Origin of the sequence: Providencia lanzhouensis, assembly GCF_050469745.1 — a bacterium.
Classification (GTDB): domain Bacteria; phylum Pseudomonadota; class Gammaproteobacteria; order Enterobacterales; family Enterobacteriaceae; genus Providencia; species Providencia lanzhouensis.
The window spans coordinates 2,132,800-2,248,142 of the sequence record NZ_CP174123.1; the positions used below are offsets into that span (position 1 = coordinate 2,132,800).

At 41.5% G+C, this 115,343-nt stretch carries 118 protein-coding genes, 1 tRNA gene and 1 riboswitch (2 of these 120 only partly in view); of the genes, 38 read left to right on the top strand and 81 right to left on the bottom strand.

Annotated features, from left to right (window positions below):
* From oppA to ACIH2S_RS10000, 3 genes are all read right to left on the bottom strand, one after another.
* Positions 1–305: the start of an oligopeptide ABC transporter substrate-binding protein OppA gene (oppA, locus tag ACIH2S_RS09990; protein ID WP_420720245.1), read on the bottom strand. The gene continues 1,282 nt to the left of window position 1, outside the view; 305 of the gene's 1,587 nt are visible here — the first part of the coding sequence; the start codon lies at positions 303–305; its stop codon lies off the left edge, out of view.
* Between the two features lie 148 nt (positions 306–453).
* Complete coding sequence (locus ACIH2S_RS09995; protein ID WP_108478073.1) at positions 454–2,085, bottom strand: ABC transporter substrate-binding protein; 1,632 nt, start codon at positions 2,083–2,085, stop codon at positions 454–456.
* Between the two features lie 615 nt (positions 2,086–2,700).
* Complete coding sequence (locus tag ACIH2S_RS10000; RefSeq protein ID WP_036956506.1) at positions 2,701–3,345, bottom strand: YchE family NAAT transporter; 645 nt, start codon at positions 3,343–3,345, stop codon at positions 2,701–2,703.
* Between the two features lie 510 nt (positions 3,346–3,855).
* Between ACIH2S_RS10000 and adhE the strand changes: the two genes are divergently transcribed.
* Together adhE and ACIH2S_RS10010 are read left to right on the top strand one after the other, a co-directional pair.
* Positions 3,856–6,516 (top strand): bifunctional acetaldehyde-CoA/alcohol dehydrogenase, encoded by a 2,661-nt coding sequence (gene adhE, locus ACIH2S_RS10005; RefSeq protein WP_108478072.1) that lies wholly within the window; start codon positions 3,856–3,858, stop codon positions 6,514–6,516.
* 206 nt (positions 6,517–6,722) lie between these two features.
* Entirely contained in the window at positions 6,723–7,424 is a 702-nt protein-coding gene (locus ACIH2S_RS10010; RefSeq protein ID WP_108478071.1) for a fimbrial biogenesis chaperone, read from the top strand.
* 441 nt (positions 7,425–7,865) lie between these two features.
* Here ACIH2S_RS10010 and ACIH2S_RS10015 read toward each other — a convergent pair whose 3' ends face one another.
* A complete protein-coding gene (locus tag ACIH2S_RS10015; RefSeq protein ID WP_036956500.1) occupies positions 7,866–8,495 on the bottom strand; it encodes a thymidine kinase in 630 nt (209 codons plus the stop codon).
* Between the two features lie 525 nt (positions 8,496–9,020).
* Here ACIH2S_RS10015 and hns point away from each other — a divergent pair.
* A complete protein-coding gene (gene hns / locus ACIH2S_RS10020; protein ID WP_006661675.1) occupies positions 9,021–9,431 on the top strand; it encodes a histone-like nucleoid-structuring protein H-NS in 411 nt (136 codons plus the stop codon).
* 370 nt (positions 9,432–9,801) lie between these two features.
* On the opposite strand, the gene galU is transcribed toward hns, so the two are convergent.
* Both galU and rssB read right to left on the bottom strand, forming a co-directional pair.
* Positions 9,802–10,731 carry a UTP--glucose-1-phosphate uridylyltransferase GalU gene (galU, locus tag ACIH2S_RS10025; RefSeq protein ID WP_108478070.1) on the bottom strand — a complete coding sequence of 310 codons (930 nt, stop codon included), beginning with the start codon at positions 10,729–10,731 and terminating at the stop codon, positions 9,802–9,804.
* 157 nt (positions 10,732–10,888) lie between these two features.
* Entirely contained in the window at positions 10,889–11,905 is a 1,017-nt protein-coding gene (rssB, locus tag ACIH2S_RS10030; protein ID WP_154599224.1) for a two-component system response regulator RssB, read from the bottom strand.
* Between the two features lie 117 nt (positions 11,906–12,022).
* On the opposite strand from rssB, the gene ACIH2S_RS10035 reads away from it, so the two are divergent.
* The 3 genes from ACIH2S_RS10035 (at position 12,023) to ACIH2S_RS10045 (ending at position 13,684) form a co-directional block, all read left to right on the top strand.
* A complete protein-coding gene (locus tag ACIH2S_RS10035) occupies positions 12,023–12,502 on the top strand; it encodes a YchJ family protein (protein ID WP_108478069.1) in 480 nt (159 codons plus the stop codon).
* Positions 12,503–12,591: 89 nt separating this feature from the next.
* Positions 12,592–13,440 carry a formyltetrahydrofolate deformylase gene (gene purU / locus ACIH2S_RS10040; RefSeq protein ID WP_430247347.1) on the top strand — a complete coding sequence of 283 codons (849 nt, stop codon included), beginning with the start codon at positions 12,592–12,594 and terminating at the stop codon, positions 13,438–13,440.
* A gap of 159 nt (positions 13,441–13,599) precedes the next feature.
* Positions 13,600–13,684 (top strand) — tRNA-Tyr (locus tag ACIH2S_RS10045).
* Position 13,685: 1 nt separating this feature from the next.
* On the opposite strand, the gene ACIH2S_RS10050 is transcribed toward ACIH2S_RS10045, so the two are convergent.
* A complete protein-coding gene (locus ACIH2S_RS10050; RefSeq protein WP_036956489.1) occupies positions 13,686–14,561 on the bottom strand; it encodes a LysR family transcriptional regulator in 876 nt (291 codons plus the stop codon).
* A 455-nt stretch (positions 14,562–15,016) separates the two neighbouring features.
* Here ACIH2S_RS10050 and xthA point away from each other — a divergent pair, with 455 nt between their 5' ends.
* The gene (gene xthA, locus ACIH2S_RS10055; protein WP_036956487.1) at positions 15,017–15,829 is read left to right on the top strand and encodes an exodeoxyribonuclease III; all 813 of its coding nucleotides are present in this window, start codon (positions 15,017–15,019) and stop codon (positions 15,827–15,829) included.
* 109 nt (positions 15,830–15,938) lie between these two features.
* On the opposite strand, the gene ACIH2S_RS10060 is transcribed toward xthA, so the two are convergent.
* Genes ACIH2S_RS10060 through ACIH2S_RS10070 form a run of 3 tightly spaced genes read right to left on the bottom strand, consistent with a single transcriptional unit; the run spans position 15,939 to position 19,508 of the window.
* On the bottom strand, positions 15,939–17,879 hold the full coding sequence (locus tag ACIH2S_RS10060) for a DNA topoisomerase III (protein WP_430247349.1): 1,941 nt from the start codon (positions 17,877–17,879) through the stop codon (positions 15,939–15,941).
* 3 nt (positions 17,880–17,882) lie between these two features.
* Positions 17,883–18,926, bottom strand: coding sequence for a selenide, water dikinase SelD (gene selD, locus ACIH2S_RS10065; RefSeq protein ID WP_036956484.1), 1,044 nt, complete (start codon positions 18,924–18,926; stop codon positions 17,883–17,885).
* Between the two features lie 30 nt (positions 18,927–18,956).
* Positions 18,957–19,508 (bottom strand): NAD(P)H nitroreductase, encoded by a 552-nt coding sequence (locus ACIH2S_RS10070; RefSeq protein ID WP_036956481.1) that lies wholly within the window; start codon positions 19,506–19,508, stop codon positions 18,957–18,959.
* A gap of 262 nt (positions 19,509–19,770) precedes the next feature.
* Between ACIH2S_RS10070 and sppA the strand changes: the two genes are divergently transcribed.
* The 3 genes from sppA (at position 19,771) to pncA (ending at position 23,516) form a co-directional block, all read left to right on the top strand.
* Positions 19,771–21,624, top strand: a complete 1,854-nt coding sequence (sppA, locus tag ACIH2S_RS10075) for a signal peptide peptidase SppA (RefSeq protein WP_430247351.1) — start codon at positions 19,771–19,773, stop codon at positions 21,622–21,624.
* 228 nt (positions 21,625–21,852) lie between these two features.
* Positions 21,853–22,872, top strand: coding sequence for an asparaginase (gene ansA, locus ACIH2S_RS10080; protein ID WP_108478066.1), 1,020 nt, complete (start codon positions 21,853–21,855; stop codon positions 22,870–22,872).
* 23 nt (positions 22,873–22,895) lie between these two features.
* Positions 22,896–23,516 carry a bifunctional nicotinamidase/pyrazinamidase gene (gene pncA / locus ACIH2S_RS10085; protein WP_154599220.1) on the top strand — a complete coding sequence of 207 codons (621 nt, stop codon included), beginning with the start codon at positions 22,896–22,898 and terminating at the stop codon, positions 23,514–23,516.
* A gap of 70 nt (positions 23,517–23,586) precedes the next feature.
* Here the strand turns inward: pncA and ACIH2S_RS10090 are convergent, their stop codons facing one another.
* Both ACIH2S_RS10090 and msrB read right to left on the bottom strand, forming a co-directional pair.
* Positions 23,587–23,877: a YeaC family protein gene (locus ACIH2S_RS10090; RefSeq protein ID WP_187129838.1), complete on the bottom strand. Its 291-nt coding sequence runs from the start codon at positions 23,875–23,877 to the stop codon at positions 23,587–23,589.
* Between the two features lie 147 nt (positions 23,878–24,024).
* Complete coding sequence (msrB, locus tag ACIH2S_RS10095) at positions 24,025–24,438, bottom strand: peptide-methionine (R)-S-oxide reductase MsrB (RefSeq protein WP_036956472.1); 414 nt, start codon at positions 24,436–24,438, stop codon at positions 24,025–24,027.
* Positions 24,439–24,794: 356 nt separating this feature from the next.
* Between msrB and gapA the strand changes: the two genes are divergently transcribed.
* Together gapA and ACIH2S_RS10105 are read left to right on the top strand one after the other, a co-directional pair.
* Positions 24,795–25,790 carry a glyceraldehyde-3-phosphate dehydrogenase gene (gapA, locus tag ACIH2S_RS10100; RefSeq protein WP_006658762.1) on the top strand — a complete coding sequence of 332 codons (996 nt, stop codon included), beginning with the start codon at positions 24,795–24,797 and terminating at the stop codon, positions 25,788–25,790.
* Between the two features lie 229 nt (positions 25,791–26,019).
* Positions 26,020–26,913, top strand: a complete 894-nt coding sequence (locus tag ACIH2S_RS10105) for a D-hexose-6-phosphate mutarotase (RefSeq protein ID WP_036956471.1) — start codon at positions 26,020–26,022, stop codon at positions 26,911–26,913.
* A 102-nt stretch (positions 26,914–27,015) separates the two neighbouring features.
* Here ACIH2S_RS10105 and ACIH2S_RS10110 read toward each other — a convergent pair whose 3' ends face one another.
* From ACIH2S_RS10110 to ACIH2S_RS10120, 3 genes are all read right to left on the bottom strand, one after another.
* Entirely contained in the window at positions 27,016–27,768 is a 753-nt protein-coding gene (locus tag ACIH2S_RS10110) for a MipA/OmpV family protein (protein ID WP_036956469.1), read from the bottom strand.
* A gap of 170 nt (positions 27,769–27,938) precedes the next feature.
* A complete protein-coding gene (gene alr / locus ACIH2S_RS10115) occupies positions 27,939–29,003 on the bottom strand; it encodes an alanine racemase (RefSeq protein WP_430247352.1) in 1,065 nt (354 codons plus the stop codon).
* Between the two features lie 36 nt (positions 29,004–29,039).
* Entirely contained in the window at positions 29,040–30,341 is a 1,302-nt protein-coding gene (locus ACIH2S_RS10120; RefSeq protein ID WP_108478063.1) for a D-amino acid dehydrogenase, read from the bottom strand.
* A 406-nt stretch (positions 30,342–30,747) separates the two neighbouring features.
* Here ACIH2S_RS10120 and ACIH2S_RS10125 point away from each other — a divergent pair, with 406 nt between their 5' ends.
* Positions 30,748–31,104 (top strand): hypothetical protein, encoded by a 357-nt coding sequence (locus tag ACIH2S_RS10125; RefSeq protein WP_154637564.1) that lies wholly within the window; start codon positions 30,748–30,750, stop codon positions 31,102–31,104.
* A gap of 74 nt (positions 31,105–31,178) precedes the next feature.
* Here the strand turns inward: ACIH2S_RS10125 and fadR are convergent, their stop codons facing one another.
* Positions 31,179–31,895: a fatty acid metabolism transcriptional regulator FadR gene (gene fadR, locus ACIH2S_RS10130; RefSeq protein ID WP_036956460.1), complete on the bottom strand. Its 717-nt coding sequence runs from the start codon at positions 31,893–31,895 to the stop codon at positions 31,179–31,181.
* 220 nt (positions 31,896–32,115) lie between these two features.
* Here fadR and nhaB point away from each other — a divergent pair, with 220 nt between their 5' ends.
* Positions 32,116–33,666: a sodium/proton antiporter NhaB gene (nhaB, locus tag ACIH2S_RS10135; protein ID WP_108478061.1), complete on the top strand. Its 1,551-nt coding sequence runs from the start codon at positions 32,116–32,118 to the stop codon at positions 33,664–33,666.
* Positions 33,667–34,043: 377 nt separating this feature from the next.
* Positions 34,044–34,508 carry a disulfide bond formation protein DsbB gene (gene dsbB, locus ACIH2S_RS10140; RefSeq protein WP_230082526.1) on the top strand — a complete coding sequence of 155 codons (465 nt, stop codon included), beginning with the start codon at positions 34,044–34,046 and terminating at the stop codon, positions 34,506–34,508.
* Between the two features lie 64 nt (positions 34,509–34,572).
* On the opposite strand, the gene ACIH2S_RS10145 is transcribed toward dsbB, so the two are convergent.
* From ACIH2S_RS10145 to ACIH2S_RS10155, 3 genes are all read right to left on the bottom strand, one after another.
* Positions 34,573–34,878 (bottom strand): DUF333 domain-containing protein, encoded by a 306-nt coding sequence (locus ACIH2S_RS10145; protein ID WP_036954891.1) that lies wholly within the window; start codon positions 34,876–34,878, stop codon positions 34,573–34,575.
* Between the two features lie 56 nt (positions 34,879–34,934).
* Positions 34,935–35,267: a DMT family transporter gene (locus ACIH2S_RS10150; RefSeq protein WP_108478060.1), complete on the bottom strand. Its 333-nt coding sequence runs from the start codon at positions 35,265–35,267 to the stop codon at positions 34,935–34,937.
* A gap of 107 nt (positions 35,268–35,374) precedes the next feature.
* On the bottom strand, positions 35,375–36,574 hold the full coding sequence (locus tag ACIH2S_RS10155) for a sugar transporter (RefSeq protein WP_036954884.1): 1,200 nt from the start codon (positions 36,572–36,574) through the stop codon (positions 35,375–35,377).
* Positions 36,575–36,812: 238 nt separating this feature from the next.
* Here ACIH2S_RS10155 and ACIH2S_RS10160 point away from each other — a divergent pair, with 238 nt between their 5' ends.
* Both ACIH2S_RS10160 and ACIH2S_RS10165 read left to right on the top strand, forming a co-directional pair.
* Positions 36,813–37,034 carry a DUF2594 family protein gene (locus ACIH2S_RS10160; protein WP_036954881.1) on the top strand — a complete coding sequence of 74 codons (222 nt, stop codon included), beginning with the start codon at positions 36,813–36,815 and terminating at the stop codon, positions 37,032–37,034.
* 336 nt (positions 37,035–37,370) lie between these two features.
* Positions 37,371–38,024 (top strand): DCL family protein, encoded by a 654-nt coding sequence (locus tag ACIH2S_RS10165; RefSeq protein WP_265497585.1) that lies wholly within the window; start codon positions 37,371–37,373, stop codon positions 38,022–38,024.
* Positions 38,025–38,123: 99 nt separating this feature from the next.
* Here ACIH2S_RS10165 and ACIH2S_RS10170 read toward each other — a convergent pair whose 3' ends face one another.
* The 24 genes from ACIH2S_RS10170 to ACIH2S_RS10285 form a co-directional block, all read right to left on the bottom strand.
* On the bottom strand, positions 38,124–38,318 hold the full coding sequence (locus ACIH2S_RS10170) for an ogr/Delta-like zinc finger family protein (protein WP_265497586.1): 195 nt from the start codon (positions 38,316–38,318) through the stop codon (positions 38,124–38,126).
* Between the two features lie 84 nt (positions 38,319–38,402).
* The gene (locus ACIH2S_RS10175) at positions 38,403–39,506 is read right to left on the bottom strand and encodes a phage late control D family protein (RefSeq protein WP_265497587.1); all 1,104 of its coding nucleotides are present in this window, start codon (positions 39,504–39,506) and stop codon (positions 38,403–38,405) included.
* On the bottom strand, positions 39,503–39,970 hold the full coding sequence (locus ACIH2S_RS10180) for a phage tail protein (protein WP_196712366.1): 468 nt from the start codon (positions 39,968–39,970) through the stop codon (positions 39,503–39,505). The genes ACIH2S_RS10175 and ACIH2S_RS10180 overlap by 4 nt, the downstream gene beginning before the upstream one ends.
* 2 nt (positions 39,971–39,972) lie before the next feature.
* Positions 39,973–42,786: a phage tail tape measure protein gene (locus ACIH2S_RS10185; protein ID WP_430247357.1), complete on the bottom strand. Its 2,814-nt coding sequence runs from the start codon at positions 42,784–42,786 to the stop codon at positions 39,973–39,975.
* Entirely contained in the window at positions 42,779–42,847 is a 69-nt protein-coding gene (locus ACIH2S_RS10190; RefSeq protein WP_336297980.1) for a GpE family phage tail protein, read from the bottom strand. Before ACIH2S_RS10190 ends, ACIH2S_RS10185 begins: the two co-directional genes overlap by 8 nt.
* A gap of 65 nt (positions 42,848–42,912) precedes the next feature.
* On the bottom strand, positions 42,913–43,221 hold the full coding sequence (locus ACIH2S_RS10195) for a phage tail assembly protein (RefSeq protein ID WP_430247358.1): 309 nt from the start codon (positions 43,219–43,221) through the stop codon (positions 42,913–42,915).
* An 11-nt stretch (positions 43,222–43,232) separates the two neighbouring features.
* Positions 43,233–43,748, bottom strand: coding sequence for a phage major tail tube protein (locus tag ACIH2S_RS10200; RefSeq protein ID WP_154634690.1), 516 nt, complete (start codon positions 43,746–43,748; stop codon positions 43,233–43,235).
* 2 nt (positions 43,749–43,750) lie between these two features.
* Positions 43,751–44,923 carry a phage tail sheath protein gene (locus ACIH2S_RS10205; RefSeq protein WP_196712369.1) on the bottom strand — a complete coding sequence of 391 codons (1,173 nt, stop codon included), beginning with the start codon at positions 44,921–44,923 and terminating at the stop codon, positions 43,751–43,753.
* Positions 44,924–45,040: 117 nt separating this feature from the next.
* Positions 45,041–45,544: a tail fiber assembly protein gene (locus ACIH2S_RS10210; protein ID WP_196712370.1), complete on the bottom strand. Its 504-nt coding sequence runs from the start codon at positions 45,542–45,544 to the stop codon at positions 45,041–45,043.
* Complete coding sequence (locus ACIH2S_RS10215; RefSeq protein WP_430247360.1) at positions 45,531–46,754, bottom strand: phage tail protein; 1,224 nt, start codon at positions 46,752–46,754, stop codon at positions 45,531–45,533. Before ACIH2S_RS10215 ends, ACIH2S_RS10210 begins: the two co-directional genes overlap by 14 nt.
* A complete protein-coding gene (locus ACIH2S_RS10220; RefSeq protein ID WP_265497591.1) occupies positions 46,751–47,362 on the bottom strand; it encodes a phage tail protein I in 612 nt (203 codons plus the stop codon). Before ACIH2S_RS10220 ends, ACIH2S_RS10215 begins: the two co-directional genes overlap by 4 nt.
* On the bottom strand, positions 47,355–48,263 hold the full coding sequence (locus ACIH2S_RS10225) for a baseplate assembly protein (protein WP_196712373.1): 909 nt from the start codon (positions 48,261–48,263) through the stop codon (positions 47,355–47,357). The genes ACIH2S_RS10220 and ACIH2S_RS10225 overlap by 8 nt, the downstream gene beginning before the upstream one ends.
* A gap of 2 nt (positions 48,264–48,265) precedes the next feature.
* Positions 48,266–48,607: a GPW/gp25 family protein gene (locus ACIH2S_RS10230; protein WP_196712374.1), complete on the bottom strand. Its 342-nt coding sequence runs from the start codon at positions 48,605–48,607 to the stop codon at positions 48,266–48,268.
* A complete protein-coding gene (locus ACIH2S_RS10235) occupies positions 48,604–49,242 on the bottom strand; it encodes a phage baseplate assembly protein V (RefSeq protein ID WP_196712375.1) in 639 nt (212 codons plus the stop codon). Before ACIH2S_RS10235 ends, ACIH2S_RS10230 begins: the two co-directional genes overlap by 4 nt.
* A 69-nt stretch (positions 49,243–49,311) precedes the next feature.
* Positions 49,312–49,965 carry a phage virion morphogenesis protein gene (locus ACIH2S_RS10240; RefSeq protein WP_430247363.1) on the bottom strand — a complete coding sequence of 218 codons (654 nt, stop codon included), beginning with the start codon at positions 49,963–49,965 and terminating at the stop codon, positions 49,312–49,314.
* Entirely contained in the window at positions 49,919–50,350 is a 432-nt protein-coding gene (locus tag ACIH2S_RS10245) for a phage tail protein (protein WP_154634699.1), read from the bottom strand. Before ACIH2S_RS10245 ends, ACIH2S_RS10240 begins: the two co-directional genes overlap by 47 nt.
* Entirely contained in the window at positions 50,328–50,873 is a 546-nt protein-coding gene (locus ACIH2S_RS10250) for a DUF2570 domain-containing protein (RefSeq protein WP_154634700.1), read from the bottom strand. Before ACIH2S_RS10250 ends, ACIH2S_RS10245 begins: the two co-directional genes overlap by 23 nt.
* Positions 50,870–51,304 (bottom strand): structural protein, encoded by a 435-nt coding sequence (locus tag ACIH2S_RS10255; protein ID WP_154634701.1) that lies wholly within the window; start codon positions 51,302–51,304, stop codon positions 50,870–50,872. Before ACIH2S_RS10255 ends, ACIH2S_RS10250 begins: the two co-directional genes overlap by 4 nt.
* The gene (locus ACIH2S_RS10260) at positions 51,305–51,619 is read right to left on the bottom strand and encodes a phage holin, lambda family (RefSeq protein WP_224057719.1); all 315 of its coding nucleotides are present in this window, start codon (positions 51,617–51,619) and stop codon (positions 51,305–51,307) included.
* Between the two features lie 24 nt (positions 51,620–51,643).
* The gene (locus ACIH2S_RS10265; protein WP_196712377.1) at positions 51,644–51,847 is read right to left on the bottom strand and encodes a tail protein X; all 204 of its coding nucleotides are present in this window, start codon (positions 51,845–51,847) and stop codon (positions 51,644–51,646) included.
* Positions 51,844–52,308 (bottom strand): head completion/stabilization protein, encoded by a 465-nt coding sequence (locus ACIH2S_RS10270; protein WP_265497593.1) that lies wholly within the window; start codon positions 52,306–52,308, stop codon positions 51,844–51,846. The genes ACIH2S_RS10265 and ACIH2S_RS10270 overlap by 4 nt, the downstream gene beginning before the upstream one ends.
* Positions 52,309–52,374: 66 nt before the next feature.
* Positions 52,375–53,067: a phage terminase small subunit gene (gpM, locus tag ACIH2S_RS10275; protein ID WP_430247366.1), complete on the bottom strand. Its 693-nt coding sequence runs from the start codon at positions 53,065–53,067 to the stop codon at positions 52,375–52,377.
* On the bottom strand, positions 53,067–54,143 hold the full coding sequence (locus tag ACIH2S_RS10280) for a phage major capsid protein, P2 family (RefSeq protein WP_265497595.1): 1,077 nt from the start codon (positions 54,141–54,143) through the stop codon (positions 53,067–53,069). Before ACIH2S_RS10280 ends, gpM begins: the two co-directional genes overlap by 1 nt.
* 26 nt (positions 54,144–54,169) lie before the next feature.
* Positions 54,170–54,994 carry a GPO family capsid scaffolding protein gene (locus ACIH2S_RS10285; protein WP_430247368.1) on the bottom strand — a complete coding sequence of 275 codons (825 nt, stop codon included), beginning with the start codon at positions 54,992–54,994 and terminating at the stop codon, positions 54,170–54,172.
* A 170-nt stretch (positions 54,995–55,164) separates the two neighbouring features.
* Here ACIH2S_RS10285 and ACIH2S_RS10290 point away from each other — a divergent pair, with 170 nt between their 5' ends.
* The 3 genes from ACIH2S_RS10290 (at position 55,165) to ACIH2S_RS10300 (ending at position 60,792) form a co-directional block, all read left to right on the top strand.
* Complete coding sequence (locus tag ACIH2S_RS10290; protein ID WP_265497598.1) at positions 55,165–56,922, top strand: terminase ATPase subunit family protein; 1,758 nt, start codon at positions 55,165–55,167, stop codon at positions 56,920–56,922.
* Complete coding sequence (locus ACIH2S_RS10295) at positions 56,922–57,947, top strand: phage portal protein (protein ID WP_265497599.1); 1,026 nt, start codon at positions 56,922–56,924, stop codon at positions 57,945–57,947. The genes ACIH2S_RS10290 and ACIH2S_RS10295 overlap by 1 nt, the downstream gene beginning before the upstream one ends.
* Positions 57,948–58,503: 556 nt before the next feature.
* Entirely contained in the window at positions 58,504–60,792 is a 2,289-nt protein-coding gene (locus ACIH2S_RS10300) for an AAA family ATPase (protein ID WP_430247370.1), read from the top strand.
* Between the two features lie 66 nt (positions 60,793–60,858).
* Here ACIH2S_RS10300 and ACIH2S_RS10305 read toward each other — a convergent pair whose 3' ends face one another.
* The 10 genes from ACIH2S_RS10305 to ACIH2S_RS10350 form a co-directional block, all read right to left on the bottom strand.
* On the bottom strand, positions 60,859–61,992 hold the full coding sequence (locus tag ACIH2S_RS10305; protein WP_430247373.1) for a hypothetical protein: 1,134 nt from the start codon (positions 61,990–61,992) through the stop codon (positions 60,859–60,861).
* Positions 61,993–62,080: 88 nt separating this feature from the next.
* Positions 62,081–64,501: a replication endonuclease gene (locus ACIH2S_RS10310; protein WP_430247375.1), complete on the bottom strand. Its 2,421-nt coding sequence runs from the start codon at positions 64,499–64,501 to the stop codon at positions 62,081–62,083.
* Entirely contained in the window at positions 64,494–64,814 is a 321-nt protein-coding gene (locus tag ACIH2S_RS10315; RefSeq protein ID WP_006816227.1) for a DUF5405 family protein, read from the bottom strand. The genes ACIH2S_RS10310 and ACIH2S_RS10315 overlap by 8 nt, the downstream gene beginning before the upstream one ends.
* Positions 64,811–65,635 (bottom strand): DNA adenine methylase, encoded by an 825-nt coding sequence (locus ACIH2S_RS10320; protein WP_430247376.1) that lies wholly within the window; start codon positions 65,633–65,635, stop codon positions 64,811–64,813. Before ACIH2S_RS10320 ends, ACIH2S_RS10315 begins: the two co-directional genes overlap by 4 nt.
* On the bottom strand, positions 65,628–65,924 hold the full coding sequence (locus ACIH2S_RS10325; RefSeq protein ID WP_265694230.1) for a DUF3850 domain-containing protein: 297 nt from the start codon (positions 65,922–65,924) through the stop codon (positions 65,628–65,630). Before ACIH2S_RS10325 ends, ACIH2S_RS10320 begins: the two co-directional genes overlap by 8 nt.
* Positions 65,925–65,926: 2 nt before the next feature.
* Entirely contained in the window at positions 65,927–66,148 is a 222-nt protein-coding gene (locus ACIH2S_RS10330) for a TraR/DksA family transcriptional regulator (protein ID WP_006815270.1), read from the bottom strand.
* A complete protein-coding gene (locus ACIH2S_RS10335) occupies positions 66,141–66,401 on the bottom strand; it encodes a DUF2732 family protein (RefSeq protein WP_231138090.1) in 261 nt (86 codons plus the stop codon). The genes ACIH2S_RS10330 and ACIH2S_RS10335 overlap by 8 nt, the downstream gene beginning before the upstream one ends.
* A gap of 68 nt (positions 66,402–66,469) precedes the next feature.
* Positions 66,470–66,889: a DUF5347 family protein gene (locus ACIH2S_RS10340; RefSeq protein ID WP_196712391.1), complete on the bottom strand. Its 420-nt coding sequence runs from the start codon at positions 66,887–66,889 to the stop codon at positions 66,470–66,472.
* 5 nt (positions 66,890–66,894) lie between these two features.
* Complete coding sequence (locus ACIH2S_RS10345) at positions 66,895–67,059, bottom strand: hypothetical protein (RefSeq protein ID WP_006815273.1); 165 nt, start codon at positions 67,057–67,059, stop codon at positions 66,895–66,897.
* Positions 67,060–67,077: 18 nt separating this feature from the next.
* The gene (locus ACIH2S_RS10350; protein ID WP_006815274.1) at positions 67,078–67,290 is read right to left on the bottom strand and encodes a hypothetical protein; all 213 of its coding nucleotides are present in this window, start codon (positions 67,288–67,290) and stop codon (positions 67,078–67,080) included.
* Position 67,291: 1 nt separating this feature from the next.
* Between ACIH2S_RS10350 and ACIH2S_RS10355 the strand changes: the two genes are divergently transcribed.
* Positions 67,292–67,717: a hypothetical protein gene (locus tag ACIH2S_RS10355; protein ID WP_196712392.1), complete on the top strand. Its 426-nt coding sequence runs from the start codon at positions 67,292–67,294 to the stop codon at positions 67,715–67,717.
* A 16-nt stretch (positions 67,718–67,733) separates the two neighbouring features.
* Here ACIH2S_RS10355 and ACIH2S_RS10360 read toward each other — a convergent pair whose 3' ends face one another.
* On the bottom strand, positions 67,734–67,964 hold the full coding sequence (locus ACIH2S_RS10360; protein ID WP_430247378.1) for a hypothetical protein: 231 nt from the start codon (positions 67,962–67,964) through the stop codon (positions 67,734–67,736).
* 8 nt (positions 67,965–67,972) lie between these two features.
* Positions 67,973–68,323, bottom strand: coding sequence for a hypothetical protein (locus tag ACIH2S_RS10365; protein WP_006815276.1), 351 nt, complete (start codon positions 68,321–68,323; stop codon positions 67,973–67,975).
* Positions 68,324–68,417: 94 nt separating this feature from the next.
* On the opposite strand from ACIH2S_RS10365, the gene ACIH2S_RS10370 reads away from it, so the two are divergent.
* The 3 genes from ACIH2S_RS10370 (at position 68,418) to ACIH2S_RS10380 (ending at position 70,000) form a co-directional block, all read left to right on the top strand.
* Positions 68,418–68,708, top strand: coding sequence for a helix-turn-helix domain-containing protein (locus ACIH2S_RS10370; protein WP_154609353.1), 291 nt, complete (start codon positions 68,418–68,420; stop codon positions 68,706–68,708).
* Complete coding sequence (locus ACIH2S_RS10375) at positions 68,705–68,917, top strand: hypothetical protein (protein ID WP_006815278.1); 213 nt, start codon at positions 68,705–68,707, stop codon at positions 68,915–68,917. Before ACIH2S_RS10370 ends, ACIH2S_RS10375 begins: the two co-directional genes overlap by 4 nt.
* Positions 68,918–69,010: 93 nt before the next feature.
* Positions 69,011–70,000, top strand: a complete 990-nt coding sequence (locus ACIH2S_RS10380) for a phage integrase (RefSeq protein WP_430247381.1) — start codon at positions 69,011–69,013, stop codon at positions 69,998–70,000.
* Positions 70,001–70,215: 215 nt separating this feature from the next.
* Here the strand turns inward: ACIH2S_RS10380 and ACIH2S_RS10385 are convergent, their stop codons facing one another.
* The 7 genes from ACIH2S_RS10385 to ACIH2S_RS10415 form a co-directional block, all read right to left on the bottom strand.
* Positions 70,216–71,652: a YfcC family protein gene (locus ACIH2S_RS10385; protein WP_036954877.1), complete on the bottom strand. Its 1,437-nt coding sequence runs from the start codon at positions 71,650–71,652 to the stop codon at positions 70,216–70,218.
* Positions 71,653–71,694: 42 nt separating this feature from the next.
* Positions 71,695–72,825 (bottom strand): M20 family metallopeptidase, encoded by a 1,131-nt coding sequence (locus ACIH2S_RS10390; protein WP_036954874.1) that lies wholly within the window; start codon positions 72,823–72,825, stop codon positions 71,695–71,697.
* A gap of 868 nt (positions 72,826–73,693) precedes the next feature.
* Positions 73,694–74,578 carry a protease HtpX gene (gene htpX / locus ACIH2S_RS10395; protein ID WP_430247384.1) on the bottom strand — a complete coding sequence of 295 codons (885 nt, stop codon included), beginning with the start codon at positions 74,576–74,578 and terminating at the stop codon, positions 73,694–73,696.
* Positions 74,579–74,768: 190 nt separating this feature from the next.
* Positions 74,769–75,524, bottom strand: a complete 756-nt coding sequence (locus ACIH2S_RS10400; RefSeq protein ID WP_036954869.1) for a cell envelope integrity/translocation protein TolA — start codon at positions 75,522–75,524, stop codon at positions 74,769–74,771.
* Between the two features lie 224 nt (positions 75,525–75,748).
* Complete coding sequence (prc, locus tag ACIH2S_RS10405) at positions 75,749–77,794, bottom strand: carboxy terminal-processing peptidase (protein WP_036954866.1); 2,046 nt, start codon at positions 77,792–77,794, stop codon at positions 75,749–75,751.
* Positions 77,795–77,813: 19 nt separating this feature from the next.
* Entirely contained in the window at positions 77,814–78,500 is a 687-nt protein-coding gene (gene proQ, locus ACIH2S_RS10410) for an RNA chaperone ProQ (protein ID WP_036954864.1), read from the bottom strand.
* A gap of 110 nt (positions 78,501–78,610) precedes the next feature.
* Complete coding sequence (locus ACIH2S_RS10415; protein WP_036954861.1) at positions 78,611–79,093, bottom strand: GAF domain-containing protein; 483 nt, start codon at positions 79,091–79,093, stop codon at positions 78,611–78,613.
* Between the two features lie 131 nt (positions 79,094–79,224).
* On the opposite strand from ACIH2S_RS10415, the gene yebS reads away from it, so the two are divergent.
* From yebS to ACIH2S_RS10430, 3 genes are all read left to right on the top strand, one after another.
* On the top strand, positions 79,225–80,451 hold the full coding sequence (yebS, locus tag ACIH2S_RS10420; RefSeq protein ID WP_108478057.1) for a membrane integrity lipid transport subunit YebS: 1,227 nt from the start codon (positions 79,225–79,227) through the stop codon (positions 80,449–80,451).
* On the top strand, positions 80,426–82,765 hold the full coding sequence (locus ACIH2S_RS10425; protein WP_108478056.1) for an MlaD family protein: 2,340 nt from the start codon (positions 80,426–80,428) through the stop codon (positions 82,763–82,765). The genes yebS and ACIH2S_RS10425 overlap by 26 nt, the downstream gene beginning before the upstream one ends.
* Positions 82,766–82,915: 150 nt before the next feature.
* A complete protein-coding gene (locus ACIH2S_RS10430; protein ID WP_036954855.1) occupies positions 82,916–83,149 on the top strand; it encodes a DUF1480 family protein in 234 nt (77 codons plus the stop codon).
* Positions 83,150–83,483: 334 nt separating this feature from the next.
* Here the strand turns inward: ACIH2S_RS10430 and ACIH2S_RS10435 are convergent, their stop codons facing one another.
* From ACIH2S_RS10435 to ftnA, 4 genes are all read right to left on the bottom strand, one after another.
* Positions 83,484–83,831 carry a DUF2511 domain-containing protein gene (locus ACIH2S_RS10435; protein ID WP_430247389.1) on the bottom strand — a complete coding sequence of 116 codons (348 nt, stop codon included), beginning with the start codon at positions 83,829–83,831 and terminating at the stop codon, positions 83,484–83,486.
* 44 nt (positions 83,832–83,875) lie between these two features.
* A complete protein-coding gene (copD, locus tag ACIH2S_RS10440; RefSeq protein WP_036954843.1) occupies positions 83,876–84,772 on the bottom strand; it encodes a copper homeostasis membrane protein CopD in 897 nt (298 codons plus the stop codon).
* A 1-nt stretch (position 84,773) separates the two neighbouring features.
* Positions 84,774–85,160 carry a copper homeostasis periplasmic binding protein CopC gene (gene copC, locus ACIH2S_RS10445; protein ID WP_036954840.1) on the bottom strand — a complete coding sequence of 129 codons (387 nt, stop codon included), beginning with the start codon at positions 85,158–85,160 and terminating at the stop codon, positions 84,774–84,776.
* A gap of 217 nt (positions 85,161–85,377) precedes the next feature.
* Positions 85,378–85,881, bottom strand: a complete 504-nt coding sequence (gene ftnA / locus ACIH2S_RS10450) for a non-heme ferritin (RefSeq protein ID WP_036954837.1) — start codon at positions 85,879–85,881, stop codon at positions 85,378–85,380.
* Between the two features lie 291 nt (positions 85,882–86,172).
* Between ftnA and ACIH2S_RS10455 the strand changes: the two genes are divergently transcribed.
* Positions 86,173–86,403: a DNA polymerase III subunit theta gene (locus ACIH2S_RS10455; RefSeq protein ID WP_154599213.1), complete on the top strand. Its 231-nt coding sequence runs from the start codon at positions 86,173–86,175 to the stop codon at positions 86,401–86,403.
* Between the two features lie 223 nt (positions 86,404–86,626).
* Here ACIH2S_RS10455 and yebF read toward each other — a convergent pair whose 3' ends face one another.
* A complete protein-coding gene (gene yebF / locus ACIH2S_RS10460) occupies positions 86,627–86,992 on the bottom strand; it encodes a protein YebF (RefSeq protein ID WP_036954829.1) in 366 nt (121 codons plus the stop codon).
* Between the two features lie 202 nt (positions 86,993–87,194).
* Positions 87,195–87,374: a YoaH family protein gene (locus tag ACIH2S_RS10465; RefSeq protein ID WP_036954826.1), complete on the bottom strand. Its 180-nt coding sequence runs from the start codon at positions 87,372–87,374 to the stop codon at positions 87,195–87,197.
* Positions 87,375–87,512: 138 nt separating this feature from the next.
* On the opposite strand from ACIH2S_RS10465, the gene pabB reads away from it, so the two are divergent.
* From pabB to mntP, 8 genes are all read left to right on the top strand, one after another.
* The gene (pabB, locus tag ACIH2S_RS10470; RefSeq protein ID WP_349487845.1) at positions 87,513–88,883 is read left to right on the top strand and encodes an aminodeoxychorismate synthase component 1; all 1,371 of its coding nucleotides are present in this window, start codon (positions 87,513–87,515) and stop codon (positions 88,881–88,883) included.
* Positions 88,876–89,436, top strand: coding sequence for a CoA pyrophosphatase (locus ACIH2S_RS10475; RefSeq protein WP_108478052.1), 561 nt, complete (start codon positions 88,876–88,878; stop codon positions 89,434–89,436). Before pabB ends, ACIH2S_RS10475 begins: the two co-directional genes overlap by 8 nt.
* Positions 89,437–89,640: 204 nt before the next feature.
* A complete protein-coding gene (locus ACIH2S_RS10480) occupies positions 89,641–91,005 on the top strand; it encodes an L-serine ammonia-lyase (RefSeq protein ID WP_036953382.1) in 1,365 nt (454 codons plus the stop codon).
* A gap of 677 nt (positions 91,006–91,682) precedes the next feature.
* Positions 91,683–92,648: a PTS mannose transporter subunit IIAB gene (gene manX, locus ACIH2S_RS10485; protein WP_222859984.1), complete on the top strand. Its 966-nt coding sequence runs from the start codon at positions 91,683–91,685 to the stop codon at positions 92,646–92,648.
* Between the two features lie 77 nt (positions 92,649–92,725).
* On the top strand, positions 92,726–93,526 hold the full coding sequence (locus ACIH2S_RS10490) for a PTS mannose/fructose/sorbose transporter subunit IIC (RefSeq protein WP_036953378.1): 801 nt from the start codon (positions 92,726–92,728) through the stop codon (positions 93,524–93,526).
* A gap of 13 nt (positions 93,527–93,539) precedes the next feature.
* Positions 93,540–94,391 (top strand): PTS mannose transporter subunit IID, encoded by an 852-nt coding sequence (locus ACIH2S_RS10495; RefSeq protein WP_036953376.1) that lies wholly within the window; start codon positions 93,540–93,542, stop codon positions 94,389–94,391.
* 89 nt (positions 94,392–94,480) lie between these two features.
* Positions 94,481–94,939: a DUF986 family protein gene (locus ACIH2S_RS10500; RefSeq protein ID WP_036953374.1), complete on the top strand. Its 459-nt coding sequence runs from the start codon at positions 94,481–94,483 to the stop codon at positions 94,937–94,939.
* A 152-nt stretch (positions 94,940–95,091) separates the two neighbouring features.
* A riboswitch (yybP-ykoY riboswitch) is annotated at positions 95,092–95,275 on the top strand.
* 6 nt (positions 95,276–95,281) lie between these two features.
* Positions 95,282–95,863 carry a manganese efflux pump MntP gene (gene mntP, locus ACIH2S_RS10505; protein WP_132496100.1) on the top strand — a complete coding sequence of 194 codons (582 nt, stop codon included), beginning with the start codon at positions 95,282–95,284 and terminating at the stop codon, positions 95,861–95,863.
* 56 nt (positions 95,864–95,919) lie between these two features.
* On the opposite strand, the gene rlmA is transcribed toward mntP, so the two are convergent.
* The 5 genes from rlmA to alr (ACIH2S_RS10530) form a co-directional block, all read right to left on the bottom strand.
* Positions 95,920–96,741, bottom strand: a complete 822-nt coding sequence (rlmA, locus tag ACIH2S_RS10510) for a 23S rRNA (guanine(745)-N(1))-methyltransferase (protein ID WP_430247396.1) — start codon at positions 96,739–96,741, stop codon at positions 95,920–95,922.
* A gap of 111 nt (positions 96,742–96,852) precedes the next feature.
* Entirely contained in the window at positions 96,853–97,065 is a 213-nt protein-coding gene (locus ACIH2S_RS10515; RefSeq protein WP_154599210.1) for an acid-shock protein, read from the bottom strand.
* A 72-nt stretch (positions 97,066–97,137) separates the two neighbouring features.
* Positions 97,138–97,335 (bottom strand): hypothetical protein, encoded by a 198-nt coding sequence (locus ACIH2S_RS10520; protein ID WP_036953366.1) that lies wholly within the window; start codon positions 97,333–97,335, stop codon positions 97,138–97,140.
* Between the two features lie 481 nt (positions 97,336–97,816).
* Positions 97,817–98,554: a phosphatase gene (locus ACIH2S_RS10525; protein ID WP_430248571.1), complete on the bottom strand. Its 738-nt coding sequence runs from the start codon at positions 98,552–98,554 to the stop codon at positions 97,817–97,819.
* 212 nt (positions 98,555–98,766) lie between these two features.
* On the bottom strand, positions 98,767–99,990 hold the full coding sequence (gene alr, locus ACIH2S_RS10530; protein WP_321146908.1) for an alanine racemase: 1,224 nt from the start codon (positions 99,988–99,990) through the stop codon (positions 98,767–98,769).
* A gap of 612 nt (positions 99,991–100,602) precedes the next feature.
* Between alr (ACIH2S_RS10530) and ACIH2S_RS10535 the strand changes: the two genes are divergently transcribed.
* Complete coding sequence (locus ACIH2S_RS10535) at positions 100,603–100,935, top strand: hypothetical protein (RefSeq protein WP_036953354.1); 333 nt, start codon at positions 100,603–100,605, stop codon at positions 100,933–100,935.
* Between the two features lie 273 nt (positions 100,936–101,208).
* Here ACIH2S_RS10535 and guaA read toward each other — a convergent pair whose 3' ends face one another.
* Entirely contained in the window at positions 101,209–102,786 is a 1,578-nt protein-coding gene (gene guaA, locus ACIH2S_RS10540; RefSeq protein ID WP_036953431.1) for a glutamine-hydrolyzing GMP synthase, read from the bottom strand.
* 136 nt (positions 102,787–102,922) lie between these two features.
* On the bottom strand, positions 102,923–104,389 hold the full coding sequence (gene guaB / locus ACIH2S_RS10545) for an IMP dehydrogenase (protein ID WP_036953269.1): 1,467 nt from the start codon (positions 104,387–104,389) through the stop codon (positions 102,923–102,925).
* 170 nt (positions 104,390–104,559) lie between these two features.
* On the opposite strand from guaB, the gene xseA reads away from it, so the two are divergent.
* Positions 104,560–105,927 (top strand): exodeoxyribonuclease VII large subunit, encoded by a 1,368-nt coding sequence (gene xseA, locus ACIH2S_RS10550; protein WP_036953267.1) that lies wholly within the window; start codon positions 104,560–104,562, stop codon positions 105,925–105,927.
* Here xseA and aes read toward each other — a convergent pair.
* The 6 genes from aes to maeB all read right to left on the bottom strand — a co-directional run.
* Positions 105,916–106,884, bottom strand: a complete 969-nt coding sequence (gene aes, locus ACIH2S_RS10555; protein WP_430247399.1) for an acetyl esterase — start codon at positions 106,882–106,884, stop codon at positions 105,916–105,918. The two genes, xseA and aes, sit on opposite strands and share 12 nt — an antisense overlap.
* Before the next feature lie 163 nt (positions 106,885–107,047).
* A complete protein-coding gene (locus ACIH2S_RS10560) occupies positions 107,048–109,309 on the bottom strand; it encodes a TonB-dependent receptor domain-containing protein (RefSeq protein ID WP_272533768.1) in 2,262 nt (753 codons plus the stop codon).
* Between the two features lie 153 nt (positions 109,310–109,462).
* Positions 109,463–111,595 (bottom strand): S9 family peptidase, encoded by a 2,133-nt coding sequence (locus ACIH2S_RS10565; RefSeq protein ID WP_430248572.1) that lies wholly within the window; start codon positions 111,593–111,595, stop codon positions 109,463–109,465.
* A 42-nt stretch (positions 111,596–111,637) separates the two neighbouring features.
* Positions 111,638–112,411, bottom strand: coding sequence for an energy transducer TonB (locus tag ACIH2S_RS10570; RefSeq protein ID WP_320205277.1), 774 nt, complete (start codon positions 112,409–112,411; stop codon positions 111,638–111,640).
* Between the two features lie 166 nt (positions 112,412–112,577).
* Positions 112,578–113,471, bottom strand: coding sequence for a ChaN family lipoprotein (locus tag ACIH2S_RS10575; RefSeq protein WP_036953261.1), 894 nt, complete (start codon positions 113,469–113,471; stop codon positions 112,578–112,580).
* A 153-nt stretch (positions 113,472–113,624) separates the two neighbouring features.
* Positions 113,625–115,343 carry the 3' portion of an NADP-dependent oxaloacetate-decarboxylating malate dehydrogenase gene (maeB, locus tag ACIH2S_RS10580; RefSeq protein ID WP_430247401.1) on the bottom strand. Its footprint extends 561 nt past the window's final position, so 1,719 of the gene's 2,280 nt are visible here — the last part of the coding sequence; its start codon lies off the right edge, out of view — the gene reads right to left on this strand; its stop codon occupies positions 113,625–113,627.

The following is a 115,343-nucleotide window of genomic DNA, read 5'->3' on the forward strand; positions in this document are numbered from 1 at the left end:
TCTTCGGCCGTGACAGGGTCACCATTTGACCATTTCGCGCCATCGCGAATTTTAAACGTCCACTCGGTGAAATCTTTATTTTCCCAGCTCGTAGCAGAGCCAGGTAAGATTTCACCATCAGGACCCACAATCGTAATCCCTTCAAAAAGATCTCTTGCTAAAGCCGACTCTGGAACACCTTCAATTTTATGCGGATCAAGGGATTGAGGTTCAGAACCATTGTTGCGAACCATATTTTGTTTTTCAGCCAGTTCGACACCCGCTGGTACCACTGCACCATAACTTGTCGCCATCGTCCCTGCCATTAACCCAGCAGCAACGCTTAAAGCAACAAATGTCTTATTCAGTAATTTGCTCATTATTTTGGTTACTCCCATACTATTGTTTTGGTTGTGTTGTTGATGCATCTGCTTACTGAGTCAGTAAGCAATTATTTTGTTTATTACAAAATTATTAATTAGTAGAATTAATATATAACCGCTTAATATCCATGTGATCAAGAGGGTCTTCACCTTTAAATCCTCCGATTGTGGGCTTGATCATCCTTGCACTCACACGGTAATAAACGGGAACTAGCGCAGATTCCTTATCCAGCAGGGTTTCCGCCTGTTGGTAAATCTGTTGACGAGCTTGGTCATCCGGTGCCGTTAAAGCCTCTAATAACAGTTGGTCATAGGCTTTATTTTTATAGGCCGCCGTATTGTTGCTGTTTTCTGATAGTAATGAATTCAAAAATGCAGAAGGTTCATTGTAATCGGCACACCATGTTGCTCTTGCAACCTGATAATTTCCTTCATGGCGATTTTGCAGTGTGGTTTTCCACTCTTGGTTTTGCAGTGTTACCTCTGCGCCAATATTTTTCTGCCACATGGATGCCGCTACAATCGCCTGCTGTTTATTTTGGTCTGAGGTGTTATATAGCAAGGTAAACTTGAGCGGATTTTTGGCGTTATATCCAGCCTCCGCGAGCAACTCTTTCGCACGTTGATAACGCTGTTCTGGCGTGAGCTTTACCCATTCTGGCACTGCAAAATTACCATTATGGATAAACGTTGGCGTAAAACCGTAAGCCACCGTCTGTCCTTGATCGATAATTTTATTAGTGATGGTTTCTCTGTCTAAACCTAACTTAATGGCTTCTCGTACTCGAGGATCCGTGAATGGGGCTTTTTGATTATTAATTTCATAATAAAACGTACACAGAAACGGACGAACATACAGTTCGTTCGGCTTTTCCGCTTTCATCTTTTTGAATAGTGTTGGGGGAATAGCTGAATTACTAATATCGATTTCCCCACTGCGATAGCGATTGTTATCACTGACTTCAGAGGTAATCGCTAAGAATGTCGCTTGATCAATCTGCGTTTTTGCGTCATTCCAATATAACGGATTACGTTTGATAATAATTCGCTCGTTGACCGTCCACTCATCCAAAACATAGGCGCCATTGCCCACAAAGGAACCCGGTTGAGTCCATTTATCGCCGTACTTTTCAATGGCTTTACGGTTAACGGGTTTCATTGAAGTGTGGGAAAGCATATCGATAAAATACGGAACGGGATGGCTTAGGATGACTTGCAAATGTTTGTCATCAAGGGCTTTAACGCCCAACGATTCTTTAGGTTTTTGACCTTTTAAAATAGCGTCTGCATTTTCGATATAAGCATTTTGTAAATAACTGGAATAAGGCGAGCCAGTTTTGGGATCCGCTAAACGCTGCCAACTATATACAAAATCCTCTGCAACAACGGGAGTGCCATCACTCCACTTGGCATCATCGCGTAAGGTAAATGTCCATACGGTGTAATTTTCATTTTGCCAATGGGTTGCCATACCAGGAACCGCCACACCATTAATATCGTCGTAAACCAGCCCTTCCAATAAATTTAAAATAATATTGCCTTCAGGTACCCCTTCGACTTTATGAGGATCGAGTGAAGTCACTTCTGAACCGTTATTGACCACTATTTTATTTATAGATGTTGTATTTAATGGGGATTTATCGGGGGTTGATGAAGCTTGAGCAGAAATTGTTAATGAGAAAATGAGACAGGAAAGTAAACTGTGCTTGGTAGTAAGTTTCATCGTTGCGCCTTCTCCATTTCATAGTTGCGGTTTTACAGTTAACGTTTCAACGTATGTTGAACGACGTTTAGTTCGCCTACACATTGTTGATTTACTACTGCTCTAGTCACTGTTTCTTAAGCTGTTTTCTAATTTAACCACCAAAAGCTTTCCTTAACGGTGCAATTTTGCTCAGAAAGCTTATAAAAAAAAGTTATAAAAATTACATTTATTTAACATTTAAAGTTAGAGAGCCTATTGAAAAGGGGTAACACACTTCCTCAACCTTTAAATACTCAAATAAAAACAATTAGATAATAAAAAACCTTAAGTTACTCTTAAAATTTTCATCAACATTAATCCAAACATATCATTAACAATCTCTAATGAGAATAGTGAATAAATTTACGCAGCTCACATTTCCTTACTTTTTATGCCTGATTTTGCAAAAAGTGCGACACATAATCACATTTCAAATTTATCGCGTAGAGGAATTATTTTGATTGTAAAGGACGGTTTGATTACACATAACAAGCCAAAATATTTGAGTGAATATTTTGAATTCGAAAGGAATAATGGAATGAAGGGAAAGGCAGATGAGAATAGCCGTCTCGTAAGACGGCTAAATAACACTCACTATAAAAGTCCTGGAAATATGGCTTTAACACCCGTTACAGCGATTTCGATACCTAATGACATGAGTAGTAGCCCCATGATACGAGTGACAACGTTGATGCCCGTTTGCCCTAAGTAACGAACCAGTAAAGACGCAGAGCGGAACAACAGCCAACAGCAAAAAGCGAACAAAATACTGGTTAACGCTAAACCAATAAAGTTCTGCCAGCCAGTCCATCGCGATGACCAGACAATGCACGAACTGATTGCACCGGGACCCGCCATTAACGGAAGCGCTAACGGTACCACTCCAATACTATCGCGCACTGCGGTTTCTGTTTTTTCTTGTTTGTTCTGTTTGTCCTCACCAATTTTACCGCTGATCATCGATAGCGCGATGGTGACAATCAGAATTCCCCCCGCGATGCGGAATGAGTCAATTGAAATACCAAACAGCTGTAATATCGAGTCCCCCACCAGCAACGATGTACAAAGAATAATTGCGACTGATGAGTTGGCTATCGTATTAGTTCTATTGCGGCTCGCAACGGTTTGATAGTTTGTCATACTAATAAACACAGGCAGGATACCAACCGGGTTTACCAACGCAAATAGACCAATAAAAAATTTAATATAGCCTGATAAATCAAGTAATGTTGCGCTCACCCATTAATACCCTCATAAAATTCTTAAACAATAAACGCTTACCTGAACTAATTTTATCACTGAAATCGCTAAAATCCTTAGTTAAAGAACAATTTTGTGCATCTTAGTAGAATTATTTATTGCAACTTATCTTAATGGCCAAAAAAGAATGATTTATTCACCTCTTTTTAGCGATAAATTAATCATTTTTTTGCAAATCAATGAATCCCATAAAAACAGCATGCTGAATGGAGTCAGCTTGCATACTTTGTGATTTAGATCACTTTATTAAATTCCCTTTTTGTTAATCTAGTCTCAACTGATAAACGCGGTAATCAATCAGTTAATTTTTACTTTTTGAGCTATTTATCTGAGATTTATAAGCCAATTAGCATGGGCGAAAAGCATTATTATTAAGTTTATCTATACTGTTGTTTTGGGTGGTCGTTTTAGATGTTCTAGTCACAACAGCTTTTTTTAGATGCTTTGCTCATTGGCTTAAAAATTTTAACTTTATCAGGAGTAATCTATATGTCCGTAACAAACGTTACTGAACTCAATGAACTTGTTGCTCGTGTCAAAAAAGCTCAACGTGAATTCGCCAGCTTCTCTCAAGAGAAAGTGGATCGTATTTTCCGCGCCGCTGCTCTTGCTGCTGCTGATGCACGAATTCCATTAGCAAAACTCGCAGTTGAAGAGTCAGGCATGGGGATTGTTGAAGATAAAGTGATTAAAAACCACTTCGCTTCTGAGTATATCTACAACGCATATAAAGACGAGAAAACCTGTGGTGTTCTATCTGAAGACCCAACTTTTGGTACCATCACCATTGCTGAGCCGATTGGTATTATCTGCGGTATCGTTCCAACCACTAACCCAACCTCTACCGCAATTTTTAAATCATTAATTAGTTTAAAAACCCGTAACGCTATTATTTTCTCTCCACACCCACGCGCTAAAATTGCGACTAACCGTGCTGCTGAGATTGTATTGAACGCGGCCATTGAAGCTGGCGCACCAAAAGATATTATTGGCTGGATTGACTCCCCTTCTGTTGAGCTATCCAATGCGCTGATGCACCACCCTGACATTAACCTGATCTTAGCGACAGGTGGTCCAGGCATGGTGAAAGCGGCTTACAGTTCCGGTAAACCTGCGATTGGAGTGGGTGCGGGTAACACGCCAGTTGTTATCGATGAAACCGCAGACATCAAACGTGCCGTTGCCTCTATCTTAATGTCAAAAACATTTGATAACGGCGTAATTTGCGCATCTGAACAATCTGTAGTGGTGGTTGATGCTGTTTATGATCAAGTTCGTGAGCGTTTCGCTACCCATGGCGGCTACCTGTTACAAGGTAAAGAGCTCAAAGCGGTACAAAATATCATTTTAAAAGATGGCAACTTAAACGCGGCTATCGTGGGTCAACCTGCATTTAAAATTGCAGAAATGGCGGGCGTTATCGTTCCTGAAACCACTAAGATCTTAATTGGTGAAGTCAAACTTGTGGATGAGTCAGAGCCATTCGCTCATGAAAAATTGTCCCCACTCTTAGCAATGTATCGCGCTAAAAACTTTGAAGATGCAGTAGAGAAAGCTGAACAGTTAGTGGAAATGGGCGGTATCGGTCACACCTCTTGTCTCTATACTGACCAAGATAACCAACATGACCGTGTCAGCTATTTTGGCGAAAAAATGAAAACGGCGCGTATTTTGATTAATACTCCTGCGTCTCAAGGCGGTATCGGTGACCTGTATAACTTTAAACTGGCGCCGTCTTTAACCTTGGGTTGTGGTTCTTGGGGGGGTAACTCCATCTCTGAAAACGTGGGACCAAAACATTTAATCAATAAGAAAACCGTGGCAAAAAGAGCTGAAAATATGTTGTGGCATAAACTTCCTAGTTCAATCTATTTCCGCCGTGGATGTCTTCCAATCGCTTTAGAAGAGATAGCCACTGATGGTGCGAAACGCGTCTTTATCGTGACCGATAGCTACTTATTTAATAATGGCTATGTTGATGAAATTGTCGATGTTCTGAAAAAGCACCATATTGAAACCGATGTTTTCTTTGAAGTCGAAGCTGACCCAACATTATCCGTTGTGCGTAAAGGTGCTGCTCAAATGCAAGCCTTCCAACCGGATGTGATCATCGCTTTAGGTGGTGGTTCCCCAATGGATGCTGCGAAAATCATGTGGGTGATGTACGAACATCCAGAAACACACTTTGAAGAATTAGCATTACGTTTTATGGATATCCGTAAACGTATTCACAAGTTCCCAAAAATGGGTGTGAAAGCAAAACTGGTCGCTATCACCACCACTTCAGGTACAGGTTCAGAAGTGACGCCATTTGCTGTTGTGACGGATGATAAAACAGGTCAAAAATACCCATTAGCGGACTACGCATTAACACCAAATATGGCGATTGTTGATGCTAACCTCGTGATGAACATGCCTAAATCCTTAACCGCGTTTGGTGGTTTGGATGCAGTGACTCACGCATTAGAATCTTATGTTTCTGTTCTGGCAAATGAGTTCTCTGATGGTCAAGCACTCAAAGCACTGACCCTGTTAAAAGATTATCTGCCAGCAAGCTACCATGAAGGAGCAAAAAATCCAGTAGCAAGAGAGCGCGTTCATAATGCGGCAACATTAGCCGGTATTGCTTTTGCTAACGCCTTCTTAGGGGTTTGTCACTCAATGGCGCATAAACTGGGATCGGAATTCCATATTCCACACGGTTTAGCAAACGCCCTATTGATTTGTAACGTAATTCGTTTCAACGCAAATGATAATCCAACTAAGCAAACAGCATTCAGCCAATATGACCGCCCTCAAGCACGCCGCCAATACGCTGAGATTGCAGACCACTTAGGATTAACCAAAGCAGGCGACCGTACTGGTGCGAAGATTGAACGCTTACTGGCTTGGTTAGAAGAGATGAAAGCGGATTTAGGCATTCCTAAGTCTATCCGTGAAGCTGGCGTTGCCGAAGCGGACTTCTTAGCTCACTTAGATAAACTGTCTGAAGATGCATTTGATGACCAATGTACTGGCGCTAACCCACGTTATCCGCTGATATCTGAAATTAAACAACTGTTACTGGATTCTTACTACGGTCGTGAATTTACTGAAAAAAGTGCAGAGCCAGCAGCACCAAAAGCTGAAAAGAAAAGCAGTAAAAAATAGTTAACTCGTTGATGGCTTAGCCATTAATACATAAAAAAGGCTTCAAAAGATTTAGGGTTTTCCTAACGCTTTTGGAGCCTTTCTCGTTATTTCGTCATAATACTTTATACTTATCTTAGGTGTCCATCTGGAAAAATATGCGATCCGCAAATTGATGCTTTCCAATCGACAATGATTTTTCCTTTATTGTGGATTAATAAGCTGATATGAAAAAACTGGCTGGCGTTACCTACATACTTTTATTCATAGTAAGCTTTTTCGCTTACAGTGCTGGCTTGCGTTTGGAACAAACTCGATTAATCCTAAATAGCACTAAATCCAATGCAACATTTACCATTGTGAATGATGATTTGAACCCCTATCTAATTCAGACCTCTGTAACTGAACAACTCGAAGGTGCCAAATCCCTTTATTTTGCTGTGACACCACCACTGTTCAGATTAGATGCAAATAGTAAGTTTAGTGCTCATGTATTATTAAAAAATGAAAGGGAATTACCCGTAGATAGAGAATCTCTGTTTTTTTTAAATACACGGGCTATTCCCGCACCAAAGCATCCTAATGAACAGAAAAATGATGCCAAACGCTCGTTTGTGACGAATATCGTGATTAAAGTCTTTTACCGCCCTCATCAACTGGCAGTGCCTAATAATGCGGTATTTCAGCAAGTGACTCTAAAAAAACAGGGAAAACAATGGGTGTTTAATAACCCTACCCCCTATTATCTCACGGTGGTAAACCTCAAATATAACCAGCAAAACTGTAGGAAAAGCCTGATCCTCACGCCATTTAGTGATACTGAAATCACTGGTCTACAAGGTCATATTTCCCAAGCTAGTTGGCAGATGATTAATGATTTTGGTGGTCTCTCTGACATTATTATTTATCCGCCAGTTAAGAGTAAATAAGTCAATAATCCCCATTTGACTGGTGCGCTTTTCTCTATTTTTGTTTTTATTGACGATGTTGGGGTTTCCTGCAATCACACTCGCCATTGATGATAGTTTGAAGTTTTCATTACAACGACCGTTTTAAAATGCTGAAATGCTAAATTTCATTGCGCCCTACAGTTTCGAGTAAATTTGCATTTTTTGATTATATGATATGTGCCAAAGTGTGAAATTAAACTGCCATAAAAAGAAAGCCCCATGTTAAAAACATGAGGCTTATCAAATCTCACTCAATCCGGTTTTATTCTATGAACGCTGAAACTTTATCTGCTATGCATCCCTTTTAAGAACTAGCGAGCTGAGTATTTTATTAATTCATTTACTTTATTTGACAAAAATATCTTAATAATCTGATATTCCTATTTGTAAACTATATAACTCATTAATCTTAATTAATGATTATTTGAAGTTAAACGGTATTTTTTCAATTGCACCGCTATTCATTAATTGAGCTTGCTTGATAGCGTCTGAGTAATGCTTTCGACAAACTGAAATATACTTTTCATTCCCGCCGATATCCACTTGATCCCCCTCATATACTGGGATGCCATCACCACCAATCCGCAAAACTTTATTTGCCTTACGTCCACAGTAGCAGACGGTTTTTAACTCAACGAGTTTATCTGCCCATGCTAATAAATATTGGCTTCCTGCAAACAACTCTCCGGAAAAATCCGTTCGTAAACCATAACAGAGTACCGGAATGTCTAAATTATCGACGACATCACATAATTGCTCTACTTGCTGTTTTGTCAGAAATTGGCATTCATCAATAAGTACGCAATGTACTTTTTGAGCATTATTCTCGTTTTTGATAATTTTTGCCATATTCGTTATAGGCGAAAATAATAACGCATCCGCAGATAAACCGATCCGCGAAGATACCTTACCTTGACTGAAGCGGTTATCGATCTCAGCGGTAAAAATCAGCGTACGCATTCCACGTTCGTGATAGTTATAGGAAGATTGTAATAATGAAGTCGATTTACCCGCATTCATCGCAGAATAATAGAAATATAGCTGTGCCATTGGGCGGTTCCCTAAAAAATAATATTCGCGAATACTTTAGCATAAAGGTCTTTTAAGATTAACTTAAACCTATGTAGATAAGTAAGTGTATGAATTTCCATCCATCACTATGTTAAATTAGTTCCTTTAGATCACACATCATCTGTGTTGTAGACAATTAATCTCAAACTGATATTAACTTTATCTGGTATAGATATTGGCACATATTGCTAAGTTTATTCTGTCAAAAAAAGAAAATTTCCGTTAAAGACATCCATTGATACATCGACAAACAAAAGGTAATGGTTATCACTAGGCTATTAATATAAATTTTAGTGACATTTTCTAATTACCTTTTTTCATTAGTACCGTTATTGATAATAGAGCAATTTATAGCAACGAAAATTTTTATAATTCTTTTGTAAAAAAATTGCATTCGTTAAAGATAACTTTTAAACTACCGAAGTAATTTAGCTATTGCAGAATTTAAAATAGCACTCTATTATTACTGTACACATGCCAACATATAAAATTGAGACCAGGAAAATGAGCGAATCATTAAAAGCATTAAATAACATCCGTACGCTTCGTGCTCAAGCACGAGAAGTCACTTTAGAATCTTTAGAAGAAATGCTGGAAAAATTAACTGTCGTTGTTGACGAACGTCGTGAAGAAGAAAGCCAAGCTCGCGCTGAAGTTGAAGAACGTAATCGCAAACTGGAAAAAGTTCGCGAAATGATTTTAGAACAAGGCGTAGATTTAAATGACCTTCTGCAAACTATGGATTCTGGTAAAAGCACCAGCACTCGCGCTAAACGTGCTGCTCGCCCAGCAAAATATAAATATGTTGATGAGAACGGCGAAACTAAAACTTGGACAGGCCAAGGTCGTACTCCAGCAGTAATTAAAGTTGCAATCGAAGAACAAGGCAAATCTTTAGACGATTTCTTAATCTAATATTGATAACCTTCCAAATTCTAAACACCCTTTTTATAAGGGTGTTTTTATTTATAGTAGCCTTGTTATTATCCATTTATCATCTCCTCTGTTTCAATCCCCCTCATCTATTTCTAATCAAAAAGAGTGATACAAAATATACGTTAAAGTAAAGTTACGTAATCTAATCAAGTGATATTCTTTAATCTCCTCCTAGCCCACTACACTAATTAATTTACACGCCACACGGGTTATATCGATTTATATTATATAACTGACATTTAATGACACTTAAAATCTGAGTACTCCTTTTTACATATTTCTATAAAATGCCCATAAAAAAAGCTAACCATAAAGGCTAGCTTTTATCTGTACAACAAAGATTCGTATTTTAATTAGATTTCGATGATGAATCTAAATTAGCGGCTAACTCTTTAATCCACGCGGAAAAATCATTTCCTAGTGTATCGTGTTGCATACCATATTCTACAAAGGCTTTCATGTAACCTAATTTATTTCCGCAGTCATGACTTTTACCACATAAGTGGTATGCTTCAACAGGTTCCTTATTTTCCATCATTAATGCGATAGCATCCGTTAATTGGATTTCATCGCCAGCACCCGGTGCTGTTTTCGCTAATGCATCCCAAATCTTTTCGGATAATACATAGCGCCCTACAATAGATAAATTGGATGGAGCTTCATCACGCTTCGGTTTCTCAATCATACGGGAAATCGGTTTACTATCGCCTGGGTGCAAAGTCACACCGTTGCAATCCACAATTCCGTAGTTAGAAACATCGTCTTCTGGTACTGGCTCAACTAAAATTTGGCTAGCCCCAGTAGTTTCGTAGTGTTCTAACATCTCTTTGAGGTTAAATTTCGTTAAATCGGTGCTGTAGCGATCTAAAATAACATCCGGAAGGATTATGGCAAAAGGCTCATCACCCACCAATGGTTTTGCACATAAAATAGCATGACCTAAACCTTTAGCAATGCCTTGGCGTGTTTGCATGATAGTCACATGACTTGGGCAAATGGATTTCACTTCATCCAATAATTGGCGCTTAACTCGCGCTTCTAAGATGGCTTCAAGTTCAAAGCTGGTATCAAAGTGGTTTTCAATAGAATTTTTAGATGAATGTGTCACTAGCACAATTTCATTAATTCCTGCAGCAATACACTCATTAACCACATATTGGATTAAAGGCTTATCAACAACCGGTAGCATCTCTTTAGGAATGGCTTTCGTCGCTGGAAGCATACGTGTTCCTAAACCTGCTACAGGGATTACCGCTTTACGCACCTTGCGTTTGATCATCTCGAGAACTCCAAAAATTTAATAAGCACCGTTTATATTTTCAATAAACTATACTGGCGCGTTTTTAGTGCGCGCCAGTATATCAGGATTCATTATTGAATAAATAGAGATGGGTTCGTTTAGGATAAATAGAACCTAGATCCATTAAATAAGTGCATTATTTCTGAGCATAGAGATTAAACATTAACTTGATTTTTTGATTCGAATTATGAATAAGACACTTCCAACTCTCACCTTGAAAGTCTAATCGATTTGAATGGTATGTTTTTAGCGTACCTAGCGGGACATTTCGCGCGAGATGGTAATGATGCTGCTCCGTCGTAATATTGGCTTCCAGTCCTGCACTCGCCAAAATCACATTTTTAGATTTGGTATTAAAGTAACCAAGTAACAATGGAAACTGACCTGAAAAGCCAGAATCTTCCAGTAAGTGATTTATTTGATTAATAATGTTATCAATTTGAGGTAATTTTTTATCTCGGTTGTTCACCGCACTTTTTAAGAGGTCATTAAACACAACACGAATTAAAAACGCCGCCATCACCCCTTCTTGTGGAGAGCGTTCTATATCAATGCAATAAAATCCGATTTGCTCCTCAGATATTGCCGCGATATCCAACAGCAACCCAAAACGATTCGCTTCATTTAATTGTCTATAGTTTATCTTATAGCCATTTATAACCTGCGCGACTGGAGGCTGTAATTGTTTCAAGATGGCTAACATATCCAACTTGTCATTATTCAAAATGTTCGAAATATTCTGGATTTCATTTTCAATGAGTGTTTCAGAGTCATATTGCTCTGGATACAGTGCCGCATGAATCGTCACTTTCACTTCATCAAGATTTTTTATTGGCTTTAACAAAGCATCTTTCGCACCAAGACGAAACATTCTATCTAATTGCGTGAAGTCCGTAGTTGCTGAAATAACAATCACAGGTACATTAATATTACGCTCCACCAGCTCCGCCATAAATGATTCACCATTCATGATGGGCATGTTGAGATCACAAAGAATGACATCGGGAATCACCTTTTGTTGCGTGATCAGCTCAAGTGCAAGCGCGCCGTTGTCAGCGATGTAGACTTCTGTTTCTAAACTTTCGAGGTATTCACGAAGAATAGTACAAAAAATTTTTTCATCTTCAACTATGAGTATTTTTCTATTTTTCATATCATACCTACCACGACAACCCTGGTTTCATAAGTAATATATTCTGACGCCAATAGTCATATTATAAAATCATTAACGACTATATTTTTTAAGTATAGTTATTTTATCGAGAAAAGAATGAGCCAATCTTTAAAAAATAATTGTAGTTGCGGTCATCCTTTGCCGTTTGACCAATGCTGCTCTCCGCTGTTGCTTGGGCTGGTTATTGCTGAAACGCCAGAGCAATTAATGCGCTCACGATATAGCGCTTATGTCCATCACAATGTAGATTACCTCATCAAAACATGGCACCCAGATTGCCAAGCACAAGAGTGGCGAGAAGCTATCTTAGATAGTTTTGAACAAACTGAATGGCTGGGACTGCGAGTCATTAGTTCTTCTCATGCTAAAAATCCTGACGAAGCTTATGTCGAATTTTCGGCTTGCTTTATTGATGAAAAAGCTGATCATAAACAGCTTATTCACGAACGTTCCCGTTTTCTTCGCATTGATGCACAGTGGTATTACATTGACGGAATAACACCAAAAGTTGGGCGCAACGATGATTGCCCATGCGGCTCAGGAAAAAAATTTAAGAAGTGCTGCGATAGTTATTAATTCTCTGTTTATCAATTCGTATATTCATTGCATAAATTACGATTAGCCTAAATTATTAGGCTTTAGTCAGTTAAGGATTAGACAGTTCCATGCAACACAAAAATGTACAGAAAAAAATTCTCAGAACCATTTGTCCTGATGCAAAAGGATTGATCGCTAAAATCACCAATATTTGCTACAAACACCAGCTGAACATTATCCAAAATAATGAGTTTGTTGATCACCGTACTGGTCGTTTCTTCATGAGAACGGAACTGGAAGGGATTTTTAACGATGAAACCTTACTGGCAGATTTAGATGATGCATTACCAGAAGGCTCTAAGCGTGAATTAAACTCTGCAGGACGTCGCCGCATTGTTATTATGGTCACAAAAGAGGCGCACTGCCTTGGTGATCTTCTGATGAAGAGCGCTTACGATGGATTAGATGTCGATATTGCTGCCGTTATCGGCAACCACGACACCTTGAAAAACCTTATAGAGCAGTTTGGTATTCCATTCCATCATATTAGCCATGAAGGTTTAACGCGCGAACAGCACGATGAGAAACTCACGGCCCAGATTGATCAATATCAGCCTGACTATGTTGTCCTTGCTAAATATATGCGGGTGTTGACCCCTGCTTTTGTTCAGCACTACCCTAATCAAATTATTAATATTCACCACTCATTCTTACCGGCATTCATAGGCGCACGTCCTTATCACCAAGCTTATGAGCGTGGCGTTAAGATCATTGGAGCAACCGCTCACTTTGTGAATGATAATTTGGATGAAGGTCCAATCATCACGCAAAACGTTATCAATGTGGACCATACATTTACTGCGGATGATATGATGCGTGCAGGCCGCGACGTTGAAAAGAACGTACTGAGCCATGCTTTATATTGGGTATTGGCACAGCGCGTCTTTGTTTATGGCAATCGAACCATTATTTTATAACAGAGCGTATCGGTTATTAATTGTAGTAATTTGTTGATTTATCACGCATTGAGATTAAAAAATCAGCATTCAGACATTTTTTCTCAATTAATACTTTACAGGGGCGCGTCATTTGATATGATGCCGCCCGCTGTGAACGATTACAGCAATTCAAAATCTGGTGGGATACCCAAGCGGCCAAAGGGAGCAGACTGTAAATCTGCCGTCACAGACTTCGAAGGTTCGAATCCTTCTCCCACCACCATCTAAGCAACGTCTTTTCCAAGTTTGTCAACTACCCCAATAAATCGATTTAATACACTTGAATGTGATTTTGATTTATAAATGTAACAGTTACTTTTATCCAAAAGTCCATTTAATGAAACATAGATCAGCGATCTATCGATCAGCTCATCCTCAGGATAATAGTCAATAATCCCGATAAAATCACCGTCTTGAATGAAACTCTGACAACACCCAATATTATCCATCTGTCGTATGCTGGATTTATTCTCTGCGGTTTCAACTTTAGCCAGCAAGTCACTCATCAGTGAGCTTTTATAAAATGAGGGATCGCATAGCCAAGTACTTTGTTGTAGTAAGACGACAACATCATGATTAAATTTCTCGTATAACTCTTTTCTGCAATAAATACCTAAAGGCGCATTCTCTATTTTTTTTTGTAATGAAAACCTTTCACTGATGACTAATTCAGAACTTAAAATTAAAGTATTTCCATCATAATCGACAATTTCATCTACCTCATCATAGTTAAATCTTAATATATTAACCTGTACATTATTCTTATGTGCTGCTTGATATAAATTAATTAGATGATTTTCTTTCCCCCAGTCATAATAAATATTAGCTTCATTGACAATATAACCAGAAAAATGTTTTTTCGTTATTTCTTTCTCCTGCAAGTAGAGATCTCTAAGATCGTTATAAAGTTCTTGGCCATCCTTAGTTAATGTCATTCCAAATTTTTCTCGTTTAAAAAGCCGTTTACCCAAACTCGTTTCAAAGTCTTTTATGGATTTTGCGATGGGGGGTGTCGTGCGATTCATCACCCTTGCAGCCTTGCTTAGCGAGCCATTCTCAACAACTGCCATAAACGCCTCTAATTTTCTTGAAAAGAACATATCTATGACCCCATTCTATTTATTGAAATGTAAACCAACATGATTATTTTAAATAACAGCATGTTGATTAACCCATAATCTTCCGCATCAAATAAAAATTTAAATAAATTTTTTGATTTGATGATTAACAATATTTCATAAAAGTATTTTTATAATTTCCAACATAGCAAAGCAATATATTATATTGTTTCATTTGATTATTTTTTATTGCCCCACCATTAAATCACATTAAAATATAAATAACCAACTGACTTTAAATGAACTTTTCAGTAGTTGATTATAAAACTAACAAACATTTTTTAATTAACAGCTATAGATATATTATTATTAAAAATTAAAGTTCCCTAATAAATTATCCGCAATTATATAAACAAAAAATATTTAATAGTTACACTATTGTTAGCATCTGATAGAATCCCCTCAGTCATATTCAAAGCAATGGGTGATAAGTAACCATGAAATTTATTTCGTTCAACATTAATGGCCTAAGAGCACGTCCTCATCAACTGGAAGCGATTATTGAGAAGCACCAACCTGAAGTCATTGGGCTACAAGAAACAAAAGTCCACGATGATATGTTCCCTTATGAGGAAGTCAGTAAATTAGGCTACCATGTTTATTTTCACGGTCAAAAAGCCCACTATGGCGTAGCATTACTCCTGAAAAATGAACCACTAGCCGTTAGAAAAGGCTTTCCAACTGATGATGATGAAGCTCAGCGCCGCATCATCATGGCTGATATTCAAACCAGCGAAGGGATTCTGACAGTCGTCAATGGTTACTTCCCTCAAGGAGAAAGCCGTGACCACCCAACCAAATTCCCAGCAAAAGAAAAATTCTATCGTGATCTGCAAGATTACGTAACATCAACGCAAACCACGGATTCCCAATTGCTGATTATGGGTGACATGAACATCAGCCATACCGATTTAGACATCGGTATTGGTGAAGTTAACCGTAAGCGTTGGTTGAAAACCGGAAAATGCTCATTCTTACCTGAAGAACGTGAATGGCTAGATAAACTACTGAGCTGGGGGCTTGTTGATACTTACCGTGAGCAGCATCCAGATACCACCGATTGCTATTCATGGTTCGATTACCGCTCCAAAGGCTTTGACGATAATCGCGGTCTGCGCATTGACCTTCTGCTGGCCTCTAAGAAACTCGCCAGCCGTTGTAGCGCAACGGGTATTGATTACGACATCCGTGGTATGGAAAAACCGTCTGACCACGCACCTGTTTGGGCTGAGTTCGACCTGACGAAGTAATCCTGAGTCTCTCTTTATAGGGCATAATCATATGCCCTATGCTTTCCCCTAGATATCCTTCCTACCCAAATTACTGCTTAGCGCGCTCAAGTTTAGAAATCCACTGCACCTATTCTGACGGTGATGATTTTTTCCCTTTACTCGCACTCGCTTTTTTCGTGCCCTTCTTTGCCACTTTATTATTGGCAACAGGTGGCAATTCACGAAATGCGCGCAAGTTTGTGTATTGACGAGCTTGCTGAATTAAGTTGATTAACGTCTGGCTCAACGGCTGCATAAAATCATCGTAACGCGTCTGTTTTTCGCTGATCTGCGTTAACCTTGACTCCCAGTGAGCCGTCATATCGGGCAAGGTCGCCATATCGGGTAAAACATGGATCAGCGCTCGCCCAGCGGGGGAGGCGTGAATATAGCGCCCTTTTTTCAACAGAAATTGACGCTTAAACAGTAAATCAATAATCCCTGCTCGCGTCGCTTCAGTCCCTAAACCATCCGTTTCACGCAATACTTTTTTTAATGCTTTATCCTGCACAAAACGGGCGATCCCCGTCATCGCAGACAGCAGCGTTGCATCGGTGAATGGGCGAGGTGGCTGAGTTTGCCGTTCGACCACTTCCCCTTTTTCACATAAAAGCTCATCGCCTTTTTTCACGATAGGCAATGGCATGCCGTCGTTTTCCGCGTCACGCTCTTTCCCGCCTAACACGACTCGCCATCCTGCTTCCGCAAGAAAACGCGCTTTGGCATTAAACTTGCCGTTTTCAATGTCTAAATCGATAGTGCATTTGCGGTAAACCGCATCCGCCATAAATTGAATAATGTACTGACGAGCAATCAACTGGTAAACATTGCTTTCATTTTCAGTTAAACGCACGGAGGCTGTTTTAGCGGTCGGAATGATGGCATGGTGAGCATCCACTTTTTTATCATCCCAACACCGATTTTTCTTATCCAGTTCGGGTAATTCAAATTCAGTTAATGCGGGTTGGTGTACTGCAATCGCATTTAATACCGCATGACGCCCGGCAAAATGCTCGTCCGGCAAATACCGGCTATCCGAACGCGGATAAGTGATAAGCTTATGGGTTTCATACAGTTTCTGGCAAATATCCAGCACCTCTTGGGCACTTAAACCATATTTTTTGGCGGCTTCAATCTGCAAAGCGGATAACGAGAATGGCAGTGGTGCAATCTCAGTTTCCTGCTTATCTTGGTATTGCGTGACAATCGCCGGTTTGCCTTCGATGCGAGAAAGTACATGTTCCGCCAATGGACGATGAATTAAACGCCCTTCTTCATCTTGAAAATCAATGCAAGATTCACTTGGCTGCCAAATTGCCACAAAGCGCTCATCCTTTGGTGTGACAATATGCGCTTTAACTTCAAAAAAGTCTTTTGGTACAAAGTGTTCTATCTCTTCGTCGCGCCTAACTACCAACCCCAATACGGGAGTTTGTACGCGCCCAACAGAGAGAACCCCTTGGTAACCGCCCCGCTGCCCTAATAAGGTATAGGCGCGGGTCATGTTGATTCCATATAGCCAATCTGCACGAGCGCGGGCTAATGCAGAAACACATAACGGAATAAATTCACGGTTTTCACGTAAACGATCAATCGCTCGCTCAACAGCTTGAGGGTTCAAGTCGTTAATTAAACAGCGCTTCACGCTTTTACGTTTTTCGGGATCAAGCTTGAAGTAATCCAGCACCTCATCCACCAGAAGTTGCCCCTCTCTATCGGGGTCTCCTGCGTGGACAACGACGCTGGCTTGTTTAAGGAGCGTGTCGATAATGTTTAATTGTTTGGTTACTGCGGAACGGGGCTTCAATTGCCATTTCTCAGGAATGATTGGTAAATCTTGCAAGTTCCAACGGGCATAACGCGGATCATAAGCATCCGGTTCAGCCTGTTCTAAAAGATGCCCAATGCACCACGTGACCATCTGGTCATCGCCACATTGAATAAAACCATCCCCTTTACGGTGAGGTTTTGGCAGTACATCCGCAATGGCCCGTGCAAGACTAGGCTTTTCCGCAATAAACAAACGCATAGATTAATCGATCACTTCAATTAAAGGCACACCGCTTTGTGCAGGTAATAAGGTACCGACAGACTGTAACAAAACACCTTGCTGCTGTGCAATCTCTTTAATTTTAGCCACTTCCGATGGTTTAATCGCGATTAGAAGCCCGCCTGACGTTTGTGGATCACACAACAATTTGCGTTGTAGGTCGCTCATTGGTCCAATTAAGTGACCGTAGCTATCAAAGTTGCGTTGAGTTCCACCCGGTACGCAGCCTGCTTCAATATATTTTTCCACACCAGCAAGTTTTGGTACTTTACTAAAGGCGATCTGAGCACGAACACCAGAACCTTCGCAGATCTCACTTAAATGTCCCAGGAGACCAAAGCCCGTTACGTCCGTCATTGCCGTTACACCTTCTAGAGGAGCGACAACCGCGCCGAACTTATTCATTTGGCACATAGTTTCAGCAGCAAGGTGCGCATGTTCTGCTGCTAACACGCCTTTTTTCTCAGCCGTGGTCAGCACACCAATACCCAGCGGTTTGGTTAGGAACAGTTCGCAATCTGCGCTCGCTGCACTGTTTTTCTTCACGTAATCTGTGTTTACGACCCCTGTCACCGCTAAACCAAAGATAGGCTCTGGTGAATCAATGGAGTGGCCGCCTGCCAGTGAAATTCCGGCATCCGCACAAGCAGCACGCCCACCTTCAATCACTTCGCGAGCCACTTCTGGTGGTAATTTTGCAATCGGCCAGCCTAGGATCGCAATTGCCATAATCGGCTTACCGCCCATCGCAAAAATATCGCTGATGGCGTTCGTTGCAGCAATACGCCCGAATTCAAATGGGTTATCCACGATAGGCATAAAGAAGTCAGTGGTACTGATAATGCCGATACCATTGCCTAAATCATAAACTGCGGCATCATCTTTGGTTTCATTTCCCACTAATAAATGAGGATCATGAAATTTAGCTTGTTCAGTATGTAAAATTTGCTCTAATACTTTTGGTGCGATTTTGCATCCGCAGCCAGCACCATGGCTATATTGGGTCAATCTAATTTTTTCTGTCATTATCTGTCTCTTTAGAAATGCTCTTTCTATTTAGAAATAGGACACAAAACCTGTCATATCAGGTTGTTGAGCTTTTGCAGGCGCTTTTAATTCTGGTGTACCTAAATAAAGGAAACCGACGATATGGTCATTTTCTTCACAACCTAAACCTTCACGTACAATAGCGTCTTCCGTCCATGAACCTGAACGCCAAATACCGCCAAAACCTTGTGCTAAAGCGGCCATTTGCATAGCTTGTACGGTGCAGCTTGCAGCAACAATTTGTTCCCACTGTGGCACTTTGGGATGATCTTTCACTTTCGCAATCACAGTAATGATGAGTGGCGCACGAAATGGTGCATTACGCGCTTTTTCTTCAACTTCCGCGCCTAACTTGCCTTCTACCGCTGCTTTTTCAAGCAGTTGGCTGAAGCGAGCGATACCATCTCCTTGCATGACAACAAAGTGCCATGGCTTTAATGCTCCGTGGTCTGGCGCTCTCATTCCTGCGGTAAGAATATTATCGAGTTGTTCGCCTTGTGGCGCTGGAGTGGTTAAGCGTGAAGCTGAACGACGGTTCAACAAAAGGGTTAATGCATCCATATTGATCTCCGATTAAGAGTAAGCTGATGTAGTGCTCAGCAAAATAGAAATACCATCAGGCTATTGTACAACGCCCACAATGGTTTTGTTATGAATAATCCTGTATTACATTATTTGGTATCTGTCATCGTTTGATACTGTATAGGATTAAATCTATTGATTAATCTATCTATTAATCATCTGTCAAATAGATGATATTCTAAATCATTCGCGCGTCATCTTATGCCGCCATCTTGATTGATATCCTCACACTGGAGAAAAAATGCGACAACTCTGGGATATTTTCGCCACTGTTTTTAAGTTTAGCTGGCGAGTCATTAATTTCATTCGACAATTTGTTTTCAACGCAATTTTCTTCGTGTTGTTATTTTTAGTGATTGGCGGTTATTCTCTCTTGCAATCCGACAGCGAGCCAGAAAAAAACTATTTTGGTGCACTGGTTGTTGATCTACAAGGGATTGTTGTTGACCAAGTCTCTTCCCCAGATCCTTTCGGACGTATGAGTCGCGAATTACTAGGTACCTCCAATAACTTAATGCAGGAAAACTCGCTATTCGATATCGTCGATACCATTCGTACCGCCGCTGACGATGACCGCATTACAGGTCTAATACTACGTTTAGATAATCTGGTGGGCGCAGATCAACCCTCCATGGCATACATCGGTAAAGCGATTGAAGAGTTTAAAGCCTCTGGGAAATCAGTCTATGCCATGAGCGATAGCTATACACAAGCTCAATATTATTTAGCGAGCTTTGCAGATGAAATTTATCTTGCACCCCATGGCGCCGTGGGTATTTACGGTTTCTCAACGGATACCCTGTATTACAAATCGTTATTAGAAAAACTCAAGGTAAGCACCCATATTTTCCGCGTTGGTACCTACAAATCTGCGGTTGAACCGATGATGCGTGATAATATGTCACCTGAAGCCCGTGAAGCTAACCTGCTTTGGTTAAATACCTTGTGGGATAACTATTTAGGCTCTATCGCAGAGAATCGCCAATCTAAAGCAGAGCAAATCTTCCCGGGAGCGGATAAACTCATTGCACAACTTCGCGCAGCCAAAGGTGATACTGCGCAATATGCTTTACAGCAAAAATTAGTAGATAAGATCTACACCCGCGAACAAGCCGAAAATGTGTTCTCTAATCAGTTTGGTTGGAATAAAGAAGATAAAACATTCAATGGCATTAGCATCTATGATTACTCCACTAAAATTGCCGATACCAGCAACAGCGACGGCAATATTGCAGTCATCGTAGTACAAGGTGCCATCATGGATGGTCCGCAAACTCCCGGTATTGCTGGTGGCGAAACCCTAGCAGCTCAAATCCGTGATGCCCGTTTAAATGAAAATATTAAAGCCATCGTATTACGTGTTAATAGCCCTGGTGGAAGTGTCAGCGCTTCTGACTTGATCCGCAGTGAATTAGCCGCAGCCCGCGCAGCGAAGAAACCTGTCGTCGTATCAATGGGTGGTATGGCCGCATCAGGCGGTTACTGGATCTCAACACCAGCTGACTACATCATTGCAAGCCCAAGCACCTTAACAGGTTCTATCGGTATCTTCGGTGTGATCAATACCTTTGAAAACTCATTAGAATCCATTGGCGTTTATACTGACGGTGTTTCGACTTCACCATTAGCGGGCGTTTCTGTCACTAAGGGGATCAGTCCTCAATTTTCCGATATGATGCAAATCACCATCGAAAATGGCTACCAAACCTTTATTGGCTTAGTCGCTCAATCTCGCCATAAAACACCAGAAGAAATCGATAAAATTGCCCAAGGTCGCGTTTGGATTGGTAAGGATGCGCTGAAGATTGGTCTAGTTGATGAACTCGGTGATTTCGATGATGCCGTTGCAAAAGCCGCTGAATTAGCGAAAGTAAAATCTGTCGAGCTGGATTGGATGCAACCTGAACTTTCCTTTATGGATCAGTTAATCCTTGAACTGACAAGCAACGTTCAAGTCATGATGCCTGATGCATTGCAAACATTCCTACCACCAGCGGTCGCTACTGATATTCGCCGCCAAGCTCAGTTTTTCTTAAAAATGAACGACCCGCAAAACCGTTACGCATTTTGCTTAAACTGCGCTGAAATTAACTAATTATTCATTTCCACCCATGGCTCCCCTCTCAAGTTAATCTTAGAGGGGCTGCCATTCGCGGTGAATGACGCTGGCGTAAACTGAAGTTTCCATCACAACAATCTGCAATATCTTGTTTTATCCATAGATTATCTCCAGCAAATAAGCCAAAATCCTTATAATCCAAATTATTCACACACAGAATTTCTTATTCATACAGAACTTCGTCTGTCATCGTTAGGTAACAAAATGCAGAAGAAATCGATTTATGTCGTTTATACGGGTGGCACCATCGGCATGCGCCATTCTCCTCAAGGCTATATTCCTGTTTCTGGTCACCTACAGGCACAATTAGCCCAAATGCCTGAGTTTCATCGCCCTGAAATGCCAACATTTACGATTCGTGAACACCAGCCATTAATCGACTCTTCGGACATTACACCGGAAGATTGGCAAAATATCGCCGATGACATCAGTGAAAATTACGATAAATATGATGGTTTTGTGATCCTACATGGCACTGATACCATGGCATTTACCGCTTCTGCGCTCTCCTTTATGTTTGAAAACTTGAAGAAGCCCATTATTGTGACGGGGTCACAAATCCCACTGGAAGCCCTACGTTCCGACGGGCAAACCAACCTGCTTAATGCGCTTTATTTAGCGGCAAACTACCCGATCAATGAAGTGGGTTTATTCTTCAATAACAAACTGTATCGCGGTAACCGCACAGTAAAAGCGCATGCTGATGGTTTCGAAGCGTTCACTTCGCCAAACTGCTCTCCACTGATGGAAGCCGGTATTCATATCCGTACATTCAATGCCTGCCCTGCACCGATTGGCATTGGGAAATTAAAAACTCATCGCATTACCCCGCAACCTATTGGAGTTGTCACGCTCTACCCTGGATTATCCATTGAAATCGTAAGAAATATTCTTCAACAACCGGTTAAAGCGCTAATCTTGCGCTCTTACGGTGTCGGTAATGCTCCTCAGCAACCCGAGCTTTTACGCATCCTTCGTGAAGCAACTTCTCGCGGCATTATTGTCGTCAACCTCACCCAATGTATTTCTGGGCGTGTAAATATGGAAGGTTACGCCACAGGACATGCATTAGCAGAATCTGGAGTGATCAGTGGTTTTGATATGACTTTTGAAGCCGCATTGAGTAAATTACATTACTTACTAAGCCAAGATTATACCTCTGAGCTTATTCGAGAATTAATGCAAAATAACCTGCGTGGTGAATTAAGCTACGCTGATGAATAAGCTATAACCTACTGAGAAGAAAGATGAAATCAGCATTACTGTTAGTAGACTTACAAAATGATTTTTGTACTGGTGGTGCTCTCGCTGTAAAACAAAGCGAACAGGTTATTGAAACCGCTAACCAAGTTATTGAGCAATGCCAAAAACAGGGTATCACTGTGATCGCCAGCCAAGATTGGCATCCAGAAAACCATCTCAGTTTTGCCGTGAACTCTGGCCAGCCTATTGGTGCCCTTGGTGAACTTAATGGATTGCCACAGGTTTGGTGGCCAGTTCACTGCGTGCAAGGCTCCCATGGCGCTGATTTTTATCCAGAGCTTAATCACCAAGCTATTCAAAAGGTATTTACTAAAGGTGAAAATCCGCAAGTCGATAGCTACAGTGCCTTTTTTGATAATGACAGAGTCAGTCAAACAGAGCTGCATACATGGCTTCAGCAACAACAAATCAGCCATTTAATGATTATGGGCATTGCGACGGACTATTGTGTGAAGTTTACTGTACTGGACGCACTGAGGCTGGGCTATCGTGTTGATGTGCTAACGGATGGGTGCCGTGGCGTTAATTTAGCCCCTGAAGATAGCCAGAAGGCTTTAGCGGAAATGCAGAGTGCGGGGGCTAGTCTAATCACATCATCCCGCTAGAATACTGTAGTAACTAGCCATGATATAGGTTTGAAATTCGCCCCGTTAGCTGACGGGGCGATATACTGACTTAGTCGTTATCCTGCGGTTTCAATGTCGCAAGTCTATCCCCTTGGAAAAGCGCTTTTAACTCTTGCTTGCTCTTCATGGTAATTTGACCGTCAGTACCGACCGTCATGTGTTCCGCATCATGGTTATGGCGTGACTGCCATAGCATCACCATCTGCAAAGTATTTTCTTTCTGCTCTGGCGTTAATGCCACACCATCTGGCCATTTACCTAACTCCACTGCAGTCACTAAACGCTGGTAAATTTCAGGGGTCATGACAGACAGTAATTGATCTATTTGTTGTGCATCCATTTCTACGCTCACGTTACGCCTCATCACATCAATCTAGTGGCAATCTCGATAATTATTCTTGCGGTGTTATATCTATAGTGTATTTTGAATAACTAGCTGAATCGTTATTGCCAAATGTATTTTGACACTTCAGCAAGCTTCAGCACGTTATCCTAGGGTCTTTTCACCCGTTTGGTCATCCGTAAAACTTAGCGATGCTGAATTTATGCAGTAACGCTGTCCTGTTGGTTGTGGGCCATCAGGAAATACATGCCCAAGATGCGCATTGCAATTACCACAACGCACTTCTATTCGATGCATACCGTGAGAAAAATCTTCGATAAATTTTATCAAACTTTCATCAATCGGTTGAAAGAAACTCGGCCATCCGCAGCCTGCATCAAATTTGGTCTCAGAAAGGAATAAAGGGGTTCCACAACAGAGGCATTCATACACGCCATCTTTACGGTTATGCAATAATTGGCCGCTAAACGGGGGCTCTGTGCCAGCGTGTTGTGTAACATGCAGCTGGACTTGGTTAAGCTTTGATAAATCAATAGCTTGCTTATCTTTATTCGACATTGATTACCTACTTTTTTTCAAAAAGATGCGCATTAAAACGATTTTGCATCCATTTCAAGCAACAAAAACTTAACAACGCTCAGTGGAAAACTATTCTAGACTATTAAGGTTAGAACTTTACGGTTTGATTTGTGATGAGCCTCACATATATCACTGATGGATGGTTTCATTATGCTGAACAATCCCGATAATACGTGCGGCTGTATTTGCTGCTGAAGTGACTGACAAATATGCAGATAGTGGTATCAGAATTGATTTTTTTCAATAATTGACACGATTCCGCTTGACGGCTGGCAAGGTTTTGGTAACTTTAAGTACATCTTAATTCACGAAATAAAATAGCTGGTGGAAATACTATGACTATCAAAGTAGGTATTAATGGTTTTGGTCGTATCGGCCGTATCGTTTTCCGTGCTGCACAAGAGCGTTCTGACATCGAAATCGTTGCTATCAACGACCTACTCGATGCAGAGTACATGGCATACATGTTGAAATACGACTCAACTCACGGTCGTTTCAACGGTACTGTTGAAGTTAAAGATGGTCACTTAGTTGTTAACGGTAAAAAAATCCGTGTTACAGCAGAGAAAGATCCTGCGAACCTGAAATGGAACGAAGTCGGTGTTGATGTTGTTGCTGAAGCAACAGGTATCTTCCTGACTGACGAGACTGCTCGTAAACACATCCAAGCAGGCGCGAAGAAAGTTGTGTTAACTGGTCCTTCTAAAGATGACACTCCAATGTTCGTTATGGGCGTTAACCACAAAGCTTACGCAGGCCAAGAAATCGTTTCTAACGCATCTTGCACAACTAACTGCTTAGCTCCACTGGCTAAAGTTATCAACGACAAATTTGGTATCGTTGAAGGTCTGATGACCACTGTTCACGCAACCACAGCAACTCAAAAAACTGTTGATGGTCCATCTCACAAAGACTGGCGTGGTGGTCGTGGTGCTTCTCAGAACATCATCCCATCTTCAACTGGTGCTGCTAAAGCTGTAGGTAAAGTTATTCCTGAGCTGAACGGTAAACTGACTGGTATGTCTTTCCGTGTTCCAACTCCTAACGTTTCTGTTGTTGACCTGACTGCACGTCTGGCGAAACCAGCAACTTACGCACAAATCTGCGACGCTATTAAAGAAGCTGCAGAAGGCGAACTGAAAGGCGTTCTGGGTTACACTGAAGACGACGTTGTATCTACCGATTTCAACGGCGAAAAACTGACTTCAGTATTTGATGCTAAAGCAGGTATCGCTCTGAACGATAACTTTGTGAAACTGGTTTCTTGGTATGACAACGAAACTGGCTACTCTAACAAAGTTCTAGACCTGATTGCTCACATCTCTAAATAAGCGTTGTTAAGTAATCAGTGTGACTGAGCCGCCTTTTGGCGGCTCTTTTGTATCTTTCATACATTCAAAATTAAAGCCCAGCTCAATATACTCCAAGCTGCGTCTCCCGCTTCATTCAATGCCGCTTGCAGTATCGTGAGTTTGTTATATTGTTATTTCTAGTTACTGCTCTATTTATAGTCGCTGATTTAGGTCGTGATGATGGACCAACAACCACAGGCGCAAGACAATGCATGATAAAATTTTTGCTTTACCTGTTATCAAACAAATTTCCCCTTACATTACCCAACGTCAACTTGGGGATTTACCACTGATCGTCATTTCGCATCCAAAAGTGCGTGGTGCTGTGAGCTTGCAAGGTGCCCACTTAATTGACTGGCAACCCGCAGGTCAAAAACCCTGTCTTTGGCTAAGTCCCGAAAGTGCATTTAAAGAAGGGGTTGCCATTCGTGGTGGTATTCCTATTTGCTGGCCATGGTTTGGTCCTGTAAACAGCCCTAGTCACGGATTCGCCCGTATTTTACCTTGGCAATTTACGGCTCATAATGAGCATGATTGTGGTGTGATCCTCACCTTTACCCTGACGGATAACGAATACACCCGCAAATTATGGCCTCATGAGTTCACGCTGATTTTACGTATGAAGCTCGGGGAAACCTGCGAGCTTGAGTTAGAAAGTTATGGTGACTTCGAGGCTACCGCTGCATTACACAGCTATTTCAATATCAGTGATATCCAGAAAGCCACCGTTTATGGTCTTGGTGGACATTACATTGATAAAGTGGCTGACAGAGAAGCCTATATTTCAGAGCCGCTGAAATTTAATAAGCACACTGACCGCATATATACCGAGCCGGAAGAATACAGCTTATTGCGTGATGATGGCTGGAATCGCACCATTGAGTTACATCATTATCATCACAGTGATGTGGTGTGCTGGAACCCTTGGGCAGAATTATCGTGTAGCATGCAGGATATGCCTAATAATGGTTACAAACAGATGGTTTGTGTAGAAACAGCTCGCATTCATATGCCAATGAAATCCGAAGCGCAAAACCCTTCTCGCCTTTCTCTCGTGATGGTATGCCGCGAAAATAAACCGCAGCCACAGCAAGAACAATAAACATAAAACCAAACGTAAAATAAGTGTAAGAATAAATGCAAAAATAAAACCCCAAAACAGCCTAGCCATTTTGGGGTTTTTTATTCTATTCCAGTGTATGAATTAGAAGGTGTAAGTCACACCGCTCCACATAATCGCCGAATAAGATTTATTGACCATTGGGCTGTCTTTTACTTCACTAGACAGTTTATCAACACGGCCCAGTGCAAACAGAGACCAGCTGTCTGTCATTTTGTAATTAGCTGACAGCTCCACATACGGTGTCCAGCTTGAGTTTGGTTCATAACGCTTTAATCCGCTGTTGGCAGATTCTTTGGATGTCACACCGAACTCATAACGGTTCAGTTTCGCGCTATCCCACTTGATACCTACACCTGGCGTTAAAGACCAGTTATCACCTTTAAATGCATACAGGTAAGCTGCTTCTGCACGCATCCCTTCGCTTTCCCATAACATGTCGAGAGAGCCATTGAAACGCAATGTACCCCAGTCAGCATTATGACGGTAAGTAAAGCCACCCATCACAGTATCGCGACGACGATCCAGCTTACGCATGTCAGCATCATCATTATCTTTTGGTTTAAAGAAATGTGGGTAGTAGTATGCATCTAAAGACAACTGGTCAACTTTATCATTCCATAGGTAATAACCTACAGCCAAAGTACGGAAGTAAAAATTTTCACTTTCATAATTTACAACGGGAACAGGCGAAATATAGTCGCTCGTTTTGATGCCTTTATACGGTGTTGCTTGCGCTAATACAGAGCCTCCAACAGACCAAGTTCCAGCAAACGCAGCACTTGAAGCCGCACTTAACGCAATGGCAAGTGAGGTTATTTTGATTGTTTTAGACATTTTAAATTAAACCCAAATTATTCAGATGAAGTTAACAATAAACAATGAATAACGTGGGAAATTTCACCCACGTTAATGAGATGGTTCACATTTAAAGCTAAATTCCCTTAATTGTCTATCTTTCTCAACAAAGAATCTATGCCAAGTGAATGAATCGAGATGCTTTTTTATTAAAAATCAATAGGTACTCGACGTGCTAGCGCACATAATAATTCGTAACCGATTGTACCCGCCGACTGTGCCACATCATCAACAGGTAAGTTCTCGCCCCACAACTCTACTTGAGAGCCAATAGCCGCTTCAGGACAGTCACTAATATCGATCGTTAGCATATCCATAGAAACAGCACCTAACAACGCACAACGCTGTCCATGACACCAAACTGGCGTTCTAGTTGGCGCATGACGAGGATAGCCATCAGCATAACCACAAGCGACCGTCGCGATACGCATCGGTTTTCCTGACGTAAACCTGCTACCGTAACCAATGGATTGACCTGCTTCAATATCATGGACTGCAATAATTTCAGATTGTAACGTCATCACCGCTTTTAAACCATATTCAGCAATATCGCCCCATTTGCCACTCGGAGACGCACCATACAGCACAATCCCAGCACGAACCCAATCATAATGAGTATTTTTATGCCATAAAACTGCACCCGAATTTGCAATGCAAGTCGGCAGTGATAACGGTGAAAATTGCTGGATTTTCGCTAACGGCACTTGTGTTCCTTCTACCAAATCTGAATTTGCAAAATGGCTCATTAGTGTCACATCAGCGACATTTTCCATTTGGTTCAGTTGAGACACAATATCCGCATACTCATCTACCGAAAAACCTAGGCGATTCATTCCACTATTGAGCTTAATATACACAGAAATAGGTTTGCTTAGTGGAGCTTGCTCAATGGCAGCTAACTGCCAGCGACTGTGTACGCTGGTTGTTAACTGATACTGGTCAATAACGGCCAAATCATCGGCTTGGAAGAAACCTTCCAATAATAAAATTGGTCCCTTCCACCCTTCATTTCGCAATAAAATGGCTTCATGGAGATCTAAAACGGCAAAACCATCAGAATCTTTTAGTCCACGCCAAATTCGTTTAATACCATGACCATAACCATCTGCTTTCATGACTGACCAGATCTTCGCTTGACCAATTTTCTGGCGGATCACTGCTAAATTATGTTCTAAATTATGTTGATGAATGACAGCACGAATTGGGCGTGGCATTGCGATTCCTTATTATTGATATTTTGCGTCGCTCAATTAACGCGCAGGCGATAAATGACCAGTACTGACTAATTTCGTATTAAAACCATCGGTATACCTAAATACCGATAAATCATCCGCCGCGATGTCTGGCGTATTCCCTGAAATTAAGTCAGCCAACAATTTGCCAGAGCCGCAAGCCATTGTCCAACCTAAGGTTCCATGTCCCGTATTCAAATATAAATTGCTAAATTCTGTCGGTCCGACAATAGGGGTGCCGTCTGGTGTCATTGGACGCAATCCTGTCCAAAATTGCGCTTGGCTAATATCGCCACCACCTTGGTAAAGGTCTTGCACCACCATTTTCAGGGTTTCACAACGTTTTTTCAGTACATCAAGATTAAAACCAACCACTTCCGCCATTCCCCCGACGCGAATACGCTGATCAAAGCGTGTCACTGCAATTTTGTAAGTTTCATCCAACACTGTAGAAACAGGGGCGCGTGATTCATCGATGATTGGCATCGTCAATGAGTAACCTTTCAGAGGGTAAACCGGAATTTTCACCAATTGCTGCAATATCTGTGTGGAATATGACCCCATGGCAACGACATATTGATCCGCCAGCAAAATCTCGCCGTCGACCTTAATGCCGCTAATGCGCTTACCATCCGTTAAAATTTGCTCCACATGACAACCAAAACGGAATGTTACCCCGGCTTGCTCCGCCATTTTTGCCAGTTTTTTAGTAAATTGCTGGCAATCCCCCGTTTCATCGTTTGGTAAGCGTAGCCCCCCTGTCAGCTTATGTTTTACAAAAGCCAATGCAGGCTCAGCCGTAATGAGCTGTTCTGAGGTCAGTAATTCGTATGGCACACCTTCTTGCTGTAAAACCGCAATATCATTGGCTGCATTATCAAACTGTTTTGCGGTTCTAAACAACTGTAACGTACCGCCTTGGCGACCTTCATAGCTAATACCAGTATCTGCTCTAAGTTGGCGTATACAATCACGACTATATTCTGCGATTCGAACCATACGGCTTTTGTTCATGGTGTAGTGCTGCATGTCGCAGTTTTTCAGCATTTGCCACATCCAACGCAATTGGAACAGGCTACCGTCGGGTTTGATCGCTAAAGGAGCATGTTTTTCAAACATCCATTTTACGGCTTTAAGAGGTATCCCCGGCGCACCCCAAGGGGTTGCATATCCTGGAGAAATTTGTCCAGCATTTCCTGCACTGGTTTCTTCAGCCACATCAAGCTGTCTATCAATGACGCAAACTTCATGCCCTTCTTGTGCTAGATACCACGCAGTGGTAACACCAATAACGCCAGCACCTAAAACGAGAACTTTCATAGAACCCCTCAAGAGAACAAAATGGAATTACTGTTAGCATAATATTCTAGTTTTTATTTTCCAATACAGTTGATTAACATTTTTAACAAAAAAGACAATAAAGCTGATTAAGCGCCTTTTAAATTTGCAATGCAGCTTATTATTTCAGGTTAAAAATCCTCGAAAAAATATATCCAATTGAATTGGATGCAATTAATTTAAAGACCACTTCAAAAAAAAAATAAAATTCAATATTTTGTGCTTTAATTTGAGTGCAATATATTATGTGCCAATTTAATTAACTTCATGGTCACTTCACTTAATACTGAAAAGTTATAATTCTCTAGGTTATTCAACTGAAATATCTGTAGTGATTGATATTCCTATCCAACATAAATTCAAAAAGTTAATTAAAGGGGGTAGCAACATGATGAGAAAGATCTTTTCTGTAGGACGATTAATGGGGATAGGTGCTATTTTGTTTTTATTCGCTCATATGAGTTTTGCAGGAGTGCTTTGTGACCCTGTAGGAAAAATACGTATTGAGATAGATGGAGACAATGTCTGTTTTAGCACAACCCGCATACCTGAATGTCCAATTTATGCATTACCAGCAACCACAAGTAGATTAAAAGTAGGTTTCCACTGTCTAATAAATGATGACTCTATAAATTTGTCAGATGATAATTTTATAGATAGGGTGGTTAAAGAATTATCAAACAAAGAAATCGATTATTACAACATCGTTACGATAGATGACTCCTGCACTTGCTTACTAAATTAATATTTGGAATATGACTAATAGCAATAAAAAAGCCAGCGCTAAGCACTGGCTCTTATCGGAAAAGAAGTAATGAATTAAATATTATTTGCGAGATCAGATGGCATATTACTTTGCATATTGTGCCAGATTACCCCGCTATCTTTACCATAGTTTCTGACGCAATCCATAATACGGTCATAAGCTTGCTCGCGACATAAATTGCTTAGCTGTTGATAAAAGCTTAACGCTAAACGACGCGCTTCAGGGTTAGAGAAATAATAACGCCCAACACGGGTGTATAACCCTCGTAATCCATTAATAATTAAGCCGTAGATTGGGTTGCCTGATGCAAATGCCAGACCACGGAAAATATTGTAATCCAAATCGCTAAATGCATCCGAATTGTCTTCAACCTTATCTTTACCCGATAACACTTCTAATGAGGCTTCCGGATCATTACGAAATGCTGTACGAATAAAAATAGCAGCGATATTAGTACGTACTGCCAATAAGTTATCAATTAGCTGAGGCACGCGGTCGTGATCAAGCTTTGCCAGCGTTTCCAGAATATTTAATCCTGACGTTTCCCAGTAGTTATTGACCTTGGTTGGCTTACCATGTTGAATAGTTAACCACCCGTCACGGGCTAAACGCTGTAAAACTTCACGTAATGTCGTACGGGTTACGCCGATTAATTCAGATAGCTCACGCTCCGCGGGTAAGATAGATCCTGGAGGAAAACGATTGTTCCAAATACTCTCAATAATATACTCTTCCGCAAAACCTGCCGGACTTTGAGCTTTAATAACCATATTTTTATTATTCCAAACATTTTTAGACGGACTACGCGAAAGCATACCAGATTGTCACAATCTGAGATAGTTAGCTTTCCAATAAACCGTAGGTGAATCGTAAAAACCCCATATAATTAATGGATTATCTATTAGCAAATAAGCTTAAATTCTATAAAAGATAAGAGTAGTATGTAACGCGCTGTCACACAACACCAGTTAAAGAGGATTAAAAATCATAATGGATTTTAGTTTAAGAAGAGCATTCTTGAAGAATTTTTTGGGAAATTCTCCAGATTGGTACAAACTTGCTATCATTTTGTTCTTAATAATAAACCCAATTGTTTTCTACTTTGTTAACCCGTTTATCGCCGGTTGGTTACTCGTCATTGAATTTATTTTCACCTTGGCGATGGCACTAAAATGCTACCCATTACAACCTGGTGGTCTATTAGCCATTGAAGCTGTGCTAATTGGTATGACTTCTCCTGCACAGATTTCTCATGAAATCAGTAATAACCTTGAAGTAGTTCTGTTACTGATCTTTATGGTAGCTGGCATCTACTTTATGAAGCAACTTCTGTTATTTGTGTTTACGAAGCTGTTAATAAACGTCCGTTCTAAACGAATTTTAGCGTTGTCATTTTGCTTAGCAAGTGCGTTTTTATCCGCTTTTTTAGATGCTTTAACCGTCATTGCTGTGGTCATTAGCGTTTCTATTGGTTTCTACTCTATTTACCATCAATATGCATCTAGCCAACCTAGCAATACGGATCTACAAAATGATTCCTTCATTGATACGGTTGAGAAAAAGCAAACGCTGGAACAGTTCCGTGCGTTCTTACGTAGCCTAATGATGCATGCGGGTATCGGTACTGCCCTTGGCGGCGTAATGACCATGGTGGGTGAACCACAAAACTTGATCATCGCAAAACATGTTGAGTGGGATTTTATTACCTTCTATCTGCGGATGGCGCCTGTCACTATCCCCGTTTTCTTATGTGGGCTGGTAATCTGCTTCCTCGTTGAGAAGTTCAAAGTATTTGGGTACGGGGCTGAATTGCCCGATACCGTCCGCCAAGTATTAACCGAACACGATAAAAAAATGAGCGCTAAACGCAGTAAAAAAGAGCAAGCACAGCTTATCGTTCAAGGTCTTATCGGTATTTGGCTAATTCTCGCGCTGGCATTTCACCTTGCCGAAGTGGGTCTGATTGGTCTGTCCGTAATCATTCTTGCCACGACATTCTGTGGGATCACTGAGGAACACGCACTCGGGAAAGCCTTTGAAGAAGCCTTGCCGTTTACTGCCCTACTGACGGTATTTTTCAGCGTTGTCGCCGTGATCATTGATCAGCAGCTATTTACGCCATTTATTCAGTATGTACTGCAATCCTCTGAATCATCGCAACTGTCCCTATTCTATCTGTTTAACGGGTTGCTCTCTGCGGTATCAGATAACGTGTTTGTCGGTACCGTGTATATTACTGAAGCATTGAAAGCCGCTAACGCAGGCTTAATTTCAGCCGAGCAATATCAGCACTTAGCGGTCGCCATTAACACCGGAACAAACTTACCGTCGGTTGCAACGCCAAATGGACAAGCCGCCTTCTTGTTCCTGTTAACCTCAGCACTGTCTCCGCTGATTCGTCTGTCTTACGGTCGAATGGTGTGGATGGCATTACCATTTACGGTTGTAATGACAATCGTCGGTCTGTTAGGTGTTGAGCTATGGCTTATCCCATTAACTGATTGGATGGAAAGCTTAGGGTTAATTTCTATTCCACGTTGATCAATATTGATTGTTCAGATTCTGGATTTAAAGCCGCATATTTATGCGGCTGAGGTTGATGACAAAGAGGGATAAAAGCGTGGTTTTTCCCTCTTTGTGTTATCAGGCGAAAATCAATAAATTGATTTTCCTCGTTAATATTACAACCCAAAAGAGCCACTTCCAAACCTGATGGGCTTGGAAATGGTCTGAGCCGCATATTTATGCGGCTTTTTTTGTAATAAAACGTAAAAACTAAGCTAATCTTATTCTAATCTGATTTTGCTGCTTTTTTTATCACCCAGATAGAGGCAAAATAAGCCGATTATTGATGAAGGGAATTTATTATGTTCAGATTTTTTAATTACTGTTCTCAAGGACGGTCAGCCTGGCTACTTATGGCATTCACTGCTTTTATGCTTGAATGTGCCGCTCTGTATTTCCAACATATTATGAAACTGCAACCTTGTGTAATGTGTATCTATGAACGCGTTGCATTGATGGGAATTATTGCGGCCGGTTTAATCGGAGCGATTGCACCGAAAAGCACCGTCGTTAAAGTGATTGCGATTGTGGTTTGGCTGTATGCGGGTTGGCGTGGATTAGACCTTTCATGGGAACATACCATGCTGCAACTATACCCATCTCCGTTTGCATCGTGTGATTTCTTTGTTAATTTCCCAGACTGGTTACCACTTCAAGAATGGGTACCTTCTGTGTTTGAAGCGACAGGTGATTGTGCGGTTAGACAGTGGGCATTCTTAGGGTTAGACATGCCGCAGTGGTTAGTCGGTATTTTTGCAGCTTACATCTTAGTTGGCATCATCGTTGCGATCAGCCTCTTCTTCCCAAGCAAAAAATAGCCTTTCTTTTTCGCCCATCAACTGTGCTTGATGGGCGATTCAAATCATTAGCTCACAAAAATACTTAGATACACGCCCCGCTACGGATTGCCGAAACGGCACAACGACGCCCATTTGCAAATTGGCAAACTGGGGTCTTTTCACCATTGAGTTCTAAATTCAGTGAAGGCAGCCCACCAGCAGAAGTACATGCCTCTTGAGCACCGGGACCTAAATTCACCACTTGCTGAGCATATTGAGAACCGGACGTTTCTGCTCTTGTCATTTTACTGTTATCAGGGCTACTGCACGCTGAAAGTAAAATGGATAATACGGTAGCTGAACCCATTGCCACGACTGTTTTTAACAGCGCCTGACCTTTCCTTTTCATTCTCTTTCTCCGATAGTATCAGCGCTGTTTTGAGTCCCACTATGTTTTGAATCTCATTAATGGGTACCACTTTTAGAAAACAGGTTGATGACTAATACACCAATGATAATTAATAGCATACCAATAATTGCGGGTAAATCGAGTTTTTGGTTATAAATATAGATAGCCGCCACAGAAACCAACACAATTCCCAATCCTGACCAAATAGCATACGCAATCCCCAGTGGCATCACCTTCACGACTTGGGAAAGCCCCCAGAAAGAGACTGCATAACCAATAATAACCACTAAAGAGGGCCAAAAACGGCTAAAACCATCTGATGCTTTTAATGTTGTAGTCGCAATCACTTCCGCAATAATGGACATTAATAAGAAGCTCAATCCTTTCATCGTTCACCTTTCTCTCTTTTTTAGCCTAAAATTTGGCAGAAATTTAACACACAAAAAAGCACCGCACTAACCTTTAATTAGTACAGTGCCAAATGAATAAATCTAGCTTAATAATTAGCAGCAGTTGACTGTTTTTCTGCAAAAGCTGAGCGATAGCGGGTATAGATAAACACACACCAAGCAAGTGCTAAAAGGCTGATAATTGCCCCCACATACCCAATATTGGTCATTCCCATATGGGTAATCACTTGGTTCCCTAATAATGCCCCAGCACCAATTCCAATATTAAATAACCCAGAGAAAATCGACATCGCGACATCGGTCGCATCTGGCGCTAAATCCAATACTTTTACTTGGATCCCAAGGCTAATACACATGATCGCCATACCCCAGAATATACAGGTACCAATCAGCGTCCAAACATCGCCACTTAGTGGCATAAATAACACTAAACAAAGCGTCAGTAAGGTCATCGATACAGGTAAGAATGAGAGCGTAAAGCGGCTACTGTAGCGGCTAAACAAGACGCTACCAAAAATACCAGCCCCACCAAAAATTAATAATAACAGTGTGGCAAAATTTTGGCTCTGTAAGGCAATATCACGTACAAACGGTTCAATATAGCTATACGCAGTAAAATGAGCCGTAATGACGACGGTGATTAACACAAAGACACCCATCAATGCGGGACGTTTAAACAGAACCGGTAGGCTTTTTAATGAACCGGAATGTTCGCTCGGTAAACGTGGTAAAAAGCGTAATAACGCAATCAGGGTTAATAACGCAAGTACGCCGATACACAAAAATGTTACTCGCCAGCCCATCCATTGCCCAATCACTCGCCCTAACGGTAATCCCAACACGGTTGCCAGTGCCGTTCCCGTTGCGAGCAAGCCCAATGCTTGCGCTTTTTTACCCGCAGGCGCGACGCGGATCGCCAATGATGCGGTAATCGACCAGAAAACTGCGTGAGATAATGCGATACCAATACGTGCGATAATCAGCACTTCAAAATTCCACGCAATCCCACATAGAATATGGCTGAGAATAAAGACAACAAACAAAATTCCCAGTAATTTTCGCCGCTCAAATTTCCCCGTCATCAGCATTAATGGCAGAGACATCACCGCGACAACCCACGCATAAATGGTGATCATCAGCCCCGTATGGGCAACGGTCATATCAAAACTTTCAGCAATATCACTCAGTAATGCGACGGGAACAAATTCGGTGGTATTAAAGACAAAAGCCGCAACGGAAAGCGCCAATACACGGATCCATGCAGTGCTTCGAGAAACCTGGGACATGGTTTACGACATCCTGTTGATGATAATTAAGGTAAAGAACAACCTTTAGTACATTTTTGTGAATAATATCACATTCTCCATTCATCTTTAAAGGATTGAAAATTATCATGTTCACACTATTTTTTCATAGAGAAACAGTTATACCCCTTTAATTTTCATGTCAGTTTGAAAAGCGACAGAATCATTTCTTCTATGCTACAATCTGCAAATTACTTTTTATTCTTACAGGAATTCCTAAATGAAAACCCATTTTCCAACTGAGCCAGACGTAAACGCATTAGCAGACGAAGTAACTTGTTTAAAAAATCTTGTTACTCATATGCTTAAAGCTATCGGTCAGGCTGATGCGGGTAAAATTCTGATCAAAATGCAACGCGAAGTCGCTTCGATGGAAGATGAGAAGCAAGCTGAGACTTACAAAAACATTTTAGAACAAATCAAGACAGGTTATCGCCAATAAGAGCTTTAGCGATAAATGCGATTCTAAGCGCTAACTCAAAACAGCGAACTAAAGTGCACAAAAACCTAAGTTTCGTTCACTAGGATCCTTTATCTTTGATCTCGAATTAAACCATTCTTTATTCATTTAGCTCCCCCTTCAGATCCCTATGAAGGGGGCTTTTTTTTGCCTCTAATTTACTGTTTTATAAATGGATTTATAAGACGACATCCACATCTCATCCACGATGTAACCCACCTTTAGTTTTAGCCCCTCATTATTGGAGGGGTTTTCTCTTTATCTGTTCAAGTGTTATATAATAAGAATTTAACAATAATCATTCAGGAAAAATAAAAAATGGCAAAGGCAAAACCAGTCTGTTTTGGAGACTATCAATTTCGAACTCAAAATGCAGCAAAAGAAGCTATTAGAGAAAAGTTAACTCGTTACCAATTTGGCGATCGGCTTAATGAGGAAGATGAGACTTTTTTCTCCGAACTATTTCAATTGCACTCTGAATACGAAGAAAAAATTGGGTGTGGTATTGAATACATTAAGGTAGAAAAAGACTTCCACAATAACAAATATCTTCATATATACAGAGTTGACACTTCAGATGTTGATATTAGTTGGGTTCACTGTATTCAGCCTGCATCTAAAAAATCTATTGTATCTTATGCATTTAGGCGTGCAGTGAAAGCAGCAGTGATAGAATTTAAAAGAAATGCTCTAAAAGAAGCACCAACCTGTCCTATATTAAATACCCCATTAAATTTTGATAATAGCCATGTAGCATATATAACTCCTACATTTGACGAATTGCTTTTAAAATTTTTAGAAGAATCAGGACAATCTATTGACTCTATAATGCTAAAAGATCCAAATACTGAGGATAGAGATCAAAGAGGAGTTATTAACGACCTTAATTTAAAAGAACAATGGATTCAATATCATAAACTCAATGCCCAGTTAACGCTCTTAAGTGCTAAAGCAAACTTAAGAAGAAGATAGTTATTATAAACCTCATATTGTATATCTATTATTTTAAAATCATTTTCCCAAAAAACGCCCGATTATTTTCGAGCGTTTTTTCAAAAAAATATTACATTACTAACACTTGTGTATGATATTCCTTTCTTCAATCAATTTAGGTCTAACAATAAATCGTGAAATAGATTCGTGGCTGATGAATGTTGCACTGCAATTAACATTCTGGCACTGGTTGTGGTTTTCTTTGGTTTCGTTAGTGATATAACGTGAAGTACGAATACGGGCTAGCTCGCCGCAAAGAGGACATTTCATCATGATTCGGTTACCTTTTTCATGATGTTGATATTACGTATATTGTACTGACACTTTATACAGTAGTCATTACTTTTTCTTTATTTTTCATTCACTCATTTCAAGACTTGATACTTTGACTTCCAGCTCAAGCGAGGATGTATACCCACTGTCATTTAATGAATGAGAAACCCGCGTTAATATCCACTCCGCGCCGTCAATTTCAGGCTTAAACCCTTGTACTTTAACCGGCATTTCGGGGTAAATATCTGCTCGCCCCTTTGCAAGTTGAATAGAAAATGAAGCAACCCCACGTTGCATTTTTTCCCATGCAGCCTTTGCTGCCCGTTCCGCATTGCCCTTGTTCGCGTACGTGTGTGAAAGCGTTAACGTGTTACCCTCTTCACCGACAAGATAATCCCCTTGAGGCTCATCCACTTTGGTTTTAGTCGGATCTTTCTTTTTAGTCTTACGCTTGCGCTTTACGTTAACTTCATCTTTTTGTTTTGGCTTGCGGGTATTTAGCCAACTTGCGACTACGCCGGTGTATGCCCCTCGGTCCGCCAACGAAAACCGGTAGCTATCACCTATTTCGCGCGTTAGCAGCAAAGGAGGGATCGACTTTCCGCTTGCGGTTTTACCACTCCCCTGCGGCATAAATAGCAGTTGTCCATTTTTAATGGTAGCGATAGCGCCCTCTTGCTTACCCAACCTTGCCAAAAAAGAACCGTCTGACTCATTGGTTTGGTCAATGTGTTTAAGCTGGATTTTCGCTAACTGGCTCTCAATAACTGGCTCTACATTGTTACGCTGAGCAATCGTTTTGATAATATCGCCGAGGGTTTTGTCGTGGTAAGACATTTCACGCTTCACATTGAGCGTAGATCTAAAATCCGCACTGCGACCACGAATAGCAATTTTATCCGGCGCCCCACTGTATTCAATTTCATCAACCGTGAATTTTCCTTTAAAAATTAACGGCTCATTTTTCCAGCCCAGATGAATGGATAATTCTTCACCTCGTTTAGGTAGCATCATTTTTCCGTCGGCATCATCGATTTCAATATCAAGTTGGTCGGCTTCAAATCCGCGATTATCCGTTATGCTTAGTGAGATCAATCGCCCTTGTAATCGTTCGTTGATATTCACCGTACCGGCTGTAATGACATATTGTGGTATCGACTCAAAGCCAGTTAGAAAAAAATCATTCACCCTAGCATTCCCCCAATCCCATTGCTGACCGCATCCGTGACAGAGTTTAACTGCTCATTAAGATTACCGAACATCTCAGAGAGTGACTCATCTACTCGTTTTATTGTTAGCGTAAATTCAATTTTTCTGGCTGCGCTATCTTCAAAGAAGTCGCTTTTATTCTCACTTAGGCTTTCAATGACATACATCCCGTAAATAGTGCCATCACCACCAATAAACGACCACGCTTTACCCGTCTCTGCCATAGCCTGCAAGGCTAACAGCGAAAACTTGCCGCCGGTTAATTCAGGGTACAACGTACCTGACAAAGTAATCGGATCATTAGATGGTCCTAAAAACTGGTAACTTGGTCGTTTACCGATACGATTGTGATAACCAAAACGGAATTGATGTTCTCGCTGCATCCCTTGAAATGGGGTTGTTCTCAATTCAAAAACAAACAACCCTAACGCTGCCATTGCCATAATTAATACTCCTCACTGTCACGGTATTGGCTACGCTGCGCCGCCTTTTGCTTCCTGTAATACGCTTCAATTTGTCGCGCAACCTCTTGCCCGATATCCTGTGCCGACTGATGCGGTTGCGGATAAATATTAATGATTGGCGCTGGAATAGGCTGACTGGATGGTGCCGAGGATTTAGCCCCTGCATTAACCGCATACGGGTGGATAGGCTTTGCACTCACCGGCTCGGCTAATGAACCTAGCGTCATTGCCGCCGCCATTGCCATGGCTGCCGTATTTCGTCTGCTGGTCACACAAGCAGGACCCTCGACAATTTCCGCCCCCCGTTCACCGACTATGCCAAATTGACCACGAGGAATAACGCCGCCACTGTCGAACATACCCGCACTTTTCATCCCCGCCTGTAAGACGGTCACTTGATTCATTGCGCGTAAATTTTTAGTTTCATCCGACAGCATCCAATCAGGTAAGAGATCGGTTGCCATTTTTTTAATTTCAGCGAATTGGGCTTTCAATGATTCCCACTTTTCCAGAATCCCGTTTTTAAGGCTATCGATGATCTGCCCGCCGATTTGCTGGAAATATGCCGGTAGATTAGTGACATCATTAATGATTTCATTCCATTTATCTGAAATGGTCTTTTTAATAAGCGTCCACATATTCGACGTCACAGATACAATGCTATCCCAGTGCTTGTAAATTAATCCCGCCGTTGTCCAGTTTAAGATGAAATATTTCACCCACTCCCAAAATTGTGAAAAAGTTTGCTTCACTGCATCCCAAACTTGCGCCGAGTAAGCTGTAATCTGATCCCAGTTCTTAGCAATAGGACCAACTATTGTCCAGTTCATCAAAAATGATTTAATCCAATCCCACGCAGCCGAAAAAATACGACAAACTCCATCCCATAATTTTTTAACGTAAGGAACAATGTCATCCCAATATTTGTAAATAAGGTATGCAGCTCCCGCAATCGCCGTAATAATTAAGATAATCGGGTTCGCTAATAAGGCTTTCCCCAGCATCATAAATGCCGCCCCCACTAACTTAATCGGCTTGATTAACAATGATAAGAAGCCACTGCCTTTAATGCCCAATACCGACAAGCTAAACTTCGCCATCGCGAGTGGTCCAATCATTGCCGCAATCATTAACGAAATACCACCACCCACGGCGAGCAAGCCACCTAGCCCCAAAGTGATCATAGTGATTTGTTTGACTAACTCAGGGTTTTTCTTTGCCCATTCACCAAATTGACCAATTAACCCCGTGACTTGCTGCGCAATGCTTCTTAATGGGCTGTCTGCGCCACCAAACACCTGAATGCCGACATCTTCATACGCGGATGTTAAGTTTTTCAAATCACCGTCAAGGTTATCGGTCATGGTTTTAGCCACTTTTTCGGCTTCACCTTTTGCAGCTTTGATTTCTGCAATCATGGATTGCAGTTGCCCTGAACCCGCTTGATCGGCAAGGACGGATAACGCTGAGAACGCCTCCTCTCCCGCAATATGTTTGAACAGCCCCGCGCGTTGTGCGGTACCCATTTTCTTGGTTTTTTTATCCAATTCCTCAAGAATGGCGGGAAACTCGCGTAAATTCCCTTTTGCATCACGGGTTTTGATACCCAACTTTGTGAGTGCTTCAGCGGCTTGTTTTGGCGGCTCAGCCAAACGCCCCAGAATAGATCGTAAACTGGTACCCGCCATTGAGCCTTGAATACCCGCATCACCCAACTTACCGGCTGCAACGGCTGCCGTTTCTAAATCAACCCCTAACCCTGACGCCACCGGTGCAACATATTTCATGGTATCGCCGAGCATGTTTAAGTTAACGTTTGAGCGTGTAAACGTAGCGACTAGCGTGTCACTCACGCGGTTCATTTCACCAGAATCAAGTTTAAAGCCGGTTAAAATGTTAGAGCCGATATCTGCTGTCGTCGCCAAATCAATATCACCGGCTAACGACATTGACAGCGTACCTTTCATGGCATTTTTAATTTGCTCTGGCTTAAACCCTGCCATGGCATAGAACGCTTGCCCTTGTGCCACTTCATTGGCAGTAAATGCCGTGGTCGCACCCAAGTCACGCGCTTGGGTTCTAAGCATCTTATAATCAGCCGAATCTTTATCTAAGCGTGTTAATGCCTGCACTTTTGACATGCCGATTTCAAAGTCATAGCCGGGTGCCAGCACTTTTTTAGCGGCATACCCCATACCAATACCGGTGGCGGTCATTGCCGCCCCCGAACCGGCAATTTTATTTCGCGTGTCCATTGCAGATTGATAGCTATTTCTGGCGCTCGCCATGCGCCGCTCTTGCTCAGCACTGCGCTTTAATTGCTGCTCTTGCCGCTGTAATTGCTGAGTTGTCCTAGCAATGTCGCTGTTTAATCGCCGCTGCGCCTGCCCGAGTTGATTCGTTGAAATACCACTCGCTTGCAGCTCGCTCCGCTGCCTCTGGACAGATTGCTGTAATTCGCCATATTTATTTTTTAATTGTGAGGCTTCTCGCTGCGCTTTTCTTAACGCATCGGCTTGCTTTCGAGTGGGGTTTTCTGTTGCGCTCAGCTCACGGGCTAACGCTGATGCGCGTTGCGTTGCGGTCTGGTAAGCCTGCTGAGTTTCATTGAGTTGTTGTTTGACTTTGCGAAACCCTTCAATTTGTCCAGCCTGTTGGTTGAGGGTTTTTAATGCATCACGAGACTGGCGGATAGCTCCCGCCAGTTTTTTGTTGGACTCTTGCGCGCTACGAAATGGCTTTGTCAATTTATCGACAGCATTTAGCACGACTTGTAAACGTAGGTTTTTACTCATCACCGTGTCCGCTTCGTTTGTAAGCGCGATAACGCCATTCTAATAATTCGATGAGACTCATTTCGGCGGTTGCCGACGGTTGCCAATGAAAAATGGTCGCAATATCTGCGACCAAATCATCAACGGTTAATCGTTCTGGTAGTCCGTGCGCATCGAGTTCGGCAGCAAAAAATTAACCACCTCAATCGAAAGCAGCACCAGATCAGCGGGATTCATCGCCATGATTTCAGGCTTAGTCAGCGAGGGGGAAGTGATACGCGGCAACACTTCTGACATAGACAATACATCCATATCCATCAGCGCTTGCAAACGCACACCACGTAATGCACCGGTGTTCGGCTTACGTATGACGACTTCGGTAAGTTCTGCTTCACCGCGTTTAATGGGTTCATCCAGTTTTACAGTGGCTTGATTTTTCTTCATTTCAACAGTCATTTTATTTTCCATTACAGCCCAATAGCCGCGCGTTGTTCAGCAAGACGATCAACACCGTCCACAATTTCAACCATGTTGATGATGTCAATTTCGATAATCGACTCACCACCCCAAATCAATTTGTAATACGTCGATTTAAAGCTGAATTTAACTTGAGTGTTATCACCCTGCTTTGCCGTTCCGGCATCAATTTCAGAAAGAAAACCACGCAATTCAACCTCACACGCTGTCACTTCGCCGGTATCTTCTCGCTGGTAAGCACCGGCAAAACGTAACGTCACTCCATCAATTTCAGTGATACCCCACTGTTTATAGATTTGCGCTTCCATCCCGCCTAGCGTGATTTCGCTATCGAGAGCGCCATCATCTAACCCCATGCGGATATTAACGGCGCCATTCATTCCGCCGCCGCGATAGGTTTCTAACTTTCGAGTGATTTTCGGTAATGTCATTTCTTCGACAATGCCGACCCAATTTTGCCCCTCATTAAAGAGGTTCATACTTTTTAATTTACGTGGTAAAGCCATGATTACCCCTTAATCTTTGATGAGAAGTCCATCAAATATTTGTCAGTGATACGCTGACGTAATGTGATGTTTTCCGCAGGTGGCACCGGTGTGTAGTCATAATCAATCACTAACTTACCGTCTTTTAATTCATCCTTATCATTGGCATCAGGATCAAACCAACACTCGCCACCTAAGAGATAACCATTGTTAGTTAATGAACGCAGTTTCGCATTAATACCTGAAATGATGAATTTCACCAGTGTTGGTGTCATTGGCTTATCGACTGCCCACATGTGCGCTTCTGCCATCGTGTCAGCAATGATTTGTGCGGTTCGCGTGTAGTTCTCGAATGCAAATAGCGGATCATCGGAACACGTGCGAGAACCCCAAAAGCGAAAACCATCCTCACGGATCAGCGTGGTAATATCGTTTTCGTTGAGTAAGCCGGCATCAGTTGCAGGGTTTTGCAAATCCCATGAAATATCGGCTGAAATACCTGTCACGCCGTTAACACCCACGTTAGACAGCGTTTTATGCCAACCAATTTCCTGATCTATTTTTGCACGTAACCCTAATGCGCGCGCCGTGGCAAAGGCGATAGACTCAGTATTAGCAACCTTATCCCACGATAAATAATCAGGGTGAATGACCATTAGTTCGCGCTGATTAAAGTTTTTGCGGTAGTCCAATACCTCCGACACCGTTTTACAGCCGTAGGCACTGACATAAGCAAAGGCGCGCAGCTCTTGGGCAACCGCCGCTAACTTGGTCGCAACTGCCTGCGTATCATGACCCGGCACACCAAGAATACGAGGCTTTACACCGGTATGGTTTTTAGCAGTAAGTAATGCCTGTAAACCCGTTTTTTGTCCGGTATCGGTTGTGCCACCAATAATATTTGATGTGGTCTCGGCTTCACTTTCCCCTTGCGCTACGCGCACAACGACAGTAATCGGTGACGTTTGGTCTCCAATGGCTTCAAGTGCATGGGAAAACGTTCCGGTTTTACCGGCTTTGCCTAATGCACTTTTGATATTGGTAATAAGCACCGGCTTATTAAGTGGAAATGCCATTGCATCAGCATCATCAGCGGTACACACCATGCCGACAATTGCGGTGCTAATAGTTCGAATAGGGCGTGTTCCGTCGTTGACTTCAACAACGCGCACGCCGTGATGGTAATCTTGTGCCATAAAAGAAGCTCCTTTTTGTGGTAGCTTCTATGGTGTTATTGATATTTCGCGTTGTCGTGTGATGGGTGTTGTATCGCGGAGTTGTACAACAAAGGGGCGCTAGCCCCCTGTGTATTGTTATTCTGGTCTTTTAGGAAACTTAACGTCTGGCAAAAGGGAAGTATCGATTCGATTGAGTTGAACGCGGTATACCTTCCATGCTTTTAATTTTTTAGTTTCTTCATCAGTTGCAATATCTAAGTCAACTGCATCTTGAAGCGGTTCAATAATATTGCTGGCTTCTGCTAAGAGAGTTTTTTTCTGCATTTCATTCTGTAATAGCTTAGTTTCATTTGATGTTTGATACACATATAACTCACCATTCTTTACTCTGTGCATATTAGTATCAATCTCAGTTTTAGATTCAACTTCTAGAATGTAAGCTCCCTCCGGATAAAGCATTGAAACATCATGATGCATTGAAACGATAATCCCATCATCATCATAAAGAATCTTAAGTGTTTCATGACTAAAACTATCCTGCTGTTTATACCAATCGCCATTAATATTCTGTAAATAAACAACGTTAGGGTAATGATCTTCATTAGGAATATACCGCTCAAACTTTTTAGTTAGTGACATTTACCCACACTCCATTAACCATAATTTGTAGACTCGCGATTTTTAATCGATCACACCATACGTCTCCCGGTCCACCGTTTTTATTTCTCATTCCAACAATAAATTGATCTGTTGAAAATGAGGACCAACCGCTAATTCCCATTCCTACTTCTGTAGGTGCCGAGACCCTAAATACTTTATTATTAACTGATGCCAATATTTTGTTATCAATCTCTGATTTGGTATAAGTCCCCACATCACCCGCTGTCAGTGAGATATCTGTGCTTAGCGGCTTATTGTTCACTTTTCGCGTACTAGGCACTCGACCATTCGCATTATTATTGGCATTAGTTGCCGCAGTATTGGCAGCATTGGCTGTTGCCTGTGCATCTGTACCGGCTTTTTTCGCATCAGCAACTTTGGTGTCCGTTTCTGCCTTGGTGTAAGCGCCAACATCACCCGCTGCTAGTGAGATATCTGCACTTAGCGGCTTATTGTTCACTTTTCGCGTACTAGGCACTCGACCATTCGCATTATTATTGGCATTAGTTGCCGCAGTATTAGCAGCATTGGCTGTTACCTGTGCATCTGTACCCGCTTTTTTCGCATCAGCAACTTTGGTGTCGGTTTCTGCCTTGGTGTATGCCCCAACATCACCCGCCCCCAGAGTGATATCAACATTTAATTGTTTGTTATTAACTTTACGAGTGATAGGAACAGCGTCAACATCACTGGCTGTTAACGAACAAATACGCTTGTCTAAAACTTCAATAGCATCATCAACATACTTACGGGTTGCTAATACCACTGTCGGATCAATTTTAAGCGTGACAGATTCGGTATGGCTGACAATGAGAACCACTCGAATTGTTTGAGTACGCCCCGACCCTTCAATCAATAACGGCTTATAAGTTTCTGGGCAGTTGGCAATAGCAACTAAAGCCCCTGACTTATCAAACAGTCCAATTTCACGTATCCACCAACCGCCCTCATTCTCAGGAATAACCTGTTCTGCAATGATTTGATTCGGGTTTAATGGGTCAATGAACAGAGTGTTAATCGCAGCTTTACGACGTTCATTAATGAGTTTCGTTTGCTTGGTGTCCGGTGCCGGCAATGAGCCGCCACCATCACCGACGGACATGTGCGTTAATTCAATCTTTGTGCCGAGAGCTGTCGCCTCTGCGAGCACCTTTTCACCGTATGTGGTGAGTAATGCATAATATTTCATTGGAGAGTAACCCTCATTTCATCAATAACATGAACTGCTGCGCCAGTGGAAATAACACAACCAACACTGATCACATCCGGCGTGTATGGATAAACCGTCAGCTCATCCCCGCCATAACTCGTCGCAGCACAAAAAATATTGCCTTTGGTTTCAAGTTGGATGGTTAGCCCGACGAGGTGCCGGCTGGCTGGTTTTGCATCGAAAATAAGCGCTTCTAGCTCTCGATACATTTCTTCGGTAATACCGGTTTCTAATACACCAATATCAAGACGAAACGTGCCGGCGGTTTCGTTGGTTTTCCACCATTCAATCACGCGGATTAAATAGCCTAAAGGTTCAACTACTCGGCGCAGTGCCCCGATTGTGCCCTTGTGTTTGTGAATAAACATCGCCGCTTTGATGGCGTCGCGTTTAGCTTTTTCTGTCCAGTTTTTATCCCATCGGTCAACACTAAATGCCCATGCCAGATACGGCAGTAAATGCACTGGACATTTATCAGGGTTCCATAATTCACGAATAGGAATAGGCACCCGCTCTATTTGAGCCAACGCATTGGCGGCGGCGAGTTCTAATGCGGATGAGCCAGTCGGGAGTAATCGATCACTCATCAGAACCACCCAATGACACATTAATACCGGTGCAAAAGCTGGCTTGGGTTTTATCTAACTGAATATCAGCGAGTGGCTTTTTTAGCTCAACACGCTGGACGCCCTGCACATGCAATGCCGCATAAATCGCACTCAGCACAATGTCGCGCCCTAACCGGTGTTGCTGTGTTGTGTAACGCGCTAGCTGTTCTTCTGCCGCCGCAGTAATAGGCTCGTATTCAGGTGAGGGATAACAGTAAATAACGGCTTCGATGTCATAGTTAATAATTGTGGCAGATTGCACCGTCACACGGTCAGCCACAGGGCGCACATCTTCATCGTTTAAAGCCAGCTCTACTTTGTCAATTAAATCAGCCGGCGCGGTACCGTTCCCCTCTCGCGATAAAACCGTTACTGTCACGCAGGCGGGGGATGGGCTGATCACCGAGGCATCTGCCACCCGACCATCCGCACTGCGCGCATGATGTTCATAACTACCAACTGGACCCGCGACACTCAGCCCCTCAAACGCACTGGGAATACGTAATCTTAAATCAGCATCAGATTCATACACTGGCGGGATCGGAGGTACCGCATTAGCATCCCCCTCAGATAACATCAGCCGCTTAACATTATTATTCGCCGCAAGCTGATCTAAATCTGCTCCCACAGCAAAAGCGACCATGCTCGCTCGCGCGGCTTCATTAATACGCTGGCGTAATAAAAGCTCACGATAACAATTCTCTTGCAATAACTTGGTTAATGGCTCGGATTCAAGCGCCAACGTTCTGGCTATTGCAGGGCGTAATTCACTGGGCATCGCATCAATCAGGGCGTTTTTACGCTCCGTAAAAATCAATTCAAACGCCAAACTTTCAACCACATCCGGTGGCGGGAGTAAGCTTAAATCAATGGTCGCCATGGTCACCTCACAGGAACAGAGAAACTAAACGCTTGTTCAGTTCCCGAAAAAACACCGCTCAACTCAATCACAATGCTGGCTGGCATCGGTGTAGAAATAGTTAATTGCTGAATCTCGATGCGAGGCTCCCACATCAACAACGCCGTGTAACATGCCGCCATCAACCGCAGCCTTAAGGCTTTATTGTCGGGTTGGTCTATCAACCTAAACAACAATGAGCCATAGGAACGCCGAGCAATGCGGCTCCCAATTGGAGTGACTAAAATATCGCGAACAGATTGGCGAACATGGTCAATGTCGGTAACGCTTTGACCGGTGGCAGCACTTAAACCGAGAAATCTCATTGTGGATCTCCCGTTGTCTCACCACCTGAACGCACACCGCCATGCTGGTGCTTATGCAATGTAATACCATTGGATTTAATCGCGCCGCCGGTGTGAGTAAAGTTGCCTTTCATTTCACCGCCCTCCGTCACATTTAATGTGGCGCACGTTAAGTTATTCGAACAAATCACCGTTGGCGTGGTGAGCTTTATTTGCTTACTCGCATTCACAATGACTACTTGGGTTTTCGCATTGATTTGTTCGCTAGCCTCAATCGTTGCCGTCTTAATCCCTGAGGCTTTTAGCGCGCCGGTTGCAGGTTCATATTCAATGACGGCGCCATCGGGGTAAATCACATGATTGGCAGTCAATGAATCGGTCGGCTCACTGTATTCATCAGAAAAAAGCCCTACCAATACAATGCCCGTAGTCAACTCGCCACCTATCGACAAGATCACCACTTGCTCACCCACTGAGGGCGCCCATATTTGGCGAGCACTCCCCGCACGTTGAGTCACCCACGGCAACCAATCAGTTTGTAAATTCCCAGTTTGTACCCGACACCCACGACGAATATCGACATCAATAATGACACCGGTGCGGATCATGTTTCGGATGATGCGGAGCAGATCCGCGTTATTGGCATTTGCATTCATGGTAATAGCCTGCCAGACAAAATGACGGGAATGCATGGTATCGGTGTTGTAATGCCGTGAATTACAACATCATGAGGCAAAATGATTAATGATCAGGTTTTCAATGTGGCGAATGTCATCAACAGTAAAACCCAACAATTGACGCACAGGATATTGAATATCAAGGTTACGCAGCTTTTCTTTCAAACCGTATTGATGAATAGCGGCAATCGCAGCCGCAGAGGGAGCAAAGAAAATAGCAGCTTCATTGTCGCTTGCAAATGTTCGCATATAGCGTGCCGTTGCTAACTTTTTAAACATCCGCGCTTGCTTACTTTTCCCTTTGATTTTAACTCGGTCTTTTTTTATCGAGATAAATCGCTGAATATCCCCTTTTCTAAATGAACGCAGCGCCCCTTTGTCCACGTCAAATCCGGTAATGGTTTGCCTGCCTTGGCGCCAGTTTTTAAGATTACGCTGTTGATCTCGCCAGATAAAACGCATCTCGCGCTGAACGGTAATAAACTGGGCTTTTCGCTGAGTGAATGGGCTACCATCAGGGTTTTTCTGCTCTCGAATACGTTTGATTTGTCGCTTACGTAAATCACGCACCAAAACCCGAGAGAGTTTTTTTCTCTCTGTTGTGGAAGCTCTTGCCAAAAGCCCCGCAATTTCACTGTTTAACTCAGTCAGTGCATCATCCATACAATGAATCCCAACCATGGATTGGATCGACTGGCTCATTGACAGCTTCAACGTGATACTTGCCCTCTTTCATCGCAACAATCACACGCTCTGTCAGTTTTAAATCAATGCTGATATTGGCACTTTGGCTATTGAGAATATCTGCTTCAAAACGAATGCCCGTAGCCCGTTTATCAGGATTCGCGAGAATATCTGGCTGATGTTCTTTGAGCCATTCCAGTACTACTGCAAAAATAATATTTTGGTCATCAGGGAATGCCTCAATAATAATATTCAAGCTGTAGTTGTACTCGTAAGATAGCGAGGGTTCATAGGTGGCAATAATGCTGCCATCATCGACAAACAAATATAACTTTTCGGGGTTATCTTTCAGGTAAGGGATTTTTTGGCAAAGCCGGTCTTTAATGCTGCTGAGTTTTTTCATTCTGACGCGCGTCCTCCGCCTGCTCTATCGCCATTAATTGAGTATTCGCCTGTTCGATATCAGTCAGTAACGCATCCACCCATACGGGTAAATCACAATAGGTTAGCGCCTTTCCGGTAGTGATGGCGGGATCGGCTGGGTCAGCGTTTTGGGTATCGGTACGCATTGCGATTCCACGTAATCGATACGTGTTGTTGAGCAGCCGGTCAGCAATACCGCGAGGCACAGGCAGATCACAGGTGGGGTCTTTTTGAATAATCGCTTTATATTCAATTTTTCTTTCCTCTGATGCAGCTCGTTGACGTAATCCGTTTGAAGATGCACTTGATGCTATTTGATTAAGGCGCTGAAATTGAAATGATTTATCAACAATCATTTTATTTTGCAGCGCAATGGTATGCGTTTTCTGCTCGTTGTCCGCTTCCAGCCGCTTACGTAAAGCATCACTTTTATCTAAAGCCAAAGTGAGACAGCCAATAATCACTATGCTGACAACAGCTAATATAAGCGGCGTTTTACTCATAATAAGCTGTACGCTTTCTCAAACATGGCGTCATCGTATGGCTGTTGACCATTCTCAACCTGCACGATTGCCTTAGCCATTTTGAATGCCGTATTCTTATCATAGACATCAAGACAGTCACGACGATTAAAACCCGTTTCTTTACAGACACGATTAATATATCCCTCTGTATTATTACGGTCTTTTGCTGGCGCCCAACGTTCTATAATTTCTTCTACGGTATCAATTTTCCCGCAACCAACCCCCTGCTTTCCTTGATACGTTGAATACGTTCGTAGCAGCTTTAAAAGCGCTCTGATTCCGTACTCTGGTTTCATAAATCGACAATGCCGCGGCTCAATGTTAGGATCAAACGGCAATTCTCCTTGCCATTTATTTCGTGGATTGTAATCGATATTACCAGGGTTATTATTTCGAATTCCGCGTGACATTTATTTATCTCCCAATCGCTTATTAATCATTCGGTGTGCAATCTCACGAATTTTTTCCACACCTAAAAAACCAATCGCACCGCCAATCATGCCGGATGCGCCATTCGGAATACCAAGAAACTCAGCGCCACCAATAATTGCCCATGACAACGCTCCGCATAACAGGCATTCAGCCCATTTATTTTTTCGCGTGTCACCGTCATAAATTAGGCAGGCATAACGAATAAAAATTGCCAATGCTACACCTGACAATTGCGGTAATGCGTTTTTAACTGTCTCGAAAATTTCTGCAAAGTGTTCTTTCATCGTTTTCATACCATCCCCCTATTGAGGGTGTTGTTAATCCCAAAGTTGGATCATGGCTTTTTTGGGCTGCTCGGTAATATCGGGTAATTCAACTGTCATCCCGTGCGTTAATATTGGTCCCACATCAGCAAGGTTTGGGTTAAGTTCTAACGTTTTTTCAACCACACCGGCTGTCTGACCTAGTACCCGAAAACACAGGGCATCCAATGTTTCGCCTTGCAACGCCATCACTTTCATATCAATTCAACAATATTGTGTGATTCACCCTTGATGCGCTGAATTGCCCACTGCACATCACGCCATAATTCATCAATCGTGGTACCTAAACCCTCGGCTTTTTTCTCACCACTGTTTGTGGTGTCTACATCGCGGTAACGTTCAGTCAAATTGGCTTTCGTTTGGCTGTAAACGGCGCGACGATAAAGCAACACCAATTCACTCTCTGTATTCACAAATTCAGCCGGAATTTTATCCATTGACGCATAGCCTTTTTCAATCTGGCTTTGTCGCCAAGCGGATAACTCCCGATTAATTTCAATGATGGCGGTAGTGATGGCATGTTTGAGGCGTTCCGGCGTCAGTTTCCCGTCTGTCAGCATGGATTTTTGATAATCCAGTGCGTGGATATCCGGAAAGAAATCGCCACTGTGAAAGACTTCATCAGTGATGTTCTGTGATTGTGAGGAAGTAAAATCCATACAATGCCTCTAAATAGGTGGGCGGTGGACAAAGGAAGTTAAATCACATTATTCCTTTGTGCCGCCCTAGCGCGGTGGCTCGTTCTGTTGTTCCGTGATGGTCTCTTGCTGCTTTTCTAGATACTTCTCAAGTTGCTGCAAGTCTTTCTTCACACCAACACGGTCATTTAATTCCAACGCTCTCAACCATGAGCAGGTTGCGGGTTGAGGTTGATTATTGTCTCGCTGGGCATAGCCTAACCACTTATAAAGATTTGCACGGACTTGGTCTGGCATATCTTCATCATTCGTTAGCGTCATGGTTCGAGTAAGGACGTCCAACGGCATCGGAGTTTTAGCGGCGTATTGCTTTTCAGCCTGATCGGCAATCTCTTCCGCAATAGCACAGCCCGTTGTGCGGGTGTGCTTATCGGGCATGTTGAGGTTATAACGCAAAGCGTAGTCGGCAATATCTAATGCCCCGTGATAATCACCGGCATCAATACGCCACAACATTACCCGCATAGTGACATCATCTTGCTGTCCTTTACCGCTCGCCAAAATACCAGCGACCCAAGGCGCATAATTAGGCAGCATTTCCCGTTTTACGCTGGCTTTACGCTCAAAAGACTGAATGCGCTTTAACCGGCGACGGTCAGCATTCATCATCAATGTCATTTGCGTGTAAGCCGACCCCGTTTGCATAATTGGATCGCGCTGCTGAGCGTCCTTTTCTGCGCCCATACGGATCACATGACGACGGAAAATACTGCTACTCATTACTCGCCGCCCTCGCCCTTATCAGCTTCTGTGGCTTTTGCTGGCGCACTCACCATTTCGATATTTTCAATCAGCGCAACGCCGCGATAATCTTCAACCACATAGGCTTCATTAACCGATTCGTAGTTTTCGATTTGGTCACGCTTTGGATTATCCAAAATATGACGGCGGCGAGTTTCGTTCTGCCAGTAAATTGACAAGTTATCGAGACGGGTGATCAGAAGTGCGTTATCGGGGAAATACGGTGCGCGAACGGCTTGCAAGCCGCCAATGCGTTTTTGGCTGATGATCATATCTGCCGCGAGTTTTTCGCTGTTTTCCTGCTCTTTATTGACCAGCGGGAAATACTTATCACTGAGTAACTTTCGACCGCAAATCACCACGATATCAGTATCATCTTGATATTCTTCATCAATCAGATCGTCAACAGCGCTCATCACCAAAGCGTCAAGGTTATGGAAATCACCATCAACTCCGACGCGGATTGTCGCAGAAATCACTTTCCCATCAGCATCTTTAACATCACTGACTACATGCTCAGGCGCGTCATTTCTCACTTTTTGCAGCCAGCCGATATTAACGTCTTGCAGTAACTTATTCACCTCACGATTAGAGTCTTTCTCTCTGCTGATACCGTTAAATCCGATCATGATGCGGTCAAGCGCCTGACGGCGAATAATCGCGTTACGAATACGTAACTGAAAATCTTTAAACTTCGCCCATAAATCCAATTTTTTATACTTAATAGCCGTATCAAAGTTGGTTTGCTCACATTTATAGGTCACTTCATTCAGTTCGCTTGGATCTGTTGGCTGACGGTCTTTTTTCGTGGTGTCCGTTGTACCTGCTACGGTTGAACCTACACCCAGACCAATGACAGAGCCTGATTGCTCATCAACAGGAACCACGTTTACCATGGTTAAAAATGCCGCACTTTGCTGAATGTTATCTTCTAGCGTTTGGGCAATAGACGGATTCACTTCAACTTTGCTGGATAACGCCTCTACTTCAACATCAAACAACGACGCTAGCTGAGTGAGAAAGGCATTAAATTGAAATCGGGTATGTTTTTTCATGTTTGCTCTCAAATTTGTAGGGCTAATTAGCAATCCGTCAGGAATTCAGGGGCTGTCGCGCCGTTATCACCCAACGACTGTGGTCGATTGACATTGCTTCCATCCGTTTGTTTGAGCGTGGCTTTTAGCTCATTCAGCTCATTACGCAGCTCACAGATTGCATGACTTTCGCTTTCGTAGGCGCTTAGTTTTGTTTTGGCTTCATCAAGCTCTAAACGCACGGCATCAATCGTTTGAGCGCACAGCTCAACGCTTTTATCAACATCAGAAAAACGGGCATCGTCTTTCTTGCTTTTGCCTCGCAACATTTCGGTTACGCGGGAAAATAATGACGGGGTTTCCGGCTTTTCTTCATCGAATTCAAACAGGGTTTCTTCGGCAAGCGTGAACACGTTCTCTTGAGATTGCTTACGACCAGATAGCGGGTTAACACTGTTATTTGCGCTAAATTGCAACATTTCAGTGCCAAGGCTGGCAGGGTTATCGGTTACTGCCAAACCAACAAGGTAGGCTTCGCCGGTATCCGCAAATTTCGGGTTAATTTCCACTGAGGTATATACTTTCTGACGCTTTTTATTCATTTCGATCAAGTCGTCAGTTGGCAGTAACGTGGCATACAAGCCCAGCTTGCCTTTCAGTGCGCCCTCTTTAATTTCTTCGGTATAAACAGACTCCACATCGCCAAAACGTGGCATCCATTCATACTTCAAGTGTTCAGAGTTAATGCGAGCACCATACACACTGGGATCGTAGTTTTTTTCGATATCAGTTAGCCAAGAACGCTGCACCGTGCGCCCATCAGTCGTAGCACCCTCAACACAAATTCGCACTGGCTTCGTTTTTTTCGTCATGCAAATGACTCCATCAGTAACAAAACGGGATTGTCAGAATATTTTTCAAAAATAAGTTGGCTTATAGGTTTCAGTGTTTACATCGAGGAGACAACGGATCGCTGTTGTAGGAAAGGCAGGTACAACACAACGCCAGCGCACGCGAGGATTGCGCTCAGTAATCTGGCAGCATGAATACATTACATGATTTTGAACCCCGCAAACGCGCGATGCACCTTTATTTCAGTGGGCACCGTATTGCGCGTATTGCCGAAATTTTAAAAGAAAAGGCATCCACGATTCATAGCTGGAAACGGCGCGACAAGTGGGATGAGATCACGCCGATTGAACGTGTCGAAATGACGCTTGAAATGCGGCTTTGCACACTCCTTGAGAAAGACAACAAAGAGGGAAAAGACTTCAAAGAAATCGACCTACTTTATCGCCAAGTCGAGCGACACGCCAAAATCCATAAGTATCAAAACGGGGGCAATGAAGTCGATTTAAATCCCAAGCTTGCCAACCGCAACGCCGGTGAACGTCGCGCACCGGATAAAAATGTATTTAGCGAAGAACAGATTGAACGATTAGAAGAGATATTTCGTGAAAATATGTTCGGCTATCAAAAGGTTTGGTATGGCGCTGGCAATCAATATCGAATTCGCGACATTCTCAAATCCCGACAAATCGGTGCAACGTATTTTTTTGCACGAGAAGCTTTCATTGATGCGTTGACTACGGGGCGAAATCAAATTTTTCTATCTGCAAGTAAGGCTCAAGCCCACGTCTTTAAAGGTTACATCATTGAGATGGCACGTGAAGTGGATGTGGACTTAAAAGGTGACCCCATTGTTTTATCAAACGGGGCAACCCTCTATTTTCTGGGCACCAACGCCAAAACAGCCCAAAGTTATCACGGCAACTTATACCTTGATGAATTCTTTTGGATACCAAAATTTCAAGAATTGCGGAAAGTTGCCAGTGGCATGGCACTCCACAAAAAATGGCGACAAACCTATTTCTCAACCCCATCAAGCCTGACGCACAGTGCATACCCGTTCTGGTCTGGAAAATTGTTCAACCGAGGTCGTGCTAAAGCTGATCGTATCGACATAGATGTCAGTCATGCAGCACTCGCCGCAGGCAGGTTATGTGAAGACGGACAATGGCGTCAAATCGTCACTGTTGAGGATGCTATCAAGGGGGGATGTGATTTATTTGATATCAACCAATTGAGGCTGGAATACAGCCCCGATGAATATCAAAACTTGCTGATGTGTGAGTTTGTCGATGATATCGCGTCGATTTTCTCACTGGAATTGATGCAACGTTGCCTTGTTGATAGTTGGGAAGTTTGGGAAGACTTTCAGCCTGAAATGTATCGCCCTTATGGTTATCGCTCGGTTTGGATTGGGTATGACCCCGCCAAGGGTACAGAAAATGGCGATAGTGCCGGTTGCGTCGTCATTGCCCCACCGTCCATGATGGGAGGTGCTTTTCGTATTTTAGAGCGCCATCAATGGCGCGGCATGGACTTTCGCGCCCAAGCCGAAGCCATTAAACAACTAACTGAACGTTATAACGTGGAATATATCGGTATTGATTCCACCGGTATTGGGCACGGTGTTTATCAGTCAGTCCTTGAATTTTTCCCTCACGCTCGCGAGTTTGTTTACAACCCAGCCATAAAAAATGCTTTGGTCCTAAAAGCATGGGATGTGATCAACAGTGGGCGATTAGAGTTTGATGCCGGTGACACCGACATCATTCAGTCTTTTATGGCAATTAGACGGTCAACCACCGCCAGTGGTAACCGCCCAACCTATGAAGCCAGTCGCAGTGAAGATGCCAGCCATGCTGACTTAGCATGGGCAGCAATGCATGCCTTATTCAATGAACCGATCACCGGTGACAGCACTCAACACCATAATATCGTGGAGCTATACTAATGAGCCGTAAAAACCGCAACAATCGCAATAAAACTCAAAATACCGGTGGCGTTGAAGCGTTCACATTTGGTGAACCGGTTTCCGTTCTGGATAGTCGTGAAATTTATGATTATCTGGAATGTGTCAGAATGGAAAACTGGTATGAGCCACCGATGAACTTCAATGGACTGTCAAAAGCATTTCGGGCAGCCCCACACCATAGCAGCGCGATTTTTGTTAAGCGTAATATTCTGACCAGTACCTTTAAGCCACATACATTACTTAATCGACAAACCTTTGATAGTTTTGCGCTCGACTTCTTAATGTTTGGCAATGCCTATTTGGAAGAGCGAAAAAATCTATTAGGTGGCTTATTACGATTTAAACATATTCCTGCCAAATATACCCGCCGCGGTATTGAAGAGAATCAATATTGGTTTGCTAAATATGGTTATGAAAGTGAGCCTTACGCTTTCCAACAAGGCGGGGTGTTTCACTTGATTGAGCCTGATATCAACCAAGAGCTATACGGCTTACCTGAATATCTTGCCGCCCTACCCTCAACCTTATTAAATGAATCTGCCACGTTATTTCGTCGCCGGTATTATCTCAATGGGAGTCATGCCGGTTACATCATGTATATCAGTGATTCGTCACAGTCTCCGACCGACATTGAAAATATTCGTAATGCAGTAAGAAGCAGTCGCGGACCCGGCAATTTCCGTAACTTATTCCTGTATGCCCCGAACGGAAAGAAAGACGGCATTCAAGTTATGCCCCTGAGTGAAGTCGCCGCGAAAGATGAGTTTCTGAATATTAAAAATGTCAGTCGTGATGATATGCTCGCCGCACATCGGGTACCACCACAAATGATGGGGATCATTCCACAGAATACCGGTGGCTTTGGTGATGTTGAGAAAGCGGCTAAGGTATTTGTTCGCAATGAACTCATTCCACTGCAAGCCAAGATGAAACAGTTAAATGATTGGTGTGGTGAAGAAGTTATTCAGTTTGAACCGTACCGGCTGGATGATGATAACGAATAAATTATCTCAACATTAAACATTGGTACCGCCTCAATTGGCGGTATTTTTTCGCCATTAGGCAGGTGATCACGATGGTTTAAATAATAATAAAACCCCACGCTATTATATCAAAAGTACAACGTCAAGACGAATCAGCCTAAATTTCCCCTCATCAAATCGACACATAACCGCCCTGTAATCCATTCTAAGACGACCTAAAATAATTGCTACTAGTTATATAAAATTGAATTTGACGCCGCTATGGCTCGGAGAATTTGCGAGGTGATAATTAACAATAAACATGTCGCCGCGCAATCGTAGCCCCGCCACGCCTGCCCACTAAATAGGTCGGTTTTCATGCACATGCATGAGTTCACTGGAACCCCACCAGTAGTGGTACTTCATGTCAGTAACGATTCGTATTTGATCTTGCAGATTTTGGGGGATATGACTGTTTTTATGCATTCTCTTTGTTATTATAATTTATCTTACTTTGTTTCAAGTTAAAAAACAGTAGTGAATAAGTTATAGTCTCATTTTAATAGAGCATTAAAATTATTAATTTAAAGGAATTAAGATGCTAGAAAGAATACGAAAAATAACCAGCGTTGGATTATTTAATGATATTAAAGCTGATAGTTTAAAATTCAAAAAAATATCAATGATTTATGGTGACAATGGTCGAGGTAAATCAACACTTTCTTCAATATTACGCTCGTATACGTCAAAAAACCCTGAAATTATAATAAAAAGAAAAACACTTGATTCAACATCGGAACAATCCGTTGATTTGTTATTCTCAAATGGAAATATATCAAAATTTAGTAATGGTAATTGGGAAAAAACCTTCACTGACATCCATGTTTTTGATTTAGAATTTATTGATAGAAACGTTTACTCTGGCGGTCAAATAACTCCAGGGCAAAGAAAAGAGTTTCTTAGTTTCGCATTAGGCGATTCAGCTGTGCAAGCAATGAGAGATTTTGATGATGCATCTAATAATGCTTCCGAACATGCTAGGAAAAGAAAAGAAATTGAATCTATACTATTAACTCATAGAAAAAATTACACACTTCAGAAATATATTAAATTAAAACCTATTGTTGATATTGACTCGCGCATTGATGTTAACGTTGAAAAACAAGATAAAGCTAAAAGGCTTGATTCGATTAGAAGAAAAAGCAAACCAAATAAATTAAATTTATTCACCCCAGCGCTTGATAATTTATTTTCCATTCTTAATAGGAGTGTGGAGAAAATAAATGATGATGTTGATATTAGAGTGAAAAAACATTTAGAATCATTTCCATTTGATGGTGTTAAAGGCTGGATAAACAAAGGATTGGTATATATAAAAAATGAATCATGTCCTTTTTGTTCTCAACAAATAAATGATAGTGAATTAATTGATGCTTATAAAAAATATTTTAATGAGGCGTATCGAGTTTTTATAAAAGAAGTGAGTGGATTGTATTCAATGCGTGACAGGGAACTAAGTCAGCTTGATATACCTCTTTATAAGCAGCAAGTTGAAAATATAAATGAAATCTTTAATTCTTGGGAAGAATGCTTGTTTCTTGAAAAGATTGATTTGAACCTTGTTTTTTTAGAAAAAAACAAAATAGAACTATACAATATACTTCAACGTATTATTGATAATAAGAATAATGACATAACCAGTGTTTTAAGTGAATCTGATATTGAAAGATGTAAGGAATTATGCATTGAAATAAATAATGAAATAGCCATTTTTAATAATTTAATAGATAAAGTCAATATTAATATTTCAGAGTATCTTGCAAAACTTGAAATAGTAGACACTATTAATTTAAATAGAGAAAAAGAAGATTTAATTATAATTAAAAATAGATTTTCACCTGAAATTGAAAATATAATAAACGAATATAATACTATAAAAGAATCCGAAAAAAAAGCTAATGAACTAAAAGAGAAAAAAAGAAATGAGTTAAATACATTCATGACATCGACCCTAGGTAATTATGAGGGGATAATAAATGAATTTTTAACTAGTTTCGGCGCATCTTTTTCAATAAAGAAAATTACATATAATTATCATGGCGGGGGTCAACCAAAGTCTGAATATGCAATAGAGTTAAGAGGAAAGGAAATTACAATGCAAGGAGATGACGCTGAATTTAGAACTTGCTTAAGTGAAGGTGATAAAAGGACACTTGCCTTTGCATTTTTTCTTTCCGTGGTTTTAAAGGATTCAAAACTTGACGAAAAAATTGTCGTTATTGACGATCCAATGTGTAGCTTTGATACCCATAGGAAACAACAAACTGTAACAGTTTTAAAAGATATTTATGATAAATGTAAACAAGTTATAATTCTTGCACATGATATGCTTTTTATAAAGAAACTTAGGGATGAATTTGATAAAAAAGGAGTGAGTAATGATATTGCTTTATTTAAAATTTACCGTGTAAAGGGTGACTTTAGTGCATTAAAGCTACTGGATATAGATATAGAATGTGAGTCTACGTATTATAAAAATCACCGATTAGTAAATGAATATGTATACGGTGAAGGAGAGCACGCCGAAAGAGATGTTGCAATCGCAATTCGTCCTTTGTTAGAAGGATATTTACATCGACGTTTTCCTAAATACATAGCTCCTGGGCTTCTTTTTGGAACAATAATTCAGTTGATAAATAATGCAGAGAATGATTCTCCGCTATCCCATGCTAAATCTATAACAAAAGAGTTAAATGATATTAATAGTTATGCTGGAAAATTTCATCATGATACAAACACAGATGCTAGTACTGAACCTGTAATTTCAGGTGAACTAACAACTTTTTGTAATAGAGCATTGAATATAATTTATAAAGGAACAAAATAATAATATGCTCTCTACCACATAGAGAGCATAAAAATTATTTAGTCTGATTCATCACTATTTTTTATACTAATAACCAAGTATTTGTCGTGAGACTAAAGATTGGTCATGATGTTCCATAATAAATTCTTCACGTTCAATATCAAAGAAATTATGTGTTATATCATAGTGATCAAATATCGACGGTTCTAAAGGAATTGTCGCATAAGGATTAAAATATATATGCAATCCATCAATATGTGATTCACTGTATTCTTCAGATTTACAAATATGGGTATCAGAACCACAAACAAAATTTCCATCGATAAATCGAATAGAGAAAACATCATGTGTTGGGGTTAACTGCTGATGACTAGTCCCTATATTATTTATACTTTCTAATTCATAAAAATCAGTTTTATAAATTTGACGATAACGTGTAGCTTTAACATAAGAAGGAATACCACTTTTAATTATGGCTTTTCCTAACATTCCTGTTGATGAAAATATCACAGCACTTATTTCTTTAAATGAATCATTTGTAAAAATACCAAGATTCAATTTTGCTCCGTTTGGCTTAATAACAAAATCTTTTTTAGGTGTAACTAATTCGCTCGAAGAATTTAATTTAGGCTGATCTATTCCGAATAAAACCTGATTGATAGCAATATTATTTTGTGCAAATGAAAATTTTTGATTGAATGGAGCAACAGCAATTACAAATGGATTTCCTTTTACATGCTCCAAACTACTGTAAGGATGTTTTTTTCCATTAACTCCCTTATAAAGGTCAAGTTTACTTTTAAGCCTACCTAGAAGCTTTATAGTACAATCAGTAATAAATTCATCATCTATGTATGGATTTTTATCAGATTCATCTTCTATATTAATGGATTTAGTCGTTATAGGAGGATCTGCAACCACGGCCTCTATATTTACGGTATAACCTTCAGGAGTACTTATACAAAAATCGGGGCTTTCTTTTGTATAATCAATAGTCATGTTTAATTCTTTGAAAGTTTGATTCAAATATAATTCCCAGAACGATGAGTTAAAGGTTGTTTGAAATTCTTTTATAAATTTATCTTTTTCTTTATGTCTATCTAAAAGACCTTTTCCCCATGAGTTAATAACCTCTCTAACAGGAGCTAAATCATCTCTTTCAACTAAATATTGAAAATAATCATGTAACAAAACCCCTTCTTTAGGTATGAAAAGATCCATTTTTATTCCTTAATTTTGTATTTTATGAGTAAATTGTATAGATTCTTAATCATAAGATAAAATTTACCTCGGCTGTAAGAACATGTATTTATTGTTCATTTTTACTTAATTTTACTATTCTAGATAAGATATCATAACATCTTTGTTTATATTTCCTAATTCTAACTTTATGCTGAGTTTCAATTTCCCGCCTTTGAAGTTCTTTCCCATCCTCATTTAACTCCAATCTCAACCTATCCCCATCAACTTTTATAAAATGAAGCCCATCACTTACACCTAAACCGTTAATGAACATGGTTTCAATTTGTGGAATAACAAAATGAATGCCGACTTCATTGGCAAAATTGACTATTTCCGACTGAATTTTTTCATCACTTTCACTTAATTCAATGTTTGAAATCTGTCTTTGTTGATTTCCCTGCAATATTTCGCTTCCTGCTGCATTCTCAGCATCCGTTTCTATAAACGCGAAACCGTATTCCTTAATGTTGCATACTTCACCAGAGCCATGCTCTGGCTCGTAAAATTGCACATCTGATAGATTAGAGGTAATAGGCGATCTACAGTTATTGACAGGACTCCGAGGCGCTCCGCTGTCGCTTCTTAAAAGATTAAGGTCAAGGTCAACGGCGCTTTTCTTGACGATTTGATACTTTCTTTCGCGAGTTTTAATGACTGGCGCACCAGATTTTAATTGGTTGTAGATACCAACTACTTTCTGAACCTCTTCCCCGTAGACGTTAACGTCATTAGTCTCACGAGCTACGCGGATCGTTTCTAATTTGCGTGGAATACATGGACCACCTTGTGACATGACATACTCAAAAAAGTCACCCTCATCAGCCGCCGCGCGAACACGCTCCGCGATATCACCAAGGCTGTCAGCAATGGAAACGCCGCGCAATCGACGACACTCGCGATATGCCCCTTTTGATGGGAGTTTATAGAATTTGAATTGAGGGATGCGCCACGTTGAAGCCCACGCGGTTACCGCCGCCGCCATGCTTTTTAAGTCTTTGCCGGTTTCGTGATCAATTTCACCATCAAGGGCGTAACCGTCGATATTTTTAGCGATATACTTCGCGATATACCCGACGGCACCACCACGGTTCATATGCTTACATTCGAAACGGAATTTCTGTGCGCCGGCTTCGTTTCCATCTTCTTTCAAAGCCCGTTTACGCATAATATCAATCGCTTCCGCGCGTTTTGCTTTATCAACAAATAGCAACATATGCCAATGCGGCGTGCCATCATGGTGCGGCTCAACAACTCGAACACCATAAATATTGATATTTTTATCATTGAAAGCCGAGCGAATACGCGACCAAATTTTAACTAAATAGCGCTGCCCATCTTTTGGCGTAAAAGCCTCATCCTTCCACTTGTGATTAAGCACCGCGTAAAAATCATCTTTACCCGTTTCCTTGTTTTTTTCTTTTCGTTGCTTTGTCGGGTGATACTTTGACGGGCAAGTTAATGTAATAAACATGCCGATATCACCCCGTTCTTTCGCTACGCGTTCAATACCTGCCATTTGCGCCATCAGTTCCATCCTGCGTATTTCAGGGTTAGAAATACTCGCCATGACTTTCTCAAACAGATCAAACCGCTCACCCGTTTCAACGTCTTGAATATCCATACCTTGCAGATATTGCATATTAGATAAACGCTGAGCTTGCACCTCACGAATAGCCTGCTTACTGGCATAAGGCTGGCGATTTACACACACGTCCATATTGGCAATCATGATTGCCTCAATCCATTGGGTACGATGGGCTTTTAGCTTGCGATGCCAAAAATCTGCGTCAACTAAACGTTGTACAGCTGCAATAACTTGGCGCGTGGTTAAGTTTTGCTTTCCTTTTCTGCGCTTTCTATTTTTCAAAACTTTCAAATAGCTTTGATAGTGAAGAGGACACACATGTAAACCATTGGAAAGCTCAGCTAAACGCCCATAAATCAACGTTTGCGATGCATCTTCATAGATAACCTCACGATCACCGTCATTTTGCTCGGTCAACTTATCGCAATAGATTTCATAGAGACTGAAAAAACCACTTGAAATATGCTCCGCCAATTTTTTAATTGGCTTGTCATACAGATCAAACAGCCTGTTAAACTGGCTAATTTCAGAAGTAAAACGAGTGGATAGCGTCAATAGCGCTTTTGTATCTAACTCATAGCGTGAATTAACAGCCATAATACGTGGGTAGATTTTCTTGTAGAAGTCAGAACGTAAATACTCATACGCTTTATACTGCCCTGACTCTTTAATGATGTTCTCATAGTGCTTTTGAATACGGTAACGCAAGATGCGCGGTAAAGTCTCTACTTCACCTAAAATCGCTTGCGCATGAATTAATTGTTCATGCGATAGAGATTTTCCTAAAGCATCTATATCAGCTTTGTAATAATTATTTTCTTTGGGCTTATTCCACGAATACGGAAAATCCATATCTGCGGAATAAGTTAATCCCTGTTGCGTGAAATCCAATACCTTAGACATTAAGCGCCCCGCCTAATGTTTCTGGTCTTAATAAATTAATGGCAGTTTCACAACGACGAGAAATGACATCAACAGTCTGGCGGTAAACATCCAGCGTCTTGATGCCTTTTCCCTTCACTCTCATGACGTGATACGAGGTCAGCTCAATCGCAATAAACCACGGATCAGAGCTACAACAAACTAACTCATAACAACGAGTTTTATTATTGATTTGCAGTAAGCGCCACTGAACATTTTTAGAATCATCTACATGGCGCTGAATCGCAAAGCGAGTACCGCTAATGTAAACGCCATCTTTAGGGTCAAGCATCATGACTCAACCCCTGCCAAAACTGCGATAATTTCAGTTGCCGATTTACGATTTCCGTTCGCTGAAATTTTTCTCGGTGCTTCTATCTCATGGACAGTAAAGCCAAGATCAAGATACAGCTCTTTTGCTGCAAGAGAATTAGATACGGTAATAGGATTACCTTGAATATCATTAATATCTTTCAAGGCAATTGCTAGTTCTTGCTGGTCAGTATTAGAAAAGCCAGCAGTATGATAACGAGTGAAACTATCCCCCATATAAGGCGGATCGCAATAAACACCATCACCAAAATCAACGAGTGATAATGTATCTTGCCATTCAAGATTCAAAATTCTAGTTTTGCTGAGATAGGCTTTATTACAGAAACTATCAATTTCAGTTTTAGGGAAATAAGGCGCTTTGTAGTTACCAAAAGGAACATTGAATTTGCCTTGTTGGTTATAACGACACAGCCCATTAAAACAATGCCTATTTAGGTATAAAAATAAACTTGCTTGCCTTAATCGTGACAATTCCTGCTTGTCACCGTTAAACTCTACTCTAGCGAGATAAAAATCTTCACTATTATTTTTTTCACTAAAAAGCTGCAATGCCTCTATAGCAACACTTTCAGGCAGTGTCGTTATAGCTTCATATAAGTTAATCAAATCAGGATTAGCATCCGCGATTAAATACTGCTCATAATCAGTATTCATCATCACAGCACAAGATCCAGCGAATGGCTCAACCAAACGGTTTGCTTTAGGCAAATGAAGGCGTAGCTGCTCCATAATACCAACTTTAGAGCCTGCCCACTTGAGGATAGTTCTATTAGGTTTAGCCACGAAAATTATCCTCAATTCGAATAATTGAAAAAGAAATCATCACAAATTCAGGTAATGGCTTTAGTTCTGGATAAACATCATTAATCTTTGTGATGTCAGTGATTAAGCATGAAATAGCGTTACCTGTGTAACTGGCATATGGTTTATTAGTTGAATTGAATTCACGTAAAAACAGCTCGTCACCCACCTTAAAATCTCTATCGGCACGGCGAAATTCTGCTGTTTTCAAACCATCTTGAACCAATTGAAAGTAACGAGGGGCAAGCTTGAGCTCATGTCTTCTTTTCACCGTCACACGCTCCGATAATGTTTGCTTTTCAGCTCAAAAATCGTTTGGCAATCAATACAACGAGTACAGCCCATTGAGGCAATTCGACGCTGTTCTGGAATTGGTTTATCGCAGTCTTCACACTCAAAAGCCGAAGTACTGACTGCTCGGTTTGTAACTGCTTTTATTTGCTGCTCTCGCATCAACATTTCGTGCTCGCTAGCGCGGTCAATTTCTTTAGACATGATCTAACTCCGCAGCCAAATTGGATAAATGAACAGACTCACCCGCAAGCAATTCAAGGATTTGCTCACGAGTCAGTTTTTCACGAGTTGCTTTACAAACGATGGAATCAAGACGAGATGAAAACTTATCAAGCTGAACTTTGCGTTCATCTTCACGAATGGCTTTAATGCTGATAGCGATAGCCGAGTAATCACGTTCTCTCGTAGCAATATCAACACCAATTAAAATCGGTTTTATCTCTTTATTTCGCATAACTAATACCTCAAATTTAGAATGTAAGAACCCCTGACGCGCTAACGTCATTTATTTCTTTATTTAATTTAAATAGGCATGGCGATGTGTTTCGGTAACAATGCCGCTAATACTTTTACTTGATTAATTGCAGATATAATAGATTGCTTATCCTCTTTACTAAAATCCTCTAACATCAATTGATGCTTATCACTATTAATGCCAGCCAAATAAAAAATCATATTTAGCATTCTCACATCACTTAATCTTAAATACTCAATAAATCCGGAAAGCTCCTTATTATCTGGACATTCTTTATTTGAATGAAAAACTGTCGTTCTTAATTGAGCCGCTTTATTCAACTCACTCACACGATATTCAATGCTTTTTCCGTGATTCTCGTAGTACCTAGTTGTTGCTCGCTTTGCTGGTGTAGCATCAGTTTTCACATTACCGGCTGATTCAATCAACTGTTTAGCTTTAACTAACTCAATTGTTGAACTATTCATTTCGTTTATCTAAATGCAGAAATAAAAATAAATGATAAGAACAAAAAACCAACAAGCATAAATAGTTTATCAACACTAGATAACTTGCATTTCTTCCTATCGCTTTTAAATTCATTAACAGATGAACCCGTTAATTTATGTTTATGCTGTTGCACATGTAATTGTGTCATTTATAGCCACTCCTCATGTTATTTATGCGACAAGATCTTGTAACCTGCTTGATTTAAAACTTGAGCAAGTACATCTGATAAAACTGAAACCTCAATATCTGATAATGCAGAGCGCCATGCTTTTTTGGCTCGAACTCCATCCATACTAAGTGATAATTGCATTTCAATTATGGAATGGTATGTTCTATAGAGTTCATCATATTTTTCTTTCTTATCTGAAAGGGTATCCATAGTGTCTACTCCAACTAACATTAAGAAATTCAATGAAATAACCGGTATTGTTTTAGCATCTTTATACGAATCATTTCCTGTAAGAAGAGCCTTTACAGTAGAACGGCTATTTCCCGAGACAGCGCAGGATCCATTTGAAGAGCCATCAATTAACCATGATGCTATATTTGTTACAGAAACTGTTTCATGGTTAGTGGAGCATGGTTATATTTCCGCAAACATTCAGTATGGCTATTCTTTCTCCGACGCAGTCCTAACAGTAAAAGGTCTAGAATTATTGAAACTGACGCCTAACTCATTAGAACCATCTTTTGGCGAGCAACTTGTAGAAGCAGCCAAATCTGGTGTCAAAGATACAATCGTAAACATATCATCATCAGTCTTAACTTCTGGCGCTGCATTGCTATACAAGACTCTAACTAACTAATTTAATTAAGATTTAACTATCGATGAAAAGGAACTTCATCAATATATGGACTAGGGTTACCCCTAACGAATAATTTATCGATATATTTTGTCGCCTCAGTCATCGAATCAAATAACCCAAACGAATTATCATCACGTTGAACATGAAAGCGAGTTACGGGATTCATGGCTTTAGCCGGTAACTTAATAATTTGAAAGTTACGATACTTAAAGCTATGCGTTGAAATCTGCTCAATACCAGCAGTCATTTCGTCACCTACCCTTTCAAAGCTTCTTCGACAGATTTCAGCTCATCAGGAACAGCACCTAAATCGCTAATCAGTTTATTTACTCGCTTAAACCAACTCGCTTTCCACCCCATTCGTTCAGTTGATGGAATTTGACCAGTAGCCTCATAAACCATTTCAAGCCACTCATTCCACATGATCATTAAGCGCATATCGCTAAAGCTTTCACCATGTAATTGACGTTCTGTACGAATAGGCAAACGGCGACGGTCGGTTAGTTTTCTAACACTACTTTCTGACTTACCTGTACGGCGGGAAAACTCTGAAACAGTGATCGGATCAGGAATCTTGAACAGCAAATGTAACAATTTCTCATTCATGTGATAATCTCTCCATTTGGGGTATTTCATTAACAGAATACCCCTAGTGACATTTTGTTAGATAACATTAATACATTGGTCGGAGAATTGCAACATGCGTCTTAGCGTATCTGAGAAATTAAAATTGATGAGAGAAAGTGAACGGCTTACCAGCTTACCGGAAACCGCGCAAATGCTGGGCTTAAGTAGAGATGCTCTATGGCGTTACGAAAACGGAAAGACAGTACCAAATGCCGACGTAATCACATCCATCATCTGTAATCCAAAATTTGAGAAATACGCTCTTTGGTTTATCACTGGTAAAACAGCACCAGATGTAGGTCAAATCGCCCCTGCACTTTACGACCCTAAAAACTATGAAGTTGATGAGGACAAACAAGCATGACATTAAATGAAAAACTTAAAGAAGCATTATCCGTTGAACACTTAGATATACCGATTGCTAATAACATCAATTGGCTATGCTTTGAGAATATTTTAAAACATCGGCGGCTTAGTAAATATTCTCTATGGCTAACAACCGGTAAAATTATTCCATCTGCCGGTCAAATTTCACCGGCTATCGCACACAATGGGCTTATGAAAATAATCTAGCTGCTTTTAATAACAAAAGCTGGCTAAATATTTATCAACAGTATGTTTTTACTAACAATTTAGAATCACCTCGTTTAACCGGAGGGCGCAACAATGACTATTAAGGCGCTTGAAGGTGGACGTTACAAAGTGGATATCAGACCGCAGGGGCGAGAAGGAAAACGAGTCCAGCGGGTATTTAAAAAGAAAGCAGATGCCTTAGCATTCGAAAGAAGTGTAATGCTTACTGCAAATAGCGATGAGTGGAATAGTGAGTCACGAGACTACCGATCTCTGTCTGATATTTTTCAGATATGGTGGATATATAAAGGGCGTAACAATAAATATTCGGCTAATCGCAAAAGAACAGTGACAAAGATAATCAATGATATGGGTACCCCTTCCGTATATCAGATAACCCCTAAGCTTTTAGGGCAATATCGGTCAGATAGGCTACAAAGTGGTGTGAAAGCCTCAACAGTCAATAGAGAGTTGAATTTGTTGATGGGAATTTTCACATCGTTGGCTGAAATTGGTGAGTGTTCTAAAACCAACCCAATCAAAGGGCTTAGTAAGCTAAAAGAAGAAAAGCCCGAAATGTCTTATTTGACGAAAAGTGATATTGAAAAATTACTGAATGCTGTTGAAGGTGATTATTGGCGTATTACAGTTTTATGTTTAAGTACCGGTGCTAGATGGGGTGAAGCAACCCAATTAAGAGCCGAGAATTTATTACATGGGCGAGTTACTTTTATGAAGACGAAGAACGGCAGACATCGCACAGTTCCAATATCTGAAGAAGTAATGAAAGCAGTAAAAATTAAAGAGTCTGGTTTACTGTTCAACGCTGACTATGAAACTTATAGAGCGATACTAAAAAACGTAAAACCTGACTTACCACATGGTCAAGCTGTACATGCTTTACGTCATACATTCGCGGCTCATTTTATGATGAACGGAGGGAATATCTTAACACTCCAAAAAATCATGGGTCATGCAACAATTCAGCAAACAATGACGTATGCACACTTTGCGCCAGATTACTTAAATGAGGCTATATCATGTAATCCACTACGCGAAAGCATCCACATTCCATCCACATAAACGGGCTATTGTGGTGCTTTATAGTATGACAGACATGTGATATCTCATTGATTTATATAGCCAGACCTGTATTGACAAGGCTGGCTATGCCTTATGAAGGGGGCTTTTTTTTGCCTAAAATCCTGCCGACTCATTACCCAAAAACAAAAAGCGCCACTCTTTCGAGTAGCGCTTTGACAAATACCCTGTCTGTCTACATAACGTGATAGGCGAACTTAAATTGGACCTAAATTCGTCATGACTGCGTAAACAATCGAGATAATCGAAATAATGACCCAAGTTAATACCAACGGCCAGATAAACTTCAACCACTTGGTGTATGGGATTTTCGACGTCGCTAACACCGCCATCAAAATACCTGATGTTGGGTTAATACAGTTCACAACACCCTCGCCCATTAATACCGTTTGAACGGTAGTTTGACGGGTGATTTCTAACAGATCGCCCATCGGGGTGAAAATAGGCACTAAAACTGCCGCTTCACCGGAACCTGACGAAATAAAGAAGTGCATGATAGCAGCGGTACCGAACATAGAAAGCGCAGATAATGTTTTTGGTAATCCATCCATCAGAGAAATAATCGAATTCACGATGGTGTCTAAGATCATGCCATCCGCTAATACAATTGCGATGGCACGCGCCATGCCAACAATAAATGCCCCGCCGACCATACCTGCACAGCCTTTCAGGAAGCCGGTTGCAATATCATTCGGTGACATCCTGTTCAGTACGCCCACCCCCACGCCTAAGATGATAAACATAGCCATCATCTCTTTCTCGCCCCAGCTCCACTCAATGGCACCGAAAATAAAGCCAATTAAACAGAATGCGGCATAGGATAATGTAATGACGTGACGTAAAGAGATTTTTGAGGTCTCAAATTGGCTGTCATCAATCTGTACTTCTGGACGCACCATCCCTTGGCGACGGCTTTTCTTCGCGTACAAAGTTAAAAAGATAATCCCTGCGATCACAAAGCTAATATAAACCACCGTGCGGAAGCCAAATGCTGATAGCAGCGGAACATCGGCTAAACCTTGAGATAACCCGACGGTCATCGGTGCCATTACCGAGGCGTTAAAGCCGGAGTAAGCCGCAACATAGACAATCGCTGCGCCAAACTTGTCATCCATTCCGACTGACTTCGCCACCAATAAACCTATTGGCACGAAAGCAATTATCGAGTTCACCACAATCCCAGTGGTACCCAAAATGGAGAACACCACAAAGAAGATAGTGATCAACAAAAAGTCATTAAGCTTTTTACTGCGTGAAATATTACTCAGAACTTTGTTGATTGCGCCCGTTGTTTCAAGCAGATGTAACGCGCCACCAGTAAAGATAATCAAGAAAATGATCGGAGCCGCTTTAACTAGCCCGTCAGCGATCGACGTGAAAACCTGTCCAGGTAAAACGCCATGCTGTTCAGGTAAACGCTCATAACTCCCCGGAATGGTATAGGAGCTCTTAACTTGGGTTTCCACACCATCTTTGATAGTTGTGATAACTTTCGTTTCAGAGGCATACTGCCCCGCAGGAACGATCCAAGTCGCAACCGCTGCCGCGACAAGGATGAAAAAAAGCAATACATACGGGTTTATCCCATCAGAACGCTTTTTTTGTGGTGGTGGTGTTGTTGATGTTATTGCCATAGATTTATCCTGTTGGATTATTATTTGTTTTGTTAGTCATAATTACTGCGTAATGCGTTTTAACACATTGAAAAATAGCTGAGCGCGCTCAGTTAAAGAGGGGATTTCGAGGTACTCTTTGTCACTATGTTGATAGCCACCAATTGGACCTAAACCGTCTACCGTTGGCGTACCCACACCAGCGGTAAATGAGGCATCAGAACCACCACCTGTAGAGACATCTTCCAGAGCGATTTCTAGTTTGTCAGCTTCTTGTTTGATGATGTCGATAAGAGCAGCGCTTTGTGCTGTTTTTGCCATTGGTGGACGGTTGATCCCACCAGTCAATGAAAGTTGAATGCCGTTTAACACAGGCTGGCTACACACTTCACGTACTTTCTTGTCGATTTCAATACCTTGCTGCTCAGAAGAGATCCGCACATCAATTTCTGCACGCGCATTTGGAGCGATGGTATTGACGGATGTTCCACCAGTAATCAGACCCACGTTCACTGACAGCCCTTTATCGTGCTGAGAAAGTGCATGTAAGCTTTGGATTTTGAAAGCAAGTTCTTGGATAGCACTGATCCCTGCCTCAGGAGCAATACCAGAGTGAGACGCTTTCCCTTGAATAGTCAGAACATAGGTTCCCACACCGCGACGAGCGCTGACAATGGCACCATTCGCGCGCGCAGGCTCCATCACTAACGCGTAACGTTTGCCTTTCGCACATTCCTCGATGACCGGACGTGACGAAATAGAACCTATCTCTTCGTCGCAGTTCAGCAGCACTTCAATTTTTTTGTAGCGTTCATCGTTGGTGGCATAAAGCTGTTTGATCACCTGATGCACCATGACATGGCTGCCTTTCATATCGATAACACCAGGACCATAGGCTCTATCACCCTCAATGCTAAATGGTCTTTCCGCTACTGTGCCTTTTGGAAATACAGTATCAAGATGCAGCAAAATCAAAATTTCAGGCGTGGTAGATGGGTGATAAAGACGATAGTTATTACCCAATTTTTCATTTGGGATTATCTCAACTTCAAAGCCCATTGATTGGTAACGTTCACACCAGAATGCAGCGTGATTATCAACACCCTCTTTATCGTATGAACCGGATTCGGTATTAACCACTTGCTTTAATAAATCCAGCATCTCTGCTTCGTGTACTAAAAATTCATTGTGCATGTTGAGTTCCTATTATTTTATGGCGAGATATTTCACTGAGAAAATTGGCTCCCACGCGATAAGATTTTTATTCCAAACAAAATGAAATGTTTATTACTCATAGCCGATAATATTATCGTCATATTCCATTTGACGCGCAAAACATAGCGCTATCTATGCACATTTTATGCATATACAACAACGATGAGTAAAGCCAGATTTAACCCAAGGAGAAGAAACCCTATGATAATTCGACACTTACTTTGATTGAAAAGGATACTTTCGCACCATAACATAACAGATTAATAAATTACAAATAATTATTAATGCATAAATATGCTCTATTTTTTGATTTTTTCAAAAAGTAATAGTTACAGAAAGCAATTATAAAAATATATAAAATAAATATATTAATTATGGTAAATAATCTTCAGAAATTAATGGCAGGCTATTAATTTTAGCTAACCGTAAATATGCAATATTACACGTGGTATTTATTTTTTTATTCACATGATTTAACGCCAATAACGCGTATATATCTTTCTAACTTTATTTAGATTTAAATAACCCCAAAGGAGTATTTAGCCTATTTACTCAACATTTACTCAATAAATAAGCGTCAATACCTATAAAATAGTCGTAATTTTTAAACTGAAGGTTTAATTCGATTCAATCTGAGTGCCGTTTTCTTTCAGTATATTTATTTAACTCTCTTCAGCATAAAATACCTGTCACTTTTCTTTTACTAGCACACTGCTTTACTGGCACTATTCGCTGAAATAGTTAGATAAAATGATAAATCGAATACGGCGGGGATAGTGGTAGGATGAGTAAATAAAAAAGGGAAACATGATGTTTCCCTTTCATTTTATCGTATTAACATCGTAGGCTATTTCAGATACTGGCCTGAACGTAATGCTTCAATACGTTTATCTAATGGCGGGTGAGATAAAAACAGTTCGCTAAATGCTTTACCACGACCATTGATACAAAATGCCATCAAACGCCCTTCTTCTTGCGGCTCATAGCTTGTTTTCAGGCGTTGCAGTGCAGCGATCATTTTCTCTCTACCGACTAATTTGGCAGAGCCTGCATCCGCGTGGAACTCACGGTAACGAGAGAACCACATCGTAATGATACTCGCTAAAATACCAAACACGATTTCTAATACCATCGAAACGGCAAAATAAACCATTGGGTTACCATTGCTGCTTTCACTTTCATTGTCATTGTTGTTTGACATAAAGCCAGCCGCAACTTGCGCCAAAATACGTGAAATAAAGATAACGAAGGTATTCACAACACCTTGCAATAAGGTCATGGTAACCATATCACCGTTAGCTACATGGCTGATTTCATGGGCAATAACTGCTTCAGCTTCATCACGGCTCATGTTTTCCAATAAACCTGTACTTACCGCAACCAAAGAAGCATCACGGCGTGCGCCCGTTGCAAATGCGTTGATATCCGGTGCATGGTAAATTGCCACTTGTGGCATTTTGATACCGATTTGCTGGGACTGACGGCTAACAGTGTTAACTAACCACTGTTCCATCTCATTACGTGGATGCTCGATAACTTCCCCACCAACGGACTTCAGCGCCATCCATTTGGACATGAGCAGCGACACAAATGCACCACCAAAACCAAACAATGCCGCCATGATCAGCAGACCTTGAGCACTACTTCCACGTATCCCGGTTAAACTTAAAATAATCCCGAACACAAACATAACAGCTAAGTTTGTGAGCAAGAATAAAGCAATTCTCATCATTTTTTATAGGTTCCTTGGTCAAAACAAACATCACGACAAATTTACTTCATAAATAAGGTTTTTTCACACCATTTCAAGCCCATTAACAGGAAAAAGTCATAAAATAACATATCTTTACACACAGCAATAAAAAATGCCGTTTTAATAAACGGCATTTAAATGATAACGATAAGGCACTACGAGAAAATGATCAGCTCACTTTACCTTTAGTTGGTTTGCCTTTAGACACTTTTGCGGTTGTTTTTGCTGCAGCTTTAGCTTTGTCGGCTTTTGCTTTATCCGCTTTTGCTTTGTCTGCTTTTTCTTTTGCTGCTTTGGTTTTGTCTTTCTCTACCGCTTTAGCTTTGTCGGTTTTTTCCTTCACCGATTTAGAGGTTTCCTTCTCTTTAGCCTTGGCTTTATCTGCTTTTTCTTTCACTGCTTTTGCAGATTCTTTATCGGCAGCTTTAGCTTTATCTGCTTTCTCTTTTACAGCTTTAGAGGTTTCTTTGTCAGCAGCTTTGGCTTTATCCGCTTTCTCTTTTACAGCTTTAGAGGTCTCTTTCTCTGTTGCTTTTGCCTTATCTTTCACCGCTTTCGATGTTTCTTTCTCAGCAGCTTTTGCCTTATCAGTTGCTTTTGATGCTTTATCTTTTGCAGTTTTACTCATGTTGTCACCTGTCTCTTTGATAGAATCTACCGCAGATGGTTTGCTGGACTGCTTTGCCACACCCGCCCCAATACCTGCACCAATACCTGCACTTTTATTGATTGAGTTTTTTAGCTCATTTGTACAGACTTGCTCTGAACGACTGGTTGTTCCGTCATTACAGATAAATTGCCCGCTATCACAACGAGCAATTCCGCCTTTAGCGCCTGAACAAGGGTAGTTACTTGCATTCGCAGAACCCATTGACGACATCATGACCGCCATGACAGTTAATAAACCTACAGATAATTTACGCATTGCTTTGCCTCATTAATAAGGGATATTACTAACTGAAGTGTAGGATATTTTTGAAAAAGAGAAAGAAAACCTACTATTTTTTTAAACAAAAATTTAGGTTTAGTTGAAGTTAAGACTATAGATAAAATACTTAATATATTAAACCATTATTAAATCAATGAATTACAAAATCAATAAACATAAAAAAGCCAGCTTGCGCTGGCTCTAGAAAATACTTTTTATTTTTACTGTTTGGCACCAGAAAGCATCTTAGTGTTTTGATTCGAAAGGTCTATTGCCATTTTCACCGTTTCATCTAAATACGGATCTGGCGCTTCATAATCTTTCGGTAAATCATCAATTGACTTCAATAGCGGTTTGCCTAGTTTTGCATTGCGTTCATTAATGCGTTTCAGTTTGGTCGCATCAATTTCATCATCTTCTTTCTGACGTTGAGCATAGTTCAGAGAAATCAGATTCTTAGTTGCTTTCAATGACTTGTAACGCGCAATATCTTCATCGATATATTTGAACTCAGGGTCAACACTGATACGGGCTAAATGCTTGGTTTTAATCGGAGATAAATCAGCATTAATGTCCCCAGATTTAGTGTAATTCGCAGCCGGGATGCTATCCCAAGGCAATGCGTTATCTTCAAAGCTTTCACCTGTTTCTGCTGGATCTTGCCCTGTTGGCATAACCACATCTGGAGTCACACCTTCACGCTGAGTACTTCCACCATTTACACGATAGAACTTCTGAATAGTGTATTGCACTGAACCTAATGCTGGCCATTCTGGTTTTAGCATTTGGTCATAAACGCGGCTTAAACTTCTGTGCTGCTGTACCGTTCCTTTACCAAAAGTCGGTTCACCCACAATTAAAGCGCGACCATAATCTTGCATTGCTGCAGCAAAAATTTCTGATGCAGAAGCACTAAAACGATCAACCAGAACAACTAATGGACCTTTATAATAGATAACATCATCGTCATCCGCATCTTGGCGAACTTGACCATTGTTATCACGAACTTGAACAACCGGTCCTTTGTTAATAAACAGCCCAGATAATGCGACCGCTTCTGTTAATGCCCCACCGCCATTACCGCGCAGGTCAATAATCAGAGCCGAAACATTCTCTTTCGCCATTTTTTGTAGTTCAGTTTTGACATCGTTGGTCAAACCGACATAGAAACCTGGAATATCTAATACGCCAACTTTCTCTTTACCTTGCTGTTTGATAGACAGTTTTACCGCTCTATCTTCCAGTCGGATCTGTTCGCGAACAATTGTCACGATACGTGGCTTAGCACCTTTCGTATCTGAAACGACTTCTAAACGAACTTGGCTACCTTTTGGCCCTTTGATTAAGGCAACGACGTCGTCTAAACGCCAACCCACGACATCAACAATAGGTTTACCAACTTGACCAACACCAATGATTTTGTCGCCAACTTTTAGCTCTTTACTTTTAGCTGCAGGACCACCCGCAACTAAAGAATTAATTGTCGTATTATCATCATCTTGTTGTAACACGGCACCAATCCCCTCAAGGGATAAACTCATTTCTGAGTTAAATTGTTCAGTGCTACGAGGTGATAAATAACTGGTATGTGGGTCAATTTCGCGAGCAAACGCATTCATAATTAATTGGAATACGTCTTCGCTTTGTGCCTGAGATAAGCGTTTCAATGCAAAATTGTAACGCTTAGTCAGTTTGTCTTTGATCTCTTTGTCATCTTTGCCCGTTAATTTCAAACTTAACCAATCATAGCGAACCTTTTGGTCCCATAAACGGTCTAGTTCTTCTTTATCCTTCGGCCAAGGTGCTTTAGTTCGATCAACCTCAATAGAATCCGTCGCGTTTAAATCAATCGGTTGATCTAAACGCGCGAGTGCATATTTGAAACGTTCAAAACGACGTTGCTGAGAAAGGTTATACAGGTCATAGAACTTATCTAACTTGCCATCTTCAAGCCATTCACCCGTTTTTGCTTTATCTTTTGCATACTGGTCAACATCGGATTGAAGTAAAACATTATGTCCGTAATCAATCATATTGAGATAACGGTCAAATATTTTCCCAGAAAACTCTTTGTCTAAATCGAATTGACGATAGTGAGAGCGCGTAAAACGCGATGTCACACGCTCACTCACGGTTCCGTGCTGTGTATTCTGCTTTAAAAGAGGTAACTGAGCAGCAGTGACCGGAGTCACTGCCTGAGTATTAGCTATTGCTGTGCCGAAAGTCGCGAGACTCACAACAAATGCAACTTTGAGTAATTTGTTCATGACCTGAGTGACCTCCGTATCAGAACTTTAAATGTTCCGCGCGCACAATCATTGCCAGACCAGATGGCAATTGAACCCTAACACCATCTTTGGCAATTTCCAGCACAGAGGCATCCATCATACTGCTACCCACTTTCACTTTCAGAGTCTGACCGACTTTCAGTGTGTTGATATCAGTAACTGATTTCAAATTCTCTTCAGCTGGATTGCTACGAGGTTTTTTCGGAGCTGTATTTTGTGGGCGTTCTTTTTTGTCTGATGGACGGCGACGAGATGAGTTCTCTTTGTTCGCATCATTTTGACGAGGTGCTTTGTCGCTAGGCTTTTTCGCAGCAGGACGCTTTTGCGTTTTTTGTTGCTCTGCGCGTTGGGCTTGGACTCTCGCTTTCGCTTCAGCTAATTGTTGACGCGCATGGGCAATGTGCTCTGCATCTAATTCACCGCAGTCATCTCCATTTAAGTCAACACGTTTTGCGCCTTCTTTAACACCGTAAAGGTAACGCCAGCTAGAGGTATACATGCGTAACGCAGAACGTAATTGCGTTTTGCTAATACCATCCTCTTCGGTCAAGTTCCCTACGATATCTTGAAAAATTCCGACTTTAAGCGGACGTGCTTCGCCTTCAGCGATAAAACAGCGTGGAAAACGCTCTGCCAAAAATGCGATAACTTCTTTACTACTATTCAACTTAGGTTGATTTTCCATGAAATTTCCTGATAACAACGATTTTGCCAACCTCACGGGCATGAACAAGCGGACATTATAATCGTGTTGCTGACAATTGCCACGTTCCTATTGATTTTACATACCAATAATTAATAATATTTTGGTATAGAACACATTGCCAAGTGCTGGCATAACTGGTCTGTAAGGTATTGAAGCCCTTTTTCATCCTCTTCATCGAATTGACCGATATTTGGGCTATCGATGTCTAAAACCCCAATTATCTTGCCATTTACACTCAGAGGAAAGACGATTTCCGAGTTACTAGCCGCATCACACGCGATGTGACCTGGAAAAGCATGCACATCTTCCACACGATGAACTTGCGCTTTGGAAAATGCAGCACCACAGACGCCTTTATCGAACGGGATCCGTACACAAGCGACTTTACCTTGGAATGGACCAAGAACCAGTTCCTTTCCATCACTCAAGTAAAAACCAACCCAGTTAATACCGGATAAACGTTCAAATAATAACGCACTGCTATTTGCTAAACTGGCAATTAAATCATACTCTCCAGCGATAAGTGCAGATAAACTATCTGAAAGTTCGTGATAATACTTCTTTTTATCCATATTTATTTTCAGTTATACGTAAACAAGTAAAAAATATTAGTAAGCGTAGACCGTAGGTTAGCAAGTTGTCACTTTTACGTAAATTTTTTTACACTAGATTACAAGCAAATTAATTCATACAATCAATATATATGACCCACATTAATCATACTGCCATGAATTTGCAACGTTGTTGCCATTGTAACCAAAAAATAGTGACTCCGCCTTTTCAACCGCGGCAAGTCATTGTTTGCCCAAGATGTTCTAGTCAATTAAATGATGGGCGTTCATGGTCACTCCGTCGTCTTGCACTATTATCTATCACTTTATTGCTTCTTGCGCCCATCGCTTTTTGGCAGCCATTGATTTCTATTCATCTATTTGGCACCCAAATCAATGCTAACGTGCTTGATGGCGTCCGCTTAATTAGCGAGCAAGGTGACCCTTTTACCGCCAGCATTGTGGCTTTTTGTGCGATAGCTGCACCGCTACTTTTGCCTATTTCGATTTTATCTTTGGTATTAGCACGTTATCTGGCCATCAACATGCGCCCCATTTTACTGATGATGAAGCATCTCAAAGAGTGGGTCATGCTGGATGTCTATCTTGTCGGTTTGGGTATCGCCGCGATTAAAATGCAAGATTACGCGACGGTTTACGTCGGGCATGGGTTGATTGCGTTTAGTACTATGTCTGTGATTAGTATTATTATTTTAATCCACATTAATCTCGATGAACTGTGGCGACGGCTTTATCCTTTAGAAGAAAATACAGATGCTCCTCATGCAGAAACCTGCCTAGCTTGCCATTTTACTGGCGAACCCAATAAGAAAGGCAAATGTCAGCGCTGCCACCGCCCACTTCACCATCGTGAACCCTTGAGCTTACAAAAAACATGGGCCGCACTGATTGCCGCCATGGTGCTGCTAATCCCTGCTAACCTATTGCCCATTTCGACGTTTTATTTAAATGGTCGACGTCTAGAAGACACAATTTATTCTGGGGTCGTTTCCTTAATTGACTCAGGAAACTGGCCGATTGCCATTATTGTTTTTATTGCCAGTATTTTGGTGCCCTTCGTGAAGATTATCATCATGATACTGTTACTATTTTCAATTCAATTTAAAAGCCATACAGACCCCGTGTTACGGATGAAATTACTGAAATTCGTTTCATGGATTGGGCGCTGGTCGATGTTAGATTTATTCGTCATCGCCTTGATGATGACCTTAGTTAATCGCGATATGCTAATGTCATTTACTATGGGGCCTGCGGCTTTATATTTTGGTACCGCTGTTATTTTAACTATCCTTGCTGTTGAGTGGTTAGACAGTCGATTAATATGGGATTCTTATGGAAAATCAAAACCATCAAAGTGAAGCTTCGGATGAAGTTTCGGAGGCTATCAGCCGTAAAAGGACGTCAATTTCGCCCTTTTGGCTGCTTCCCATCATCGCGATCATAATCGCAGGCTGGCTGCTATTCCAACAATGGGTGGAACGTGGCACGCAAATTACCATTCAATTTTCGTCTGCCTCTGGCGTTGTTGCAGGTCGAACGCCAATTCGCTACCAAGGTGTGGATGTTGGCATGGTGCAAACCGTTTCTATTAGTAGCGATATGAAAAGCGTAATTGTCACTGCCAATGTGAATAAAGACATGCGCACTGCACTCACTTCAGGAACGCGTTTTTGGTTGGTGACACCTAAGGCCTCTTTAGCCGGTGTATCAGGCTTAGATGCTCTGGTAGGTGGGAACTATATTGGTATGCAGCCAAGCACTGGCTCGCCAAAATCACAATTTGTGGCGCTTGATACGCCACCTCAAAGAAACTTAAACGAAGGTGAATTACTCATTTACCTTACCGCGAAAGATTTAGGCGCATTAAACGAAAACTCTCCTGTTTATTACCGTAAAGTTCCGGTCGGTTATATTTCTGATTATTCCTTATTACCTGAAAATAAAGGTGTATCCATCGCGGTTATTATTAAAAAACGCTACGTGAATCTCGTACGCTCGGATAGCCAATTTTGGAATATCTCTGGTATTGAGGGTGGATTTGACCTAAATACTGGTGCCAGTATCAAAATGGAAAGCCTTTCGGCTGTGATCAATGGCGCAATCGCATTTGATTCCCCAGAAAACAGCCTGCCAGCGCAAACAGGGCAACAATATGAATTGCAGCCGAGTAAAGAAGATGTCAAACCGCTTGATCAGCAAGGCAATATAGACTTGCAACTTACCCTCACCGCATTGGATACCTTTGGGGTGAATGTAGGACAACCTGTTATTTACCGCGGAATAAAAATCGGCGAAGTGTTACAACGTCACTTAACGGATGACAATGTTCAGTTCCAAATTGCCGTGTTTAATGAATTTAAACATTTGGTTAAACAGGACAGTAAATTCGTCGCCAATAGTCGTGTCGATGTGCAGTTAGGTATGAGTGGACTGCAATTTCAAGGCGCGACACCTCAAGAATGGCTGGAAGGTGGCTTACATATCATTCCAGGAAAAGGGAAAGATACATTACCAGAGTCATTCCCGTTATATCGTACCGATGAAAATGCCAAAGCGGGTATTTTAGGTTCCGCACTACCGACCACCATTACGCTAAACACCAATACCCTTCCCGACATCCAACAAGGCTCAGTGGTGTTATATCGTCAATTTGAAGTCGGTAAAATTGTGTCAATTAAACCAAACAATGACGGCTTTGCAGTGAATGTGTATATCTCAGGTCAATATCGTAACTTATTGACCCCACAAAGCGTATTCTGGGCTGAAGGTGGCGCTAAAGTTCAGTTAAATGCTGGAGGTTTAACGGTTCAAGCTTCCCCGCTCAGCCGTGCTTTTAGTGGTGCAATTAGCTTTGACAATATTCAAACTGGCTCATTAGATACTTCACGTCAACATACACTTTATCCATCAGAAACGGCTGCAAAAGCGATTGGTAGTGCGGTGACGTTGACAACCTTTGATGCGTCTAAGCTGTCGGAAGGCATGCCTATTCGTTATTTAGGTATTAACATCGGACAAATCGAATCGCTGAAACTATCTGCGGATAACCGTGAAGTGAAAGCAAAAGCGATTCTATATCCTGAATATGTGGAAAACTTCACCAAAATTGGCAGCCGTTTCGCCATTGTGACCCCTGAACTTTCGCCATCGGGGGTTAACAACCTCGATACGCTGATCCAACCTTATATCAGTGCAGAGCCAGGGCGCAGTAATAAGAGCCGTTTCCAATTTGAATTGCAAACTGCCAACATTACAGACTCCCGTTATCTCGATGGTTTAACCATTATTCTTGATGCCAGTGAAGCGGGTTCTATCCAGGTGGGAACGCCAATTCTATTTAGAGGATTAGAAATCGGAACCGTAACGGGGCTTTATTTGGGAGAGCTTTCCGATCGCGTTTATGTTGCAACACGCATAGGTAAAGAATACCAATATCTGATCCGCGATAATACCCAGTTCTGGTTATCTTCCGGTTACAATCTCGCCTTTGGTTTAACAGGCGGCGTAGTGAAAAGCGGTACATTCAAGCAGTTTGTTCGTGGTGGAATTTCGCTGGCAACCCCGCCAACAGTGCCACTGGCACCTAAAGCTAAGCCTGATCAGCATTTCATTCTGAAATTAGAGCCACCTGCGGACTGGTTAGACTGGGGAACCCCTATTCCCAAAAAATAATCCCTCACAAGGCGTCATGTTTCACAGCATGACGCCTTTTTTATCTCCCATCGCTAAAAATATATTTTGGAAATGAATTCCATTTATACTATACTTAATTTCGTTGGACTGATTTTTTATTGTAAAAATAAAGAGTAAAGAGGAAACGTTATGAGCATAGTTAAATTGAAAATCTCTTCCTATGAAATCAATGATGCAGTCATGGCTGATAAGCGTAGTGATACTGTGAGTATTCCTTGCGATTCCGATTCTGAGTTTTGTATGCAATTGGATGGTTGGGATGAACACACGAGTATCCCTGCGACACTGGATGAAAAACCGGTTCTGCTCTATCGCCAGCGTTATGATAAAGAAAATCATCATTGGCTAATGAGAATTGCTTGATGAAGATGGTGGTATTCAATAGAACGGTTAGATGGGAAATAACACAAAAAAAAGAGGCCTGGTAGATTCCGATTACCGGGCCTTGGGAAATGGCTCTGGCAGAGCCGTGCGCTAAAATTGCCATTGAGACGTAACAAAGTACTCCCTAATACTAGCGTTCAGCTTACGTTCTTACCACTTAAATTAGCAATTAATTTACATATTTTTAACACAATTTATTGCTTAATTTTCTAAGATTGAGCTATTTGCATGATAAGTTAAACCTATCTAAGCAATCAGCAAAACCTTTCAATTGCCATCTCCTTGATATTTCTAGCTAAAGGCTAACTACATCCTATTTGCTCTCACACAGTTTCTCGGCGGCTTGCTTCAGCGGTAATACTCGCTCTTCAACTGATTTAGTGGTTTCGATAGGCGCTAATAGCACATCAATCGGTTGTGCTTGGATCTCTTTCTTTTCCATTTGCGCCGTTGCAATATCATTCAATGGATGCTGCATTAACGTAGATGGGTTGATGACCACCAATGCGCCATTCGCTCGACACTCTAATATCACTTCTTCACGCTTTAGCGGCCAATCGTCGCCAAACTGTTTTTTACTGACACTCGCCAATGGCGCAGCTATCGCCGTACTGAATGTTCCACCCAGTACTAACGCACAAATTATGAATTTGAATTTCATTGAAAATGACCTTGTCAAACGGGGTTATACAAAGATATGCACCATTATACAGGTTGATAGGTAGCAAAAATAGCCACCGCAAGGATGGCAATCGTACCAAGCAGCAATTCAGCCCAACTATTTATTATCAAATAATTAATCTGCCCTTGCTGTTGAAGACGTGGTACCACCCAATAACGATTCGTTAATGCCAATAGCACCATCAACCCAACTAACGCAATTTTTAGCCATAGCCAAGATTGGTATTCGGATAGTGTTGAGGTGAATGGCCAGCCCGGCAATAAAATCAGGCTATTAATAATTCCCGTTATTAGTACACAAATCACAGCAATATGCCCTAATTGCGAGTAACGCTTCATTGATACAACAATTTGCGTTTCTAGCCCTGCTTTTAACTGTTCTTTACTACGTAAAAATTGAATACAAATAAGGAAAGGCCACAAGCCCCCAAACCAATACGCACAACTAATTAAATGAATGAATTGATTAGTTTGATGAGCAATTCCCAGCCACCCTTCATGCATCGCCGCATGACCAATAAAGGCATGCAGACCCAGAATAATGACGGAGAAACCAAGAATGAGATAAAGTTTTAAGGTGATCGGGCGTATAAACAGAACGGCAAATAAACCGACAGCACTGAGGATTTCCCAACGCCAGATTTGACCAAAGGTAGTGCCAAGTACACCTTGCCAAATATCCATATTCAACGCATCTTCCCAGCCATCGCCCATCAAACCAGATTGTGCAATCATCCAGCAAAATGTGGTGATGATAGTAATAACTGCGCTAAATATAATGCTTTTTTTCAGTGCATCTTGGAGTAGTACGCGAAATTGCCCATGGGAAACTATCACCGCAAACATCGACATTCCACACATCAACATTGCGGCGATAAAATGAGCAAATCGCGTTAAGGTATAAAATGCTTCCAGTGACATATTATTTCACAGTGAAGCTATAGTTCCCTTTGGTTTTATGCCCATCAACAGAGACAACGCTCCATTGAACATCGTACTTACCTGCGGCTAATTTGCTTTCAACAGGAATAATAACTTTGGTGTTATTGCTAGGATCTAACGCGGCTTTACCCGTCTTGATTATTTGCTTGTTCTCATCCGTTACATTGACTTTAGTAAAGTTAACTTCAATACCTTCAGAAAAGTTTAATGTGATAGCTTCTGGTGCCTGCTCTAATGCCGCGCCCTCAGCAGGTAATTGATCTTTAAGATGCGCATGAGCAAATGCTTGTTGGAATGACATACCTAAGAACAGTACAGCGACCGCGCTTAATTTACGCCAAGAAGATTTTATTTGGTTGATTGGCATAGTAACCTCTTAATTTGCAGGTGAATTTAGATATATTGCCAATCATTATACGGAAAATAATATGCTACGCAGCGATAAAATCAGATTTTATCATTCAGCTTGTGAGGCTTGGCACAAAATGCGAATAAAACTCACTCGCAAAAATAAAACAAGCGCCATTCATCTCTGAATTGGCGCTTGATAAGTAACCCGAAAATCGAGTTATTGAAAAGAATAATTAAACGTGCGCAGCTGCCGCTAAACCTTTCAGATCTTTATCCAACAGGAATAATGATTTACCAGACTCACCCACCATGCCCAGTTTATCCAGTACAGATTTGAACAGTTTCTCTTCTTCATGCTGCTCTGCAACATACCATTGCAGGAAGTTGAATGTTGAGTAATCTTGGGTGGTCATGGCTAAATGCGCAAGTTTATTGATTTCTGAAGTAATTAATTGCTCATGCTCGTACGTTTTATTGAACACATCAGCGATAGAATTAAAATCTTCTGGTGGTGCAGCAATCGCGCCTAAACGTGGTAATGCCCCTGTATCGCTAAGGTAATTAAATAAACGCTGCATGTGCTCCATTTCTTCTTGTGAGTGAGCTTTCAAAAATGCAGCTGCACCTTCAAAACCTTTATCACTACACCAAGCACTCATTTGCAAATACAGATTAGCGGAGAAAAACTCAAGATTCAGTTGTTTATTTAACGCTTCAATCATGTCAGCTTTTAACATATCTTTACCTTAATGATGATGATTTTATGAAGTTATATCCCACAGTAACATAATAAATGCATTCAGAAAACATTCTTCCCATAAAAATTAATTTATTGATTAACAATAACTTTTTGTAAAAATAACACGAATCAGTCGCATTAGCTTTTATTCATCGTAATAATCCTAATTGCTTACTATTATCATGTTTGAATTTAATTTTATTCGCTAGCCATCTCACTATTTCATCAAGATTTTTTGAACTTCAATTGCTACAATTCATGCTGATGTAGTTAACCGTTAGGATTTGAAATGAGCCATAATCTTGCCACCCTCCCAAAAGAAGAGATGGACAAAATTAACGTTGACCTTCTAGCTTCCGGTGTTGCTTTCAAGGAACGTTATAATATTCCCATTATTCCTGAAGCCATCGAACGTGAACAGCCAGAACATTTGCGAGATTATTTTCGTGAAAGACTGGTTCACTATCGCCAATTATCAATGAATTTCGCTCGAATGCCTTACGAGCCAAGAAATCGCTAGGAATGAAATTTTAGGCACAAAAAAAGGAGAATGTAATTCTCCTTTGACCATTTTCAAACCTATAGTTTTGGAAATGGCTCTTTTGGGTTGTAAAATTAACAAGGAAAATCAATGTATTGATTTTCGCCTGATAACACAAAGAGGGAACAACCACGTTTTATCCCTCTTTGTCATCAACCTCAGGAGAGTTAGACTCTCCTTTTTCATTCTATAAACCCACAGATTATTTGCTGGTGTTATAGGTGATAGTATTGTTTTTACAATCCACAGCGACACGATAATGCAGATCGGATTTCGACCCTCTGACCACTAAAGGCAGCGAGTAGCCATCTTCCGTTTTCGTCACTTCACTGTCGTTGATCCATGCAACCGCTTTTTTACCCACGGCCGCTTTTTCATCTGCCCAGCGTGGTAACCGGTTATTCATAAAATCATTTTTAACCTGCGCCGCAATTTGTGGCTCAGTAAGATTGCCACAGCTCACAAATGCAGCAGCTTTACCTTCTTCCTTGTTAGCACTGAATGCAAACGAACTTAATACAAGCGCACAACTGCCTAAAACCATTGCTATTTTTTTATTAACATTCATACCGTCCTCCGGCATCTACGAAATGTAGATGAAATTGAGATCCATTGTACTCACCAAAACTGCAGCATCATTAACAACGCGCGTATAGGCAGACGTTGTCTATTTAGTGTAGTTGTAAAAATAAAACCTATGAGCAAAATGACTTAACTGATATGAATTTATCAGAAATATTTTTAAATGTTAATAGGATGTTTATTAATTATTAATTTTCGTCATCGAATCGAGCAACAATTTGCTCTTTACCTTGATGGTTTTCCCTGATTTCTTGAGCAACCAGCGCAATCGCTTCTCCGCTGCTCATGCCTTCTGCCATCAGTTGGTGAATACGTTCAACCGCTTCTTGTTGCTCTGCGTGGGAAAGTGCTGGCATACCTGAAAACATAATCAACCTCTTTAAATTGCAGACTTATTTAATACGTTAAGATTTTCAGCAAATTTTAACAGCTCTTGCCTTAATAAGGTAAGATTATATGGTAATCTGGCATTATTCACTTGTGGAACCTGATTTTAATTGATTGATATGGCTATTAATAAAATACAACTCCCTTACAGCCCCAATGTGGCATTAGATTATTTTGCATCGTTATCGCACCAACCATGGGCCATACTGCTTCATTCTGGTCAAGCTGAACACTCTCATAACCGTTACGATATGATTGTCGCTGATCCAGCAGTCACCCTATTAACCCGCGGTTTGCAAACGGAAATTCAAGCGCAAAATCAGCCGGCTCAGTTTTCAGAAAAAGATCCCTTTGCCCTTTTACAGCAATATATGGATCAATATCAAGCCGCCAAATTTACTGATGAAACTCTGCCGTTCCAAGGTGGCGCAATGGGAATTTGGAGCTATGACTTAGGTCGCCGTATCGAAAAACTTCCTGAACTTGCCACGACAGAACTGCAATTTCCCGATATGGCGGTGGGCATCTATTTATGGGCTCTTATTGTTGACCATCATGAACAGCGTGTGACCTTATTCAGCCATCAAGATGTCGAGCAACGACTCACTTGGTTACAGGCTCAAAAAGCCTCTCGTAAAAGTGCCTTCTCACTGACGTCCCCATGGCATGCCAACATGACCGAAGCGCAATACCATGAAAATATTGCCCGTATCCATCAATATTTACGTGAGGGGGATTGCTACCAAATCAACCTAGCTCAGCGCTTTAAAGCCAAATATAAGGGCAATGAGTGGGATGCATTTTTAACACTGAACGAAAGCAACCGCGCCCCATTCTCCTCGTTTATTCGCTTACCCGATAATGCGGTTATCAGTGTTTCTCCTGAACGCTTTATTTTATTAGATAAAGGTGAAATTCAAACTCGCCCGATCAAAGGCACACTCCCTCGCTTAGACTCACCCGAGGAAGACCAACTCCAAGCAGAAAAATTAGCCAATTCGCCAAAAGATCGTGCTGAAAACTTGATGATTGTGGATTTGCTGCGTAATGACATTGGACGTGTTGCCAAGCCGGGTACCGTACGCGTTCCTGAGCTTTTCAAAGTGGAGCCTTTTCCCGCTGTTCATCACCTCGTTAGCACCATCACCGCCACATTAGACAGCCAATACCAAGCCACTGATTTACTGCGTGCCTGCTTCCCCGGTGGTTCCATTACGGGCGCACCTAAAATTCGTGCAATGCAGATTATTGAAGAATTAGAGCCCAATCGTCGACATGGATATTGTGGCGCAATCGGCTATATTAGTTTCTGTGGCAATATGGATACGAATATCACAATCCGTACACTGATAACTGATAAAAAACAGATTTATTGCTGGGCTGGTGGCGGTATTGTTGCTGATAGCCAAGCAGATAAAGAGTACCAAGAAACCTTTGACAAATTACGCCTGATTTTGCCAAAACTAGGAAAACTCGATAGCGATGACTGAGCTAAATAGCTTTATTAACCGTTTTCAATTTACACTCCCGCTTTCTCGCCAACCCGCCACATCGGCGGGTAAAGCGGCCGCAGTGCTATTGCCAATTATTAATAAATCCAATCCGACATTATTGCTCACGCAACGGTCACCACTATTACGTTCTCATGCCGGTCAAGTGGCATTTCCAGGCGGTTCACGCGATCCTGAAGATTCAAACTTAATTGCGACCGCATTACGAGAAGCCTACGAAGAAGTCGCCATTCCACCAGAGAAAGTACAGGTCTTAGGGCAGCTTGCACCTATTTCCAGTATTGGGGGTTATCAAGTCACCCCAATTGTGGGTCTTGTACCCGATAATATTCGCTATCAGGCGAATCCTAACGAAGTTTCCTCTATTTTTGAAATTCCCCTGTTTGATGCATTATCCCTGCAAAAACATAAATATGTGGATATCAATCGCTCTGGCCGCGAAAAACGGGTCTTTTTCTACTGGTATAACAATCACTTAGTCTGGGGCCTCACTGCATCCATCCTGCACCAGCTTGCCCTACAACTGGATTAGCCTTCATAGTCAACAATCCTTTTATTCAATCATTTTTTCACTATCCAAAATACAATTAGTGCTATTTATAACCAATCCACCTTATGTAACTACCTTATTTCAAAAAATACTTTAAACTTACTGGTTAACACTACGAAATAACAGTAAAGTAGCGCCCTTTAAAATAAATCACTATATCTTCATCTTTTGTTTAAGGAGTCCTGCGTGATAAGCGTTTTCGACATGTTTAAAGTGGGCATTGGCCCTTCAAGCTCTCATACCGTTGGTCCGATGAAAGCTGGGAAAGAATTTGTCGATGATTTGGTCAATAAGCAATTATTGCCATCCGTCACCCGTGTCGCAGTAGACGTTTATGGCTCTTTATCCCTAACAGGTAAAGGTCACCATACCGATATCGCCATTATTATGGGTTTAGCAGGTAACCTCCCTGCTACCGTTGACATTGAATCAATTCCATCCTTTATCAAGAATGTGGAAGAAACAGAAAAGCTGCTATTAGCCAATGGCACTCATACTGTTGATTTCCCACGTGAGGGTGGCATGAATTTCCGTCAAGATAACTTACCGTTACATGAAAACGGTATGACTATCCACGCCTTCGCTGGCGATAAGGAAATTTACACTAAAACTTATTATTCCATCGGCGGTGGTTTCATTGTCGATGAAGAACATTTTGGTCAAACCTCTTCAGACAGTAAACCTGTCTCTTATCCGTTTAATTCCGCGAGTGAATTACTCCTAAAATGTAAAGAATCCGGCTTATCGATTTCTAGCCTGATGATGAAAAATGAGCTGGATTTGCACCCTCGTGAAGAAATTGACGCTTACTTTGCGGATGTATGGAAAACCATGCAAGCCTGTATTGAACGCGGTCTGAACACTGAAGGGGTCCTTCCAGGTCCATTGCGCGTTCCTCGTCGTGCACCGGCACTGAACCGCTTAGTGACCTCTGCAAGTAAACTGTCTAATGACCCGATGAACGTGGTTGATTTAATCAACATGTATGCATTGGCCGTTAACGAAGAAAACGCAGCGGGTGGTCGTGTTGTTACAGCGCCAACTAACGGTGCTTGTGGTATCGTTCCGGCTGTTTTGGCCTACTACAACCATTGCGTTGAACCCGTTACACCAGAACTTTACTTGCGCTATTTCTTAGCGTCCGGCGCCGTTGGTATTCTGTATAAAATGAATGCGTCTATCTCTGGCGCAGAAGTGGGTTGCCAAGGCGAAGTTGGTGTTGCCTGCTCAATGGCGGCGGCAGGTTTAGCAGAATTATTTGGCGCAAGCCCAGAGCAAGTCTGCATTGCAGCTGAAATTGGTATGGAACACAACTTAGGTTTAACCTGTGACCCTGTTGCCGGACAAGTTCAAGTACCTTGTATTGAACGTAACGCAATCGCCTCTGTTAAAGCTATCAATGCCGCACGCATGGCTTTACGTAGAACCAGCGAGCCTCGCGTTTCTCTCGATAAAGTTATCGAAACCATGTACGAAACGGGTAAAGATATGAATGCCAAATACCGCGAAACATCTCGTGGTGGCTTAGCTATCAAAGTCCAGTGTGATTAATCAGTAAGATTAAGCCTCCCTCTTCATTACTCATTTAAATGGTGAAGAGGGAGCTTTACCCTCACTATTTCTGCGCTTATTTAATTTTTTTAATTAAGTCTATTAAACTCCAACACCTTCATCAAAATAACATCTCCCCTCTTTTTGCTTTTCTCGTTTCAGCTTTCGATTTTTATCGTCTACGAACGTTTTATTTCTTCAGTACTCTCACGCGGGATTCTATTTTTTGAATCGCTATTTCCATTCTGTTATTCCTTTAAATTCTATTGGTCAGCCCTATTTTTGCTCACTTTTTACTCTCCATGACGAATTTCTTATCAAATAAACCGATTTTTTGTTACCGATAACAGAGTGTCACTCTTTCTTATTGAAATAAACCAAAATTATACTCTGTAAATATTTATATATTTAGAGTTATAGGTTTATTTATCAGTAATATTTGGATCTGTTTTTATTTTTCTGACGCGAAACAAGTTTTTTAGATTAATCCTAGTGATATGATCAGACTGACCATTCAGCTAATAATTGCACTTAACTAATTATTAGCTAGCCACTTAGTTTGAATTTATTCAGCTACTATTTAAGGTGCAGGGGAAACACATAGAGAAGGAGTCCAGTTTCTAACTTCTATTCTATCGTCAATGATGTTTCGATTTATCTGTTAAGAGGGAAAAATAGTGAGTATAGCTATTATGATTGGTACCCACGGAGTTGCTGCTGAACAGCTACTCCGAACCACCGAGATGTTAATAGGCGAGCAAGAAAACGTCTCGTTTATTGACTTTGTCCCTGGGGAAAATGCTGACACCCTATTTGAAAAATACACACAAAAGCTGACTACTCTTGATACCTCAGCGGGTGTGCTATTTCTTGTTGATACATGGGGAGGTAGTCCATTTAATGCTGCTACACGCATTGCCAATGAGCATGACAATTACGAAATCATTACAGGCGTAAATGTCCCAATGCTCGTCGAGACCTTTATGTGCCGCGATGACAACCCATCCATGGATGAGCTGATCACCGTCGCGCTAGAAACAGGTCGCGGTGGCATCCGTCCATTCAAGTTTAAAGAAGCTGTTTCAGAAACTCCTGCGCCCGCAGCGGTCAGTGCACCTGCTCCACAACCTGTTATTGCAGGTCCGGGCGAACACATGATTATTGCTTTGGCGCGTGTTGATGACCGATTAATTCACGGTCAGGTGGCGACTCGCTGGACAAAAGAGATGCGTGTTAAACGCATTATCGTTGTCAGTGATGAAGTAGCCAAAGATACCGTTCGCTCTACCTTACTGAAACAAGTTGCACCTCCAGGTGTTACCGCCCACGTTGTTGACGTAGACAAATGTGTCCGTGTTTACAACAACCCGAAATATTCCGGCGAGCGCGTGATGCTGTTATTCACTAACCCAACAGATGTACAGCGTATTGTTGAGCAAGGCGTTGAGATTGACTCGGTCAATATTGGTGGGATGGCCTATACCGAAGGTAAAACCATGGTCACCAATGCCGTATCAATTAACCAAAAAGATATCGATGCATTCAATTATCTGAATGACAAAAATATTGAGTTAGAAGTTCGTAAAGTCGCTTCAGACAGTAAAGTCCACATGATGGATTTAATTAATAAACTCAAAAAATAATGTTTTAGAAATTAGTTCTTATTGAACCGTTACTCAAAAACAGACTTAGAAACTTGTTGGTTACAGGAGATTAAACAATGGAACTTACCGTTGTTCAAATAGTAATGGTCTTCGTCGTGGCTTGTATCGCCGGTATGGGATCGATCCTCGATGAATTCCAGTTCCACCGCCCTCTCATTGCCTGTACGCTTATTGGTATTGTTCTGGGTGATATGAAAACCGGTATTATTATCGGTGGTACACTGGAAATGATCGCGTTAGGTTGGATGAACATCGGTGCGGCCGTTGCACCAGATGCTGCATTAGCCTCCATCATTTCAACCATTCTGGTTATTGCAGGTGGTCAAAGTATCGGTGCCGGTATTGCACTGGCTATCCCACTGGCAGCAGCTGGACAAGTACTGACAATCATTGTTCGTACTATTACCGTTGCATTCCAACACGCCGCTGACCGTGCTGCGGTCTCCGGTAATTTAACCTCCCTGAGCATTATCCACGTTTCTGCGTTATTACTGCAAGCAATGCGTATCGCAATCCCTGCACTGATCGTCGCAATTTCAGTGGGAACTTCAGAAGTCCAGCACTTACTGAACTCTATCCCTGAAGTCGTTACCAACGGTCTGAACATTGCAGGTGGTATGATTGTTGTGGTCGGTTATGCGATGGTTATCAACATGATGCGCGCTGGCTATCTGATGCCGTTCTTCTATTTAGGCTTCGTGACTGCGGCCTTTACTAACTTCAACCTTGTTGCACTTGGTGTGATTGGTGTTGTGATGGCGATTCTGTACATCCAACTAAGCCCGAAATACAACAAATCCCAAGTTGTTGTCAGCCAATCAAACAGTAACAACAATCTTGATAACGAATTAGACTAGAAGGAACGTAAAAATGGTTGAACAAACTCAATCTACTGAAAAACGGCTGACAAAAAGCGATATTCGTGGGGTTTTCTTACGTTCTAACTTATTCCAAGGTTCATGGAACTTTGAACGTATGCAGGCTCTGGGTTTCTGTTTCTCAATGGTTCCCGTGATCCGTCGCTTATACCCAGAAAATAATGATGACCGTAAACAAGCGATTAAACGTCACTTAGAGTTCTTCAATACCCATCCTTACGTTGCTGCGCCTATTTTGGGTGTAACGATGGCGATGGAAGAAGAACGTGCTAATGGCGCGGACATCGACGATGGTGCAATCAACGGTATCAAAGTCGGTCTAATGGGACCATTGGCCGGTGTGGGTGACCCAATTTTCTGGGGAACTGTGCGCCCTGTATTCGCTGCTCTGGGTGCTGGTATCGCGATGACAGGTAGCTTGTTAGGTCCTGTACTGTTCTTCGTTCTGTTTAACCTTGTACGTCTGTTAACTCGCTATTATGGCGTGGCCTATGGCTACAAGAAAGGGATTGATATCGTTCAAGATATGGGCGGTGGATTCCTGCAAAAACTGACAGAAGGAGCATCGATTCTAGGCCTGTTTGTTATGGGGGCGCTGGTCAATAAATGGACTCACGTCAACATTCCACTCGAAGTTTCGCGGATCAAAAACCAAACCACGGGTGTGGAAGATATCACTACTGTTCAGATGATCCTCGACCAATTAATGCCTGGATTAGTTCCTCTATTGCTGACCTTCGCCTGTATGTGGCTGTTACGCCGTAAAGTGAATGCTTTATGGATCATTATCGGCTTCTTCGGTTTAGGTATTCTGGGTGCTTGGTTAAACTTCTTAGCGCCATAATTTCTGTTAAATAATAAAAAAGGGAGGTTGCAGCCTCCCTTTTTTACTTTTAAGCTTGGTAATTCGTCCACTTAGTCATGGGTACTCAAATGACCTTAAATGATGTCGTTTTAGCTATTATCATTTTGATCATGCTTGTATACGCAATCTATGATGAATTTATTCAAGGAACACTAAAAGGCAAAACTCTATTAAAAGTTAACTTAAAACGTAAACATCGAGTGGATGCCATCATTTTTATTGTTCTCATTTGTATAGTCATTTATACAAATATTGTTCGACATGGTAATTTATTAACCACTTATTTATTAATGATTACTATTTTTATGGCTATTTATTTAGCTTTTATTCGTCGCCCAAAAGTATTTTTTAAACAAACCGGCTTTTATTTAGCCAATACGTTTATTTTATATGAGCGAATTAAAACAATGAATTTATCTGAAGATGGTATTTTAATGATTGGATTAGAGCAAAAGAAAGTCCATATTCAAGTCAACCATCTTGATGATTTACAAAAGATTTATGATTTTTTTATTAATCATAAATAACTACTTTATATATTGGTATAAATATTAAGGTTAATTAAATGTTTAATTAACCTTAACTTTGTTAATATCGAAAATGAAAATTATTCTCATTTAAAAAATATATTTATTAATAATTAATATTTTGCCTTTATTAAAATCTATGATATCTTTCGTCCCACGTCATTGGGGAGTAGCCTGTTCTGGAATGTATTCTTTCCAGAAAATCCGTGTCAACATACTCGTTTGTTTTTAAACGTGGTGCGGATGCCATTTATTGGTTGGCAAGACCATAGACACATAAATACGCCTTTTGGTTGGGGGTAATTTATGTGTATATGGAAACACCCAACCGAGATTATTGTTATGAGCTTTTACGCAACTCTCATCCTCGCCTTCGCGCTCTCTATGGATGCTTTCGCTGTCGCTATTTGTAAGGGCGCAGTGCTCCATAAACCTCGTTTTCGTGAAATTCTTCGTACTGGCTTTATCTTTGGTTTTATTGAAGCTATCACACCGATCATTGGCTGGGGCATTGGTATTTTAGCCAGCCAGTATGTTATCCGTTGGGATCACTGGATTGCGTTTGCCCTGCTATTCATTCTTGGCGGACGTATGATCTGGCAAAGTCTAACCACCAAAGATGAAGATTGCTGCGCTAAACCATCAAGTCACAGTGCAGGAAATTTAGTGTTATCTGCCATCGCCACCAGCCTTGATGCTATGGCAATTGGTCTAGGTCTGGCTTTCCTGCAAGTAGATATCGTCCATACAGCGATGACTATCGGCTTAACCACGATGATAATGGCCACAATTGGCATGATGATTGGCCGTTACGTAGGTCCACTATTAGGAAAAAAAGCAGAGATTTTAGGTGGGCTGGTGCTTATTGCGATTGGATTTAATATCCTCTTTGAGCATCTCGAATTATTTATGTACGCGTCATGATCTTCCTGTTCCCCCTGAGCCATTCAGGGGGAACAGTTTGAGATTTAATACGGGTTTTAGACTTTATATTGATAAACTCGGATCAGAAAATCAGCGGTATAACCTTTCACGCTTTCCTGCTTTAATTGCTGTTTCACCTCTTCAGAAGCTCGCCACGCAAACGGCGTCATCTCTAACAATGCAAATGCCTCTTCCCCTTCAAGATCCATCACATAATTTAAGCGAGTCTCATCAATAAATTTAAAGTCTGGAAGGTCTTCGTCTTTTGCAGGGTGTAATTTCACTTCATCATAAATCAAGGCTTTTAATTCTTGCAGATGTTCTGCTGCCGGCGTTACCGTAATTAAAACTCCCATTGGTGTTAATACTCGGCTTAATTCTTGCGCCTTACAGGGTGCATAAATACGAATAATGGCACTCAAACTCGAATCAGCAAACGGTAAACGATGACTTGAAGCAACACAGAAATTAACTGATTTATAGCGCTTAGCAGCAAAACGGATTGCCACTTTTGATACATCCAGCCCATACACACTAACAGATTTAGATGCCGCCTTTAATGACTGAGCAAAATGATCAGTGTAATACCCTTCCCCACACCCGATATCGAGTATATTTTCACTGCTCTCAGGTAGATATTGAGCGAGCTTGTCAGCAACCTTATCGCGCATTGGCTGATAATGACCCGCATCTAAAAACTGACGACGAGAAACCATCATTTCTAGGCTATCACCTGGATCTTTAGAACGCTTATGTTGTACAGGGAGCAAATTAACATAACCCTCTTTGGCGCAATCAAACTGGTGATTTGCTTCACAACGATAGCTACTGTTAATTAAATTGAGGGGTTTAAAACACAAGGGGCATTGATAATTCATATGGTTACACTGATTTAAAAATAATGCGCAGTATACCATATAAGCTGTCAAGCAGCGCCATGGAATTATACCCCATGGCACCGTGACGTAATCGAGAGGAGTATAGCGAACTTATTTACCTGCTTTAGCCGCTTCAGGTGCTTTGACTTCACCTGACTGTTTCACTTCACTCTTTTTAACTTCTTTTTTACCATGCTCTGCTTTGGCAACTTCGTGCGTTTTCACACCATGGTTTACATGTTCAGTTTTCGCAGTGGTATTTGCTAATGCAGCACCAGAAACAGCTAATGATAGAACAGTCGCGATTGCTAATAATTTTTTCATTTTGAACGCCTTATTTAAATTCAAACTAATGAGTAATTGATATAAAACTTATATTTTGGTGTAGCTAAAAATTTAAATGGCTTTTTCGGCACTTTTATCTTTAGTTGCACTCACTTTTTTCTCAGTTTTCACTTTTGCGTGATGAGCTTTAGCTGAGTGATGAGCGACAGCAATTGGCGCTACTGGCTCAGTTTTGGTTGTTGTATTTGCTAATGCAGCACCAGAAACAGCTAATGACAATACAGTTGCGATTGCTAATAACTTTTTCATACTAAGTACCTTAAGATTAATTTATTAAGCAAGGATGTTCTTGCCACATTAATAAATCATATCTACAGATCATTTCGCAATAGGAGAATATTAAAGATTCTTAAATTTTTTATAGGTTATTTTAATGAATAAATATTTTAATTTTGTTGATACTCCATTTACTTTTAAAGATTAATTTTTAATCGTTTTTAACTTACCAATAGTTTTATTTTTCAATATATATCAAACAGATAAATTAAAATAAATCTTGATGCTAATTTTTTGATTTTGAAAATCATCTTCATTCCAATTTATTTGATATCTATTTTTTTCTTCATTTTTCTTTTAAAAATTCACTTTTCATCTTGCCAATTTAATAAAGCTTCTTTTTTTGAAGATAAGCTGACTTCTATTTTTACCTAAAAAGAACTTTTTCTGTTTACTTCAAAAAAAAGCCATTCAACTTTGAATGGCTTTAAATTCACTATATTCAATTTAAAAATTAAAAATGAGCAAACTCAGGAATCGGTTTACGTCCATGAGCCTCTAAAAAATCTAAAACGCGGCGTGGTGTGGTATTCAAAATTCGGGACTCTGGAAAATCGATGGATTTCAACATCTCAACCACTTCATCAAAACGCCCTAAATAACTGACATGATGTGAATCTGAGCCTAAAGCAATCCAACCGCCTGCTTCTTTCACCGCTTTCGCTATTTCTATACAGTTCTTCTTACTACCCGCTCTAGAATGCAAGAAAGAGGAGTTATTCATCTCTAGTGCTACGTTGCTCTCTTTAGCAGCTTGGGCAACAGCTTTAATATCAATTGGGTATTTAGGGTTGCCAGGGTGAGTAATAATTTGCACTTTTCCGCTACGAATAGTAGCAATCATCGCTTCTGTATTGTCTTCTAGACTTTGTGGTTCTAGAACTGGCTCATGGAATCCTGCTAGAATAATATCTAGATGACGAGCAATCTTTTCATTGCAGTCTGTCTCACCCTGCTTATTTTTAATGTTTGCTTCAATTCCATATAACAAACCAACACCATTAACAATGCGCGGCAATATTGGCATATTGCCAAAATGCCATTCATGTGGGGCATCTTGCATTTCAGGGCCATGATCGGTAATGGCAAATAGTTTCATTCCTCGAGCGGCAGCTTCCGCAAAGTATTCATTAACAGTGCTAAATGCATGGGTGCTGGCAATGGTGTGCGCATGTAAATCAACTTGATACATAAAATATCCTTCTAATTCTTCTATTTGCCTTCTGACATTATTCAGATTGAAAAGGTTATCCCAAGCTAACATATCGCCACCAAGGATTCGATAACAATTCTGTTAAACCGCACTTATCGGATCTTTATTGTAAATTGCAGTTTATCTGACTCCTATTTAGCCAATAAAAAAGCCCGCTTCATTCGTGCGGGCTTTTATTCACTAAATATGGTTTAGTTAACCAAAATACGCTTATTGGTTGCACCCCATAATATGGACATTTCAGTAAACAGCGCGCCGCTAATATCTTCAACCTCTTCAGCGGTTATTTCCCCTTTTCCTTGTTTACCAAAAAAGACAACCTCATCTCCTGGTTGTACATTTTTAATATCAGTAACATCGACCATCACAGTATTCATGGATGTTTTTCCAAGAACAGGCACACGTTGCCCATTGATTAAAACATGCCCAGCATTACTGAATACGCGACGGTAGCCATCCGCATAACCGACAGGAATATTTGCTAATACAGAATCACGCTTCAGTGTATAAGTTCTGTCATAACCAACGGTATTTCCTTTCGGATAGTGATTCACCGCCGCAATATTCGATTTAAATGTCATCACGCGTTTGTAGTCTTTAGTGGCAACCGTATCACCATAAAAAATACCACCAACACGCACCATATCCAACCACGATTCTGGCACGGTCAATGTTGCATAAGTATTCGCAACATGCAGAGTAACATCTTCGCGTTTCAATCCTGTCACATTCAGAACTTGTTGAGACTCTTTTTTGAATTTAGCCAGATCTTTTCGGATTTGTGCTTCATCCTCTTCAGGATAGTGAGACATAATCCCGACGATTTTTAAATTAGGTAACTGCGAGATTAGCTTAGCTTGTTGCAATCCTTCAGTATTACTGACTTCCAAACCATTTCGTGACATTCCTGCCGAGTTCAATGCAAGGTGAATCGGAATAACTTTGCCCTGTTTTGCCGCTACCGCATTTAAGCGCTGCGCCATTTCCAAGTTACCAATTAATTCTTCTACATTAAATTCAGTGGCTTGAGCCATTTCTTTTTCAGTGGCGTTACGCACTCGCATTAAACGACCTTTAAAGCCTAAATCACGAGCTTGCTTCAATTCTGTGTTGCTAGTTAGCCCAATGCATTGAACATTATTTTCAATCATTACTGGGGTAACTAACGTCAGGTCATGCCCATATGCATCCCCTTTTAAAACAGCACACATTCCCGCTTTATCACCTAATAATGCTTGTACTTTCTTGATATTGTAATCCAATGCACTGTGAGAAATTTCTATCCATGCATTATTAACTAGTGCAGGTTGAATCTGTGCAGATGGGGTTTCTATGATGTTGGTTTTCGCAGGTTGCTGACATGCAGTCGCCACCAGCAGAGGAAGAAGAGCAAGATATTTCAGACGAAATGCCACGTTGTTATCCTTAGCCATGGATCAGTGAGTTTCCCCTCACCTTTATTATTATGATTACGGGGAGTGAACATATACTTTCGATGTATATAGGCTACTGATAATAACAATATGAATTAATTGAACAAGCAATAATTACCAATATTTGAATAAAAAATCACTTTAAGTGAATTTATAATGGAAATCACTCTGGAATTTCTTTTCTCATATCTTGTTTACTGCAATACAACTACCTCTAAACTGCCTCAATAATGTTTTTTACGAGGCTGCTCTCATAATCATTTTTTCTGCTTTAAATTACCTTGTTCGGGGTATGTTTTTCTTTTTGGATAATATTATTCTGGGTGCGTTTGTGTTTGGGGCTTGTGTTTTAATCCTCAGCCTTGTTGACTGTTCCGTTATCTCGTTTTTAACGCACGTTATTTTAACTAATAAGGGAAACTATGAATTGGATAATTCAAAAGATAATGAATCCTCTTACAGGAGGAGTTGGTTCCGCCTTAGCACTCAATGGTGCTATATCGCTTATCGTTCCATCTCTGATTTTAACAACCACTAATATTTATATTCTAGCGGCTATACTCAGCGTTATTTTCATCTATATCTCGATAAAATATGATTGAGTTTTTCCATCCACAAACAACACAAGCACTCAGCATATTTTACTTTACGCTTATTCTTGCTTACTTAGTTATTCACCTTATTTGGGAGCATTTTGATAAGTTTGCCGAAAATTTTTCGTTAATTCGTTTACCTCAAAAGGTGGCTGTTATCTATACCGCCGCCACCTTTGCGAGTAATTTATTTTTAATCGTGATTATGTTTAACCTAGATAACCCACTCAAAAATGATAGCGTCATGATTTTGCCGTTAAGCCTCGCAGGGCTAACTGGCCTATGCTATTCGTTAGGGGCTATTGTTCCTAGAAAGAAAGCAACTCATATTTAAAGTTCACTAATATGGACTTTAAATCATCTTTATACTGGCTGTGTCCCTATTTAAGGACGCTATGAATAAGAATGGAGTTCAATGAGTCTACGTTGAAAAAATTAAGGAAATGACAAGGTAGAAAGCAGCAACTAATCTCAAAGCAATACATTAGCAACAAAGGTGAAGAGCTAGAATGGTAATTCAATTAATGAAAAAACAAAAAGGCACCAGTAACTAACTGATGCCTTTGAATTTATCGACAACTAAACATTGTTATCAACAATAACTCTATTATTCCCACTCAATGGTCGCTGGTGGCTTGCCACTGATGTCATAAACTACGCGGGAAATGCCATTCACTTCATTGATAATGCGATTAGACACGCGACCTAAGAAGTCATATGGCAAGTGAGCCCAGTGAGCAGTCATAAAGTCGATGGTTTCAACTGCACGCAGAGAAACAACCCAGTCATACTTACGACCATCACCCATTACGCCAACAGAGCGCACTGGTAAGAATACGGTGAATGCTTGGCTAACCTTATTGTACAGATCCGCTTTGTGCAGCTCTTCGATAAAGATAGCATCTGCGCGACGTAGCAGATCACAATACTCTTTCTTCACTTCGCCCAGAACACGAACACCTAAACCTGGGCCTGGGAACGGATGACGATACAGCATATCGTATGGCAGGCCTAACTCCAGACCAATCTTACGCACTTCATCTTTGAACAGCTCTTTCAAAGGTTCAACCAGACCCAGCTTCATATCTTCCGGTAAGCCACCCACGTTATGGTGAGATTTAATAACGTGCGCTTTACCTGTTGCTGATGCCGCAGACTCGATAATATCTGGGTAAATCGTTCCTTGAGCCAACCATTTGATATTTGGCAGCTTAGACGACTCTTCATCGAACACTTCGATAAATACGTGACCAATTTTCTTACGCTTAGCTTCTGGATCTGAAATGCCAGCCAGTGCGTTCATAAAGCGGTCTTCTGCTTTCGCGTGGATGATGTTCAGGTCAAATTTACCTTGGAACATTTCCATGACTTGGTCAGCTTCATTTAAACGCAATAAACCGTTATCAACGAATACACAGGTCAGGCGCTTACCAATCGCACGATTTAATAATAGCGCAGTAACAGAAGAATCCACACCGCCAGACAGTGCTAACAGAACATGGTCATCACCGATTTGTTCTTTCAGGCGAGCAACGGTATCTTCGATAATTGCGGCTGATGTCCACAGCGCTTCACATTGGCACAGATCCAATACGAAACGTTTTAAAATATTTAAACCTTGATGAGTGTGAGTCACTTCTGGGTGGAACTGAACACCGTAGAAACGCTTCTCAACGTCAGCCATGATGGCATATGGACAGCTTGGCGTGCTTGCAATCGTTTTGAAGCTAGACGGGATAGCGGTCACTTTATCGCCATGGCTCATCCACACATCTAAAACTGGCTTGCCATCTTCGTTCAGCGCATCTTGGATGCCGCGGAACAGGTCGCAATCTTCCAGAATTTCAACGTTCGCATAACCAAACTCACGTTCGCCAGACACTTCAACCGCACCACCTAATTGCATGGACATAGTTTGCATGCCGTAGCAGATACCTAAAACAGGGACGCCCGCATTAAATACATACTCTGGTGCACGTGGGCTATCCGCTTCTGTCGTACTTTCTGGGCCACCAGACAAGATAATCCCGTTAGGATTAAACTCTCTGATTTGCTCTTCGGTTACATCCCATGCCCACAGTTCACAGTAGACGCCAATTTCACGGATACGACGCGCAATCAGCTGAGTATACTGAGAGCCGAAATCAAGGATAAGAATGCGATGCTTATGGATATTTGTAGTCATTTGAGGAGAATTCCAGCAATTCAAGTCAAAATAAAAGGTGGTGACGCCATCAATATGGGCGCCACCCTGAAACTTTTTGATTACTGTTTTAAAAGATAATAGCACCCCGAAATGGCGTTATTATCCTAAACAATAATTACTGCCCTAAGCGATAGTTAGGAGACTCTTTAGTGATAGTCACATCATGAACGTGGCTTTCTTGAATACCTGCTCCACTGATACGCACAAATTCAGCTTTCGTTCTCAGCATATCGATAGTACCGCAGCCTGTCAGACCCATACATGAGCGTAAGCCACCCATTTGTTGGTGAATGATCTCTTTTAAGCGACCTTTGTAAGCCACGCGACCTTCGATACCTTCAGGCACCAGTTTATCTGCTGCATTATCAGATTGGAAATAACGGTCTGAAGAACCTTTAGACATTGCCCCCAGAGAACCCATGCCGCGGTATGCTTTATAGGTACGACCTTGGAACAGGATAGTTTCACCCGGAGATTCTTCGGTACCTGCAAACATGGAACCGACCATCACACACGCTGCACCTGCCGCGATAGCTTTAGAGATATCGCCAGAGAAGCGGATACCACCATCTGCAATAACAGGAATGCCAGTGCCTTCTAATGCACCCGCGGCTTCAGCAATTGCCGTGATTTGAGGTACACCCACGCCAGTCACGATACGAGTCGTACAAATTGAACCTGGGCCGATCCCCACTTTCACTGCGCTAACGCCAGCGTCTGCTAACGCTTTCGCGCCTTCCGCTGTTGCAACGTTACCACCAATGATTTGCAAATCAGGGTATTTTTGGCGAGTTTCACGAATACGCTGTAAAACCCCTTCAGAATGACCGTGTGATGAGTCAATGAGCAGAACGTCAACGCCTGCTGCAACCAGTGCATCAACACGTTCTTCGTTACCTGCGCCGGCACCAACAGCCGCACCCACACGCAGACGACCTTGCTCGTCTTTACATGCGTTTGGTTTACGTTCTGCTTTTTGGAAATCTTTAACGGTGATCATACCTAACAGATGGAAGTTATCATCGATAACTAAGGCTTTCTCAACACGTTGCTCATGCATTTTTTGTAAAACGACTTCGCGTGCTTCGCCTTCTTTCACGGTGACTAAACGCTCTTTTGGCGTCATCACCGCAGTTACTGGTTGGTCTAAATCCGTCACGAAACGTACGTCACGACCTGTAATAATACCCACTAAAGAATTATCTTTAGAAACCACAGGATAACCCGCGAAACCATTACGTTCAGCCATTTCTTGCACTTCACGAATTGTGGTTTCTGGGGTAACAGTGACAGGATCAGTCACGACGCCGCTTTCATGTTTTTTCACACGACGGACTTCTTCAGCTTGGCGCTCAATGGACATGTTTTTATGGATAAATCCAATACCACCTTCTTGAGCCAGTGCGATAGCCAGATCAGATTCGGTGACAGTATCCATCGCTGCGGAGAGCATAGGAATGTTCAGGCGGATTTTTGCGGTCAGTTGAGTGGACAGATCTGCCGTGTTTGGCAGTACAGTTGAGTGTGCAGGGACGAGTAAAACATCGTCGAAAGTTAGTGCTTCTTTTTTAATGCGTAACATAGGCAATATCCCACCAGGCAGCGTTATGAAAGGTATAAAATATTGCCGCGGCATTATACACACCGTAATCGGTTGCTTCCAGCACTTTTTTCAAAAAAAACTTGATAAGTCCGTCGGCTACGTTAGTATCAGTCAATTAAGTCATTGTTTTAAAATTTGATCTAGCTCACATGTCGACTCAACAAAATAGCGCAATTTACTCAGTCAGCAAGCTCAACCAAACGGTAAGAGAACTTCTTGATACCCAAATGGGACGAATTTGGTTAACGGCCGAAATTTCCAATTTTTCGCAACCAAGTTCGGGACATTGGTACCTGACACTCAAAGATGATCGTGCCCAAGTTCGCGCGGCGATGTTCCGTGGGCAAAATACTCGCGTCACTTTCCGTCCGCAAAATGGGCAACAGGTGTTAGTCCGTGCCACTGTCACACTGTATGAGCCGCGTGGAGACTATCAGCTAATCATCGAAAGCATGCAGCCCGCTGGTGAAGGTTTATTGCAACAGCGCTTTGAGCTACTCAAACAAACCCTCAATGCCCAAGGGCTATTTGATGTTATTCACAAGCAGGCCTTACCATCTCCAGCAAAACGTGTGGGGATTATTACCTCTGCAACCGGTGCTGCCCTGCATGACATTTTAAATATCCTGCATCGCCGTGATCCATCCCTACCCGTAGTTATCTACCCGACGGCAGTTCAAGGGGATTTAGCGCCGGCACAAATCGCCAGAGCCATCGAGCTGGCAAACCTACGCAATGAATGCGACGTTCTCATTGTGGGGCGTGGAGGCGGGTCACTGGAAGATTTATGGGCATTCAACGAAGAGGTCGTAGCGCGCGCTATTTTTGCTAGCCGATTACCAATCATAAGCGCCGTTGGGCATGAAACGGATGTGACCATCGCCGATTATGTTGCCGACGTACGCGCACCTACGCCATCTGCAGCCGCAGAGCTTGTTAGTCGCAATCAAACCGAAATGCTTCGCCAATTGAAATCAGGGCAACAGCACCTAGAGATGGCGATGGATTATTATTTGGCAGCTCAGCAGCAACGTTTCGCACGTCTTCAGCACCGTTTACAGCAGCAACACCCACAATTACGCCTTGCTCGGCAACAAAATCAGCTTTCAGCCTTACGCCAAAAACTGACCAATGCCATCAGCCGCCAGCTACAATTCGCCTCCTTTACATTCGATAAAAACCAACGCCGTTTGATGCAAAATGACCTGCGCCCTCAATTGCAACGCCAACAGCGCCAATTGCAGCAAACTCAATACCATTTGCAGAATATGCTGACCCAGTTAGTGAATAACTACCGCCAGCGTTTTGCTGTTGCCTGCTCAAAAATGGAGGCTGTCAGCCCTCTTGCTACCCTCGCCCGAGGTTTCAGTATCAGCGAAACCACGGATGGCGCGGTATTAAAAAAAACCAGCCAGGTGAAATTAGGCCAACAGCTCAAAACTCGCTTAAATGATGGATGGGTTGAAAGCCAAGTTACCAATATTCAGAAGGTTCGAGCAAAAAAATCACCCAAATAGCCGTTTTTTAAAATATTCCGCGCCATCTCGAATGGCGCTATCCGCCGTTGGCATAAGGCGCGAATAATGCAAAAAGGCATGTAGCACTCCTGGATACATTTTATATTCACAAGGTATTTTATGTGATTGGAGCGTTTGAAATAATGTTGCGCTATCATCAAGTAACGGGTCATATTCCGCACTTGCAATAAAACATGGTGGAACATCTCGCGTAAGATCGTTATTGAACAAGCAATAGTAAGGTTCTTCACGGCTTCCTTGTTCGCCTAAGTATGCATTGTCATACTCTTGGAGTTCTTCTCGTCTTAGCCCATCCCATTCACCACCATATAAACGGCGGCTGCCGGAATCTTGTAAACCATATAACCCATACCACAGTAAAACTGCGCAGATATCACCACAGTAGATTCGTTTATCTCGCAACCATAACACGGTAGCAAGAGATAACATCGCGCCAGCAGAATCCCCCGCAAATCCAATGTGATGCATATTTAGCGCATATTTTTCAGCATGTTGATAATAGAACTGGCATACCGCTGCCGCTTCTTCAATCGCTTGAGGATAACGTGCTTCAGGGGAAAGTGAATAATCAATACCGATGACCGTACAACCAGAATACAACGCTAATAAACGCATAATTCGGTCATGAGTATCAAGATTGCCGAGGATAAACCCGCCACCGTGTAGATAAAACAGTGTGGCAGGTGTATGTTCAATAGGGTGATAAATTCTCGTGACAACGTCACCTTTAACGGTTTTAACCGTCATGTTTTCAACACGAAAAAGTTCAGGTGCGTTGGCGTTCCAATAACGGCGATCTTCATTATAAGCAATACGCTGAGCTTCATAGCTTCCATCAATTGGCTCAGCTGGTATCTGTTGTTCATAATATTGAATAACTTTTTGCATCTCTGGTGAAATTAAATCAAGCACATTGATTTTATTGGTAGTTTTCATTGCAATCTCCATACTTTTATTGGTTGATTGTAATGAATCCAAAGGGATAAACTGAGAGTCGAGTATCCAATATTGAAAAGCGTTTAGATAATAAGCCTATCAATCTTCCTTAGTGAGTAAGGCTAAAAATAATACTAAACGCTTTCCGTTAGCAATTTCCTGATTAGAAGCGCACTTGACCGCCAATCATATAACTGCGCCCTCTTCCCGTTTCATTGTTTCTGCCACGTTCTTCCATCACAGCGCCAGAGTTCGCACGGTTTAGCACGTCGGTGTAGTTTTCATTAGTGAGGTTATTAATCGCCATCATTAATTTGAAATGTTTATTGATTTCATAGTCTGCGTACAGATCAACGATAGTTGGCTGTTTTTCATACTTTTCCGTCATTGCATCCCCGTTCATGTCACCGTCAGGAATTGGACTGATACGTTTAGATGGTCCCGTCCATGTCACTGTCGAGCCTACGGTCAGTTTTTCATCAAACAGGCGAACTCCCGAATCTAAAGTCACGTAATATTCAGGTAATTGAGTAAAGTCCCCTGCACTAAATACCGATGTACTGTTGATTGATACTGGTTGTTTGCCAGACTCTTTGGTGTAAGAAACCATGGAGTAAAACACGCCAGCATCGTAGTTAGCTTGCAACTCATAACCGCGCAAATTAACATCTCGAGGGTCGTTCACATACATATCAGCACGTTGAAAAATATCTGGATTTTCTTTATCCCACACATCATCGTTAATTAAGCACCAATCAAATTCTTCTTGAGAGGTTGCACGGCATAACATGAAGGATTTACTGGTAATGTAGTCTTTAATATGAGTATGGAACCACAGTGCTTTTAGGTTAAATTGGTCTCCTTCCACCACTAGGTCCGGCTTTAAGCTATTAAAACCAATTTGCCAAGTTTGTGCTTTTTCCCCTTTTAGGAATGGGTTCATACTCTGACCGCCATTTTGGGAGAAAAAGGCTTCTTGAGAGTTCGGCGCACGCATCGAATGTGCGTAACTCACAAATGGCTGAAATTCAGGAATAATTTGTGCCGAAACTAACACTCCTGGGTTAATACCACTTTCTCGTAAATTTAACGTACTGGCTTCTTGAGGGAAGCATTTCTCAGTTTCATCACAAGCGGGTTTATACCCTTGAACGCGATAATTTAAATAATTGAGGTCGAATGTAGCAGTATAAATATCGTACTGCGCCTCAAATTGCGTATACAAGCTCGCAATATCTTGTGTGCCACTCGGCGAGAATGGGTTGTAAGTAATCGTATTTGGATCTTCTACAGGCTTTGTGATTTTTTGGTATTTGGTCTTCATTAATTTCGAACCAATCTGCCACTTAAAATCAGTGTCACCATAAGAAAAACGGCTGGTATTGGAAATATTAATACTGTCAGATTTATTCTCTGATTCGGCGTCTTTTAATGCACCACCAATTGGCTCACCTTGGAATTTTTGGGTATTAAATCCATGGCTCGCCAGCACTTCCACATCAATCAATTCGTTAATTGGCGTGTATTTATATTTAAGATAATAATCTTCACTATTAATCTTACGGCTGGTTAATTTATTTTGTAAAAATCGACCGCTGAATTCGACTTCATGGCTATCATTCGGTTTATATTTTAATTTGGTTAATTGAGATTGCGGTTTTTGTTTGAATGTCGGATCCGTTGCAAATTCATCTGTATCAAATCCATCACCATTTTTATAACTGCCTGGGATATTATGCCCACTCACGGCAATTAAGCCGCCAAAATACCCATCACCCTCATTTAATAATGATTTTCCCGCGACAGAAACCATGCCGTTATAGCCGAGTCCATTATCTCCCCAGCTCCCTTTGCTACGTACTCCCCACAAATTATCTTTGAAAATCACATCATCAATCGATAAGGTTCGAAAGTTGGCGCTTCCCGCTAAGGCGTTAACGCTGTTGCTGCCATTCAATTGCCCCTTTTCTACCTCAACCTCCACAATAAAGTTAGGGTCAATAAGTGAACCAAAGTCATTACTCGGCTGCATACCGTGAGTGAATTTACTCGGCGATATTCCGTAATAGCTTTGTGTGACACCATCCACCATCATGTTTACCCGCCCAAAGCCACTCAACCCGCGAATATTCACGTTGATGGTGCCTTGGCTCGCATCCATTTGGGTATAGGTTCCGGGCATCGAACGGATAATTTTATCCATGGATTGCAATTTATTTTCGGTGCCGACTGCGCTATAAGCTCCCGGTTTTTCCAATGCTTTGACCAACGGCGTTTGTTTTTGCGCGCCCGACACTTTTAATTGGCTAAAATTAACCACATCATCTTTCTGTTTATTTGTCTGCTGTGTGTTTTCAGACAAAGCGAAGCCGTGGAAGCCAGCGGAAATAGTCCCAGCCACCATGATTATTATTTTATTATTCATTAAACCATTCCTGTAAACGTACTGATAAAACAGTCGCTCACATTGCAAACGCAGAATAAAAATAATGTCTGCGAATAGGATCAGCTACAGTGTTTATAAACCGTACAGCTGATCCTTAATAGCCTTATTTTTGGCTAATTATTATGGGTAACGCTATTTTAAATCTGGAAAATATTTTGCTTTATTTTCTAACATCAGAATAAAGCTATATTCTCTCGCAATATCATCCAAAGCATTAAAGCGGCCGGATTTTCCACCGTGTCCGGCATTCATATTGGTTTCTAATAACAATAAAGAATTGCCTTGTTTCAGCTCTCGCAGTTTTGCTACCCACTTTGCAGGCTCCCAATATTGTACTTGAGAATCATGCAGCCCTGTGGTGACCAAAATATGCGGGTAATGTTGGGCTTTGATATTGTCATATGGGCTATAGGCTTTAATGCGCCAGTAATCTTCCTCATTCTCTGGATTACCCCACTCATCATATTCCCCTGTAGTCAGTGGAATTGAAGGGTCAAGCATGGTCGTGACAACATCAACAAATGGCACTGCAGAAACCACACCTTCATACAGATCAGGAGCCATATTGACAACAGCGCCCATCAGTAAGCCGCCTGCGCTGCCGCCCATGGCGTAGACATGACCTTTTTCCCCATAACCTTGCGCCAACAAGGCATTAGTCACATCAATGAAGTCCGTAAAGGTATTCATTTTATGGACGGTTTTACCCTGAATATACCAATTCTTTCCTAAGTCCCCACCACCACGAATATGGGCAATAGCATATACAAATCCGCGATCAAGCAGGGATAAGCGAGAAGAACTAAATGACGGGTCGATACCATATCCATATGCACCGTAGCCGTAAACCAGAAGTGGGTTTTTACCTTGTTTGAAACTATCTTTGCGATAAACCAACGAAACCGGTACTTTCACCCCATCTTGGGCCGTGATCCAAATACGTTCGCTTTGATAATTCGCTTTATTGAAATCCTTCACTTCCTCTTGTTTTAATAGCTGTTTCTCTTGAGTCAGCATATTAATTTCATACACCGAGGATGGTGTTGTCATGGAGGAGTAGCCGTAGCGTAATTTATCCGTATCGGGCTCTGGGTTATTTCCAATCCACGCCATATAAGCTGGGTCATCAAAGCTGACAGAATGTTCTTTGTGAGTTAACCAACTAATTTGTCGAATATTCACTAAGCCGTTTTGACGCTCTTCAATCACTAACCAGTTATTAAATAACGCAAAACCTTCAAGGTCGACATCATCACGAGGCGCGATAAAGCTTACCCATGGTGCCGTGGCATTATCCGCAATATACAGCCCGAATAATGGATGCTGATGATTAGAGCGAATATAGAATTTACCGTTAAAATGATCAGGGTAATATTCCACACCTGTTTTGCGAGGTTGTAGCACTATCGCATCACGTTCAGGTTGGTTTGCATCCAAAAGACGATATTCTGAGGTTTCGGTACTCGTGATCCCAATCAGAATATAATCTTTGGAGGTGGATTTCGCTAAACTGACGAAGTAAGTATCATCTTTTTCTTCGTACACCAATTTATCAGCGGATTGCGCTGTTCCATATTGGTGCTTAACCACTTGATAAGGCAACAGTGTTTGTTTGTCTTTATTAACATAAAACAGTGTGCGGTTGTCATTTGCCCACACAATATTACCGGAGGTGTTAGTTAGAACATTTTCTTGCCACTTTGCATCATCAACTTTACGGAACGAAACTGCATAATCATTACGACCTTGGCGGTCTTCAGCGATCGCTATCGTGGTGTTATCGGGGGAAATGGCTAGCGCCCCCATTCGGTAATATTCAGTACCTTCCGCACGTTGGTTACCATCAACCAAAACTGTCCATTCGCCATCACTATTAATTGGGCGTCTTTCATAAATGGAATAGTTTTTACCGGCGACAACGCGAGAACGGTATGTATAGCCATTGTAGTTGTATGGCACAGACTCATCATCTTGCTTTACGCGAGATAATAATTCGTCGTAAATTTCCTGTTTTAATGGCTCCCCCAATTCAAGCTGCTGCGTGGTGTAGGCATTTTCTTGATTCAGATATTCAAGGATCTCAGGAGCTTCACGGTTATCGTCCCTTAACCAATAATAGTTATCAACGCGCTGATCCCCATGAATAGACATAGTGTGGGGCTGTTTTTTCGCTATTGGTGCTAGCATTTTGTCCTCCGCAGCACTGCTGGCTGCATATAACCCAAGTAGTGTGACCACGCAATAAGTGGTGATTCTATTACGCATGGTTTTATTATGTATGGTTTTATGACGCATGGTGAGTCCAATCTATTTATCATTAAGAGTAAAATCAATAGGTAACCTGACTGTTATCCGTCCATTCTTAAGTATTTCTGCTGGCGGTACGGGTAACGGTGCCGCGCGAGATAACACCTGCTGCGCTTCTTTGTCTAAAGAACGTGTGCCTGATGAATTCGCTAGACTGCTATCAAGTAAAAAGCCTTGGCTATCTACCGTAAACATCACCACGGGTTTACCTACGCGATTACGCCTTCCTGCATCTTCAGGGTAACGTTTATATTTATTCAATTTTCCAAGCACCATCGCTTCCCACTCTTTTTGAAGGCTATCGAGGGCTTCGGACTGGCTATTAAGTTCCGCTGCAATTTGCTGGCTTTGGACAAGTGCCGCCGCATCGCTGGTCACTGGCGCATCGCTGGCTTTCGAATCTGTGGTTTGCACCTTCTTCACTTGCTGCTGTTCTTGTTTCTGCTTTTTCAACTCAGGCTTTGGTTTTTTCGCCGTTGTTTTCGTGAGTTGCACTTCCGCTTGCTCATTAACAGGCAGTGTGGGAATAATGGCGTCCTCTGCTTGTGCTTTATGGGATTCACTCGCCACTGCTAGCTCTTGAGTTTGACCAATGTTCACTTCCGTTAATTGTTTGGCTTGTGCTTCGATAGATAACTCCATCACCACCGAGGGCGGCGGCAGGGATTCTTCCCATCGCGCATTGTGTGTTACCCAGATAAAAAACCCCACAATGACAATATGCAGTGCCACGGCTAAAACCAGCCAGCCGCCCATTTTGGAAGTTCTACTCACATACCCACTTTCAAACGTTATTGTGCTCATATTCATCTTACGTGCTTTTACAGAGTTGCAAATGATAATTAATAACGAATGCAAATGGAAATTATTTGTAAATAAATATGATGATTACTTCACAAAATTAACGATTTTAAATCATCATATTGCTTGTCTTTGTTGATTATTTAGGCGTGTACCAAACATAATCAGCATGCAAGTTATCGATTTCCTCGCCTTGCTCCGAAATAATCAATACTTTCAATGGCTCATCTGGTGCTAAATCGAGCATATGTAACGGCACACCAATCGCTCGCGTTGCATGATAACCACCTGCAAATAACAATGCGGGAGCCGGAGCATCTAATAATCCTTGAGCCATCGCCCTATCTCTTAGTTGCTGGATCACCAGCATCTTTTTCGCTTGTTTATCATCCAACTCACCATTGTGTGAGCGTTTAATGGTTTCACTGATCAGTTCCTGAATAACAGGCTGAGTTGAATGTGTTCCTGTGATCGTAGGCGGATTGTCATAAGCCTTCAGCACAGCATCTCGATTAATATTCGCGGCTAAAACTGGGGATGGCTGAGCCAGTAAATACTTCACGAGTTCCCCATATTGCGCCCACGGCCAACCACTATTCCAATGTAAAATTTCTTGCAGTTTTTCATCTCGAATATACGGGTTTCCTTGCATCTGTTTTTGGACATTGTTAACTCTACTCTGTTGATCTGGGGTGAGCATTTCCAACAGCACCGCACCTTGAGGACGTATTTGCTGCATTTCCTGGGCGACCCATTGCTCAATTTGATGATGGTAAATATTGTCGTGTTTCTCCCCAACAATCACACGAGGAGAGGCTGCAAGCTCTTGAATTAACTGCTGAGGAGTGATGGATTTACCCGAATCTAAATCAATGATTTTGCCAGCTTGTGTGAGTTGGGGATCCAATTGCTGAGCGGGTTTTGGTGTTTGTGAGGTACATCCTAACTGTGTGAAACTCAAAACGAAAAGCATCCCTAAACTCAACAGTGAGGAGTTTTTCGTTAAATAATTCAAAGAACGTGCTGATATCATTATCTTTTCCATATAGTGACTTTGAAGCCATTCAAAATACAGATAATGATAATCATTTTCAAATAAAAAAGACTCCCATTAACCACAATGGAAGTCTTTATGCGGAACTCGATGATTAATCAATCATTCGAGAAACTATTATAATGAAGCTAATTACAGTGGATTCGTTTGAGCTTCCACTGCGGCTAACGCCACCATGTTGACAATACGACGAACAGATGCGATTGGCGTTAAGACGTGGACAGGTTTCGCAACCCCCATCAGTACAGGACCCACAGTAACACCATCAGAACTGGTGACGCGCAGCAAGTTATAGCTAATACGCGCCGCTTCCATATTTGGCATAATCAGTAAGTTTGCTGAGCCTTTCAGTGGGCTATCTGGCATCACATCTTTACGGATTGATTCAATCAATGCCGCATCCGCATGCATTTCCCCGTCAATTTCCAAGTTTGGCTCACGCGCTTTCACTAATGCCAGTGTATCGCGCATTTTTTGTGCTGAACCACAATCTGAAGAGCCAAAGCTTGAGCGAGATAACAGCGCAACTTTAGGCTCAATACCAAATCGACGAACGGTATCCGCTGCCATTAATGTGATTTCCGCTAACTCTTCTGGTGTTGGATCTTCGTTCACATAAGTATCTGCAATAAAGGTATTACCGGTTGGTAATAACAAGGCATTCATTGCCCCTGCAGTATGTGCACCTTCACGGAAACCGAACAGGTCTTTGACGACCTGGTAGTGTTCACTGTAGCTACCGATTGAGCCACATATCATCCCATCAGCTTCACCACGTAGAACCATGATACCGCCGATAATAGTTGGGTTTGCAACTAATGCACGGCGCGCCATTTCTTGAGAAACACCACGGCGTTTCATAATTTGATAATATTCTTGCCAGTACTCTTTAAAGCGTGGGTCATTTTCATTGTTGACCACTTCAAAATCTTTACCTAGCTCAATATGCAGACCCAGTTTTTGGATACGCATTTCAATCACGCTAGGGCGACCTACCAGAATAGGGAATGCTAAACCAAGAGAAACCAGCTCTTGAGTTGCGTGTAATACGCGCTCTTCTTCCCCTTCCGCTAATACGATGCGTTTTAGCTCTTTTTTCGCTTGGGAGAAAATTGGCTTCATAAATAAGTTTGTTTTATGAACAAACTGATTCAGTTTTTCAACATACGCATCCATATCCGTGATTGGACGTGTCGCGACGCCTGATTCCATTGCTGCTTTTGCTACTGCTGGCGCAATTTTCACGATAAGGCGCGGGTCGAATGGTTTTGGAATGATATATTCAGGTCCAAAGAATAAATCTTGGTTCCCGTACGCTGAAGCGACTTCTTCACTTTGTTCCGCCAGCGCTAAGTCAGCAATAGCGTAAACGCAAGCCAGTTTCATTTCTTCGTTGATTGTCGTTGCGCCAACATCCAGCGCACCGCGGAAGATGAATGGGAAGCACAGAACGTTGTTAACTTGGTTCGGATAGTCAGAGCGCCCTGTACAGATAATGGCATCTGGGCGAACTTCTTTTGCTAATGGTGGCAGAATTTCCGGCTCAGGGTTGGCTAATGCTAAAATCAGCGGGTCTTTCGCCATGGTTTTCACCATTTCAGGTGTTAATACGCGAGGACCTGAGCAACCTAAGAAAATGTCAGCATCAGGAATAGCATCCGCTAATGTGCGCTGACCATTATCGTCAATCGCATACGCGGCTTTAGTCTCATCCATTAGTTCATCGCGACCTTTATAAATCACCCCTTTTGAATCGCAAACGGTGATATTTTCGCGCTTTAATCCTAACGCCACTAATAAGTTCATACAGGCAATCGATGCGGCACCCGCACCGGATACCACTAAACGCAC

Coding starts and splice junctions, on each gene's coding strand:
- ACIH2S_RS09995 (WP_108478073.1), bottom strand. CDS start 2,085: ATGAAACTTACTACCAAGCACAGTTTACTTTCCTGTCTCATTTTCTCA.
- adhE (WP_108478072.1), top strand. CDS start 3,856: ATGTCCGTAACAAACGTTACTGAACTCAATGAACTTGTTGCTCGTGTC.
- ACIH2S_RS10010 (WP_108478071.1), top strand. CDS start 6,723: ATGAAAAAACTGGCTGGCGTTACCTACATACTTTTATTCATAGTAAGC.
- ACIH2S_RS10015 (WP_036956500.1), bottom strand. CDS start 8,495: ATGGCACAGCTATATTTCTATTATTCTGCGATGAATGCGGGTAAATCG.
- hns (WP_006661675.1), top strand. CDS start 9,021: ATGAGCGAATCATTAAAAGCATTAAATAACATCCGTACGCTTCGTGCT.
- galU (WP_108478070.1), bottom strand. CDS start 10,731: ATGATCAAACGCAAGGTGCGTAAAGCGGTAATCCCTGTAGCAGGTTTA.
- rssB (WP_154599224.1), bottom strand. CDS start 11,905: ATGAAAAATAGAAAAATACTCATAGTTGAAGATGAAAAAATTTTTTGT.
- ACIH2S_RS10035 (WP_108478069.1), top strand. CDS start 12,023: ATGAGCCAATCTTTAAAAAATAATTGTAGTTGCGGTCATCCTTTGCCG.
- purU (WP_430247347.1), top strand. CDS start 12,592: ATGCAACACAAAAATGTACAGAAAAAAATTCTCAGAACCATTTGTCCT.
- ACIH2S_RS10050 (WP_036956489.1), bottom strand. CDS start 14,561: ATGTTCTTTTCAAGAAAATTAGAGGCGTTTATGGCAGTTGTTGAGAAT.
- xthA (WP_036956487.1), top strand. CDS start 15,017: ATGAAATTTATTTCGTTCAACATTAATGGCCTAAGAGCACGTCCTCAT.
- ACIH2S_RS10060 (WP_430247349.1), bottom strand. CDS start 17,879: ATGCGTTTGTTTATTGCGGAAAAGCCTAGTCTTGCACGGGCCATTGCG.
- selD (WP_036956484.1), bottom strand. CDS start 18,926: ATGACAGAAAAAATTAGATTGACCCAATATAGCCATGGTGCTGGCTGC.
- ACIH2S_RS10070 (WP_036956481.1), bottom strand. CDS start 19,508: ATGGATGCATTAACCCTTTTGTTGAACCGTCGTTCAGCTTCACGCTTA.
- sppA (WP_430247351.1), top strand. CDS start 19,771: ATGCGACAACTCTGGGATATTTTCGCCACTGTTTTTAAGTTTAGCTGG.
- ansA (WP_108478066.1), top strand. CDS start 21,853: ATGCAGAAGAAATCGATTTATGTCGTTTATACGGGTGGCACCATCGGC.
- pncA (WP_154599220.1), top strand. CDS start 22,896: ATGAAATCAGCATTACTGTTAGTAGACTTACAAAATGATTTTTGTACT.
- ACIH2S_RS10090 (WP_187129838.1), bottom strand. CDS start 23,877: ATGGATGCACAACAAATAGATCAATTACTGTCTGTCATGACCCCTGAA.
- msrB (WP_036956472.1), bottom strand. CDS start 24,438: ATGTCGAATAAAGATAAGCAAGCTATTGATTTATCAAAGCTTAACCAA.
- gapA (WP_006658762.1), top strand. CDS start 24,795: ATGACTATCAAAGTAGGTATTAATGGTTTTGGTCGTATCGGCCGTATC.
- ACIH2S_RS10105 (WP_036956471.1), top strand. CDS start 26,020: ATGCATGATAAAATTTTTGCTTTACCTGTTATCAAACAAATTTCCCCT.
- ACIH2S_RS10110 (WP_036956469.1), bottom strand. CDS start 27,768: ATGTCTAAAACAATCAAAATAACCTCACTTGCCATTGCGTTAAGTGCG.
- alr (WP_430247352.1), bottom strand. CDS start 29,003: ATGCCACGCCCAATTCGTGCTGTCATTCATCAACATAATTTAGAACAT.
- ACIH2S_RS10120 (WP_108478063.1), bottom strand. CDS start 30,341: ATGAAAGTTCTCGTTTTAGGTGCTGGCGTTATTGGTGTTACCACTGCG.
- ACIH2S_RS10125 (WP_154637564.1), top strand. CDS start 30,748: ATGATGAGAAAGATCTTTTCTGTAGGACGATTAATGGGGATAGGTGCT.
- fadR (WP_036956460.1), bottom strand. CDS start 31,895: ATGGTTATTAAAGCTCAAAGTCCGGCAGGTTTTGCGGAAGAGTATATT.
- nhaB (WP_108478061.1), top strand. CDS start 32,116: ATGGATTTTAGTTTAAGAAGAGCATTCTTGAAGAATTTTTTGGGAAAT.
- dsbB (WP_230082526.1), top strand. CDS start 34,044: ATGGCATTCACTGCTTTTATGCTTGAATGTGCCGCTCTGTATTTCCAA.
- ACIH2S_RS10145 (WP_036954891.1), bottom strand. CDS start 34,878: ATGAAAAGGAAAGGTCAGGCGCTGTTAAAAACAGTCGTGGCAATGGGT.
- ACIH2S_RS10150 (WP_108478060.1), bottom strand. CDS start 35,267: ATGAAAGGATTGAGCTTCTTATTAATGTCCATTATTGCGGAAGTGATT.
- ACIH2S_RS10155 (WP_036954884.1), bottom strand. CDS start 36,574: ATGTCCCAGGTTTCTCGAAGCACTGCATGGATCCGTGTATTGGCGCTT.
- ACIH2S_RS10160 (WP_036954881.1), top strand. CDS start 36,813: ATGAAAACCCATTTTCCAACTGAGCCAGACGTAAACGCATTAGCAGAC.
- ACIH2S_RS10165 (WP_265497585.1), top strand. CDS start 37,371: ATGGCAAAGGCAAAACCAGTCTGTTTTGGAGACTATCAATTTCGAACT.
- ACIH2S_RS10170 (WP_265497586.1), bottom strand. CDS start 38,318: ATGATGAAATGTCCTCTTTGCGGCGAGCTAGCCCGTATTCGTACTTCA.
- ACIH2S_RS10180 (WP_196712366.1), bottom strand. CDS start 39,970: ATGGCAATGGCAGCGTTAGGGTTGTTTGTTTTTGAATTGAGAACAACC.
- ACIH2S_RS10185 (WP_430247357.1), bottom strand. CDS start 42,786: ATGAGTAAAAACCTACGTTTACAAGTCGTGCTAAATGCTGTCGATAAA.
- ACIH2S_RS10195 (WP_430247358.1), bottom strand. CDS start 43,221: ATGACTGTTGAAATGAAGAAAAATCAAGCCACTGTAAAACTGGATGAA.
- ACIH2S_RS10200 (WP_154634690.1), bottom strand. CDS start 43,748: ATGGCTTTACCACGTAAATTAAAAAGTATGAACCTCTTTAATGAGGGG.
- ACIH2S_RS10205 (WP_196712369.1), bottom strand. CDS start 44,923: ATGGCACAAGATTACCATCACGGCGTGCGCGTTGTTGAAGTCAACGAC.
- ACIH2S_RS10210 (WP_196712370.1), bottom strand. CDS start 45,544: ATGTCACTAACTAAAAAGTTTGAGCGGTATATTCCTAATGAAGATCAT.
- ACIH2S_RS10215 (WP_430247360.1), bottom strand. CDS start 46,754: ATGAAATATTATGCATTACTCACCACATACGGTGAAAAGGTGCTCGCA.
- ACIH2S_RS10220 (WP_265497591.1), bottom strand. CDS start 47,362: ATGAGTGATCGATTACTCCCGACTGGCTCATCCGCATTAGAACTCGCC.
- ACIH2S_RS10225 (WP_196712373.1), bottom strand. CDS start 48,263: ATGGCGACCATTGATTTAAGCTTACTCCCGCCACCGGATGTGGTTGAA.
- ACIH2S_RS10230 (WP_196712374.1), bottom strand. CDS start 48,607: ATGAGATTTCTCGGTTTAAGTGCTGCCACCGGTCAAAGCGTTACCGAC.
- ACIH2S_RS10235 (WP_196712375.1), bottom strand. CDS start 49,242: ATGAATGCAAATGCCAATAACGCGGATCTGCTCCGCATCATCCGAAAC.
- ACIH2S_RS10240 (WP_430247363.1), bottom strand. CDS start 49,965: ATGAGCCAGTCGATCCAATCCATGGTTGGGATTCATTGTATGGATGAT.
- ACIH2S_RS10245 (WP_154634699.1), bottom strand. CDS start 50,350: ATGAAAAAACTCAGCAGCATTAAAGACCGGCTTTGCCAAAAAATCCCT.
- ACIH2S_RS10250 (WP_154634700.1), bottom strand. CDS start 50,873: ATGAGTAAAACGCCGCTTATATTAGCTGTTGTCAGCATAGTGATTATT.
- ACIH2S_RS10255 (WP_154634701.1), bottom strand. CDS start 51,304: ATGTCACGCGGAATTCGAAATAATAACCCTGGTAATATCGATTACAAT.
- ACIH2S_RS10260 (WP_224057719.1), bottom strand. CDS start 51,619: ATGAAAACGATGAAAGAACACTTTGCAGAAATTTTCGAGACAGTTAAA.
- ACIH2S_RS10265 (WP_196712377.1), bottom strand. CDS start 51,847: ATGAAAGTGATGGCGTTGCAAGGCGAAACATTGGATGCCCTGTGTTTT.
- ACIH2S_RS10270 (WP_265497593.1), bottom strand. CDS start 52,308: ATGGATTTTACTTCCTCACAATCACAGAACATCACTGATGAAGTCTTT.
- gpM (WP_430247366.1), bottom strand. CDS start 53,067: ATGAGTAGCAGTATTTTCCGTCGTCATGTGATCCGTATGGGCGCAGAA.
- ACIH2S_RS10280 (WP_265497595.1), bottom strand. CDS start 54,143: ATGAAAAAACATACCCGATTTCAATTTAATGCCTTTCTCACTCAGCTA.
- ACIH2S_RS10285 (WP_430247368.1), bottom strand. CDS start 54,994: ATGACGAAAAAAACGAAGCCAGTGCGAATTTGTGTTGAGGGTGCTACG.
- ACIH2S_RS10290 (WP_265497598.1), top strand. CDS start 55,165: ATGAATACATTACATGATTTTGAACCCCGCAAACGCGCGATGCACCTT.
- ACIH2S_RS10295 (WP_265497599.1), top strand. CDS start 56,922: ATGAGCCGTAAAAACCGCAACAATCGCAATAAAACTCAAAATACCGGT.
- ACIH2S_RS10300 (WP_430247370.1), top strand. CDS start 58,504: ATGCTAGAAAGAATACGAAAAATAACCAGCGTTGGATTATTTAATGAT.
- ACIH2S_RS10305 (WP_430247373.1), bottom strand. CDS start 61,992: ATGGATCTTTTCATACCTAAAGAAGGGGTTTTGTTACATGATTATTTT.
- ACIH2S_RS10310 (WP_430247375.1), bottom strand. CDS start 64,501: ATGTCTAAGGTATTGGATTTCACGCAACAGGGATTAACTTATTCCGCA.
- ACIH2S_RS10315 (WP_006816227.1), bottom strand. CDS start 64,814: ATGATGCTTGACCCTAAAGATGGCGTTTACATTAGCGGTACTCGCTTT.
- ACIH2S_RS10330 (WP_006815270.1), bottom strand. CDS start 66,148: ATGTCTAAAGAAATTGACCGCGCTAGCGAGCACGAAATGTTGATGCGA.
- ACIH2S_RS10335 (WP_231138090.1), bottom strand. CDS start 66,401: ATGCGAAATAAAGAGATAAAACCGATTTTAATTGGTGTTGATATTGCT.
- ACIH2S_RS10340 (WP_196712391.1), bottom strand. CDS start 66,889: ATGAATAGTTCAACAATTGAGTTAGTTAAAGCTAAACAGTTGATTGAA.
- ACIH2S_RS10345 (WP_006815273.1), bottom strand. CDS start 67,059: ATGACACAATTACATGTGCAACAGCATAAACATAAATTAACGGGTTCA.
- ACIH2S_RS10350 (WP_006815274.1), bottom strand. CDS start 67,290: ATGGATACCCTTTCAGATAAGAAAGAAAAATATGATGAACTCTATAGA.
- ACIH2S_RS10360 (WP_430247378.1), bottom strand. CDS start 67,964: ATGACTGCTGGTATTGAGCAGATTTCAACGCATAGCTTTAAGTATCGT.
- ACIH2S_RS10365 (WP_006815276.1), bottom strand. CDS start 68,323: ATGAATGAGAAATTGTTACATTTGCTGTTCAAGATTCCTGATCCGATC.
- ACIH2S_RS10370 (WP_154609353.1), top strand. CDS start 68,418: ATGCGTCTTAGCGTATCTGAGAAATTAAAATTGATGAGAGAAAGTGAA.
- ACIH2S_RS10375 (WP_006815278.1), top strand. CDS start 68,705: ATGACATTAAATGAAAAACTTAAAGAAGCATTATCCGTTGAACACTTA.
- ACIH2S_RS10380 (WP_430247381.1), top strand. CDS start 69,011: ATGACTATTAAGGCGCTTGAAGGTGGACGTTACAAAGTGGATATCAGA.
- ACIH2S_RS10385 (WP_036954877.1), bottom strand. CDS start 71,652: ATGGCAATAACATCAACAACACCACCACCACAAAAAAAGCGTTCTGAT.
- ACIH2S_RS10390 (WP_036954874.1), bottom strand. CDS start 72,825: ATGCACAATGAATTTTTAGTACACGAAGCAGAGATGCTGGATTTATTA.
- htpX (WP_430247384.1), bottom strand. CDS start 74,578: ATGATGAGAATTGCTTTATTCTTGCTCACAAACTTAGCTGTTATGTTT.
- ACIH2S_RS10400 (WP_036954869.1), bottom strand. CDS start 75,524: ATGCGTAAATTATCTGTAGGTTTATTAACTGTCATGGCGGTCATGATG.
- prc (WP_036954866.1), bottom strand. CDS start 77,794: ATGAACAAATTACTCAAAGTTGCATTTGTTGTGAGTCTCGCGACTTTC.
- proQ (WP_036954864.1), bottom strand. CDS start 78,500: ATGGAAAATCAACCTAAGTTGAATAGTAGTAAAGAAGTTATCGCATTT.
- ACIH2S_RS10415 (WP_036954861.1), bottom strand. CDS start 79,093: ATGGATAAAAAGAAGTATTATCACGAACTTTCAGATAGTTTATCTGCA.
- yebS (WP_108478057.1), top strand. CDS start 79,225: ATGACCCACATTAATCATACTGCCATGAATTTGCAACGTTGTTGCCAT.
- ACIH2S_RS10425 (WP_108478056.1), top strand. CDS start 80,426: ATGGAAAATCAAAACCATCAAAGTGAAGCTTCGGATGAAGTTTCGGAG.
- ACIH2S_RS10430 (WP_036954855.1), top strand. CDS start 82,916: ATGAGCATAGTTAAATTGAAAATCTCTTCCTATGAAATCAATGATGCA.
- ACIH2S_RS10435 (WP_430247389.1), bottom strand. CDS start 83,831: ATGAAATTCAAATTCATAATTTGTGCGTTAGTACTGGGTGGAACATTC.
- copD (WP_036954843.1), bottom strand. CDS start 84,772: ATGTCACTGGAAGCATTTTATACCTTAACGCGATTTGCTCATTTTATC.
- copC (WP_036954840.1), bottom strand. CDS start 85,160: ATGCCAATCAACCAAATAAAATCTTCTTGGCGTAAATTAAGCGCGGTC.
- ftnA (WP_036954837.1), bottom strand. CDS start 85,881: ATGTTAAAAGCTGACATGATTGAAGCGTTAAATAAACAACTGAATCTT.
- ACIH2S_RS10455 (WP_154599213.1), top strand. CDS start 86,173: ATGAGCCATAATCTTGCCACCCTCCCAAAAGAAGAGATGGACAAAATT.
- yebF (WP_036954829.1), bottom strand. CDS start 86,992: ATGAATGTTAATAAAAAAATAGCAATGGTTTTAGGCAGTTGTGCGCTT.
- ACIH2S_RS10465 (WP_036954826.1), bottom strand. CDS start 87,374: ATGTTTTCAGGTATGCCAGCACTTTCCCACGCAGAGCAACAAGAAGCG.
- pabB (WP_349487845.1), top strand. CDS start 87,513: ATGGCTATTAATAAAATACAACTCCCTTACAGCCCCAATGTGGCATTA.
- ACIH2S_RS10475 (WP_108478052.1), top strand. CDS start 88,876: ATGACTGAGCTAAATAGCTTTATTAACCGTTTTCAATTTACACTCCCG.
- ACIH2S_RS10490 (WP_036953378.1), top strand. CDS start 92,726: ATGGAACTTACCGTTGTTCAAATAGTAATGGTCTTCGTCGTGGCTTGT.
- ACIH2S_RS10495 (WP_036953376.1), top strand. CDS start 93,540: ATGGTTGAACAAACTCAATCTACTGAAAAACGGCTGACAAAAAGCGAT.
- ACIH2S_RS10500 (WP_036953374.1), top strand. CDS start 94,481: ATGACCTTAAATGATGTCGTTTTAGCTATTATCATTTTGATCATGCTT.
- mntP (WP_132496100.1), top strand. CDS start 95,282: ATGAGCTTTTACGCAACTCTCATCCTCGCCTTCGCGCTCTCTATGGAT.
- rlmA (WP_430247396.1), bottom strand. CDS start 96,741: ATGAATTATCAATGCCCCTTGTGTTTTAAACCCCTCAATTTAATTAAC.
- ACIH2S_RS10515 (WP_154599210.1), bottom strand. CDS start 97,065: ATGAAAAAATTATTAGCAATCGCGACTGTTCTATCATTAGCTGTTTCT.
- ACIH2S_RS10520 (WP_036953366.1), bottom strand. CDS start 97,335: ATGAAAAAGTTATTAGCAATCGCAACTGTATTGTCATTAGCTGTTTCT.
- ACIH2S_RS10525 (WP_430248571.1), bottom strand. CDS start 98,554: ATGTATCAAGTTGATTTACATGCGCACACCATTGCCAGCACCCATGCA.
- ACIH2S_RS10535 (WP_036953354.1), top strand. CDS start 100,603: ATGATTGAGTTTTTCCATCCACAAACAACACAAGCACTCAGCATATTT.
- guaA (WP_036953431.1), bottom strand. CDS start 102,786: ATGACTACAAATATCCATAAGCATCGCATTCTTATCCTTGATTTCGGC.
- guaB (WP_036953269.1), bottom strand. CDS start 104,389: ATGTTACGCATTAAAAAAGAAGCACTAACTTTCGACGATGTTTTACTC.
- xseA (WP_036953267.1), top strand. CDS start 104,560: ATGTCGACTCAACAAAATAGCGCAATTTACTCAGTCAGCAAGCTCAAC.
- aes (WP_430247399.1), bottom strand. CDS start 106,884: ATGAAAACTACCAATAAAATCAATGTGCTTGATTTAATTTCACCAGAG.
- ACIH2S_RS10560 (WP_272533768.1), bottom strand. CDS start 109,309: ATGAATAATAAAATAATAATCATGGTGGCTGGGACTATTTCCGCTGGC.
- ACIH2S_RS10565 (WP_430248572.1), bottom strand. CDS start 111,595: ATGCGTAATAGAATCACCACTTATTGCGTGGTCACACTACTTGGGTTA.
- ACIH2S_RS10575 (WP_036953261.1), bottom strand. CDS start 113,471: ATGATATCAGCACGTTCTTTGAATTATTTAACGAAAAACTCCTCACTG.